This window comes from Curtobacterium pomorum, from assembly GCF_044497295.1.
GTDB lineage: Bacteria > Actinomycetota > Actinomycetes > Actinomycetales > Microbacteriaceae > Curtobacterium.
Genome location: NZ_CP172409.1, coordinates 1,868,868 through 1,982,779, shown reverse-complemented (window position 1 = coordinate 1,982,779; position 113,912 = coordinate 1,868,868). Strand labels below are relative to the sequence as shown.

Below are 113,912 nucleotides of genomic sequence, written 5' to 3'. Positions count from 1 at the left end.
TGCGATGCCGGAATGTCACCACGAGCGGCATCGCGAAGCGGTGGACCGCGATCAGCCCGAGCGACACGACGTACAGGGCGATCCAGTAACCGCGCTGCCAGGTCCCCTGCGCGAGGACACCGCCGGCGCTGAGCATGTGGGGCAGCGCGACGAGCACCGCGGCGTAGCTGAGCAGGTGGATGAGGTGCCACGCCTCGTACGGCATCCGGCGCCGCACCGCGACCAGGGACGAGACCACCACGGCGACGAACAGCCCGAGGCCGAGGTAGGCGAGCGGCATGTCCGGTGTCGAGAACAGTGCGATGGTCTCGGCGATCGGACCGGTCCCTGCGGAAGCGCCGTAGCCCAGCGTGAGCAGAGCGCCGTGCGCGAGCAGCAGGTACAGAACCGGCTTCCCGAGCGAACGGTGGACCGCGATGGCGTTGTCCTGGCCGAACGTCCGGTCGATCAGGGGGACGCGGGCGGCGAGCACCACCATGACGAGGACGAGGTCCGTGGCGACGAGGCCTGCCACGATCCCGGCGTCGGTCAGCCAGCCGCCGATCCCCACGATCGTGTGCGAGCCGGGCGTGGCGAGCCAGAGCGTCACGGCGACGGCAGCGGAGACCCAGGCGAGGATCCCGAGCAGATCGGTCACGGCACCACGACGGCGGCCGGCTCGTCGGCGGCGTCGTGCGGCCACGTCGAGGGACTCGGCCGGCGGCACGGCACCTCGGAGACCCCCGTGTCCGGTCGTGCTCGGGGTGGCCCTCGGTGCGCGGTGAGCGGTGTCGATCATCGTCTCGGTCCTCTCCATGATGCGATCGGGAGACTCACAGCATCAGGACCGGTCCTGTGGACGGACCCCGAACGGAGCGTGCCCTTCGTTCGAGACCTCGAGTGATCGGTCCCGGCGGCGGTCCCGGTCAGTGCGCGGGGAGGCTGACCGTCGCGACGGCACCTCCGGACGCCGCGTTGCGGAGGTCCGCCGTCCCGCCCGCGCGTTCGGCGATGCCGCGGACGAGGGCGAGCCCGAGGCCGCTCCCACCGAGGACCGCGCGTCGAGCGCTGTCCGCCCGGGTGAAGCGGTCGAAGGCCTGCGGGAGGAAGTCGTCCGGGACACCGGGCCCGTCGTCGACGACACGCAGATCGAGTCGGCCGTCGGCGGACTGCTCGAGCGTGACCCGGATCTCGCCGCGGTCCTCTCCCGCCGCGATCGCGTTCGCGACGAGGTTGTCGACGACCCGCGCGAACGCCGCGGGCTCGAGTCCGTACCGCTCGTCCGGGACCGTCAAGGCAACGGTGAAGTCGATGTCGCGTCCACCTGCGTGCGACATGGCGCGAGCACGGTCGATGGACCCCATGAGTTCGGTGACGAGCTCAGCGCCCGACGTCGAAGGGACGACTCCCGCCTCGTCGAGTCGGCTGAGTTCGAGGAGGGTGTTCGCCAGCGCGACGAGCCGTGCGGCATCGCCCTCAGCGGCGCGCAGCTCGCGCTCGAGTGCGACGGCATCGCCCGACGACCGGTGCGCGAGTTCGAGCCGGGCGGTCAGGGCGGCGAGCGGCGTGCGGAGCTCGTGGCTCGCGTCGGAGACCATCCGCCGCTCGCGCTCGGTGTTCTCGCGTTGGCGGTCGATGAACGCGTTGAGCGTCCGCGCGAGCGCCGCGAGTTCGTCGTCGGACGCCCCGACGGGGAGGTGACCGCCACCGTTCCCCGCACTGAGGTGCTCGGCGATGCGGCGCATCCGCCCCACCGGACGGAGGGCGAGGGTGGACAGCAGCCAGGCCGTCGCCGAGAAGGCGAACAGCGCCAGGACCGTGCCGACGACGAGGGACCGGTCGACCCGCTCCACCGTCTCCTGCCCCGCCCGGCCGTCGTGCGCCGCCCACACGATGAACGACCCGACGTCGTTCCGCACCGGGACCCCGACGACCGTCACGACGCGGTGACCGGTGTGCAGCCGCAACGCGACGTCGTCGTCAGGCACCGACGGGGGCAGCACGGCACGGACGTCGCGGGGCAGGGAATCGACCACCCAGTCGCCGGAGGCCGACCGGATCCCGACGAGGACGTCCTCTGCTGGACGGTCCGGCGCCTCGTCCGGGTTGTTCCGCAGGTCGGACACGAAGGGTGCGGCGTCCCCGGAGGCGAGGGACCGGTCGGTCGCGACCGTCGCGCGTTCGATCTGCACGTGCAGTACGACCGCGACCCCGGAGAGCACGACGGCGCCGACGACCAGGCTCCCGAGGGTGATCCGGGCACGGATCGACAGGTAGCGCAGGGACTTCATGCGGGCGGCACGACCTCGAGGGCGTACCCCACGCCGCGCACCGTCCGGATGACGACGTCGGCGTCCGAGGCCTGCAGCTTCTTGCGCACGTAGCTGACGTACTGGTCGACGATGGTCGGGTCGAAGTGCTCGGCACTCCCCCAGACCTCCTCGAGCACCTCGGTCCGGGTACGCGTGTCGGGTGCTCCCTGCATGAGGAACCGCAGGAGCGAGAACTCCTTGACGCTCAGTGGTAGGTCCCGCCCGTGCACCGACGCACGCACGGCCACGAGGTCGAGCCGCACCGCGCCGGCCTCCACGACGGTCGAGGTACCGGCGGCACGACGTCGCAGGTGCGCCCGGATCCGGGCGTTGAGCTCGGCGATCGCGAACGGCTTGGTCAGGTAGTCGTCCGCCCCGGAGTCCAGCCCGAACACGCGGTCGTCGACCGCGTCACGTGCGGTCACCAGGACGACGGGGAAGTCGAATCCCATCTCGCGGAGTCGACGACAGACCTCGAACCCCGTCATCTCCGGCAGCATGACGTCGATGGCCGCGGCGTCGAACGCCTGCGACCGGGCCTGCACGAGGGCGGCGATGCCGTCCGTCACGACCGTGACCGCGTGCCCTTCGCCTGCCAGACCGCGGTCGACGAGGGCACCCATCTCCGGATCGTCCTCCACCACCAGGATGTTCGCCACGTCACACCGCCCCGCTCGTGCCGAGCAGTGAGCCGATGAGGAAGGTGGCCGCCAGGGCCAGTGCTCCGCCGACCACCACACGCACGGTGGCACGGACCATCGACCCCCCTCCGATCCGCGCACCCGTGGCGCCGGTCAGTGCGAGCGCGACGAGCACGACCACGAACGTGACCGGCACGCGCACTCCTTCCGGCGGCAGCAGGATCGCCAGCAGCGGAAGGATCGCCCCGATCGAGAACGCAGCCGCCGACGCGAACGCAGCGTGCCACGGGCTGACGACCTCGTCCTCGTCGATGCCGAGCTCGGTGGTCAGGTGTGCGGCGAGGGCGTCGCGCTCGGTCAGTTCGGACGCCACTCGCTCGGCCGTGGACCGGCGGAGACCACGGCCCTGCCACAGCTGGGTGAGCTCCTCGAGCTCGGCGACGGGGTCGTCCGCCAACTCTCGGCGCTCCTTCTCGATGAGGGACTGCTGGCTGTCCTTCTGACTGCTCACCGAGACGTACTCGCCCAGCGCCATCGACACCGCACCGCCGACGAGGGCCGCGATGCCGGCCGTCGCGATCGCCGGGACGGACGACCAGGCGCCTGCGACACCCACGACGATCGACGCCGTCGACACGATCCCGTCGTTCGCCCCGAGGACTCCGGCGCGGAGCCAGTTCAGGCGCGCCGCGAGGTCGCCCGTGTGTGCTTCGCCTGCGTGCGGCTCCGAGGTGGTCATGGTCTCAGCGAACCATGTCCGGGTCGTCCCGTTCGTGTGAGGTTTCGAACGATGCGAACGCGCGGATCGTGTTGTGTGGTCGCACAGCGCCGTGACTGATCGGCGCACGACGTGAAAGGCCGTCATGGACTGGCAGTTCGGCGGGATCCCGCTCCACCCCCTCTTCGTCCACCTGACCTCCGTCGCGGTTCCGGTCGCGGCACTGACCGCGATCGTGGTGGCGGTGTGGCCCGCAGCGCGACGGTGGCTCGCGGTCGGAGCGCCGATCATCGGCCTGGTCGCCCTCGTCTCGGTCCCCCTGGCGACGTCGTCGGGCGAGTGGCTCGAACACCGTGAGCAGGAGACGGCGCTCCTCGAGCGACACACCGAGCTCGCCGACGGGCTGCTGCCGTGGTCGATCGCGGTCTTCGTGCTCCTGGTGCTGTGGTGGGGATGGCACCGGTTCGGAACAGCTCGGGTGACGAGCGGCGGCACCCTTCGCGCAGTCGCGATCGTCGTCCCGGTCGCCCTGATCGCCGTCGGCGTCGTCTCGATGATCGAGGTCGTGGTCATCGGTCACGCGGGTGCCGAGTCCGTCTGGAAGGGCTAGTCGCACCGCACGGCGCATCAGATCGCCGACCACCCGCCGTCGGACGGCACCACCGCGCCCGTCACGTTCGCCGAGTCGTCGCTCAGCAGCCACGTGATCGCGGCCGCGAGCTGCTGCGCAGTGGCGATCGGCGGCACGTTCGTCTGCAGGTACGGCCCGAGCCGCTCTCCGGCGTACTGCGACCGGAACGGCGCCTCGATGCTCGTGGCCACCGCGCCGGGCGCGACCGCGTTGCACCGGACCCCCGCCGGGGCGTAGAAGAACGCCGTGCTCAGCGTGAAGCCGTGCACCGCGTGCTTCGACGTGGTGTAGGCAGTGCCCGCTGCGGAGCCCCGCAAGCCGGCTTCGGAGGACACCGTGACGATGCTCCCCCTCCCTGCCCGGATCATCGTCGGCAGGACCGCCCGGGTGAGTCGCATGACCGCGGTCAGGTTGACGGCGAGGACACGGTCCCATACGTCGTCGTCGAGCTCGGCAGTCGGGACGAACCCGTCCATGATGCCGGCGACGTTGGCGAGCCCGTCGACCTGCCCACCCGCGGCTGCGACGACCCGGTCGACCACCGGGCGGTCGGCGAGGTCGCCTGAGACGGTGACCAGACGATCCGAACGGAGCGCGGCGACGAGGTCGTCCAGCCGATCGGCGAGCAGGTCGACCCCGACCACCCGGGCCCCCTCGGCGATCAGCCGCTCGGTCGTCGCCCTGCCGATGCCTGCCCCGGCACCCGTGACGATCACGGTCCGCCCGGTGAAGCGCCCCGCCGTCGGCGTCGCCGTCGTCCCTGTCGTCGTCTCGTCCATGGTCGTTCCCGTCGCTCGTGGGTGGTGCGGGTCCGTCGCCTCGGCCGGTGTGCCCGGCGCAGCCCGACGGCCCGCTCGGCCGGTGCGCCCGGCTCGTGTCCACCTCAGCGCCGGCTGCCCGTCCGCGCCAGGGTCCTTCGCCCCGGCGGCGCTCCGTTCCGCGGGACGTTCGGCCCGCCTCGGTGACGAGCCGACCGGTTATCGTCGCCGCGCGTGCTGCACGCGCGCGGTCAACCGAAGAGCAGGAGCGCACCATGTCCGTTGAGCGGATCCTCGTCGGCCTCGACGCGTCCCAGGCCAGCTGGACGGCCCTGCGGTGGGTGGCGAACCGTGCTGCCGACGGTGCGGCACGCGTTCGGATCGTGCACGCGCTCGAGGTGGCCGACACCGGCGTGTTCGTCGTGCGCGAGCGCCTCGCGGAGGCCGCGGCGTTCGTCCGCGGGACCGCCCCGGGGACCGTCGTCGAGACGTCCGTCGAACGCGGCTTCGCCGCTGATGCGCTCGTGGACGACACGGCCGAGGCCGATCTCGTGGTCATCGGGGCGCACCGGAACCGCAGGGTCCGCTCAGCGCTGACGGGCTCGTTCCCCGACCGCATCGCGACACGGGCACCGGTGCCCACCGTCGTCGTCCCCGACGACTGGACCTTCGGGAGCGGACCGATCGTCGTCGGGATCGACGCCGGCACCGCTGAGGCCGCGCTCGCCTTCGGGCTGCACGAAGCGCGACGCACCGGGCGCTCGGTCCGGCTCGTGCACGCATGGCGGGTGACGGCACCCGTCGCAGCGCGACCGATCGCACTGCTCGAGGACGCGTCGAGCGCCGACGAGCAATCCGCGCGCCTCGTGCTCGGCACGGCGGAACGCGAAGCCGCGCACCGGGAACCGGCCGTCTCCGTCCGGGCCACGCTCTGGGAGGGCGACGCAGGAGAAGCACTCGCGAAGGCCGGTGTCGAGGCCTCGCTCATCGTCGTCGGTCGACGCCACCGCACCACGATCGGCGGCGAGCTGTTCGGCTCCGTTGCCCGCGAGACGATGCACCGGTCGAAGACGCCGGTCGTCATCGTGCCGGTGCCGGTCGACTGACCGGGTCGCCACGGCCCGTGGCAGCGGCCGGACCGGCGGTCGCCCGGAGCGATGCGACGATCGTCACGACGTCGACCGCCTCCTGCAACAACGCTCCGGCGACGGCGGGCACGACACCCGTCGATGCCACGAGCATGAGTCCGATCGAGGCGCCCATCCCGATCCAGATGCCCTGGCGCGCGATCCGGACCGTCTCACGGCCGATCCGGACGGCGACCGCGACCCGTTCGACCGACTCGACCAGGACGACGGCATCGGCGGTGTCACTCGCGGCCGACGCACCGCGCGCTCCCATCGCCACCCCGACGTCGGCGACGGCGAGCACCGGGGCGTCGTTGACCCCGTCGCCGATCATCAGGACGGGCCGAGCGGTGAGCGCCCGCACCGAGGAGACCTTGTCGCCCGGGCGGCACTCGGCTCGGAGCACGGCAACGCCGACGTCCGCGGCCACCGCGTCGGCCGTCGCGAGCGCGTCGCCCGTGAGCATCACGACGTCGGCGATCCCCAGCTGCCGGAGCTCCGCGATCGTCGCCCGGGCCTCGGACCGGATCGGGTCACGGAGGACGAGCGCGCCGGCGGGGCGTCCGTCCACGAGGACGTAGGACACGACCCGACCTCCGGGGACGTCGAGCGGGTCTGCCTCCGGAGCACGTCGCCGAGCGAAGGCGAGTGTCCCGACGGCGACCTCGTGCGCGTCGACCTCGGCCACGACGCCGTCCGACTCGGATTCGACGGCGTTCCTGGCCCCGCACAGCCCGATGCCCTCGGCCCGCGCCGCCGCGACGACGGAGGCCGCGAGCGTGTGGGAGGAGTACTGCTCCGCGCTGGCCGCGAGCTGCAGGAGCCGGACGCGGTCCGGTCCGTCAGCGGTGGTCACGACGTGCTCGAGTGTCGGGCGACCGAGCGTGAGGGTGCCGGTCTTGTCGAACACGACGGTGCGGACCGCCGCGAGCCGTTCCAGCACCGACGCGTCCTTGACCACGACGTCCGCCCGGGCAGCGCGCCCGATTCCGCCGAGGAACGCCACCGGCGCTGCGATCAGCATCGGGCACGGAGTGGCGAGGACCAGGACCTCGGCGAATCGTCGCGGATCCCCGGAGAGCCACCAGGCCACGGCGCCGAGGACGACGGCGAAGGCGGTGAACCACGGCGCGTACCGGTCCGCGAGACGGACCATCGGCGACCGCGAGGACATCGCTCCGGAGACGAGGGCGACGATCTGCTGGTACTCGCTGGCCGCCGCTGGTCGGCTCGCCCGCAGCAGCACCGCGGCCGTGCCGTTGACCGCGCCGCTCGGGACCGCGTCCCCCTCCGCCGCGCCGACCGGCACGCTCTCCCCGGTCAGCCTCGACTCGTCGAACGTCGCTGTGCCCGACACCAGCACGCCGTCGACGGGCACCACCTCGTACGGTCGGACGACGAGCACGTCCCCGACCGCCACGTCGGCGACGGGGACGTCCACGACGACCCCGTCCCTCGTCTGGTGCGCGGTCTTCGGAGCATCGGAGAGCAGCCGTGACAGCTGACTCGTGGCCCGGCGCTGCGCATGCGCCTCGAGCGCCTCTCCCCCGACGAGCATGAGCACGATGACGTACGCCGCCAACCACTCGCCGACCGCGACGGTCGCGACGATCGCCGTCACCGCCAAGAGGTCGACCCCGAAGCGTCCGTGCACCATCTCCCGGACCATCGAGACCGCTGCGACGACCGCGGCCGCCAGGGCCGTCAGGGTGAGCAACGGCGGCACGACCTCGCCGGCGCCGGACCAGGCCGCGACGAGTGCCGCGGTCCCCACCGCGGACACCACGACGAGTCGTGTGCGGACGAGCGTTCCCTGCGACGACCGTGCCACGGAGCCTCCGACGTCGAGCAACGACGCCGGTGGGCGTCGTGACGAGTGTCGGCGGTCACCGGCGCTGCATCGAGGGTCGAAGGTCCTCCGTCAGCCGGCCGGGGGAACCGCGGGCGTGACCGTGAAGACGTCGATGTTCCGCATCGCGTGGCGGAGGTGCTCCTCGGCGTGCGCCGCGAGGTGGGTGGCGCCGTGCAGGTCAGCGGTCGCGACCTCGATCGTCGCGGACCCCGTCAGCCTGTGTCCGGTCCAGCGGAGGCGGACGTCACGGACCGCTGGAGCAAGCCCCGCGACCCGCCGTGCGGGTGCGGGTGGTCGCGGTCGTGCGCGCCCGTCACCGCTCCTGCTCGCTGCGAAGGTGCGGGGCCGCGCCGACGACGTGTTCAGCCTGATTGACCGCGTCGATGACCAGCTCCACGACGTCCGCCAGGCCTCGGTCCCTCGCGTCCAGCAGGAGGCGGCACGGCGGGACGTTCGCCCCTGTGCGCGTCGGACTCGAGACCCGAAGGTCGTCAGCGCGGGCCGACCCGATCGTCCGTGCGCGCAGGATCGACCGAACGGAGCGAACTCATGATGTTCAGCTGGAACAGTCCGTGGGACGGACCCTGGGGCGGTGTCGCAGCCGTCATCTGGTCCTTCTTCTGGATCGTCGCGTTCGTCGCCTACCTCGTGGCCCTGTTCGCGGTCATCGCTGACCTGTTCCGTGACCACACCCTGAACGGTTGGTGGAAGGCGGTGTGGGTCGCGTTCTTGATCTTCGTGCCGTTCCTCACCGTCCTGGTCTACCTCGTCGCTCGCGGCAAGGGGATGCAGGACCGTGCGGCGCGCGACGCGGGTCGGTCCACCTCGTCGGACGAACCGGCTCGAGGACGAGCGGCGCGCGGTCGCAGCCCGGCCGATGAGATCGCCACGGCGAGATCGCTGCTGGACGAGGGAACGATCACGCCGGAGGAGTTCGACGTCCTCAAGGGCCGCGCACTCCACGAGTGAACGTCCGGCCGGTCACGTCGGAGGGACCTCAGGCCCTGTCCGTCGCCCTGGAGACGCTGGACAGTCAGGTATGACTCCTTCGATCACCATCCCAGCGCCGTGACCACGCGGTCGACCACGGCACGGGTACTCGTCACGCTCACGGCCGCCGGCCTCCTCGTGGCAGGTTCCGGCGGTGTGGCACTCGCGATGACGGGAAGCGACGGCGCATCCTTCGCGGCGTCCGATCCCGGTCCTCGCTTCTACAGCGGATCCGACATCGACATCACAACGGACGTCGACGGCGACGTGTACGCCACGGGCAGGGTCGTCACGATCCGTGGGGACGTCCGAGGCGATGTGATCGTCGCGGCCCAGACCATCGTGGTGAGCGGTTCCGTGGACGGCGACGTCCGGCTGGCCGGACAGGACGTCTCCGTGAGCGGCGACGTGAGTCGCAGCGGGACGATCGCCGCGGCGGAGTTGACCATTCCCGCAGCCGGGTCGTTCGGCGACGACGTGGTCGCCTCTGCCGGCGCCGTGCGCATCGCCGGGGACGTCGGGCGCCACCTGCGGTTGAACGTCGGTGGCCTGTCCATCAGCGGGAACGTCGGCGGAGACGTCTCGTACGTCAGCGACCAGGAGGCTTCGATCCGCACGGGAGCCGTCGCAGGGACGGTCGAGCGGAGCGAACCGTCGAGCTCGGACGACGCTCCGGCACGGCCGGCAGCGACGTTCCTCGCCTGGCTGGTGGGTCTGCTCGCCGCACTTGTCGCGCTCAGCCTCATCACGTCGGCGACGGCACTCCTCGTGCCCCGCGTCCTCCGAGAGGTCACGGATCAGCTGTACCCGACCCCGTGGAGAGCGCTACTGGTCGGCTTCGTCGCGTCCCTGGCCGTACCTGCCGGGATCCTCGTCCTCCTCGTGACGCTCGTCGGTGCGCCGTTGGCGCTCGCTGTGCTGGTCGTCTGGTCGGTCCTGTGCCTTGCCTCGTTCCCGTACGGCGCCCACTACGTCGGTCGCGTCGTGTTCCGCGACCGGCGTGGTGCGGTCGTGACCTCGCTCGTCGGCGGCGCGATCCTCGTCGTGGCCCTGCACGTCCCGTTCCTGAACATCGCGGTCTGGGTGCTCGTGGTCCTGCTCGGGACCGGCGCACAGCTGCTCGCGTTCGCACGGAGGCGACCGTGGCGTGCACCGGCGACCGGCGGACCACCGGAGTCGTCCACAGGGGACGGCGCGCCGCTCACCGGTGCGACCAGGACCCCTGTGGCGACGACACGTGCTGGCGAGTCCGGGACCGATGCGACCACATGACGCGGCTGTGGCTTCGCCACCCGACGAAGGCCGCCGAAGCTCCCGTCCGACGCTGAGGTGAAGGAGACCGCGGCGCCGACGAACGCGCAGAGGAACACGAAACCCCAGGGTCCGTCGCGGACGACGGTGGGGCGAGATCGATCGGTCGTGGTGGTCGTTCCTTCCTCGGTGATCAGTGCGTCGGACGATCCAGGGCAGCTGGCAGGACTGCGTTCGGGGGGACGATCAGCACGGGCACGTGCGCTTCGTGCATCAGTGTCTCCCCGACGCTGCCGGCGATCAGGCCGGTCAGCGAGCTCCGGTGACGTCGGCCGACGACGACGGCCGACGCAGATGCCGCTTCGCGCAGCAGTACGCGCCCCGGGGATCCACGGCGTGCTCGACCGAGCACCGGCACATCCGGATGGGCAGCATCGACCGCGTGCATCGCGGCTTCGACCTGCAGGTCAGCGGCGTGCTCCCACGACGACAGGTCGCCCTCGAAGTAGACGTTGCCGAACGGTGTCGTCGTCGACGGCGACTGCCACGCCCGCACGAGCACGAGTTCTCGACGCCACCGAGCAGCGAACGCGGCCGCGTAGGCCAGCGCTGCCACACCGGACTGCCCGTCGACTCCGACCACGACGGGGCCGACCTCGTCGACGCGCTCCTCCGGCACCACCATCACCGGAGTCCTCGCCTCGGCGACGACCCGTTCGGCGACCCGGCCGCGCAGCGCCCCGATGAACCGATGGCGTTGGCGCCCCCCGAGCACCAGTACGTCACCCGCCGTGCCCTCGAGCACGATGCCGTGGACGGTCCCGCCGCCGACGAGGTCTGTCGTGACCTCCAGCGTCGGATGGCGCCGGAGCAGCAGGGACCGCGCCTCGAGCAGCCGCGCCTCGGCTGTCGACGGCAGGTCTCCGAGCAACTCGGCCACGGTGACCAGCCGGACCGTGTCCGTCGAGGGATCCGTCACGTCGGCGATCCACCTGACCGCGGACTGCGCCGCGCCCGAACCATCGACAGCGACGATGTACCGGCTCATGGCGGCCTCCGAGTCCGACGAGCACACCGGTGCGGCGAACTCCGTTGCTCGACGGTACGAGGAGCACCGGCGGCTCACCAGGCCGAACGTCCCGTGCGCGGACCACGTCCCACTGCGGAGCCGGTTCGGCTCGGCGCTCAGCCGAATCGCTCCGCTGACCACGCCGCGGACGGGTCGGCCACGATGCGCCACGTCTCGGTGGCAACTGGTTCCCGACCGAGGTAGGCAACGGCGTCGCGGGTGCTCAGGATGCCCGGGACCGTCACCGCGAGCACCCGTGCGGCCACCTCCGTCACGATGCATCGGAGTCGACGAACAGCTTCACGCTCCCGAGCGTCGTCCGAGGCGTGACGTCCCGGGAGGAACCGCCACCACCGGTCGTGTCCGCGCTGCTGGAACTCCAGCACGGTGGCCATCCGCTGCGCGGTCTCGCTCAGCGGACACCATCCGTAGGGTTCGCGGCCCGCGTCAGACATCGCAGCCTCCGGCCCCGAGATCGTGGCCGTCGCCACCGTGGTGGAGGTGCCCGTGCACCGCTGCGTCGTCGAAGAGGACCAGGTCGTTGCAGACCACCCGGACGCCGGGGGTGTCGAGAGCGACGGCTCCGATGTGGTCCCGCTCCGACCAGGACCGCACGTGTCCCCGCACGACGATCTCGTCTCCGCTGACGATCACGAGCAGGTCCCGAGCTCGTCGCGACGCTTCGTCGGACATTGCCTGTGCGATCCGGTGCGAGACGTCCGCGGACCGCGCGGCATCAGCTGACTGCTGGCTGCTCGTACCCGCCCCGGCGCGCGACGGCGACGCCGGTGCCGGAGCACGACCATCCGCACTCATCGGCGGCCTCCGTCCGACAGGAGCCCGAGCCCCGTGAGCACGACTCCGACCTCGAGGAGTCCGACGGCGAAGTAGACCGCCTGGAGCAGGCTCCACGGGATCATCGCGGTCTCGACGAAGATCCACACGAGCAGGACCGAAGGCTGCGGCCGCCACGGCGAGCACGGTCCACCGGGACCGGCGGACCGCCAGGATCGCTGCCAGCAGGTGCGTGCCGCCGACGATGACCGCCAGGAGCAGCCCGGGCACGACGAACGAACGGAAGACCGTGTCGGCCAGGACGCTCGTGGCGGGGGCGAACAGCTCGGCGTCGACCCCGACCACGAGCGCGATGCCCCCGGCCACGGCCGTCAGGCCGACGAACGCGGTGGTGATGATCGCGGACCACCGGAACGCTGCGGAGCGTGGCAAGACCAACGCTCGCGGGTCGTCGTCGGGCCGGGCGCGCTGAGCGCGGGTGGTGTGTGTGGTCATGATCGATCCTCCCCGTGGTGTCGGAGCATCAATCGTCCGTACCCGCCGGGTCGGACCCCCAGAGCCGAACGTCCCGCGCCTGGGGGACTTCGCCCGCTAGCGCTTCAGGTTCGTCAGCTCCTGCAGCACCTCGTCCGAGGTCGTGATGATGCGGGCGTTCGCCTGGAACCCGCGCTGCGCCACGATCAGGTTCGTGAACTCCTGCGACAGGTCGACGTTCGACATCTCCAGGGTGCCCGCCGCGAGCGACCCGACGCCGGCCGAGCCGGGGCCGCCGACGGTCGCGGTGCCCGAGTTGCCGGTCGCACGGTAGCCCGAGGCGCCGGTCTTCTCGAGGCCCGCCGGGTTGGCGAACGTCGCGAGGGCGATGCGGCCGAGGGCGAGCGACGCACCGTTCGAGAACGTGCCCGTGACGGTGCCGTCCTTCGAGATGGCGTAGCCCTGCAGCGCGCCGGCCTCGCGGCCGTTCTGCGACCCGATCGACGCGGTGTTGAGCGACGCGAAGCCGGTCAGCTCCCCCATGTCGACGGCGATGCCGCCGACCGTCAGCGTGCCGCCGGACGTCAGCTTGCCGTCGGTGCCGAACGTGAGGGACCCGTTCGCGGTGGTGCCCTGCCCGTTCCGGGCGGTGACGTCCCAGCCGTTCGCGGTGCGCGTGTAGGCGAGGGACATCGTGTGCTTGGCACCGGAGGCGTCGTAGACGGTGGCCTCGCGGGTGATGGTCGCGCCCGCCGCGGTCTCGGACGGCAGGTTGCCGGCGACCGAGGCCGAGGTGGTGCGGACGGCCGGTGCCGCGGCGTCGAGCGGCAGCGTGATGTCGGCGAGGCCCCCGTTGTCGTTGACGACGCCGTTCGTGGCCGGGTAGCCCTGCACGATCTTGCCGTCGGCGGTGACGAGACGACCGTCGGCGTCGAAGTCGAACGCGCCGGCGCGGGTGTACACGGTGTCGTTGCCGAGGCGGGTGACGAAGAAGCCGTCGCCCGAGATCATCAGGTCGGTGGCCTTGCCGGTGGCCTGGGCCGAGCCCTGCGCGAAGTTGGTGGAGACGCCGGCGACCTGGACGCCGAGGCCGATCTGCGCCGGGTTGGTGCCGCCGACACCGGTCTGCGGTCCGCCGGCACCCTGGGTCATCTGCGACAGGGTGTCCTGGAAGACCGTCGACGAGGCCTTGAAGCCGACGGTGTTGACGTTGGCGATGTTGTTGCCGGTGACGTCGAGCATCTGCTGGTGCGAGCGGAGGCCGGAGATCCCGGAGTAGAGCGAGCGGAGCATGGTGCGTCCTTTCGGAGAGGCAGGAAGAGCAGGAAGGAAGAGGGGAAGGAGAGCGGTCAGGAAGCCGGAGCGGTGGTGGTGATGCCGGAGATCACGTCGAGAGCGACCTCCTTCCCGTTCACGGTGACCGTGGGCACGCTGTTCGCGTACGACACGGCCGAGGCGGTCCCGGTGACGGCGGTGCCGGTCGCGGCGTCGGTGTAGCTGACCTGCTTGCCGACGAGGTTGGCTGCGGCGATGCGCATCTGGAGCGAGAAGTTCTCGTTCCCCGTCGTGGTCTGGTTGGTGATCTGCTCCATCATCGCGAGCTGCGTCTGCTGGCTGATCATCTGGTTGGTGTCCATCGGCGACGACGGGTCCTGGTTCTGCAGCTGCGTGACGAGCAGCTTCATGAACACCTCGGAGTCCATCGTCTGGGACTTCTTCGCGGTCGAGTTCGCGGCGAGGGCCGCGGCCTGGGCAGCCTGGTCCACGCTGCCGGTGATGCCGTCGATGGGCATGGTCTGGTTCCTGTTCGTGAGCCGGTCAGGCGAGGACGTCGAGTCCCGCGGTGCGGATGGTGGAGGTGGTGGCGGAGGACGCTGGCTGCGTGGCGGACGTGCGCCGTGCCTCCAGGCCGGTGTCGGCACGCAGGCGGCCGTCGGCCGGTCGCTGGTCGCGACCCGGCGCCGTGTCCGGGTGGTTCTGGGAGGACAGGTCGAGCGTCGTGCTCAGCCCGATGCCGGCGGCGTCGCGCCGCAGGTCGGGCAGCACCTGGCGGACCGCGTCGCGGCCCGCCTCGGACGCTGCGAACAGCTCGACGTGCATGCCGTGCGCCGTGACGTGTGCGCGGACCGTGACCGGTCCGAGGCTGTCCGGCACGACCTGCACGGTGACGACGTGCGCACCGGGGCCGGCCTGCGCGAGCGAGAACACCGGGCGCGCGAGCTGCTGCCCGAGCGGTGCCGGCGTCGCCGACGCAGACGGAGCCGCGGTGGCCGGGGTGGGCGCGGCGGTCGGCGTCGTGGGCAGGACGAAGGGCGTCTCGCCACCGCGGGCGGTGGTGACTGCCGGGAGGCCCGGATCACCCGCCGTCGACCCCTGCTGCTCCGTCCCGTGGCCGGTCTGGGCACCGCGTGCAGCGGTCGACGCGACGGCGGTGACGACGACGGGGGTCGCGGTCGCGGTGCCGTCCGCGGGGGTCGGGTTCGTGGGCGCGGCCTGCGTGGGGACCGCCGACGTGAGCGGTGCGGCGGCTGCGGTCGCTGCGGCGGCCGTAGATGCAAAGGCCGTAGGTGCGGCGGCCGTGCGGACGGCGGCTCCGGCCGAGCCGGCGTCGGTCGGGGTGGGCGGAACGCTCCCCTGCTGGGCGGTGGCCGCCGGGAGCTGCGCTGACGCGGTCGGCGCAGCGGTCGAGCGTGCCGGCGCCGGGGTGGACTCGCCCGCCGCTTCCCCTGCGTCCGCACCGGCGACTGCGTCGGAGCGTGCCGACTGCGCGGGGACCACGGGAGTCGCGGACAGCTCGGCCGGGGCCGGAACCGCGACCGCACCGGCCACCGGGGTCTCGGTCACGGCCGGCCGCAGGACCGCCGGAGCCGTCGTCGCGGCATCCGCGGCGGACCCCGCTTCGAGCGTGGCGGCCTCCGGAGCAGCGGTGGCGGCGGTCGCCGGAACCGGGGCGGCGGTGGGTGTGGGCACCAGTCCGGGGAGCAGCAGCGCCTGCGCGTCGGCAGCCGCAGCCGTGTCGGCCGTGGCCGTGTCCGGCGTGGGCGGCGTCGTGTCCGGCGTGGGCGGCGTCGCGGGGGCGGTGCCGTCGTCGGTCGCGGTGCCGGCACCGTCGTCGCGCGCCGCTGCCCGGTCGCCGGCACGATGGTCGCCGGCACGACGGTCGCCGGCGACGACCGCGGACAGGGCAGCGTCGAACGATCCGGGCCCTGCAGGGTCGGAGCTCGCGCGGGATGGCGCAGTGGTGCTCGCCGGAGCGGGCGCGGGCTGGGTGGCGATGGTCAGGCTCATGCGGCGCTCCCGGTCTGCATCATGGACAGCAGCGCGGCGGTCTGCAGGTCGGTGGCACTGCTCACGGCCGTGGTCGCGGTCGGCGCCGGGGTGGCGGACGCCTGGGCCGGCACGATGCGGCGGATGGTCGCGATGTCGGCGTCGGAGTACCAGTTGTCGACGATGCGGACGTCCTTTCCGGGGCGCGGCGCGTGCAGCACCTTGCCGTCGCCGACGTAGATGACGACGTGGCCCTCGCCCTTCGGGACGATCAGGTCGCCGGGCTGTGCGTCCTTCAGGGACCCGACCTCGACGCCCATCTTCGCCTGGTCCGGCACGACCCGGGGCATGGTCACACCGAGGTCCTTGAACACGGTCTGCACCAGGCCCGAGCAGTCCATACCGGCGGTCGTGGTGCCGCCGAACACGTAGGGCACGCCGAGGTACTTCTTCGCGTCCGCGACGACGTCCGAGCCGGTGGCGCCGCTGCCCGTGGCGAGCGTCCCGGCGCCCGCGTCGACCGAGGTGGCGGGCGCGCTGCCGGTCGTGGCGGCGGCTGCGGCAGCGGTGGTCGCGGTGCCGGTGCCGGTGGAGCCCGTGGCGGTCGCCAGTGCATCGGCGAACGCGCTCGATGACGCACTGGTCGCGGCAGCGGACGACGACGAGCTGGCCGCCGCGGCCGAGCCCCCGCGCAGGGTGTCGATCTGGGACCGGATCTCGGAGATCCGGGAGAGCACCGCTTCGACGCTCATCGGGCACCACCTTCCGTGCGGCGTCGTGCCGCGATCTCGTCGAGGGCGTTCTGTTCGGTGCGGAGTTCCTCGGCGGCCTGCTCGGCGGCGTGCTTGCCCTCGAGCTTCTCCAGGCCGACCGCGGCACGTCGAGCGGCGGTGTACTCGTCCTGCGCACGGTCGGCGTCCGCGCGGCGGGTTCGCACGACGGCGTCGAGCTCCTCGAGCATCCCGCGGGTCGCAGCACGCGCGGCGGCGACGGCGCTCAGGGTGGCGGCGTCCTCGATCGGCTGCGCGCCCTCGGTGTCGGCGAGGCTCCGACGCGCGGCGATCCGGGCGTCGGCCGCGTCACGGACCCGCTCGTTCGCGGTGGCGAGCGAGGCGGCGGCGCGGTCCTGTTCGGTGTGGCGCAGGCGCAGGAGTCCGGCGAGCGGGAACCGGCGGGCCATCACGACACCCCCAGCTGCTGCACGAGGCCACCGAGTCGCTGCCAGGACGCGTCGGCGGTCGCCCGCTCGTCCATCCCCTGGCGCAGGAACGCGTCGATGGCGCCCTGGTGGTCGACGGCGGCGTCGACGAGCGGGTTCGAGCCGCGCTGGTACGCGCCGACGTCGAGCAGGTCCTGGGCGCCGGCGCGCGCGGCCATCACCTTCCGCAGCACGGTGGCGGCGGCGCGTTGCTCGGGTCGGGTGACCTTCGAGGCCACGCGCGACACCGAGCCGAGGGCGTCCACCGACGGGAAGTGCCCGGTGATGGCGAGCTTCCGGTCGAGCACGACGTGCCCGTCCAGGATGCTGCGGGCGGCGTCGGCGATCGGTTCGTTGTGGTCGTCGCCGTCGACCAGCACGGTGTACATGCCGGTGATGCTGCCGACCCGGTCGGTGCCGGCGCGCTCGAGCAGCCCGGCGAGCACCGAGAACGTCGACGGCGGGTAGCCCCGGGTCGCCGGCGGCTCCCCCACGGACAGCCCGATCTCGCGCTGCGCCATCGCGACGCGGGTGAGCGAGTCCATCATGAGCACGACGTCCTGGCCGGCGTCTCGGAACGACTCGGCGATGCGGGTGGCGACGAACGCGGCACGCAACCTCATGAGCGCGGGCTCGTCGGAGGTCGACACGACGACGATCGAGCGGGCGAGACCCTCGGGCCCCAGGTCGTCCTCGAGGAACTCGCGCACCTCGCGGCCACGCTCGCCGACCAGCGCGATGACGTTGACGGCGGCGTCGCTCCCCCGCGCGATCATCGACAGCAGCGACGACTTGCCGACACCGGAGCCCGCGAAGAGCCCCATGCGCTGGCCGCGGCCGACGGTGGTGAGAGTGTCGAGCACCCGCACGCCGAGCTGCATCGGGGTGTCGATGCGGGTGCGCGCCATCGCGTTCGGCGTCGCGTGGTCGAGCGGCACCAGGTCGACCGGCTCGCCACCGGCGTCGACGAGCGGGCCGCGGTCGTCGATCGGCCGGCCGAGCCCGTCGAGCACACGGCCGAACAGCCCGGCCCCCGTCGGCACGAGCACCGGACGGCCGGTGGGGCGTGCGGGGGTGCCGGCGGTGACACCGGTCAGGCGGCCGAGCGGCATGCAGCGAACGCCGGAGGCGTCGGTGGCGACGACCTCGACGGCGGTCTGCACGCCGTCCTCTGCCCCGACCGTGACGACCTCGCCGACGTGGGCGTCGAGCCCGGCGATCGTCAGACCGAGGCCGACGGCGCTCGTGACGACGCCGACCCGCTGGGGTGCGGCCTGCCGCAGGGCGTCGTCGAGCCCCCGGGGCCGGAGCAGCGTGGCGCTCATGCCGACGCCCCCTGCCGCTCGACACCGAGCGCGGTGCGGGCGCGGTCGAGCGCGGTCGCGATCCGGGCGTCGAGGATGCCGTCGGGCAGGTCGACGACGGCGTCGCCGTCCCGCAACGCGGGGTCCGCGACCACCGGGACGGGCAGGTCGACCTCCGCGACGCGAGCCGCGTCCGCCGGGCTGAGCCGGACGGCCACCGGGACGCTGCGGTCGATGGACGCGAGCGCCCGCCGGACGGTGGTCTCGGCGCCGGACGTGATCCGGGCCTCCCCTCCGTCATCGGGACCGACCGTCGGACGGGAGGCACGGATCTCGTACCCGACGATCGCCTCGGCCAGGTCGGTGGCCGCGCTGGCGACCGACGCCTCCGCGTCGCTCAGGACGGGTGCGACCGTGGACAGCATCGCGTTCGTCGCCGCGTCGAGGACCGCGATGCGGCGAACGGTGTCCGCGCGCAGTGACGCGGTGAGCGCGGCGTGCTCGGCCTGCAGGCGGGCGCGCAGGGCGTCCGTCTCGGCCTGCGCGGCGCGCAGACCCGCGGTGTAGCCGGCGGCGTGGCCGCGGACGTCCGCACCGGACGCGCGCTCGCGCCCGGCGGCGTCGCCGATGACGGGGAACGCGATGCGCTGCACGGTGCCGGCGGTCGTCGTGTCAGTCAACGAGCTCGTCCTCCTCGGCGCGGTGCACGGTGATGACGCCCTGCGCCTCGAGCTCGCGCACGGAACGGACGACCTCGGCGCGCGCCTCTTCCACCTGCGAGACACGGACCGGACCCATGGCCTGCAGTTCGTCGTCGAGCAGCGAGCGGTTGCGCTCGGACACGTTCGCGCGGATCGTCTCGACGACGGGTCCGGCTGCGCCCTTCATGGCGGTCGCCAGCAGCTTCGAGTCGATGCCGCGCAGCACCTGCTGGATGTCGCGGGACTCGAGCTTGACGATGTCCTCGAAGGTGAGCATGCGCGAGCGGATGTCCTCGGCGAGCTCCGGGTCACGGGCCTCCAGCCCGTCGAGGACGGCCTTTTCGGTGGCGACGTCGGAGCGGTTGATGATGTCGACCAGGGGCGCGATGCCGCCGACGACCTCGACGCTCTCGCGGGGCGACACGACGGCGCCGGCGCGCTGCCGCAGGACACCCGCGACGATGCCGACGGCTTCTGGGGTCGCGCTGCCCATCGTCGCGAACGCCTGTGCGACGTCGGTGCGGACGCGCTCGTCGACACCCGCGAGGACGGCGCTCGCCTGCCCCGGCTTGAGGTGTGCGAGGACGAGGGCGATGGTCTGCGGCAGCTCGCCCTCGAGCAGGGTGATCACCTGACCGGGCTCGGCGTCGTCGAGGAAGTCGAAGGACTGGCCGGCCAGGTTCGAGGCCAGGCGGTCCATCACGCCGGCGGCCCGCTCGGCGCCGAAGGACGCCTCGAGCAGCCCGAGCGCGGTCTCCTTGCCGCCGCGCTTCTGCAGCCGACCGCTCATCGTGATCCGGTGGAACTCCGACATGGTCTGGTCGACCACGGTGTCCTCGACGCGGCGCATCCGGACGATCTCGGCCGAGATCTCCTCGGCCTCCATCTCGGTGAACTGCTTCATCACCTCGGCGGCGCGGTCGGTGTCCATCTGCATGAGGATGAGCGCGACCTTCTGCGCGCCGGTCAGCGTGCGGTCGCTCGAGTTCTTGCCGGTGCCGTTGCCCGGGCCGCCGGCGCTCGGCATCAGGGCGCTCACACCGGCGCCCGGTCGTCGAGGAGCCCGCGCAGCAGCTCGGCCGTGCGCTTCGGGTCGCGTTCGGCCAGCGCGGAGATGTCCTGGCGGCGACGCTCAGCCGTGATCTCGTCGGTCGTCAGCACCTCGGTCGGCGGGTCACCGGCGGGCATCGTCGACAGCACGGCGGTCGGGGCGTCACCGGCACCGAGGGTCGCACGGTCGGCGGCGCCGTCCATCGCGAGGGGCAGCTGGAACGTCTCGCCGGCGAAGGCGTCGAGCTCGCCGAGGTCGACCGCCTCGCGCTCCTGCTTCCGGCTGCGGCGGGCGATGACGAACATGACGGCGATGAGCGCGAGCAGGATGCCGATGACGATGCCGGCGGTGCGGATCGACGACCACAGGGCCTCCTGCTGGTCGGCCTTCTGCTGTGCTTCGAGGGCCTTGGCGGCCTGGTCGGCACCGCTGGTGTCGAAGTCCATCATCGCGACCTTGACCTGGTCGCCGCGGTCCTGGTCGACGCCGGCGGCGGCGGAGACCAGGTCGTTGATGCTCTGCAGGTTCGCGTTCTGCACCGCGTCGGCCTTCGAGTTCAGCGCGACCGAGATGGTCTGCCGGTCGAGGGACCCCGAGGGGATCTGCGTGGTCTCGGTGGTGTGGTCGACGGCGTTGTTCTTCGTCGCCGACTCGTTGGTGTACCCGTCGTCGCCCGTGCCGCTCGTCGCCGTCCCGTTGGGCACGGCGATGTTGTCCGGGCCGAGGACCCCGGTCGCACCCTTCGACGCACCGGATCCGGCGCCGTACTGCTCGGTGGTGCTCGACTCGTTGAGCGCGACCGGTCCGGAGGTCGGGGTCGTGTAGCTCTCCGACGTGCGGGTGCCGGACTCCTGGTTCATCGTGCCGGAGACCACGACGGTCGCGTTGCCGACGCCGAGGGTGGTGTCGAGCAGGTCCTGGATCTTCTTGCTCGTCGCGGCGTCGTAGTCGGCTGCCTGGTCGGCGCCGCTGCCGGTGGCGCCGGTGCCGACGGCGGACAGCGTCTGGCCCTTGGCGTCGACGACCGAGACGTCGGTGGTCTGCATGCCCTCGACCGACGCGCTGGTCAGGTGCACGATCGCCTGCACCTGGTCGGTGCTCAGCTGCGTGCCGTTGTCGGTGGCGATGAACACCGACGCCGTCGGGTCCTTCTCCTCGGACACGAACACGGACTTCTCCGGGATCGCGAGCTGCACGGTCGCGGTCTGCACGCCGTCCATCGCGCCGATGGTCTTGGCGAGCTCGCCCTCCATCGCCCGCTTGTAGGTGACGTCCTGCTGGAACTCCGAGCTCGTCACGCCCATCTGGTCGAGCAGCGAGTACCCGCCCTCGTTCGACGACGGCAGCCCGTTCGACGCGGCCTTGAGGCGCTCCGAGTAGACCTGCGCCTGGGGCACGAGGATCGTCGCGCCGCCGTCGGTGAGCTGGTACGGCACACCGTCGGTCTGCAGCTGGTCGGTGATGGAGCTCGCGTCGGCGGCGGCCAGCCCGGTGAAGAGCGGCGCGTAGGAGGCCTTGCCGAGCCACGACGCCAGGGCGATCCCACCGAGCACGAGCGCGGCGATCACCAGGATCGCGATGGTGCGCTGCGCGGCGGAGAAGCCCTTGACGTACGCGGACAGGCGCGCGAAGACGTTCTTGACGGCGACGGGCATCAGGCCTGCATCCTCATGATCTCGTTGAAGGCGTCGACGCCCTTGTTGCGGACGGCGGAGACGAGCTCGAGCGTGACCTGTGCGCGGGTGGCGGCGATGGTCGCGTCGTGGATGTCGTCGAGGTTGCCGGTGACGGCCTTGAGCGCGAGGGTCTTCGAGTCGCTCTGCAGCGCCTGCAGCCCGTCGACGGCGTTCCCGAGGCTGGCGGCGAACCCGCTGCCGTCGGTGCTGGTCGCGCCGGCGGTTCCGGCGACGTCGCTGGACGTGCCGGACACGCTCGTCAGCGCGTTCGTCATCGCGTTGGTGGTCACACCGTTGACGGCGTCGATGGGCATCAGTTCTTCCCGATCTGCAGTGCCGCCTCGTAGGCGGTCTTGGCACGGTCGACCACGGCGGCGTTCGCCTGGTAGCCGCGCTGGGCCATGATGAGGTCCGCCATCTGCGTGCCGAGGTCGATGTCCGGCATGCGGACGTAGCCCTCGTCGTTCGCGAGCGGGTTGTCCGGGTCGTAGGTCACGCGGCCGGCGGCGCTGCCGAACGCGGCGCCCTTGACGTAGGCGCCCGACACGCCGTTGCCCTCCTGCACCTCGACGTAGCGGGCCTGGAACGCGGTGTCGTCCATCGACTTCACGGTGTTCGCGTTCGCCATGTTGTCCGCGACGGCGTCGAGCCACTTCCGGTGCACGGTCATGCCGGTGCTCGCGATGCCGATCGCGTCGAAGGTCGTCACGAGTTCGTCCGCATCGCCGCACGGACGCTGGTGAGCTCGGAGTTCATCGCCTGGGTGGCGAACTGGTACCGGAGCACGGTGTCGACGTTGGAGAGCGTCTCTTCGTCGAGGTTGACGTTGTTGCCGTTCGTGTTCGTCGGCTCGAGGCTGCGGGCGACCGTCGGCGCGGTGTCGCCGCTGCCGTCGGTGATCGACTTCGCCAGGGCGTCCTCGAACTGGACCTTCTCGGCGTGGTAGTTCGGCGTGTTGATGTTCGCGATGTTGTTCGCGATCACCTTCTGGCGCATCGACAGGCCGTCGAGAGCGCTCTGCAGCGCGACGCTCGTCACGGAATCGAACACGGTGGTCCCCTCGTCAGGCGTCGTCGGTGGACGTCGCCGTGCGGTGGTGGCCGATCCGTGGCCGAACTGGTGAGCGATCCGTGCTCGTGTGGCGCTATCGGTGCCCGTCGCGCGCCGCGTTAGCCCTCGCCCCGAACGGGGGTGGCACGGCGGCGTCCGTCCGATGCAGAACGACATCCCCGTTGTCGTACGACATCGATCACGTCGCACCGTGCACACGCGTCACGTTGCACGCGCGGGTCGACGACACTCTCGTTGTCGTACGACGTCGACGATGACGCACCTTGCACGCGCAGACAGTTGCGTCCGGGGTCGGACGACATCGTCGATGTCGTACGACGACCACCTCGTCGCACGGTGCCAGCGCTGTCCATTCACGCTGGGAACGGTTGCGCTCGCTGGACGTCGACACCGTCGATGTCGTACGACGACGACCTCGTCGCAGCGTGCGCTCGCCCGGTGTTGCAGACGCGGGCGAGCGACACGCTCGATGTCGTACGACGTCGAGCATGTCGTACCGGGTCGAGCGGGGCGGACGGGTCAGGCGGAGGCGTCGAGGTACACCGCGCCGCGCGGCTCGCGCGTCGCGTCGACGGCCCGCAGGGCACCGAGGTGCTCGAGCGTCACCCGTCGGTCCGACTCCAGTTCCGCGATGCGGTCCCGCTGCGCGGCGAGCAGCCGGGAGGCACGCCCCACCAGGTCGCGCGGCACCGGACCCAGCCCGGCCGGCTCCGACCACCCCACCACGGCCGTGGGGTCGGCCGCCTGCCGGGCTGCGTCGTGCTCCAGGGAGTCGAGCAGGGCCTCCCAGGCGAGGCGGTGGTCGACCGGCTCAGGCGACGGTGCCGGCTCAGGCGACGGTGCTCGTTCAGGCGACACCGAGGGCTCCGCCCGTCGCCTGCTGGCGTGCCGACGTCGCCGGGAGCGACGCCGCGGCGTCGTGCCACGACTGCCGCAGCGGTTCGAGGATCCGGATGCAGTCCCGCGTGGCCTGCACGTCACGGTGCACGTTCGCGGTGATGAGGGACGTCGACGCGTAGTTGTAGACGGCGAGCAGGCCCTCACCCCCGTCCCAGACGTCGATCCGGAGCGTCGACGACAGCTCGCCGACGATCGCCTGGGCGTGCAGGAGCTGTTCGCGTGCGGCGTCCCAGTCGGCGCCGGTCTGTGCGGCCTCGGCACGGTGCAGGTCGAGCAGCAGCCGGTCGTAGAGCATCGTGACGAGCTGCGCCGGGGTGGCCGACAGGACGGCTTCGTTCGTGTACTGGGCGCGACGCTGGTCGGTCACGGTGCGGGGCTGCGCAGCCTGCCGGAAGGCGGCGGCCTGGAAGTCGAAGGTCATGGTGATCCCGTCAGCTCGTCGTCGACGCGAGCTGGCTGGCGAGCCAGCTCGACTGGGACTGGAGCTTGCTGAGGCTGGTCTCGAGGGACGAGTACAGCGTCTGGAGCGATGCGCGGCGCATCGTGAGTCGGTCGGTCCAGCTGTCGATCTGGGTGTTGAGGTCCTTGGCGACCGCCTGCTGGCCGGTGATCGCCGTGGTGAGGGACCCGTCGTACTTGTCGGACGCCGCCGTCGCGGCGGCACCGACGTTCGTGGCGACGCCGGACAGCATCGCCTGCGTGCCCTCCGGGTCGGTGGCGAGGGCCTTCTGGAAGACGTCGGCGTCGAAGGTGAAGCTGCCGTCCTTGGTGATCGTGATGCCGATCGACGATGGCGACTTGCCGCCGACGGGCGCCGACATGGTGCTGCCCAGGCGCTGCACGGCGTCGCGTGAGGTCCCGTCGCCCATCAGGACGCCGGCGGTGGTGGTCGTGGCGCCGCTGGTCGCGCTCGTGGTGCTCGTGACCGCCGTGTTCGTCTTGTAGTAGGACGTGATCGCGTTCATCGCGTCGACGAGTCCGGAGGCCACGGCCTGGGCCTTCGTGGTGTCCTGCGCGACGCCGACCGTGACCGGGTCCGTCGACGCCTTCGACACGGTGACGCTGAGCCCGGGCACCAGGTCGGTGAAGGTGTTCGTCGCGCTCGTGATCGTCTGCTCGGCGGCGGTGCCGGCCCACAGCGTGACGCTGGCGTCCTTCGCCTGGGCGACGACCGCAGCGCCGACCTCGGTCAGCACGTTCGTCGCGGTGCCGGCGGCGACCTGGTCGGTGGTCCCCCGGTACACCTCGAAGCCGCCGGCGGCGCCGGTCTTGGCGGACGTGAGCTGCAGCCGGTAGAGCTTGGTGCCGTCGGCAGCGGCGCCCGCGGCGACCTTCGTGGCGGTGACGCCCGCGCCGGACTTGTTGATCGCCGAGACGGTGTCGTCGAGGGAGCCCGACGACGGCGTGACCGTGGTCTTCGTGCCGTCCGCGGCCACCAGGGTGATCGGCTCGGCGGCGGCCGACCACGTCGACATCGCGGCGGTCACCCCGACCTGCGCGGAAGCGGTCGCACCGACGGTGAACGTCAGCGACCCGGCGCTCGCGTTCGTGCCGGTCACGGCGGTGACGCCCGACGACGAGCTCGTGGCGGTGAACAGGTCGAGCGAGGTCGCCTTCGCGGCGTCCTTCGCCTTCGTCGCGAGGGCCTGCATCAACCCGTTGATCGTCTGCAGTGACGAGATGAACGAGTTGGTGCTCGTGAGCTTGTTCTTGAGCAGGGTCTGCGGCACGCCCTCGACGCTCATCAACGAGTTGATGAGGTCGGTCGTCTTGAGCCCGCTGACGAGCCCGTCGATCGCGAGGCTGGTGCTCGAGGACACGGACGATGACATCGTCGACACTCCCTGGCGTCGTGGGGATGGTCAGGAGGGCGACGCCGCCTCCCGGGAAGCCTGAACGATCCCGGAAGGCGGCGTCGTGGGTGCTAGCGCAGGAGCGAGAGCACGCCCTGCGTGCTCTGGTTCGCCTGCGCGAGCATCGACGTGCCGGCCTGGCTCAGGATGTTGTCGCGCGTGTACTTGACCATCTCCTGCGCCATGTCGACGTCGGTGATGCGCGAACCGGCAGCGGTGAGGTTCTCCTTGGCCACGTTCGTCACGTTGATGGCGTGGTCGAAGCGGTTCTGGACTGCACCGAGGTTGGAACGAGCCTCCGAGACCGACTTGATCTGCGCGTCGAGCTCGGTCACCGCGAGGCGAGCGTTGTCGCCCGTGGTGAAGTCGAGCGCCTTGACCGCCGTGGCGACCTTCGAGACATCCGCACCCGTGAGGTCGACGTCGATCTTGCTGGCGTCGGAGCCGTCCGCGCCGACCTGGAAGGTCAGCTTGCCGGTACCCGGACCGGCAGCCGTGGTGGAGGCCTTGCCGTCGAGCAGCTTGATCCCGTTGAAGTTGGTCGAGTCCGAGATGCGCTGCAGCTCCTCCTGGAGCTGACCGACCTCGGTCGTGATCGCCTTCCGCGAGTCCTCGTTGTTCGAGTCGTTGCCGGCCTGGACAGCCAGGTCGCGCATGCGCTGGAGGATCGAGTGGGTCTCGGTGAGGCCACCTTCAGCGGTCTGCACGACGGAGATGCCGTCCTGCGCGTTGCGGGCGGCGACCGTGAGGCCACCGACCTGGGACTTCAGCCCCTCGGAGATCGACAGACCGGCAGCGTCGTCGGCAGCACGGTTGATGCGGAGGCCGGTCGAGAGCTTCTCGAGGGACTTCGACAGGTCGTTCTGCGTCGCGTTGAGGTTCCGGTACGTGTTGAGTGCCGAGAGGTTGGTGTTGATGGACATACCCATGGTGGTTTCCTCCGTGAATTCTGGGTCGTACTACAGCCCGTCCGTGGGCTGACGTGGATGACTCTCGACCGGGTGCCGGGAGTCGTTAGGGAATCGACGGAAATGACCGTCGACGGTTCAGCTCGCCGCCACCACGACCGGCGCGGTCGCGTCGTGGACGGCACGCGCGACGCCGGCGGTGGCGTTCGACGCGACACGTGCGAGGTAGGCGCTCCGGCGGGCCGCCGTGGTGCGCGAGGCGGGTTCGGCGACCGCGCCGCCGTCCCCGTAGTGCGCGGCCAGGCCGTCGCGGAGCAGGCGCATCGCCTCCGAGCGCTGCTGCGACACGGCGGAGTGCGTGATGCCGAGCTCCGCGGCGACGTCGGTCACCGAGCGGTCCCCGAAGTAGACCGCCTCGACGACGAAGCGCATCCGCTCGGGCAGCGCCTCGACGGCTGCACGCAGGTAGCGGCGCTTCTCGGTCTCGAGCAGGTCGTCGCCCGGCAACGGCAGGTCGGCGGCGACGAGGTCGTGCACGGTCTCGTCGAGGGGCGCGACGATGCGGGCCGCATCGCTCATCGCGTCCGAGGCGGTCTGCCGGTCCACGCCCATCGCGTCTGCGATCTCCTGCACGCCGACGCTCCGGCCGAGTCGGGCGGACAGGGCCTCCTGCGTGGCGAGGGTCTCGCGGATGCGCTTCCGGGTGCCGCGCGACGCCCAGTCGGCGGAGCGCATGTCGTCGGCGAGGGCACCGGCGATCCGGGTCCGGGCGTAGGCGCCGAAGGGGACGCCGAGGGTGGGGTCGAACGCGTCGGCAGCGGCGACGAGTGCGAGCGAGCCGACGGCGGCGAGGTCGTCGCGGTCCAGGTGCGTGGCACGGGAACGGACGTCGGCGACGATGTAGCCCACGAGCGGGAGGTGCTCCACGATCATCGCGTTGCGTGCGGTGCGGTCCATGCTGATCCCCTGATCGACCTGAGGTGACTGTCCTGACTCACCCGTCCGTGGGCACGGCGAACGCCGGCCTCGGATGGCCGGTGCGTACGCCGAAGACCCGCCCGGTTCCCTCCGAGCGGCGCACCCCGCGCCTCGTTCGCGCGGTTCGAGGTCGCCCTCGTGGTGCGTTCCGAATGTATCGGCTGGCAATGCGCTGTACGGGGGTCGATCAGTCCCCAGTGCGGGGGTGTTCCCGGTGTTTCGGGGTCGGCATTTGTGGGGACACCGGGCCGGGAACGGTCGTTCTCGTCCCCCATCGGGGGTCACTGGTCCGCGGTCGGACGATATCCGTTCCACGCACTCGTCCTCGGGCCTTACGGGCGGTGCCACGGCGTCGATAGGTCTCGGTGTCCGCCGGAAGGTGGACCGGAAGACCCGAACACCCGACGACGACCCACACGGGAGGAGCTGATGAGCGTGAACGACCTGTCCGCCGTGCTCTGGCGCGAACGCGAACTGCTCGAGCTGCTCACCTTCAAGCTCGAGGAGGAGCAGCTGCTGCTCACCGCGGGCCGCTCCCGATGGGTGTCGCACGCCAGCCGCGAGGTCGAGCAGGTCCTCGAACGACTCCGCAGCACCGGACTCGAACGCGCCGCGTCGAGTGCCGAGGTCGCCGAGGAGTGGGGCGTCCCCGCCGACGCACCCCTGCGCGAGGTCGTCGCCGCCGCACCGAACGGACCGTGGGGTGAGATCCTCGCCGCGCACCTGACCGCGATGGTCGAACTGACCACCCAGATCGGCGCCCTGCGCGACGAGAACGACCGCTTCCTGCGCACTGCCGCCCAGGCCACCGAGGAGACCCTCGCCGGCACCGTGACGAACGCCGCGACCTACGACGCCTCGGGCACCTCCGGCGCCGGCTCCGACGGCGCCCGCCTGTTCGAGGGGACCCTGTAACCCCGTGGTCAGCACCTTCGGCTCCCTCGCCACCGCGTACTCCGGACTCGCCGCGGCCCGCGCCGGCATCGACGTCACCGGCCAGAACATCGCGAACGCCGGCACCGCCGGGTACACGCGGCAGCGCGTCACGCAGAACTCGGTCCCGGCGACCCAGACCGGCTTCATGCGCGGCACCGCCGCCCTCGCCGGACAGGGTGTCTCGGTCGACGGCATCGCCCGGCTGGCCTCGCTGACGCTCGACGTCGGCGTCCGGGTCGCTGCTGGTTCCTCCGCCTACGCCGACGCCCGCGCGACGGCCCTGTCCGCCCTCGAGACCGGCCTGCACGAGCCCGGCAAGGACGGCCTGAGCGCCAAGCTCGACGCCTTCTGGTCGTCGTGGAGCGAACTCGCCAGCCACCCGGACGACCCGGGTGCCGCCAGTGCCGTCCTCGGAGCCGCCGGCACCGTCGCCGCGGCCCTGTCCTCCGGCTCGAAGGCGGTCGACGCGCAGTGGTCCTCGGTCCGGGGCACCGTGGCCGGCCAGGTGACGCAGCTGAACGACGCCGCGAAGCAGGTGGCCGACCTCAACGGGCGGATCCGCACCGCGCTGGCCTCCGGCGGCACCGCCAACGAACTCCTCGACCAGCGCGACCAGCTCACCGAGCAGATCGCGACGCTCGCCGGCGGGACGACCCGCACCAACGCGGACGGCACGGTCGACGTGCTGCTCGGCGGGAACCCGCTCGTGCAGGGCACCGACGCCCGCGCCGTCGCCCTCAGCGGTGGCGAACGGCTCGCCGACGGCGCGGCGGTCACCCTCACCTGGACCTCCGGCAGCGCCGGCGCGGTGTCCCTCAGCGGTGGGTCGATCGGCGGCGCCCTCGCCGTCCTCGCCCCGGCGAACGGGAACGGCACGGGCGGTGCGCTCGCCCAGGCCGCCGCGTCGTACGACGCCGTCGCGACCCAGCTCGCCACCACGGTCAACGCCGTGCACGCCACCGGCACCACCCCGGCCGGCACCACCGGTACCGCCTTCTTCGCACTCGCGGCGGGCGTCCCCGCGGCACAGGGCCTGTCGGTCGTCCCGACGGACGGCAGCGGTCTCGCGACGCGGAACGCGGCGGGGCAGCTCGACGACTCGTTCGCCGACGCGCTCTCGCGACTCGGCACGGGCCCTGGTGCTGCCGACACGACCTGGGCGACGTTCGTGGCGGGGGTGGGCACCGCCTCCCGGTCGGCCGCGACGGAGTCGACGCTCACCGGACTCGCCCTGACCAACGCGCGCACCCAGCAGCAGTCGAGCGCGGGCGTCGACCTCGACGAGGAGAACGTGAACCTGCTGAGCTACCAGCACGCGTACCAGGGCGCGGCACGCGTCCTGACCGCCGTCGACGAGATGCTCGACACCATCATCAACCGAGTCGGACTCGTCGGGAGGGGCTGATCGTGATCACCCGGGTGACCACCCAGATGTCGATGGCCGCGGCCTCGGCCCGCCTGCAGACCGGTGCGGCGCGCGTGGCGCAGCTCACCGAGCAGGCCACCACGCTGCAGGCGATCCAGAAGCCGTCCGACGACCCGGTCGGCACCGCGTCGTCGATGCAGGTGCGCAAGGAGCAGGCCGCCGCGGCGCAGTACACCCGCAACGCGAACGACGCCGTGGCCTGGCTGGCGACCACCGACAGCGCCCTGTCGAGCGTCTACTCCGTGCTCAACAGCGTGCGCGACCTGACCGTGCAGGCGGCGAACTCCGGCACCATGAGCGACACCGACCGCGACGCCTTCATCACCCAGTTCCGGTCGCTGAAGTCCGACCTCGAGGCACGGGCCAACACGACCTACGGCACCCGGTCGGTCTTCGCCGGTGCCTCGACCGCTGCCGCCGCGTACGACCCGGCGACCGGGTGGGCAGCGTCCGGCACGGACGTCACCCGCCGGATCGGCGACGGTACCACCGTGCGCGTCGACACCGCAGGGGCCGACGTGTTCGGCACCGGGGCGTCGTCGGTGTTCGGCGTGCTCGACTCCATCGTCAGCGACCTGCAGAACGGGGTGAACGTGAACGCGCGGATCAACGACGTGGACGGTGCCCTCGGGGCCGTCCGCGGCGCCCAGGCCGACGTCGGTGTCCGGCACGCCACCGCCCTCGCCGCCCAGGACTCGCTGAAGACCGCGTCCGTCGCGCTCGAGAACCGCCGCGCCGGTATCGAGGACGTCGACCTCGCCAAGGCCGTCCTCGACCTGCAGGTGCAGCAGACCAACTACCAGGCAGCCCTCGCCGTCACCGCGAAGGTCCTGCAGCCGACCCTGATGGACTACCTCCGATGAGCATCTCCCTGACCTTCGCCGTCCCGCCGTTCGGCCTTTCCGCCGCGCCCCTGTTCACGCTGACCCCGGTGGACGGCGCCGAGGGCCTGTTCACCCTCGTCGGGGGTTCCTCGCGCCTGTTCGTGCTCGACGCCGCGGTGCACCTGCCGTCGTACGCACCCGAGCTCACCGACGAGCAGGCCGCCGGGCTCGAGCTGACCGACCCCGCCGACGCCATGCTGCTCGTGGTGGCGAACCCCGGCGCGTCCGGCACGACCGTCAACCTGCTCGCGCCCATCGTCGTGAACGCCCGGACCGCGGTGGGCGCCCAGCTCATCCTGGAGGACCAGGACCTGCCGCTGCGGGCGGAGCTCGCGCGGGCGTAGGGGCTGCGGGGCGGGGCGGGCGGGGCGCCGGTCGACGCGGAACGACGTCCTCGATGTCGTACGACATCGAGTTCGTCGCACTTGCGCGCGCGCAACAGTTGCACGCGCGGCCCGGCGACAACATCGACGTCGTGCGACATCGCTGTTGTCGCACCTTGCACGGGCGTCGGTCCAGCTTCGAACACGCGTACGCCCTCGGCCCAGGGCACCGATCCCCGCAGGAGCCTGTCACCGGTCGACCCCGAACGACGTCCTCGATGTCGTACGACTTCGAGTTCGTCGCGCCTGCGCACGCGCAACAATTGCACGCACGGCCCGGCGACAACATCGACGTCGTGTGACATCGCTGTTGTCGCACCGTGCGTCCGCCTCGTCCCTCCACAGACTGGAGGCCCGGCTCGTTTCCCACAGATCGTCGCGCCGAACCGACGTGGTCGGCTCGCACCGCCGATCGTTGGGACATGCACGATCGAGTCCTCGCCATCCCCCTCGTCCGCACCGGTGACCATCCGAGCGCTGAACGGCGCGCCCTGCAGCGTCGCGTGCACCGCGGTTCGCTCGCTCCGGTGCGGCCCGGCGTCCTCGTCGATCCGTCGCACCTCCAGGGTCTGCGGAGCGAGGACCGTCTGCTCCTGCTCGTCCGAGCGACGACTTCTTCCGTCGAGCTGCCCCGAGCGTTCTCGCACTCGTCCGCAGCAGCCGTGCACGGACTGCCCTTCGTCGCGCCGGCCCCCACCAGGGTCGACGTCCTCGACCCCCGTCTGACCCGGCCGGAGACCACGGCGCTCGGCCGGGTCAGGCCAGGGCCCGAGATCGACGACACGCACGGCCGGTGGGCAGGGACGCCTCCGACCATGCCGACCGAGATCGACGGGGCGCCGGTGACGTCGTTGGTGCGGACGCTCGTCGATCTCTCGGCCACCGCACCGTTGGACGACGTCGTCCCGATGATCGATCAGGCGCTCCACGATCGGCGGGTGCTCCCGGAGATGCTCCTCGACGAACTCGCTGCTCACGAGCGCAAGGGGTACGACAAGGGAGGGACGGCGATCGGGATGGGATCGGCGCTGTCGGGGTCGCCGGCGGAGTCAGTGTGCCGGGTGCGCTTCCGGCAGGTCGGGGCGCCAGAACCGGTGCAGCAGCACGAGTTCCGACGCGCCGGTGGCGGGACGGCCGTCGTCGACTTCTGGTTCCCGGATCAGGGCGTCGTGGTCGAGGTCGACGGCCGCGCGAAGTACGAGGACCCGACGATGCTCGACGGGCGCACCACGGCCGAGGCGCACTGGCAGGAGAAACGGCGCGAGGACTTCGTCCGGTCGTTCCCCGAGGTGCGGTTCGTGGTCCGGCTGTCGTGGGCCGACCTGATGCAGCCCGACCGCGTGCGCGCTGCGCTCCGCCGAGCAGGGGTCCCCTGCCGATGACGAGGCGACGACCGACACCCGGTCCTCCGCCGGCGTCAGCGGCTCGGCGCCTCCGGGTGGTGTGCACGCTGCCGTTCGACGACGAGCGGCGCACTGGGCACGCCGCCGCCGACGACCACCTCGCCGACGCCGACCCGCGCTCCGTGCACCCGTCCGATCCCCTTGACCACCCCGGCGCGTCGGTCCGGGTCGGCCTCGCGGTGGTCGCCGCCGGCTGCGAGCACGGCGTCCCGAACGGCGACCGCACCCAGCACCTGCGCCCCGGCACCGAGGATGGCGGGCCCTTCGACGAGGCACCCGCCGGACAGTCGAGCGCTGTCGCCGACGTGCACGTCCGACCCCGTCGCCGTGATCGTGTCGGGACCGGGCCCCACTTCGGCACCGGACCCGATGGTCACCTTTGCCGTGGTCGCGACGACGGTGACGCACCCCGGACCGAGCCGCACGCCGGACCCCACGGTGATCGAGCCGCCGGCGAGGGTCTCGAGCACAGTTCCCGGGTAGAGCACCGTCCCGGCTGCCAGGGCCACGTCCGCACCGATGAGCACCGAGCCGGGATCGAGCACACGGACCTCGGGCAGCAGACCGAGCACCTCGGCGACTGTCAGGAACCCGGCGCCCCGCCGAGCGTCGTCCGCCGGATCCGGCGCGCCGTCGATGTCCATCCAGCGAGCCTCCCACACGCCCGGCGTACGGTGAGCGCATGGCCCGCTCCCCGAAGGACCAGGCGATCGTGCCGCTGCCGAACGCCCAGGTCTCCCCCATGCCCGACGACTCCCGGACCCCACAGGTGCAACAACCCGCCGGGTGGGTCAAGTTGCTCGACCGTGCCATCAGCGTCCAGCGACCGGTGGTCGTCGCGCACGTCAACGCGATCCGCCGACGCAAGCCGGACGCCACCCCCGCCGAGGTCATCCAGATCCTCGAGCGGCAGTACCTCACCGCGGTCACCACCGGTGGCGCAGCGGTCGGTGCGAGTGCGGTGATCCCCGGCGTCGGGATGGTGGCCGCCCTCGGCCTGAGCGGCGCAGAGACGATCGGGTTCCTCGAGACGACGGCACTGTTCGCCCAGTCGGTCACCGAGGTCCACGGCATCGCGCTGGACGACCCTGAGCGGGCACGGACTCTCGTGATGGCGATGATCCTCGGCGCGCCGGGCACGCAGCTGATCAAGCAGCTCGGCGGGCAGATCGCTGGCGGCCAGGCACGCACGGCGTTCTGGGGCGAGATGGTGACCTCGTCACTGCCGAAGCAGGTCGTGAACGGCCTCGGCGGACAGGTCCGCGACCAGTTCATCAAGCGGTTCGCGGTCCGTCAGGGGACGTCGGTGCTCGGCCGCGCCCTCCCGTTCGGGATCGGCGCTGCGGTGGGTGGGCTCGGCAACCACGCGCTCGGGCGGAAGGTCATCCAGGCCTCGCGGACCGGCTTCGGGCCGCCGGCCGCGCACTTCCCGATCGTGCTCGAGCCGAAGTCGGGCAAGCAGCCGAAGTCGGGCAAGCAGCCGAAGTCGGACAAGGAGTCCAGGGCCGACAAGCAGCCCAAGGCCGACAAGCAGCCCAAGGCCGACAAGCACCTGAACACAGAGAACCAGCCCAAGCCGAAGGGCCTGGGCTGGCGCCGAGGATCCGCGAAGGACGAGGACCTCTGGTCGGAGACCCCCGAACGCTGAACCGCTCGGCTCGGGAACCGGCACGGCCCGGTCAGAACGACCGAACCGGCGTCCTGACCACCTGCCCGGCGTGCGCGAACCCGCCGCCGAACCCGAACAGCAGCGCGGGGACGCCCTCGGGCAGGTCGCCGCGCGCCCAGGCCTTCGACAACCCGAGCGGCACACTGGCGGCTGAGGTGTTCCCGGACTCGACGACGTCGCGGATGACGAACTTCGACTCCCCGCCGAGTGCGGTGACGAGCGGCTCGATGATCCGCAGGTTCGCCTGGTGGAACGCGAAGACCTCGATGTCGTCCATCGTGAGTCCGGCGGCCTCGACGACCTTGCGGGCGTGTCCCTCGGCCTCGGTGATCGCCCAGCGGTAGATGGAGCGGCCCTCCTGGTTGAAGCGGCCGGGCGACCCCTCGACGCGCACCGCGTCGAGCAGGTGCGGCACGCTGCCCCACGACACGGGTCCGATCTCGGGGGTGTCGGTGGCGCCGAGCACGGCGGCCCCGGCTCCGTCGCCGACGAGCACGCACGTCGAGCGGTCGGTCCAGTCGGCGATGGCGGACAGGGTCTCGGACCCGATGACGAGCGCGACGTCGGCGGAACCGACGCGGATCGACTGGTCGGCGAGGGCGAGCGCGTACTCGAACCCGCTGCAGGCGGTGTTGATGTCGATGGGCGCGGGACCGTTCGTCATCCCGAGCGCCGCGGCGACCCGGCCGGCGGTGTACGGCGCGCGGTCCTGGTGCGTGGTGGACGCGACGATGACGAGTCCGACGGCCGAGGGCGAGACCCCGGCGTCGGCGAGGGCGTTGCGGCCCGCTTCGATCGCCATCGACGTGACGCTGTCGTCCGGTCCGGCGATGTGCCGGGTCTGGATGCCGGTCCGGGTGCGGATCCACTCGTCGTTGGTGTCGACCATGGTCGAGAGCTCGTCGTTGGTCAGGATGCGTTCGGGCTGGTGGTGACCGAACCCGAGGATCCGGCTGCCACGGAGTGCTGGGGTGTTCACCGACGTCACGGTACTCCTCCCCGGAGCACCGACATGCCCCCGACGGCATGCAGGACCACACGACGCACGACCACGACGCCGCACCGTGCAGAACCGGTACTCCCAGGGCCTGGCACGGTGCCCCTCGGAGCGCGTAGACCGGAGACATGGACTACACACACCTCGGACGGACAGGGCTGTCGGTTTCACGAGCAGTGCTCGGCACGATGAACTTCGGCCCGGAGACCACAGAGGACGACTCGCACGCCATCATGGACCGGGCCCACGAGCTCGGCGTCAACTTCTTCGACACCGCCAACGGCTACGGCGGCTCGGTGGGCAAGGGCGCCACCGAGGAGATCATCGGCCGCTGGTTCGCGAAGGGCGGCGGCCGCCGCGAGAAGACGGTCCTGGCGACCAAGGTCTACGGCGAGATGATCGACTGGCCGAACGGCGGCAAGCTCAGCGCGTTCAACATCCGCCAGTCGCTCGACGCCAGCCTGCAGCGGCTGCAGACGGACCACATCGACCTGTACCAGTTCCACCACGTCGACCGCGCGACGCCGTGGGACGAGATCTGGCAGGCGATCGACGTCGCCGTGCAGCAGGGCAAGGTCCTGTACGTCGGGTCGTCGAACTTCGCGGGCTGGCACATCGCCCAGGCGCAGGAGGCCGCGAAGCGCCGCCACACCTTCGGCCTGGTGAGCGAGCAGTCGATCTACAACCTCGTCGTCCGTGACATCGAGCGCGAGGTCCTGCCCGCCGCCCGCGAGTACGGCCTCGGCGTCATCCCGTGGTCGCCCCTGCAGGGCGGCCTGCTCGGTGGTGTCATCGAGAAGACCGAGAACGGTTCCCGCCGCCTGTCGGGTCGCAGCGCCGAGTACGTCGAGGGGCACCGTGACCAGCTCACGGCCTACGAGTCGTTCGCGAAGGAGCTCGGCCACACCCCGGGTGAGCTCGCCCTCGCGTGGCTCCTCCACCAGCCTGGCGTGACCGCGCCGATCACCGGCCCCCGCACGATGGAGCAGTGGGAGTCCGCGGTCCGCGCCGTCGACATCCGCCTGGACCAGCGTGCGCTGGACCGGCTCGACGAGATCTTCCCGGGGCACGAGACCTCGCCGGAGGACTACGCCTGGTGAGCTGACGGAACGGGCCGGGACCACGGCCCGCGATCAGGACCAAGGACGGGAGGCACGGTGCGCGTCGGACGCGCACCGTGCCTCCCGTCCGCCGTTGCGGCCACTGCACGTGGCGAGCCGCAGGGGCCACGCACGCGCGTCAGAGGGACGCGATCTCCGCGTCCGTCAGTCCGGTCCAGCGCAGGTACGCGCCGACGCTCCCCCAGCGCGACTCGACGTGCCGGACGACGGTGGTCATCGTCTCCGGCACGCACCGCTGGGCGACCGCGGTGGCCTCGGGGTCGGTGCTGACCGCACGTTCCGCGGCGAACCGATCGGCGAGCCCGACAGCACTGGCGGCGTAGTCGACGCCGACGGTCTCGAGCGACGCGCCCCAGAGTCGGGCGAGCAACCCGCTGACGACGCCGGTGCGGTCCTTGCCGGCCGAGCAGCAGACGAGTACGTCGCCGTCGGCCCGGGCGATGGCGCGGAACGCCGCGGCGATCCCGGTGCGGTGCCGTTCGAGCCAGTCGACGTACTGCTCCTCGAGCTGCACGGCCCGGGCGCCGGACTCGACGGTCGACGGGTCGAACAGCGGGACGAGCCGGTAGCCGTCGGTGGTGGCGAGCGGGTGCGGGACGCGGGCGACCTCGTCGTCGCGGCGGAGGTCGACCACGGCGCTGAGGCCCGTCGGGTACGCGTCGGCACCGACGCGCTCGGTGTTCGCGCGGTACACGGTGTGGGCTCGGGCGTCCTGCAGGCCCGGTCCCCCGACCTCGCGCAGGTTGGTGAGGGTCGACGTCGTCGTCATGCGCCCACCCTGTCAGAAGACGGACGCCGCCGGATGCCGGATGCCGGATGCCGGACGACGGACGACGGACCGCACGACGACGGGCCCCGCGCTTGCTGTGTGCGCGGGGCCCGTCGTCGTGCGGGTGGTGCTGGTGTCTGCTGGCTAGCGGACCGAGACCGGCGAGTCGTCGGTCTGCTCGTAGAGGACGTAGCCCTCTTCGCCGTGGACCGCGGTGTCGATACCGGCGACCTCGTCCTCGGTCTTGACGCGGAAGCCGATCGTCTTCTCGATGAGGAAGCCGATGACGAACGCCAGGACGAAGGAGTAGATGCCCACGGCCAGGGCCGCGGTGGCCTGCTTGCCGAGCTGCTCGAACGAACCGGAGTAGATCAGGCCGGTGTCGTTGGCGAAGAAGCCCAGGTACAGCGTGCCGACGATGCCGCCGACCAGGTGGACACCGACGACGTCGAGCGAGTCGTCGAAGCCGAGACGGTACTTCCAGTCGATCGCGAAGCAGCAGATGATGCCGGCGACGAAGCCGAGCAGGATGCCCCAGCCCGGGGTCAGGTTGGCACATGCCGGGGTGATCGCGACGAGACCGGTGACGGCACCCGAGGCGGCGCCGACCGAGGTGGCCTTGCCGTCCTTGAGCTTCTCGACGAGCAGCCAGCCGAGGATGGCGGCGGCCGGAGCGGCGAGGGTGTTGACCCAGGCGATCGCGGCGATGCCGTCAGCGGCGCCCTCGGAGCCGGCGTTGAAGCCGAACCAGCCGAACCACAGGATGGCGGCACCGAGCAGGACGAAGGGCGGGTTGTGCGGCTTGTGCGCACCCTTGGCGAAGCCGACGCGCTTGCCGAGGACGAGCGCCAGGGCGAGACCTGCTGCACCGGCGTTGATGTGCACCGCGGTGCCACCGGCGAAGTCGATGACGCCCCACGTGGCGGCCCAGCCCGAGGTCAGGTTGAAGACCCACGAGGCGACCGGGAAGTAGACGACGGTGACCCAGATGCCGGCGAAGACCATCCACGCGCCGAACTTGGCGCGGTCGGCGATCGCACCGGAGATGAGGGCGACCGTGATGATCGCGAACGTGGCCTGGAAGCCGACGAACGCCATCGACGGGTACGCCGCCTGGATGTTCGAGGACTGCGCCTCCTCGAAGGCCTGGCCGAGACCGATCTGGTTCCAGTCGATGCTGAAGAACCCGACCACACCGGAGACCGCCGTGCCGTCACCGTGGTTGGCGAAGGCGATCGCGTAGCCGTAGAGCACCCACAGGACGCTCACGAGTGCGATCGCACCGAACGACATCATCATCATGCTGATGACGGACTTGGCCTTCACCAAGCCGCCGTAGAAGAAGGCCAGGCCGGGTGTCATGAACAACACCAGCGCCGCCATGACCAACACGAACGTCGTGTTGCCCTGATCAAGCATCTGTTCACCTCTCGATTGCACGAACGGCTCTTGGACCGCCTCGGGTGTCACCGAGTCTGGCGATGCGAGGTTTCGCGAGGGAGCACGATGTGTTTCGCGGATGTAACGCGACGGCGCGGTTTGTAAACGTCGTGTTTCGCACGGCCCGAAGCCCCCTGGAAAGGGGGTGCACCGACCGGTCAGCGGACGGCGAGGGCGAGCGTCAGTCCTGGGCGCGCGTCAGCGCCACGACACGGCTGGCGGCACGCAGGTACTTCTTCCGGTACCCGCCGTCGAGCATCGCGTCGGGGTACACCTGGTCGAGCGGGGTGCCGGAGGCGACGATCCGGACCTGGGCGTCGTACAGCCGGTCGACCAGGGCGACCCAGCGCAGCGCGTCGGTCTGGTCGGTGAACGCCCGGACGTCGGTGAGCCCGACGGCGTCGAGACCCTCGACCAGCGCGACGTACTTCGAGGGGTGGACCGACCCGAGGTGCGCGACCACGGCCGAGAAGTCGTCGAGGGTGGCGTCCCCGGACGGCAGGGCCGCGGCCACGTCGGACACCACACCCGCCGACTCGTCGACCGCGCGGCGGCGGTAGTCGAGCCCGTCGATCCGCATGGTGTCGAACCGGTCGGACATCGCCTGGATCTCCCGCAGGAAGTCCTGCGCCGCGAACCGCCCCTCGCCGAGCGCGCCCGGAGGCGTGTTCGAGGTGGCGGCGAACCGGGTGCCGGTCTCGGTGAGCTCCTTGATCAGGCGCGTCATGACCATCGTGTCGCCCGGGTCGTCGAGTTCGAACTCGTCGATGCAGACCAGCGCGGTCCCCCGCAGCAGGTCCACCGTGCCCTGGAACCCGAGCGCGCCGACCAGGGCGGTGTACTCGATGAACGTGCCGAACGTCTTCCGCCCCGAGGCCGCGTGGTACGCCGCGGCGAGCAGGTGGGTCTTGCCGACACCGAACCCGCCGTCCAGGTAGACACCGGACTTCGCGGCGGGCTCGACCGACTGCTTCCGGCGGCCGAACAGCCCGCGACGGGGCGCCTCGGTCGGACCCGCCGCGACGAACGCGGCGACGGCGTCGCGCACGTCGGCCTGCGAGGCGTAGTCCGGGTCCGGCCGGTACGAGTCGAACGAGGCGTCCGCGAACTGGGGCGGTGGCACGAGGGCCGCGGCCATCTGCTGCGGGGTCACCTGGGGGTCACGGTCGACGAGGTGCGCTGGCAATCGAGTGGGCCTTCCGGGAAGCAAGTCGTGCGGTGTCACGTTGCGGCTGGGGCACGGTACGTCCGCGTACCGTTGCCCACAGGCACCGACGACCGATCCTAGTCCGGTGCCGGATGACCACCTGGAGGTAGCCCACCATGACCGCACCGGTCGACCCGTCCGAGAAGTTCACCGCCTACGCCCACCCGGAGCGTCTCGTCTCCACCGAGTGGCTGCAGGAGCAACTGGACGCCCGCACCCCCGACCTGGTCGTCGTCGAGTCCGACGAGGACGTCCTGCTCTACGAGACGGGCCACATCCCCGGTGCCGTCAAGATCGACTGGCACACCGACCTCAACGACCCGGTCCAGCGCGACTACATCGACGGCGAGGCGTTCGCCGAACTGCTCGGCAGCAAGGGCATCGGCCGCGAGACCACCGTCGTGGTCTACGGCGACAAGAACAACTGGTGGGCCGCCTACGCCCTCTGGGTGTTCTCGCTGTTCGGCCACGAGGACGTCCGCCTGCTCGACGGCGGCCGTGCGAAGTGGATCGCCGAGGACCGCGCCCTCACCACCGACGAGACCGTCGTGACGCCGGCCGAGTACCCGGTCGTCGACCGGATCGACACCGAGATCCGTGCCTACAAGGACGACGTGCTCGCCCACCTCGGGAAGCCCCTCATCGACGTGCGCAGCGCACCGGAGTACAGCGGTGAGCGCACGACCGCGCCCGACTACCCGGAAGAGGGTGCCCTGCGCGGCGGCCACGTCCCCACCGCGGTGAACATCCCGTGGGCCACGGCCGCCGCACCGGACGGCACCTTCAAGCCGCGCGCGGAACTCGACGCGATCTACCGCGAGGGCGCCGGCATCGGCGACGCGGACGAGGTCATCGCCTACTGCCGCATCGGCGAGCGGTCGAGCCACACCTGGTTCGTCCTGCAGCACCTGCTCGGCTACGACAGCGTCCGCAACTACGACGGTTCGTGGACCGAGTGGGGCAGCGCCGTCCGCGTCCCGATCGTGCAGGGCGCGGAGCCGGGTACAGTTCCGAACCGATGAACGACGCCACACTCCCCGCCACCCTCGCCGAGATCCGCGACGACTTCCTCGCCCTGGGCCAGAAGGACCGCCTGCAGCTCCTCCTCGAGTTCTCGAACGAGCTGCCCGCACTGCCCGAACGGCTGCAGGGGCACGAGGACGAACTCGAACGGGTCGAGGAGTGCCAGTCCCCCGTGTTCATCACGGTGACCGTGGGCGAGGACGGCGACGCACCCGACGTCGTCCGCATGCACGCGACCGCTCCGCGCGAGGCGCCGACCACGCGCGGCTTTGCCTCCATCCTGGCGCAGGGCCTGAGCGGCCTGACGGCAGCGCAGGTGCTGGCCGTGCCCGCGGACTACCCGTTGACGATCGGCCTGTCCGAGGCGGTCAGCCCGCTGCGGATCCGCGGCATGGTGGGCATGCTCGGTCGCGTGCAGCGTCAGGTGCAGGCTGCGGTGTCGTAGACGCGACCGGAAGGCGGACGGGAGGCGCGGTGCCAGCTGGCACCGCGCCTCCCGTCTGTTGATCACCGGCACATTTCCCGTTTTGTACTTCAGTACATCACATGCAACAGTGGTCGTCGACACCTTGGGGGGAATCGGCGATGGCGAAGATCCACGGCAACGATCCGACTGGCTACTCGTACAGCGCAGCTGATGCGCTGAAGTCCGCAGCGACCGCACTCGCATCGTCGCTCGGCGACCAGACCGGGCCCCGAGCGTCCCTGGTGACGACCGCGAGCACGCAGTTCCGGGGCTACTTCGCCGAGGTCTTCGCGGACGACGCGGACATCGGTGCACGCAGCGCCACGAAACTCGTTGAGTCGCTGCAAAGCCTTTCGATGTTCGTGCAGGAGCTCCGCGACGCAGCAAGAGACGAAGACGATCGTCGCGTCGATGCCAAGGCGTGGGAAGCCGACAAACGGGAGCGTGAGGAGAACTTCCTCGTCGGCGCCGGGTACGAGATCTCCAAGTGGCTCGGTCGGCAGGATGATCCCAAACCGCCGGAGCCAGAACCGGAACCGCAGCTCCGCGCCGAGCCGGTGAACGTCAAGGGGCGCGAGTTCCCTGCGGGCGGTGGGCCGGGCGGCAGCACGTCATCGGCCGTTCCCGCAGATCTCCGTTCCTTCCAGGCCGGGAGCCGCAGCTTGGACGCAGATCTCTCCGGTGCCGTCACGACCTTCCGGAACGCCCTGGGCGACTACGAGGCGGAGTGCAACCCGTGCTGGGGCATGCTGGATGCCCAGTCACTCCTGACCGCCACCAACGACTGGCTCACCGCCAACGGGCACGACGCCGACTGGGCGGGCACCGTCGCAGCGCAGTTCGAGGCCGCCGGTGGTGGTGCCGGGCCCGCGACGCTGTCGGACGCGGCGATCGCGGCAGCCCTGTCCTCCGCGGGGATCGACGCCGGACGTGACGACTTCACCATCGGGCCGTTCTCGGCCATGGGAACACCCCCGACGAACGGGTTCGCCGACGACCCGGTCAACACCGCTACCGGCAACTTCCTCGAGCCCGAGACCGACCTGTCCTTCGCGGGACAGGCTGCGTCGCTCCGGCTCACCCGCATGTACAACTCACTCGACGGCCGCGTCGGGGTGTTCGGACTCGGGTGGTCCTCCATCCTCGACATCCGGCTCAAGGTCAGCGACGAGGCCGCCTCGGTCGTGCTGGACGACGGCCGGCAGGTCGACTTCCCGCGGCAGGGGGACGGGTGGGGCCGCGGCGTCGGCGAGGACCTGTGGCTCCGGGCCGAGCAGGACTCGCTCGTCGTGCGGGACAACGCCGGCGGTCGGTGGGCGTTCACGCCGTCCGGACTGTGGCTGAGCAGTGCGCGTGGAGCGGGCACCGCCGTGACCGTGCGCCGCGACGAGCATGACCGGATCACCCGGCTCGCGCACGTGTTCGGGCGGTTCGTCGACATCGAGTACCGCGGCGACCGGGTGGCGTCGGTGAGGGCGTCGGACGGGCGACGCGTCGACTACCACTACGACGACGCCCGCCGACTGGTCCGGGCGACCGATGCCGTCGGCAGTCGTGGGTACCGCTGGAACGCGGACGGCCTGATCGACCGGGTGACCGCTGCGACGGGCGTCGTCGAGTGCGAGAACACCTACGACGACCGCGGCCGGGTCGTCGAGCAGCGCACACCGTTCGGACGACAGGTCCGGTTCGCGTACCTGCCGGGTCGGGTCACCTCGGTCTCCGACGTCGACGGGGAGCACGCGAACACCTGGATCGCCGACCGGAAGGGCCGTGTCGTCGGGATCATCGACACCGATGGGCGGCGCCAGTCGATGTCGTACGACCCGCACGGCAACCTCGTCTCGGTGACCGAGCGCGATGGTCAGGTGACCGTGCACGGGTACGACGACCGCGGGCGTCGGGTCCGGACCGTGACGCAGGAGGGCGCGGATCTGACCTTCGGGTACGACGAGCAGGACCGCATGACCACGGTGGTCACCGCGAACGGCGGGGTCGTCGAGTACGAGTACACGGGCGACGACCGGAACCCCTCCGTCGTCATCGACCCTGTCGGCGGTCGCACGCTGCTCGAGTGGCGGGACGGCCTGCTCGTGGGGACGACCGATCCGATGGGCGTCGTCGTCTCCTTCCACCACGACGCGTCCGGTGAGCTCGTCGGCGTCGAGAACGCCGTCGGCGACACCGCGCGGTTGATCCGCGACGCCGGAGGCCGGATCGTCGAGGCCGGCACACCGCTCGGCCACCGGACCCGGTACCGCTACGACGACGCCGGGCTGCTCACCGCGCGCGAGGATCCGGACGGCGGACTGTGGCGGTTCGAGCACGGCGACGGTGGTCGGGTCACCGCGACGATCGATCCGACCGGTGCCCGCACCGAGGTCACCTACGGTCCACACGGCGAGATCGTGGCCACCACGGATCCCCTCGGTCGCGTCGTGACGAAGGACTTCGACGCCTTCGGCAACGTGTCGACGATGACCCTGCCCGACGGTGCCGAGTGGGCGTTCGTCCACGACGCGCTCTCGCGGCTCGAAGCCGTGGTCGACCCGGCCGGCGGCACCTGGAAGCGGGAGTACGACGCGGTCGGAGCCCTCGGCGCCACCGTCGACGCGACCGGTGTCCGCACCGAGGTGCGCCGGTCGCGCACGGACGGCGTCTCCACGGTCCGCGACGCCTTCGACGCCGTGTCCGTGACGACCGACGAGTTCGGGCGTCCGACCCGGCTCGAGCACGCGGATTCCTCTGCTGAGCTGACGACGTACGACGCGTGCGGCCGCCCGGTCGAGCTCGTCGACGCGGACGGTGGCCTCACCCGCATCGAACGTGACCTCGCCGGACGCGTCGTCGCCGTCACCACCCCGGCGGGCCGCACCACCCGGTACGAGTACGACGCGTGCGGCCGACCGGTCTCCGCGATCGATCCCGCCGGCGCACGCACCACGCTGTCCTACGACGCCGATTCACGGGTCGTCGCGCGCACCCTGCCGACCGGCGAGGTCGCACGCACCGAGTACGACCGCCAGGGTCGAGTCGTCCACGCCGACGTCCCCGGGGTCGGCACCGTCCGGTACCGGTACGACCGTGTGGGTCGGGTCGTGTCAGCGCGGGACACCCGCTTCGGCCAGCGGACCTTCCGGTACGACGCCGCAGGACAGCTCGTCGCTGCGGTGAACGGGCTCGGCGGCACCACCCGGTACGAGTACGACCAGCGTGGACGCCTCGTCCGCACCGTCGATCCGCTGGGTGGCGTGACCGTCCGGACGTACACGCAGCTCGACAAGGTGGCCTCGTCCACCGATCAGCTCGGGCGAACGACGACGGCGACCTACGACGCCGCCGGACGACAGCTCACCCAGACCGACCCGGACGGCACCGTGCTGCGGTGGGAGTACGACGCAGCCGGTCGGGAATCCGCGCAGTACGCCGGCGACCGTCTGATCGGCCGCATCGACCGCGATGCCCGCGCCCGCACGGTGACGATCACCGATGAGACCCGTCCGGACTCCCCCACCGCCCACGTCCTCGAGTTCAGCCGGCTGGGGCAGCTCGTCCGACGCTCGACCGGCGCGCGCGAAACGCGGTGGACCCACGATGCCGACGGCCTCCGCACCTCGGTGCAGTCCCCTGACGGGTCCACGACCCGGTACGAGCACGACGCCACCGGACGGGTCGTCCGCGTCGATCACTCGGCCTTCGGCGAAGTCCGGTACCAGCACGACGCGGCAGGGCGGCTCCTGGAGGCCCGCGCCGGCGATCAGCTGCAGAACTGGGACTACGCGAACGGACACGTGGTCCGGCACGCGCGCATCGACGCGGACGGTACGCAGGTCAGCACGATCGAGCGCGACGCCGGCGGACGCATCACCCGGGTCGACGGCGCCGGGGGGAGCGTCTCCTACGAGCACGACGAGGCTGCACAGCTCGTGGCCGCCGTCCACGACGGTGGTCGCACGGACTGGGTCTACGACGCAGCGGGTCGTCTGGTCGAGGAAGGGATGGACTCCGGGGCCCGACCGTTCACGTACGACGCTGCCGGACAGCTGAAGAGAGTCGACGCTCCGGACGAGGCGCCCGAGGTGGAGTACGCGTACGACGGCGCTGGTCGTCGGGTGCAGGCGCTCCGAGCCGACGGGGTGACGACCACGTACGGCTGGACCCCGCAGGGTCGCCTCACCGGGGTGACGGAGACTGCAGCGGCCGGCAGCACCACGACCGACCTGCACGTCGATGCCCTCGGCGAGCTCGCCCACGTCGACGGCGTACCGATCGACTGGGACACCGCCGCGTTCGCCCCGACGCTCCTCGCAGTCGGTGACACACCGGTCGTCCGAGCGCCGGGCGGCGTGATCGGGGTGGACGACGGTTGGACCACCAGCGGTCGACGTACCGCGAGGGCAGCCGCCGACGCCGACCCGTGGCAGGCGCTCGCCGACCTCGAAGGCTCGGCCCCGCCGGGCGACATCGCGCTCGGCGCCGACGGTTCGCTGCAGGTCGCCGGACTCGAGTGGATGGGCGCCCGTGCCTACGACTCGTCGTCGCGCGGCTTCCTGTCCGGCGACCCGGTCACCGCGCCCTCCGGAGCAGCCTGGGCCGGCAACCCGTACTCGTTCGCCGGCAACGATCCACTGCACGCCATCGACCCGCTCGGACTCGCACCGATCACGGACGCGGAGCTGGAGGCCTACGCGGCGGCCGAGCAGGGCCCCCTCACCCGTGCCGCGGCCGCCACCGGGGACTGGTTCGCGAACAACTGGGAGTACGTGGCCGGCGGTGCGATGGTCATTGCAGGCGGTGTTCTGCTCGCCACCGGCGTCGGTGGACCGCTCGGCATGGTGCTCATCAGCGCCGGTGCCGACACCATCATCCAGAAGGCCACCACCGGCGAGGTCAACTGGGGACAGGTCGCCGTCAGTGGGGCCTTCGGTGCCGTCGGCGGTGGTGCCGGTGCCTTGCTCGGCAAGCACGTACTCGGGAACGCAGCCGAGGGTGCGATCGAGAACGCTGCGAACTACGCGGTCAGTGGGCAGCCGGTCACCCCTGCCGGTCTGCTCAGGAGTGCGGCCGAGGGTGCGGTGACGTCAGCGGCGTCCGGTGGCACACTGTCCAAGGTCCATCTTCCGACCGCGGTGAACAAGCTCGGCGACGACGTACCAAAGCCTCCGGACGGACAGTGGTTTCCGAAGCGCCCACTTCCGAGTAGTCGTCACGGCGTACGCTTGCCTGAGTCCGAATATCCGCACACCCAACTCGGGTGGCGGTTCAAGAAAAACGCCCCTTCGCATCCTCAGGCCCGCGAGTTCGGAACTGACGGCCTTCTTCTTCGAGACATCGACTTCACCGATCACAACACACCGCATTTACATCCGAATCCACATTTCCACGAGTACAAACCAAGCGAGGCGGGCGGAGGCCGGAGCCGTGGCAGCGCACAACCCCTTGTGGAGTAGAAGCATGCTGTCGTACCAACTTCAATTGGATGCTCATCAGCGTCGACGCCGACACCATCTTCCAGAAGAACACCACCGGCGAGGTGAACTCGGGCCGGGTCGCCGGCAGTGGGGCCTTCGGTGCCGTCGGGGGTGGCGCCAATGCCATGATCGGGAAGCACCTACTCGGGGACGTGGCAGAAGGTGAGTGACAGGCTGGCGATCCCGGTGGTCTGCTCCGGAACGCTGACGAGGGCGCGGCGACGTCGGCGGCCTCGGGAGGGGGCGATGTCGATTGGCCACTTGCCGACATCGGTGGCGAATCTCCAGGACGATGTTCCCGTTCCCAAGAAGCCTGACAGGAGTTGGAACCACAGCGACCGCTTCCAAGCTCGCTCAAGGAGGTTTGATTGCCAGAGTCCGACTACCGGCACACAGAACTTGGTTGACGCTCGAGCGAGAGAGATGGCAAGAAAATTGCCCGGCCTCTCCTCTGAAAGAATGGGATAGAATGCTGCGAATATTTACTCGTGAATTCAAGCAAGGAGACGAGAGACGATTCGACCTCGCCGATGTGGTGTCCTCCCTTCATCTGCCACAGCTCTCCTGGACAGCTGAAGACATTTTCGTCAACGTATCGAAGGACCCCGGATTGAACGTTGCTGAACTGGAACAGGTTTCAAGCGCACCTGACTCGCCAAACCCGGTGCTCGAAGATGCTGATTTCATACGTCTCGTCGGAGCAACACAACAGTTCATCGATGGCGAGTTCGTCGGTTACGATCAATCGAACGTCGGAGACATCGACAAAGCAGTCATTCGGCTCGATATGAGCGACGGTTCGTACTGGACCATCATCCTCGATGTGGATCGGGTCAAAATTCAGGATGAGTTCTTGCAAGAGTTCGGGCCGGGCGAACCAATATCGGCAATGACTACCCGCGCCGCAGGGCCTCAGAGCGAAAGGCTTCTCTGACATCTAACAGGTGCCAGCCTGGAGCTGAAAGAGCGCGGGCGGGAAGTAGCAAATGACGACGAAACGTCGTTCAAGAATCCCATTGGTCCACGCGTCGCAGGCTAGCGATCCGTTGGGGGCACCTCACGCACGAGCGGATTCGCAGACGGGAGCAGCCTGGCCCGGCACCGGGAGTCTCCGCGGTGGTGCTCGCGAAGCTTCGTGAGCGGAAAGGGTCGAGTGCGCGACGGTGACCCGACCATTTCTGCTCACGAAGCGACCGAACGGACGCAACGTCGGACGGGAGGCCCGTGGCGGGGTCGCCACGCGCCTCCCGTCCGCCCTTCGGTCGCGTCTACCGCGCGCTGGCCGCCCCGCGCCGCTGGACCACCTCGGTGAGCCACGCGAGGATGCGGGCGTCGAACCAGTCGGCGTCGTGGTTCCAGAGCTTGGTGTGCCGGGCCGTGGTCTGCACCTCGAGCCGTACCAGGTCGGGTCGGGCGCGTGCCAGGTCGTGCGACGCGGACGACGGCACGAACCCGTCGTCGTCGCTGTGCAGGAGCAGGATCGGCACCGTGAGCTCGGCGGACCGGGTGACCATGTCGAGCTCGCGCAGGTCGACGGGCTGCTGCAGGCCGGCGAGGCGGTGCAGCACCGGCGTGCGGAGCAGGCGCTGGGCGACCTTGCGGACCGGGCGCGGCAACCCCATGAGCTGGCTCTGCGACTTGAGCACCGCGTGCCAGTCGACCACGGGCGACTCGAGCACCACGCCGTCGACGAGCCCGGCGAACCGTGAGCGCAGCAGGGTCTGCAGCACGACGGCACCGCCCATCGACCAGCCCATGAGCACGACGCTCTGCGCGTTCTGCGCACTGAGCCAGCGGAGGACGGAGTCGATGTCCTCCCACTCGGTGCTGCCGAGGCCGTAGCGGCCGTCGACGCTCGGCGGGGCGACGCCGTCGTTCCGCCACGACGCGAGGACGACCGAGTAGCCGGCAGCGCGGAAGACCGGGACGGCGCGGATGGTCTCGGCGCGGGTGACGCCGCGCCCGTGCACCAGGACGGCCCACGGGGCATCCGGGTCGTCGGCGCGGACGACCCAGGCGGGTGCGGGCCCGTTCGGGGTCGGGATGTCGATGTCCTCGACGGGCACGTCGAGCTCGCCGGGGGTCAGGTAGAACCATCCGCCCCAGCGACCGCGGCGTGCAGCGGTCGGGTCGCCGGCGTCGATCGCGATGATGCGGCGCGTGACGGTGGTGTCCGTGGTGCCGAGGACCTGGCCGACGCGCATGTGGCCGGTGCCGGCACCGAACCAGAGCGAGTACCGGCCCTGCAGCTCGGTGTCGGCGGTCCGCTCGATGGTCACGGTCATCCGGACCGGGTCGACGGCGTGGATCGGGACGCGTTCGGTGCGCTTGCGGTCCGGGGTGACGACGGCACGGGCGACGGCGGCGACGAAGCCGCCGATGACAGCCGTTCCCACGGCGGCGGCGGCCAGACCGGCGCCGAGTGCGATGAACCCGGCCGATCGTGCGGTCTCCTGGACGGCGTCCTCGGCGGGTCGCGCGGATCGGGACATGGCCCGGAGCCTAGTCTGCATGTGTGTCCGAAACCCGAGAGCCCGACGCCTTCGCGCGGCTCCGCGCGTTCGTGTCCTCCGGCAGCAGCCGTTCCGAGACCACCGTCACCGAGATCCCCTCGCCCACGCGGATCGCACCGTTCTCGATCGCCCTGGCGGCGGACGTGTCCGGCACCGCGCACGGCGTCGAGTCGGACCTCGGCACCGGGCGCTTCATCGCCCTGTACGACCCCGAAGAACCCGAGGGCTGGGGCGGTGCCTTCCGGGTCGTCTCGTTCGCCCAGGCGCCGCTCGAACCGGAGATCGGCGTCGACGAGTTCGTCGCCGACGTCACGTGGAGCTGGCTCGTCGACGCGCTCGAGACGCACGGCGCCGAGTACGACCACGCCTCGGGCACGGCCACCAAGATCATCTCGCGCGGGTACGGCGACCTCGCCGCACAGGGTGACGGCGCCCAGCTGGAACTCCGCGCATCGTGGACGCCGCGCGGTGACGACCTCACCGCGCACGTCCGGGCATGGCAGGACATCGTCGCCATGCTCGCCGGTCTGCCTCCTGCCTCGGACGGCGTGACCCTGTTGGCCCCGAGGAGGCTCGCCAAGTGACCGACCCCGTCAGTTCGACCCCCGGTGCACCGGACCCCGCGTTCGAGGACTCGCACGAGGCCGTCAAGGTCATCGACTCGCGTGACGACTACCTGGCCGCCGTCGCGGCGATCGCTGCGGGTCACGGCCCCGTTGCCGTCGACGCCGAGCGCGCCAGCGGCTACCGCTACTCGCAGCGCGCCTACCTGATCCAGGTGTTCCGCCGCGGTGCCGGCGCGTTCCTGTTCGACCCGATCCCGATCGGCGACTTCTCCGAGCTGCAGGCGGCCATCGTCGACGAGGAGTGGCTCTTCCACGCCGCGTCGCAGGACCTGCCGTGCCTGCAGGAGGTCGGCCTCGTCCCGACCCGCATCTTCGACACCGAACTCGGCGCGCGCATCGCAGGGTTCCCCCGGGTCGGGCTCGGTGCCGTCGTCGAGCAGCTGCTCGGGATCACGCTCGCCAAGGCGCACTCGGCGGCCGACTGGTCGACCCGACCGCTGCCGCAGTCGTGGCTCGTGTACGCATCGCTCGACGTCGAACTCCTGCCGGACCTGCGCGACGCCCTCGCCGCGAAACTCGACGAGGCCGGCAAGTCCCGCATCGCGGAGGAGGAGTTCGACGCGGTGCTGCACCGCGCCCCGAAGCCCGTCCGCGCCGAGCCGTGGCGCCGGCTGTCCGGCATGCACGCCCTCCGTGGTGCCCGCGCGCTCGCGATCGCCCGGTCGCTCTGGCTCGCCCGCGACGAGTACGCCCGCGCGGCCGACATCGCTCCCGGGCGCACCATCCCCGACGCCGCCATCGTCGCAGCGGCGGCGGCCGCACCCGCGTCGCGCGCCGAGCTCGGCGGGCTGAAGGCCTTCACCGGCCGGGCCAGCCGGTCCGAGCTCGACCGCTGGTGGGCCGCGGTGGACGAGGGCCGGACGACCGAGGACCTGCCGAAGCTCCGCGGATCCGGCGAGGCCACGCTCCCGCCGCCCCGCGCCTGGGCCGACCGCAATCCCGCGGCCGACCGCCGGTACAAGGCCGCCCGTGCTGCGGTGACGAAGCGGTCCGAGGAGCTCGACATCCCGCTCGAGAACCTGCTCACCCCGGAGACCCTCCGGGTGGTGTCGTGGGCACCGCCGTCGCCACCGTCGACCGAGCTGGTCGGGGCTGCCCTCGCCTCGCACGAGGCCCGTCCGTGGCAGGTGGAGGAACTGGCCTCGGTCATCGCCTCGGCCTTTGTCGCTGCTGCACAGCAGCCCGCGGCGACGGATGACGTCGAGTCGTAGGAACCGCCCAACCGGCATGCGGCCGCCCAGCCTGGGGGCATAGCGTCGGGAGCGTCGCCGGGCGAGGCCCGGCCGGCCGGAGCGATGAGCGTTCCGGCCCGATCGAAGAGGATCTGGGAGGCCCGGATTGCCAAAGGCATCAGACGTCGTGTTCGTGGACGGAGTACGGACGCCGTTCGGACGAGCCGGCGAGAAGGGGGTGTTCTGGAAGACCCGGTCCGACGACCTCGCGGTGCACGCGATGCGCGGACTGCTCGACCGGAACGCCTCGCTCGACACCGCAGCGGTGGACGACGTCGCCGTCGCGGCGACCACGCAACAGGGTGACCAGGGGCTGACCCTCGGCCGCACCGTCGGCATGCTGGCCGGCCTGCCGAAGTCGGTTCCGGGGTACGCGATCGACCGCATGTGCGCCGGTGCCATGACGAGTGTCACGACGCTCGCGGGAGCCATCGCCTTCGGTGCCGCGGACCTCGCGATCGCCGGCGGCGTCGAGCACATGGGACGCCACCCGATGGGCTTCAACTCCGACCCGAACCCGCGGTTCATCGCCGAGCGCATGGTGTCCAGCGATGCACTGGTGATGGGCTCCACCGCCGAGCGCCTGCACGATCGCTTCCCGGCGATCACGAAGGACCGCACGGACGCCTACGCCGTCCAGTCGCAGCAGCGCTACGCCGCCGCCTGGGCAGCTGGCAAGCTGCAGCCGGACATCATCCCGGTCGAGGTGAACAAGGGCGACGGCTGGGACGTCGTCAGCACCGACGAGCCGCCGCGTCCGGGCACCACGCTCGAGGCCCTGGCCGCGCTGAAGACCCCGTTCCGTCCGCACGGGCGCGTCACCGCCGGCAACGCCGCCGGCCTCAACGACGGCGCGACGATGAGCCTGCTCGCCTCGGCCGAGGGCGCCAAGGAGCACGGCCTGCCCACGAAGATGCGGATGGTCTCGTTCGCCTTCGCCGGCGTCGAGCCCGAGGTCATGGGCGTCGGCCCGGTCCCCGCCACCGACAAGGCGCTGTCGAAGGCCGGCCTGTCCATCGACGACATCGGCCTGTTCGAGATCAACGAGGCGTTCGCCGTGCAGGTGCTCGCGTTCCTCGACAACTACGGCATCGCCCAGGACTCCGCGAACGTCAACGCGTGGGGCGGCGCGATCGCCGTCGGCCACCCGCTGGCATCGAGCGGTGTCCGCCTGATGACGCAGCTCGCGGCGCAGTTCGCCGAGCGTCCGGACGTCCAGTACGGCATCACCACGATGTGCATCGGGCTCGGGCAGGGCGGCACCGTCATCTGGGAGAACCCCGGTTTCAGCAAGTCCGCAGCACGTTCGGCTCGGAAGGGGGCTTGAGCATGACCACCGTCGACACCGACCGCCTGTCCGAACTCAGCGAGGACGAGGTCGTCACGCACTCGTTCGTCAAGCACGTCACGATGCCCTCCGGCGGCACACTGGCGCTCATCACGCTCGACAACGGCAAGGACTACAAGCGTCCGAACACCCTCGGGCCGCGTACCCTCCACGAACTCTCCGGGGTGCTCGACACCCTGAAGACCGAGGCGGCCGCCGGGACGATCCAGGGCGTCGCGATCACCGGCAAGGAGTACTGCTTCGCCGCCGGGGCCGACCTGTCCCAGGCCGCGGCGGTGCCCTCGCGCGAGGCCGCCCACGACCTGGCCGCCCTCGGGCACGCCACGCTCCGCAAGTTCTCCGACCTCGGGGTGCCGTCGTTCGCCTTCGTGAACACCCTGGCCCTCGGCGGTGGGCTCGAGATCGCCCTGCACTGCACGTACCGGGCGTTCTCGTCCGCCGCGCAGGGCATCGGCCTGCCCGAGGTCTTCCTCGGCATCATCCCCGGCTGGGGTGGCGCGACGCTCCTCCCCCGCCTGATCGGCCCCGAACGAGCGCTCCGCGTCATCGTCGAGAACCCGCTCAAGAACAACCGCCTGATGGACGGCCCGGCCGCGGTCGAGATCGGCATCGGCGACGTGCTCATCCCGTCGGTGACGTTCCTGCCCGCAGCGGTGGCCTGGGCCGACGGCGTCATCACCGGCGCGACCAAGGTGGTGCGCAAGAACGAGCCGGGCATGCTCGAGAAGGCTGCCTGGGGCACCGTCGTCAAGGTCGCGAGGGGGCAGGTGGCGTCGAAGATCGGCACCGTGCCGAAGTCGCCGTTCCGAGCGCTCGACCTCGTCGCCGCCGCTCGCGGCGGCTCGTTGGACGAGCGGTTCGCCGACGAGGACGACGCCCTCGCCGACCTGCTCTCCGGCGACCAGTTCGCCGCGTCGATGTACGCGTTCGACCTGGTGCAGAAGCGTGCGAAGAAGCCCGTCGGCGCTCCGCAGGGCGTCGAGCCGAAGAAGATCACGAAGGTCGGTGTCCTCGGCGCCGGGCTGATGGCGTCGCAGTTCGCGCTGCTCTTCGCCCGACGCCTCGGCGTCCCCGTGGTGATCACCGACGTCGACCAGTCCCGCGTCGACGCCGGCGTGGAGCGCATCCGTGGCGAGGTCGCGAAGCTGCTCGACAAGGGCCGGATCTCCCCCGACGACGCCAACCGCATCACGGCCCTCGTCAGCGGCTCGGTGTCCTACGACGCCTTCGCCGACGCCGACTGGGTGATCGAGGCCGTCTTCGAGGAGATGACCGTCAAGCAGGAGGTCTTCCGGAAGATCGAGCAGGTCATCGCCCCGGATGCCATCCTCGCGACGAACACCTCGTCGTTGTCGGTCTCCGAGATGGGTTCGGTGCTGTCCGACCCGTCGCGCCTGGTCGGGTTCCACTTCTTCAACCCCGTCGCCGTGATGCCCCTGCTCGAGGTCGTCCGCACCGCCGAGACCTCCGACGAGACGCTCGTCACGGCACTCGCCGTCGCGAAGACCCTCAAGAAGACGGCGATCATCACGGCCGACCAGCCGGGCTTCGTCGTGAACCGCGTGCTCGCACGGGTGCTCGGTGAGGCCATGCGCGGCGTCGAGCAGGGCACCTCGTTCGACGTCGTGGCGGCCGGTGCCGCGCCGCTGGGACTGCCGATGTCGCCCTTCGAGCTGCTCGAGCTCGTCGGACTGCCGGTCGGCGCGCACGTGCTCGACTCGCACCACGCCGCGTGGCCGGAGCGCTTCTACCCCGGTGACGGGCTGAAGAAGATCGCCGAGCACGGGAAGATCCTCACCCGCGACAAGAAGGGCAACGCGACCGGGTACGACCCCGCCGCCGTCAAGCTCGTCGCGCCGTCCAAGAAGGACGCGAAGCCCGTGGACGCCGCAGCGATGCAGCAGCGCTTCGAGGACGCCCTGGCCGACGAGCTGCACCGCATGCTCGAGGACGAGGTCGTCCAGCACGTCGAGGAGATCGACCTCGGCCTGATCCTCGGTGCGGGCTACCCGTTCCAGGCCGGTGGGATCAGCCCGTACCTCGACCGCAGCGGTGCGTCCGAGCGCGTCTTCGGTGGGAGCTTCCACGACCCGCGGATCGTCGGCCCGGCTTCGCGCTAGCCGGCGCGAGTCCGTCCCGCACAACCGAAGTCACCCCGAACCGCGGATCGCCGTGGTTCGGGGTGACTTTGGTTGTGCGTGGCCGGCCCGCTGCAGTGTTGTCCACCGCCGTCGTGAGCCGCCGTCAACCGCCGACGCAGTCGTTGCTGCCGCTGAAGCACGGCGGGACCGACGGCCGTGGTGCCGACGGCTCGGGCGGCTCGTTGTCGTACGACGTGAAGTACGCGGCGCTGTGCGTCACGACGAGCACGTAGTCCGCCCCGCTCGCCCGGACGGCCTCATCGCGTCGGTCGACGCCGAGACCCGGTGCGGACTGCACGACGGACGATCCCTCCGACTGCCACAGTCCGAGTGACCCGTCCCAACCGCGGACCCGCACGACCGCGAACCGGTCCTGCCCGAGGTCGCTGCCGAGTGCGATCGACTGCCGCCCACCGATGTCGACCAGGGACGGTGTCGATCCGTCCGGCTGGATCGCCTGTGCCACGAGGTCTTCGTCGGTCAGGCCGCCCGCCCGCAGTGCCGGACCGACGATGCGCACCGCGTCGACCGGTGTGTCCGCACCGTCGATCGTGTACACCGCTCCGGCGTCGATCCGACACGTCGTGCCCGAAGCGGGCTGGAAGAACCCGGAGTTGCTCGCGTGGCCGCACGTGTCCGTCCAGGTGGCATCGACCCGGTGGACTGCGGCGGTGCCCTTCCAGTCGACCACACGGTGCATCGTCTGTCTGGCGCCGATTCGGGCATCTGCACCGAGCTCCGGCGCGACCGAACCGTCGTTCATCGCTGCGCACCCTGAGGACAGCGCCACCACGGCGAGACCGATCGCCACCGCCGTCGTCCTGAACCCCCGTCGCATGCAGCGATCCTGCCAGACGTCCCCGAGGGACATGCCCCTGACGGCATGGGTGACCTTCCGGCGGAACCAGGTTCCGGACACAGCACCGCGGAAGTACGTGGTGCCATGTCCGGAACCTGGTTCCGCGCGACCCGACTAGCGGTCGGACGCGGCCGACTCCCTCGACCGTGCGGGCTTCGCCTGCGGCAACTTCGTCCCGACGACCTGGTCGATGACGTCGCGGGCGATCGCCTGCGCCGTCAACCCGACGTCGGCGAGGATCTGCGTCCGGGTCGCGTGGTCGATGAACTCGTCCGGCAGGCCCAACTCGTTCACACCCGTGTCGACCCCGGCGGCCCGCAGGTCCTGCCGCAACCGGGTGCCGACGCCGCCCACGCGCACGCCGTCCTCGATCGTGATGACGAGCCGATGCGTGCGCGACAGCTCGATGAGCGACGACGGGATCGGCACCACCCAGCGCGGGTCGACCACGGTGACGCCGATGCCCTGCGCCTCGAGCAGCCCGGCGGCCTCGAGTGCGGTCGGCACCATCGAGCCGACGGCCACGAAGAGCACGTCCTCGACGCCGTCCGCGGCGGCGTGCAGCACGTCGACGCCGTCGGGGAGACGACGGACCGCGGGGATGTCCGGCCCGACCTGGCCCTTCGACCAGCGCAGCACGGTGGGGGCGTCGTCGACCGCGATCGCCTCGCGGAACTCCTCACGCAGGGTCGCGGCGTCGCGCGGAGCCGCGATCCGGATTCCCGGCACGACCTGCAGGAGCGCGAGGTCCCACATGCCGTGGTGCGAGGGGCCGTCCGGCCCGGTGATCCCGGCGCGGTCGAGCACGAAGGTCACGCCGGCCTTGTGCAGGGCGACGTCCATCAGCACCTGGTCGAACGCACGGTTCAGGAACGTCGCGTAGAGCGCCACGACCGGGTGCAGGCCGCCGTAGGCCAGACCAGCTGCCGTGGTGACGGCGTGCTGCTCGGCGATGCCGACGTCGTACACGCGGTCGGGGTGCTGCTCCTGGAACAGGTGCAGCCCGGTCGGCCGGAGCATCGCCGCCGTGATCGCGACGATCCGAGGGTCCGAGTCACCGGCCGACGCCAGCGCCGACGCGAACACCGAGGTCCACGACGGCCCCGACGCGGCGTCGAGCGACTCCCCCGTCTCCGGATCGATGTGTCCGACGGCGTGGAACTGGTCGGCCTGGTCGCGCAGGGCGGGTTCGAACCCGTGCCCCTTCTCGGTGATCGCGTGCACGATCGTCGGGGCACCGTAGGCCTTCGCCTGGCGGAGCGCCGCTTCCATCGCCCGCTGGTCGTGGCCGTTGACCGGGCCGATGTACTTGATGTCGAGGTTCGAGTACAGCGCCTCGTTGTTCGTGAACCGCGACAGGAACCCGTGCAGGCCCCCACGCATCCCTCGGTAGACCGCACGTCCGGGGGCACCGAACCGGTCCGCCACCGCCCGCGAGGTCTCGTACAGCGCCCGGTACTCGCGCCGCGTCCGCATCGAGCTGAGGAACCGCGCCATGCCACCGATCGTCGGGGCGTAGGACCGGCCGTTGTCGTTGACCACGATGACCAGCCGGCGGTCGTTGTCGTCCGAGATGTTGTTGAGCGCCTCCCACGTCATCCCGCCGGTGAGGGCACCGTCACCGACGACCGCGACGACGGTGCGGTCGGTCTGGCCGGTCTGCCCGAAGGCACGGGAGATCCCGTCGGCCCAGGACAGCGACGACGACGCGTGCGAGGACTCGACGATGTCGTGCTCCGACTCGCTCCGCTGCGGGTAGCCGGCGATGCCGCCCCGCTCGCGCAGCTTCGAGAAGTCCTGCCGCCCGGTGACGAGCTTGTGCACGTACGACTGGTGTCCGGTGTCGAACACGAACGGGTCGTTCGGTGAGTCGAAGACCCGGTGCATCGCGAGCGTCAGCTCGACGACGCCGAGGTTCGGTCCGAGGTGCCCGCCGGTCTTCGCGACCTCGGCCACCAGGAACCGGCGGATCTCGGCGGCCAGGTCGGTCATCTGCGCGTCGGAGAGACGCTTCAGGTCGCGCGGCGACGTGATGCTGCTGAGCAGGCTCACGGGCGCTCCTTTCGTGGGGCTGTCGGCCCACTCTATGCGCGCAACCGGCAGACGGACTGGAGGCCCGTGGCGGGTTCGCCACGGGCCTCCAGTCCGTCGTGTGGTCGCGTCAGCGACCCGTGCTCACGTCGTTCAGACGAGCGAGCGGAGCACGTACTGCAGGATGCCGCCGTTGCGGTAGTAGTCGGCCTCACCCGGGGTGTCGATGCGGACGACCGCGTCGAACTCGACCGGCTGCTTGCCGGCGGGCGAGTGCTCGCTCGGCGTCGCGGTGACGTGCACGGTCTTCGGGGTGCGGCCCTCGTTCAGCTCGGTCAGGCCGGAGATCGAGACGACCTCGGTGCCGTCGAGTCCGAGGGACTCGACGGTCTCGCCCGCCGGGAACTGCAGCGGGACGACACCCATGCCGATCAGGTTCGAGCGGTGGATCCGCTCGAAGCTCTCGGTGATGACGGCGCGGACGCCGAGCAGGTTCGTGCCCTTGGCCGCCCAGTCGCGCGACGAGCCCGAGCCGTACTCCTTGCCACCGAAGATGACGAGCGGGATGCCCTGCTCCTGGTAGTGCTGCGAGGCGTCGTAGATGAACGACTGCTCGCCGTCGGCGGTGGTGAAGTCGCGGGTGTAACCGCCCTCGACACCGTCCAGCAGCTGGTTGCGCAGGCGGATGTTCGCGAACGTGCCGCGGATCATCACCTCGTGGTTGCCGCGACGCGAGCCGTAGGAGTTGAAGTCCTTGCGGTCCACGCCGTGCTCCGCCAGGTACTTGCCGGCCGGGCTGTCCGCCTTGATCGAACCTGCGGGCGAGATGTGGTCGGTCGTGACCGAGTCACCGAGCTTGGCCAGCACGCGGGCACCGGAGATGTCCGACACCGCGTCGGGCTGCATGGTCATGCCCTCGAAGTACGGGGGCTTCCGCACGTAGGTCGACTCCTGGTCCCACTCGAAGGTGTCGCCCGTGGGGGTCGGCAGGTTCTTCCAGCGGTCGTCGCCCTCGAACACGGAGCCGTACTCGTGGGTGAACATCTCGGTGTCGATCGACTCGTCGATGACCTGCTGCACCTCGGCCGCGTCGGGCCAGATGTCCTGCAGGTAGACGTCGTTGCCGTCCTGGTCCTGCCCGAGGGCGTCCTTGTCGAAGTCGAAGTGCATCGACCCGGCGAGGGCGTAGGCGATGACCAGCGGCGGGGACGCCAGGTAGTTCATCTTGACGTCTGGGTTGATCCGACCCTCGAAGTTGCGGTTGCCGGAGAGCACCGCGGTGACGGCGAGGTCGTTGTCCTGCACGGCCTGCGAGATCTCGTCCGGCAGCGGGCCGGAGTTGCCGATGCAGGTGGTGCAGCCGTAGCCCACCGTGTAGAAGCCGAGCTGCTCGAGGTAGGTCGTGAGACCGGCCTTCTCGTAGTAGTCGGTGACGACCTTGGAACCGGGCGCGAGCGTCGTCTTGACCCAGGGCTTCGAGGTGAGGCCCTTGGCGGCGGCGTTCCGCGCGAGGATGCCGGCCGCCATCATGACGGACGGGTTCGACGTGTTCGTGCACGACGTGATCGCGGCGATCGCGACGGCGCCGTGGTCGATCGTGAACGGGTCGGCCCCGTCCATCGCGACCTTCGTCGGGGCCGAGGCCGTCGACGGGGCGCTGGACACGTAGACGTGCTCGTGCAGGTCGGTGTCCTCGTTGGTGGAGCCCGCGGCGATCGGGTCGGAGGCCGGGAAGGTCTCCTCCACCGCGTCGTCGAGGTCGGTCTGCTCGCTCGGGGTCGTGTAGTTGTTCAGGTCGACCTCGAACTGGCTCTTCGCGTTCGTCAGCTCGATGCGGTCCTGGGGACGCTTCGGACCGGAGATCGACGGCACGACCGTGGAGAGGTCGAGCTCCATGTACTCGGAGTAGTTCGGCTCCACCGAGGCGTCGTGCCAGAGGCCCTGGGCCTTGGAGTACGCCTCGACCAGGGCGATCTGCGCCTCGTCGCGACCGGTCAGGCGCAGGTAGTCGAGTGTGACGTCGTCGACCGGGAAGATCGCCGCCGTCGAACCGAACTCGGGCGACATGTTGCCGATGGTGGCGCGGTTCGCGAGCGGGACAGCACTGACGCCCTCGCCGTAGAACTCGACGAACTTGCCGACGACGCCGTGCTTGCGGAGCTCCTGCGTGATGGTGAGCACCACGTCGGTCGCGGTCACGCCGGCCGGGATCTCGCCGGAGAGCTTGAAGCCGACCACCTTCGGGATGAGCATCGACACGGGCTGGCCGAGCATCGCGGCCTCGGCCTCGATGCCGCCGACGCCCCAGCCGAGCACGCCGAGCCCGTTCACCATCGTGGTGTGCGAGTCGGTGCCGACGAGGGTGTCCGGGTAGGCGTACGTCTCACCGTCGAAGTCCCGTGTGTAGGTGACCTTCGCCAGGTACTCGATGTTCACCTGGTGCACGATGCCGGTGCCCGGCGGGACGACCTTGAAGTCCTCGAACGCGGTCTGGCCCCAGCGGAGGAACTGGTAGCGCTCACCGTTCCGCTCGTACTCGAGGTCGGTGTTGCGCTGGAGTGCGTCCGTGCTGCCGAAGAGGTCGGCGATGACCGAGTGGTCGATGACCATCTCGGCCGGGGACAGCGGGTTGATCTTGTTCGGGTCGCCGCCGATGTCCGCCATGGCCTCGCGCATGGTGGCGAGGTCGACGATGCACGGCACACCCGTGAAGTCCTGCATCACGACGCGCGCCGGCGAGAACTGGATCTCGGTGTCCGGGTCGGCGTCGGGGCGCCAGGAGCCGAGCGCGCGGATCTGCGCCTCGGTGACGTTCTTGCCGTCCTCGGTGCGGAGGAGGTTCTCGAGCAGCACCTTGAGGCTGTACGGGAGCTTCTCGTGCCCGGGCACCGTGTCGATCCGGTGGATCGCGTAGTCGACACCCCCAACCGACAGTGTGTCCTTCGAGCCGAAGCTATTGACTGCAGCCACCGTGCCGCCTCCCTACTGATCGGTTTGCCCTCATCCTCGCGGGCCGTGGACCGTCCCACCAGCAAGGCAAACCTAATCCCGAGAACGCGTGCGCGCCCTGCGAGAACTATCTTGATGTCGAGACAACGCTACACCGTGGTGGCGGCGTCCCTTCGCACGAACACGGTCCGGACCAGCAACCACGTGACCCAGAGCACGGCAGCGTAGAGCGGCACGCCGAGGATGAGCTTGAGGCCCGCCAGCAGCTCGACCTGGGCGGTGAGGTACAGCGGCACCTCGACGGCCAGGCGGAGCGCGAACAACCCGACCCAGATCCAGGTGGCGACCGTCAGCACGCGGCGCTTGACCGGGTCGGCGCGCCAGTCGACGTGCGAGCCGTCCTCGTTCGCCGGCAGCAGGAACCCGACGACCAGACCGATGAGCGGCCACCGCACGGCCAGCGAGACCAGAAGCCCGACCAGCCACACCGAGTTGATGACGATCCCCGGGATGAAGTTGCTCTCGGCACGCCCCGTGATGAGCGCGAGCCCGGCCGACACCGCGACGCCGAGGATGCCGGCGAAGGACATCGTCAGCGACTGCCGCTGCGCCAGGCGCAGTGCGACGAACACCAGACCGACCACCACGGGGATCACGACGCTCGGCACGAGCTCCTTCGTGATCGCGTAGACGACGAGGAACGCGAACCCGGGCAACACCGACTCTGCCAGCCCACGGATCCCGCCGACCGCACCGAGCAGCGCACGGCCGGACGGCGCCTCGCCGGGAGCGACCCGGGCGATGCCGGCGTTCTGCACCGCGTCGCGGAACTGGGAGGAGAACGACGGCGCGACGGGCTCGGACCCGGCCGTCTCGGGTCGTGGGGTGTCGTCGTGTTCCGGCACCGTGCCTCCAGGCGGGTTCGTCGTCAGGTCGTCAGCCGGCCGCAGCGTCAGATCGCGGTCTGCGTCGACTTCGGCATGTGCAGCGGGATGAGGTCGCGCGGCGGCATCGGCGTCGTACCGCGCACGACGACGACGCTGCGGAACAGCTCCTCGATCTCGCTCGCGTCGTCGGGCTGCTCGGCGGCCTTGCCGGCGATCACGCCGCGCAGGAACCAGCGGGGACCGTCGACGCCGACGAAGCGGGCCGGCCGGACGCCGGCCGCGCCGCCGTCGCCGTCGACCGCGACCGGCACGGACGCACGGAGCTCGGGGCCGAACGGGCCGTCGACCTCGGTCACGACACCGCCCTGGCGCTCGATCTGCTCGGCGATCTGCGCGCGGATCTCGTGCCACAGGCCCGTCGAGCGGGGTGCGGCGAACGGCTGGACCTGGAGCGTCGAGTCGTCGTAGTCGAGCCCGACCGCGACGACGCGCTGCGAGCCCTCCTCCACCTCGAGGCGCAGGTGCAGCCCCTCGCGCGGCAGGACCTTCACGCCACCCAGGTCGACGTACGGGCGGACCAGGTTCGCCTCGGTCTCGTCGTGCGGACCGTTCTCGGCGCGGTCCTCGGGCGCGGACTTGTCCGTGGGGGCCACCGCGTCGACCTCGTCGAGGTCCGCGTCGGCGTCCGTCGCGATGTCGACCTCGGGGGTCGTGTCCGCGATCTCGACCTCGTCGGCGACGGCCTCGGCCACTTCGACCTCGGCCACCTCGCCCTCGTCACGCTTGCGTCGACCGAACTTCATGCGCGCGTTCCTTCCTGAACATCGTCGGCGGCACCGGTCACGGCGCCGCTCCGGTCACCGTAGCCCGACGAGCCGAAGCCACCCTGGCCCCGGACGCTGTCGGGCAGCTCCTCGACCCGCGTGTACGTCACCCGCGGGACGGGCATCACGATCAGCTGCGCGATGCGGTCACCGACGTGCACCTCGTACGGCTCGGACCGGTCGGTGTTGAGCAGTGCGACCTTGATCTCGCCGCGGTACCCGGAGTCGACCGTGCCCGGGCTGTTGACGATGCTGATGCCGTGCTTCGCGGCGAGGCCGCTGCGCGGGACCACGAACGCGGCGTACCCCTCGGGGAGCGCGATCCGCAGCCCCGTCGCTGCGAGGTGTCGCTCGCCCGGCTGCAGCACGAAGGACTCGGCCGAGACGAGGTCGGCTCCCGCGTCGCCGGGGTGGGCGTGTCCGGGGCGGTTCTCCCCGGTCCAGAGGACGTCGACTGGTTCGGTCACGTGTCGAGGGTAGTGCAGAGACGTGACCCGACCGTGACCTGGCCTGAGTCGTGGTCGAATGGACTCGTGACCATGTACCGCGAACGACTCTGGGCCCCGCCCGCCCTGTACCTGGCGACGGCGCTCGTCATCCCCGCCACCCTGCTCGTGTTCCTGCCCATCAGCGTGCTCGCCGGCGTGCTCGTGGCGATCGGCATGGAGCTCGGCGTGCTCGTGCTCCTGTGGGCACTCGCACCCACCATCGAGGTCACGGAGAGCGAGTTCCGCGCCGGCAAGGCGCACCTGCCGCGCGCGCTCGTCGGCACGGTCGAGGCGTTCGAGGGCGCCGAGGCGACCACGCAGCGCGGTCCGAAGCTCGACGCCCGGGCGTGGACGCTGTTCCGCGGCTACGTGCGCGGGGTCGTCAAGGTCGAGGTGCGCGACGACGCCGACCCGACGCCCTACTGGCTGGTCAGCGTCCGGCAGCCCACCAAGGTGGTCGAGGCGCTCCGGTCCTGACGGACCGCGACGGGCGGACGGGAGGCCCGGCGCGCGTCCGCCCCGCACCGCACGACGAAGGCCCCGCATCCTGGAGGATGCGGGGCCTTCGGTGATCGTTGCGCCTAGAGCGCCGCGCATTCCGCGCAGACCGGCCCGAGCTTCGACTCGTGGTCGAGCTGGGAGCGGTGCTTCACGAGGAAGCACTCGACGCAGGTGAACTCATCGACCTGCGGGGGCAGCACCACGACGTCGAGGTCGACGTCGCTCAGGTCCTGCCCGGCGAGTTCGAAGCTGCCGGGGTTGTCCGAATCATCGTCGACGACCCCCGACATCTTGTCGGGAACGCGCTCCTTGAGGGCCTCGATCGACTCCGAATCGGAGTTGTCATCGGTCTTCCGGGGGGCGTCGTAATCGGTGGCCATGCCCATCCATTTCTCGTATCGAGAGGTCGTCGCCGGGTGATCGGCGGCGACAGTTTGCACGACGTCCCGCCAGAGTGCAAACCGAGATCTGCGGCGCGTCGTCACGGCCCTGCAACCCGTACCCCGTTCCGGACATTCCCGACACCCGTCGACGCTCGCCGCAGACTCCGCGGCACGCCCGTGCGCCTCCGTGGAAACCGCCGACGACCACTGCATACTCACGGGGTACGACGCACGACCGTACGCGACGCTGGGAAGGCTGGACCATGCAAGACGTGAGAGTCATCGGAGTCGAGGCAGGCGCACTCCTCCTGGCGACCGACGGCGGTACCGAGTTCCGGTTGCCCGTCACGTCCTCGCTGCCGGGGCAGGTCCGTCAGGCCAACCCCGACGCCGGGCCGCAGAAGCGGGTCTCCCCGAAGGACGTCCAGGCACGCATCCGTGGTGGTGCCGACGCCGCCGACGTCGCCGCCGCGCTCGACGTCGACGTCGAGTACGTCCGACGCTTCGAAGGTCCGGTGCTGGCCGAACGCGCGTTCGTGCTCGACGCCTCGCACCGCGTGCCGGTGACCCCGGTCGACGACGAGGCTCCGGACACCTTCGGCGCGGCGATCACCGCGAAGCTCGAGGCCGGCGAGGCCACCGCGATCAGCTGGGGCTCGTGGAAGCACCCGGAGAGCGGCTGGCAGGTCCGGGTCCGCTACACCGCGGCCGAGGTCGAGCACGACGCCCAGTGGCGCTTCGACCCGAAGACCTCGACGCTCGTGCCGGACAACGGCGACGCGCACCGGCTCTCGCACACCGACGACGAGGGCATCGCGCCCCGCCTGCGTGCCGTGGAGTACGAGCAGCAGGACGACGACGGCACCCGCTTCGACTCCGGCGCCTTCCGCGTCGAGGAAGAGGACGAGGCCGTCACGAACCCCGACGTCCCCGACCGCGCGCCGCTCCGTGCACCGCTGCCCCGCATCGGACAGGCGGCCGTCGAGGAGCGCGCACCCGGCAACGAGACCGCCGACCTGCTCGAGGCCCTCCGCCGACGCCGGGGCGAGCGCGAAGCCGCCTCGTTCGGCGAGCAGCGCGACGAGCCCGCCCGCGGCACCTCGATCAGCGTCGTCGACATCCCGCTGCAGGGTTTCGAGGACCAGCCCGAGGGCGACACCGCCCCGTCGTCGACCGACGGCCGCCCGGCATCGGCGCCCGAGGCCGAGGGACGTGCCGAGCGCAAGAAGCGCAACCGCCGGTCGATGCCGAGCTGGGACGAGATCGTCTTCGGCACCCGCCCGGAGGACCCGGCCTGATCCGCTCGGACTGATCCTCGGTAGCCGGCGACCGGCTACTGCGCGAACGCCCCGGCGAGCCGGAGAGGCACGAGGGTCTCCTCGTCGGTCATCGCACCGTGCTGTCCGATCATGCGCTTCGGGACCTCGCCGTCGCGCAGCGCCCGGTCGTCGTTGAACGCCCACGAGCCGCGTGCCACGACGATCACGTCGCCGATGCGCGGGACCACCTCCGGCGAGACCGCACCGAACCAGCCGGCGGCGATCGCCTCGTCACGGCTCGCGACGTACGCCTTCTTGCCGTAGCGCGCACGGAAGGCCCCGACGAGCCCGCGCACGTCGGTGCCCGGCGCCACCGTGAACTGGCGGCACCGGGGGTCGCCCGCCACCCCGACGACGTCCGTCAGCAGCAGCGGGTCGACGGCGATGTTCGCGTGGTCCGGCACGTCGAGCACACCGTGGTCCGCGGTGACCAGGATGCCGACGTCGCGTGCACCACGGGCGTCGAGGCGGGCGAGTTCGCCGTCGAGCAGCTCGAGCGTCGCCGTCCACCGGTCGGACTGCCACCCGGACTTGTGACCGATCGAGTCGAGCTCCGGCACGTACAGGTAGACGAGCGACCGACCGGTGGCGGTCTCGGCCAGGGCGGCGTCGATGCGCTCCGGGATCGTGTCCGCTGCCACGTACCGCGCGCCACCGAGGACGTTCGCGGTCATGCCGGACGCCCGGTAGCGCTCCGGACCGACCACGACGGGGTCGACGCCGAGCTCCGCGGCCCGGGTGAACAGCGTCTCGACGAGGAACCAGTCCGCCGGCACCTCGGTGTCCCACCCGCCGAGCAGGTTCATCACCGCGCCGGTGTCCGGGTTCCAGCCGCTGTAGCCGACGACACCGTGCGTGCCGGGCGACCGTCCGGTCGTCAGCGTGCTCAGTGCCGCGGCCGTCGTGGTCGGGAACCCGCTGCGGAGCTTCTTCGCGGTGCCGGTGCCCTTCGCCGCGGTCAGCCAGCGGGCGTGGCCGGCGCGAGCCGACAGCGCGACCGAACCGAGGCCGTCGACCAGGACGACGATCGCGGAACGCGCGGGACGGAGGGCGATCCGGGCCTCCAAGCCGTTGGCACGCGACCACGCGTCGTCCGCAGCCCCGAGCGCCACGAGGCAACTCGGGAAGACGTCGGCGAGGTTCGCGGCGGCGTCGGGGGCCGTCGGTACGCTTGTTCCCATTCCACAGAGTCTTCCAGACGACCCCGGTCTTCCAGACGACTCCGGTCTCCCAGAAAGGTGCCATGGCACGCACGGACGCAGTCGGCCTGCCCGACGGTGAGCGCATCGAGGACGTCGACGTCTCCGAGGAGATGCAGGGCTCCTTCCTCGAGTACGCGTACTCCGTCATCTACTCGCGGGCGCTGCCCGATGCGCGTGACGGCCTGAAGCCCGTCCAGCGGCGCATCCTGTACCAGATGGCCGAGATGGGCCTGCGGCCGGACCGCGGGCACGTCAAGAGCGCGCGCGTCACCGGCGAGGTGATGGGCAAGCTGCACCCGCACGGCGACGGCGCGATCTACGACGCCCTGGTGCGGATGGCGCAGCCGTTCACCATGCGGGTGCCGCTGATCGACGGCCACGGCAACTTCGGCTCGCTCGACGACGGTCCCGCTGCCGCCCGGTACACCGAGGCACGCCTGGCCGAACCGTCGATGGCCATGACCGAGGGCCTCGGCGAGGACGTCGTCGACTTCGTCCCGAACTACGACAACCAGATCATGCAGCCCGGCGTGCTGCCGGCGGCGTTCCCGAACCTGCTCGTCAACGGCGCCTCGGGCATCGCGGTCGGCATGGCGACGAACATGGCGCCGCACAACCTGGGCGAGGTGGTCGAGGCCGCGAAGCACCTGCTCATGAACCCCCAGGCCACCCTCGAAGAGCTCATGGAGTTCGTGCCCGGCCCGGACCTGCCCTCGGGCGGCACGATCGTCGGACTCTCCGGGGTCCGCGACGCCTACGCCACCGGGCGCGGCACGTTCCGCACACGCTCGAAGGTGAACGTCGAGAACCTCACGCCGCGCAAGGTCGGACTCGTCGTCACCGAGCTGCCCTACCTGGTGGGCCCCGAGCGCGTCATCGAGAAGATCAAGGACGGCGTCCAGTCCAAGAAGCTCGTCGGCATCTCGGACGTCAACGACCTGACCGACCGCAACCACGGGCTCCGGCTCGTCATCGGCATCAAGAGCGGCTTCAACCCCACCGCGGTGCTCGAGCAGCTGTACAAGCACACCCCGCTCGAGGACGGCTTCGGCATCAACAACGTCGCGCTCGTCGGCGGGTCGCCCCGCACGCTCGGGCTGCGCGAGCTGCTCGACGTCTACGTGCAGCACCGGCTGTCGGTCGTCACCCGGCGGTCCGAGTACCGGCTCGCGCGTCGTCGCGAGCGGCTGCACCTGGTCGAGGGACTGCTCATCGCGATCCTCGACATCGACGAGGTCATCCAGGTCATCCGCACCTCGGACGACTCCGAGGCGGCACGCAGCCGACTCCGCGACGTCTTCGACCTGTCCGAGGTACAGGCGGAGTACATCCTCGAGCTGCGGCTCCGGCGCCTGACGAAGTTCTCGCGCATGGAGCTCGAGGCCGAGCGCGACCAGCTGCTCGCCGACATCGCCGCGCTCGAGGAACTGCTGGCGTCCGACGAACGACTGCGGGCCCAGGTCGCGCTCGAGCTCACCGAGGTGTCCGACAGGTTCGCCACCCCGCGCTGCACACTGCTCACCGAGGCCGACGCACCCGTCAAGGGCGGGCGCAAGGCAGCTGTCGACCCGGAGTCGCTCCAGGTCGCCGACTCGCCGTGCCGTGTGCTGCTCTCGACCACCGGACGGCTCATCCGCGTCGACATCCCGACGTCGGAGCTCAGCATCGTCCGCGTGCCGAAGCGCTCCAAGCACGACGCCGTCCGGTCCGCCGTGGTGAGCACCGTCCGGGGCCAGGTCGGCGCGCTGACCTCCACCGGTCGGGTGCTGCGGCTCTCCCCCGTCGACGTCCCGGCGGTGCCGCCCGCAGCCGTCCGGCTCGACGCCGGCGTGCGGGTCACCGACTTCCTGGCGCTCACCAAGGGCGAGACGGTCGTCGCACTCGTCGACCTGTCCGGCGCGTCGTCGGACGCACTCGCCATCGGTACCGCACAGGGTGTGGTCAAGCGCGTCGTGCCCGGCACCTGGCCGGACAAGCCGGAGTTCGTCGCCATCGGCCTGAAGCCCGGCGACACGGTGATCGGCGCCGCTCAGGCACCCGAGTCCGACGACCTGGTGTTCATCAGCTCGAACGCCCAGCTCCTGCGGTTCCCCGCGGCAGGCGTCCGCGCCCAGGGGCTCCCCGCCGGCGGTGTCGCGGGCATGGCGCTGGCCTCCGGCGCCTCGGTGATCTGGTTCGGGTCCGTCGCCCGCTCCGACGACGCCGTGGTCGCCACCGTGTCCACGACGTCGACGGCGCTGCCCGGCACGGACTCCGGTCGCGCCAAGGTCTCCGCGCTGTCCGAGTTCCCCGCCAAGGGCCGTGCGACCCAGGGCGTTCGGGCGCACGCGTTCCTGAAGGGCGAGGACGGGCTCACCGTGGGCTGGGCGGGCATCGCTCCCCCGCACGCGGTCGGCACGGACGGCGCGGCGCGCACCCTGCCGGACTGGCTGTCGAAGCGTGACGGGTCCGGTGCGCCGCTCGAGGCCGTCATCGGCTCGATCGGTGGCAGTGCCGCGGCGCTCGACGGCACCGCTGGCGACGCGTAGGCGGGCGGGGGCGCCGCGCTGCGCCCACCGCTGCGCTGCGCCCACCCTCCGCGAAAGCGACAGTGTCCCGCGAACAGTTTGCGGGACACTGTCGCGTTGGCGGCACGGACGGCGCAGGGTGGCGTCACAGTGTCGCTTTGGCGGCACCGAGACTCGGCCTGAGCGACATCATTCGCGGTCCGGCACCCGAGTTCGGTCGCCCACCGCGAGACTCGCTGGCCGGGAGGCGCGGGCCGGTCCCGTCTGGACATCCCGCCCCACCGGCGCGAAAGCGACAGAAGTCCGCGAACAGTTCGCGGGACACTGTCGCGTTGGCGGTACGGACGGCGCAGGGTGGCGTCACGGTGTCGCTTTGGCGGCACCGAGACTCGGCCTGAGCGACATCATTCGCGGTCCGGCACCCGAGTTCGGTCGCCCACCGCGAGACTCGAGACGAGTCGCCCACCGCGAGACTCGGGCCGGCTACGCCGAGACTCGGGCCGGCTTCGCCGAGACTCGGGCCAGCAGCGGCGCGGCAGTCCGGCGCGCTACGCGTCGATGCGGTCGCGGTCGAGGCCCTCGCCGGCCAGGATGAACTCCTTGCGCGGGGCCACGTCGTTGCCCATGAGCAGCTCGAACACCTTCGCCGCACTCTCGGCGTGCGTGATGTTCACCCGCCGCAGGGTGCGGTGCGCTCGGTCCATCGTGGTCTCGGCGAGCTGGTCGGCGTCCATCTCCCCCAGGCCCTTGTACCGCTGGATCGGCTCCTGGTACTTCTTGCCGGTCTTCTCGAGCTTCTTCAGCACGGTCTGCAGTTCCTGCTCGGAGTACGTGTAGAGCGTGTCGTTGGGCTTGCCGCGGTTCACCACGACGACCCGGTGCAGCGGCGGAACGGCAGCGAAGACCCGGCCTTCCTCGATCATCGGTCGCATGTACCGGAAGAACAGCGTCAGCAGCAGCGTCCGGATGTGGGCGCCGTCGACGTCGGCATCCGACATGATGATGACCTTGCCGTACCGCGCCTGGTCGATCTCGAACGTGCGACCGGAGCCGGCACCGATGACCTGGATGATGGACGCGCACTCGACGTTCGACAGCATGTCCGAGACGGACGCCTTCTGCACGTTGAGGATCTTGCCGCGGATCGGCAGCAGCGCCTGGTACTCGCTGTTGCGTGCGAGTTTCGCGGTCCCGAGGGCCGAGTCGCCCTCGACGATGAAGAGCTCGGTGCCCTCGGTCTCCTGCGACCGGCAGTCCGCGAGCTTCGTCGGCAACGACGAGTTCTCGAGCGCGTTCTTCCGGCGCTGCGTCTCCTTGTGGGCGCGGGCGGAGATGCGGGTCTTCATCTCGGCGACGACCTTCTCGAGCAGGGTCGCTGCCTGGGCCTTCTCGGTGCGCTGCGTCGACGTCAGGATCTCGGTGATGCGCTTCGACACGACCTGGTCGACGATCTTCCGGACCGCCGGTGTGCCGAGGATCTCCTTCGTCTGCCCCTCGAACTGCGGCTCGGGCAGTCGGACGGTCAAGACGGCGGTCATGCCGGCGAGCACGTCGTCCTTGTCGAGCTTGTCCTGCCCGACCTTGAGCTTGCGGGCGTTCGCCTCGACCTGCGCGCGGACGGCCTTGACCAACCCGGACTCGAAGCCGGCCTGGTGCGTGCCGCCTTTCGGCGTCGCGATGATGTTGACGAAGCTGCGGAACACCGTCTCGTAGCCGTCGCCCCACCGGAGGGCGAGGTCCACTTCGCAGGAGCGCTCGACCGCGGTGGAGACCATGTGGCCCTTGTCGTCGAGCATCGGGACGGTCTCGGTGAAGGTCCCGGTGCCCTGCACGCGCCAGACGTCGGTGACGGCGGTGTCGGTGGCGAGGTGCTCGACGAATTCGCCGATGCCGCCCTCGTAGCGGAAGCGCTCGACGACCGGACCGGCCTCGACGGCGGTGCCCGTCGCCTCGGCACGCGCGGCGGCGGCCTCGATCGAGGACACGCGCTCGTCGGTGATCGTGATGCCGAGTCCGGGGACGAGGAACGCCGTCTGCCGTGCGCGGGTGACCAGGTCGTCGGTGCTGAACCGCGCGTCGGCCGTGAAGATCTGCCGGTCCGCCCAGTAGCGGATGCGGGAACCGGTGACGCCCTTCTTCACCTTGCCGACGACCCGCAGCTCGCTGCCCGAGGTGAAGGGGCTGAACGGGGCGTCCGGACCGATGCCCTTGGCGTCGTCGAACGTGCCGGGCTCGCCGCGGTGGAAGGACATGGCGTAGGTCTTGCCGCCGCGGTCGACCTCGACGTCGAGGCGCTCGGACAGGGCGTTGACCACCGAGGCACCGACGCCGTGCAGCCCACCCGAGGCCGCGTACGACCCGGAGCCGAACTTGCCACCGGCGTGCAGCTTGGTGAACACGACCTCGACCCCGGTCAGGCCGGTCTTCGGTTCGACGTCCACCGGGATGCCACGAGCGGTGTCGCGGACCTCGACCGAGCCGTCGGCGTGCAGCACGACACCGATCTCGTCGCCGTGCCCCGCCAGGGCTTCGTCGACCGAGTTGTCGATGATCTCCCACAGGCAGTGCATGAGGCCGCGGGAGTCGGTCGAGCCGATGTACATCCCCGGACGCTTCCGGACCGCCTCGAGCCCTTCGAGGACGGAGAGATGGCGTGCGGAGTAGTCGGAGCTCACCGTCCGATGGTACCGAGCGGCACCGACACCCTCGGCGTGGACACTCGCACTGGGGACAACCGATCCGCGCTCAGCGAAACAGCGCTGCACAATGCATCGTTCTCAGGCATCACGTGTTGAAATGGTGCAACCACCCGGCACCACCTGCGATCCGTGAGGAGCACAGCAATGACCCAGACCGTGCAGGACCCCTCCATCGACGAAGTCAGCAACCACCAGCTGACCGCCGCCGACCGTTGCGACAGCTGCGGGGCGCAGGCCTACATCCGAGCCACCATGTCGAGCGGCGAACTGTTCTTCTGCGCCCACCACGGCGCCGAGTTCAAGGACAAGCTCGCGGCGACCGCCATCGAGTGGCACGACGAGAGCAGCCGACTCTACGAGTCGAAGTAGCGCGCGAAGGCGCGAGCACAGCAAGACGGGAGGCCCGGTGCCAGCTGGCACCGGGCCTCCCGTCTGTCTGTTGCCCGTCTCAGAACGCGCGGTTCCGCGCCCAGGCGGCGCCGCGGTAGCTGTTCGGCCCCCAGACACCGTCGATGGGGCCGCTGTAGCGGCCGTGGGCGGCTGCCCATCGCTGCAGTGCTGCCACGACGTCCTTGCTCTCGTACCCCCACGCGACCGGGGCCTGGTAGTACCCGCCCTTCGCGAGCTGGTTGGACGCGCCGATCCACGAGTTCGGCCCCATCACGCCGTCGATCGGGCCGGTGTACGTGGCCATGCTGCCGAGACACTGCAGCCGCTTGTAGAACACGGGACCGGGGACGCCGTCGGATTCGGTCGTGGTCGTCGGGACCGAAGCGCAGGCCGGACTGATCCGGGTCATCGCCGCCTCGGCCGTCGTCGTCTGTCCGACGACCCCGGCACCGGCCAGGGTCACGACGAGTGCTCCGACCAGGGCGAGTGTGCGCGTGTTGCGTTGCATGGGACCTCCTTTGTCCACTCCCAACATGTCACATGCACAACGCGACGTTCCGGAACTGGCAACAGTTGCCACCGCCCCCGGGAACGACGAAGGCCGGGCCCCCACGGGCCCGGCCTTCGTGAGCGTCACGCGATGCGCTTGAACGCCTTGTCGACGTAGCGGTCGACGGTGGCGCGCGCTTCGCGTGCGTAGCGGTCGATGGTCGCCGTCTGCTCCGGGTCCGGGGTGTACTCGCGGCCCAGCCGTGCGACGGCTGCGGCGAGGACACCGTCGGTCAGCTGCGGGTTGAGCGGCAGGATCGGGCCCTGGGTGTGCGTGCCGAAGGACGTGCCGACGATCGCACCCTCGACCGGGGCGCCCGCCTGGTTGCCGCCGCCGGACACGACGTCGGCGAAGGGAGTGACCCCGGCCGCGAGCTCGATGCTGGTGGCGTGGTCCTCGAACCCGGCGAGACGCTTCGGCGCTCCCGGGAGCAGCGGGTACCGGGTCTCGAGCACGAAGTAGTTCACGCGCCGCTCGGCACCGCGGACGGCGCGGGCGTCGAACACGCCGAACCCGGCGACCGGTGCGCCCTCGGTGGGGACGACCTCGTTCGTCGACAGGTCGAACCCGCCGCCGACCGCGATCACCGGCACCCCGTCGCTGACGAACGCACGGAGCGGGGCACCGATGCGCGTGACGTCGGCACCGAGTGACCGCATCGCGCTGAGCGGCCCGTTGCCGATCACGACGACGTCGGCCGCCGTGGGGAGCTCGTCGCCGGGCGCGTACTCGAGCACCTCGGTGTCGAGGCCGGCTGCAGCGGCACGGCGCACGAGGGCCGCGACGTTGCCACGGTCGCCCGAGACGCCCATCTGCCGGGGGTAGACGTGCAGGATGGTCAGCCGGTCGGCCGTCATGCGGTCTTCTCCATGTCCGGGTGGCCGAGGGCCTTGCGGGCGATCATCATGATCTCGTAGTTGACGATGAAGTTCTTCGTCCCGCTGGTCGTCGACCCGAGCTGCTCCATGTGCTTGATCGCGGCCTCGACGTCGGGCTCGACCCGACCGATGCGGACACCGGCGTGCTCGAGGGCGATCGCGATCTGCCAGGCCTTGTCACCGGAGACGACGTCGACGTGGTCGAGCTTCGAGAAGTCGATGTCGTAGATCCAGGAGATGTCCGGCGTGCCCTCGTCGATCGCCATGAGGACCTGCTCGGGGCGGTCCGGCAGCGCGTCGAGGTTGAGCTGGAGGCTCGCGGCGTTCTTGAACATCGTGAACTCGGCGGACTCGCCGGCGATCGGCAGTCGCTCCCCGCGGCCGTACGCCGGCTTCATCGTGCCGAAGGCCTTCGTGACGGCGTCGGCGCGGAACTGCGTGCCGAGTGCCGCGCTGGCAGTGGCCGTGGCTGCGGCGGCGTCGACCGCGTAGTGCAGGCCGCGGGCCGGCAACCGGACCGGGATCTCGGCGCCGTCGAAGCGGATCGTCGCACCGTCACCGGTGTTCACGACGACCTCGGCCTCGGCGGCGTTCGGCTGGGCGTCCTGCCGGTCGAAGTCGTCGGCGTTCTGCAGGCCGTTCGGCGCCGCGGCGACGACCTCGGCGCTCGCACCGAAGCGCAGCACGCGCTGGCCGGTCCGCGCCACGTAGGCGTCGAGGAACTGGTCGTCGCGGTTCGTGATGACGTTCGCCGTCGACAGTGCCGCGGTGTCGAGCATCATGTCGGCGACGCGTTCGGTCTCGAAGAACCGGTACAGCTGGTCGACCTGCACGTTGAGCATCGTCACCGTGGACGGCGACAGGATCCCGGCGAGTTCGACCGCGAAGGCCTCGTCGACCTCGAGGATGCCGATGTCCGCCTTCAGGCGACCGGTCAGCGAGACCTCGGACAGCAGCGCCGACGCGATGCCCTGCGGCAGGTTCGCGCCCGAGGGGTTGGTGAAGACACGGAGCCCGTGCGCCCGGACGATGTCCGAGATCATGTGCGTCGTCGTCGACTTGCCGTTCGACCCGAGCACGAAGACGACTCCGTTGGGGAACTGCTTCGTCACGTGCTGCAGGAAGTCGGGCACGAGCTTGAGCACGATGAAGCCGGGGTACGCGGATCCCCCGCCCCGCGCTCGCGCGAGGGCACGGAGGACCCGCCCGATCAGGATCGGGATGAAGAACCGCATCGGCCTACTCGAGGTAGTCGCGCAGCGACTGCGACCGCGAGGGGTGGCGGAGCTTCGCCATCGTCTTGGACTCGATCTGGCGGATGCGCTCACGCGTCACACCGAACGTGTCACCGATCTGGTCGAGGGTCTTCGGCTGGCCGTCACCGAGGCCGAAGCGCATGCGGATGACGCCCGCCTCGCGCTCGGACAGGGAGTCGAGCAGGCTCTCGAGCTGCTTCTGCAGCATCGTGAAGCCCACGGCGTCGGCCGGCACGACCGCCTCGGTGTCCTCGATGAGGTCACCGAACTCGGAGTCGCCGTCCTCGCCCAGGGGCGTGTGCAGGGAGATCGGCTCGCGGCCGTACTTCTGTACCTCGACGACCTTCTCCGGGGTCATGTCGAGCTCGCGGGCCAGCTCTTCCGGAGTGGGTTCGCGACCGAGGTCCTGCAGCATCTGGCGCTGGACGCGGGCGAGCTTGTTGATGACCTCGACCATGTGCACCGGGATGCGGATGGTCCGGGCCTGGTCGGCCATGGCGCGGGTGATCGCCTGGCGGATCCACCACGTCGCGTAGGTCGAGAACTTGAAGCCCTTGGTGTAGTCGAACTTCTCGACCGCACGGATGAGGCCCAGGTTGCCCTCCTGGATGAGGTCCAGGAACTGCATGCCACGGCCGGTGTAGCGCTTGGCGAGCGAGACCACGAGGCGGAGGTTCGCGCCCAGCAGGTGCGACTTCGCACGCTGACCGTCGCGGGCGACCCAGCGCAGCTCGCGCTCGGCCGGCTTGGTGAGGCCGGTCGAGTGCTGCAGCTTGTCCTCGGCGAACAGGCCGGCCTCGATGCGCATCGCGAGCTCGACCTCCTGCTCGGCGTTGAGCAGGGCGACCTTGCCGATCTGCTTGAGGTAGTCCTTCACCGGGTCGGCGGTCGCGCCCGTGATGGTCGTGGAGTAGACCGGCGCCTCGTCGTCGTCGGTCTGCGAGATGACGAGCGCGCCGGCAGCGACCGCAGCGGCGGCGTCGGGCTTGATCGCCTTGTCGTCGGTTTCCTCGACGTCCTCGGTCGGCTCGTCGGTGGCTTCGTTCGCCTCGTCGACGGGGTCGACCTTCTTCGCCTTCGGGGCGGCCTTCTTGGCCGGGGCCTTCTTGGCGGGGGCCTTGGTGGCGCGCTTCTTCGGCGCGTCGGTTCCCTCGGTGTCCGTGGCGTCCTCTGCCACAGCACCTTCGGGCTGAGTGTCCTTCGTGGGATCGATCGTCGTGCTCCGGGCAGCCATGCGATCACCTCTCTCGTCGTGCCACGTTCGTGGGGTCGTGGCCTCCCTCGCCGCCCAGGGCCCGAGCCGCAGTCCCCCGCGTCGTCGAGTCCTACCGTTCCGGGCAGCACTAAGACCCATGTCAAGTCCCCCGTGTCGATCGGCGCTCCGAAGTGCTCCGACAGGAAGGGGGTCCTGAGTGGGTCCGTGATCATTATTGCACGTGCCGCTTCCGCAGGCGCGCAACGAGTGCAACCCAGAGCGGTCCGACGCGTATTCCCTCCTCCGCGTGGAGCACTCGCCGTGTCCGGCGCCGAGCGTGCAGGAGCATCGCGACGCCGAACCCGACCACCAGGTACTGCACCGTGAGGGCCACCCGGAAGTTGTCCCAGGCGAAGACGGTCTCGCCGGTGACGCGGGACATCACGTCGAGCAGCAGCCCGATCAGGTACATCATCACGAACGCCGCCAGGAAGCCGCCGACGTTGACGACACCGTTCGCGGACCCCAGGGAACCGACCGGGTTGAACGTCCGGGCGAAGTCGAACCCGATCAGCGAACCGGGGCCGCCGATCCCCATCGCGACGACGAGCAGCACGAGCAGCCAGGTGGGCGGGTGGCCGGGCCAGAGCAGGATGGCGGTCCACACCACGGCGAGCAGCACGACGACCCCGAGCACGAGGTTCGAGCGGCGCATCGGGAACCGCGCGCACAACAGGCCCAGCACCGGTCCGGCGACGAAGCCCACGGCGACGATGATCGTCAGGAAGCCGGCGGCCTCGGCCGGGCTGTATCCGAGCCCACGGAGCATCGGGACCCCCCACAGCAGCGAGAACACCGTGCCGGAGGACTGCGTCACGTAGTGCGACCAGAAGCCGAGCTGCGTGCCAGGACGCCGCAGCGCGTGCCCGAAGGTCCGGAAGGCGGCGCCCCACGAGTGCGGCAGCGGGATCGTGCCGGTCCGGACGACGACCGGGCCGTTCCGGACGAAGACGAAGGCCAGGACGAGCCCGACGGCGCTCACCGCGGCGGCGACCCCGAACGCGGGAGTCCACCCTGCGGCGTGCAGGAGCACCGCGAACGGGAACGCCGACAGGATCTGGCCGATCTGCCCGAGGTTGCCCGTCCACTGCGAGATCTGCGGCAGGATCCGGCCGCTGAACCACATCGGCACCAGACGGATCACCGAGATGAAGGTCATCGCGTCGCCGGCACCCACGAGCACGCGTCCCGCGATCGCCGGGCCGATCGTCGGCGAGAAGGCCACCACGGCCTGCCCGACCACGAGCAACGCGGCGCCGAGCAGGACGAGCTTGCGCGGCCCCACCCGGTCGAGCGCGACACCCACCGGGATCTGGAGTCCGGCGTACACGGCGATCTGCACGACCGCGAGTGTGGAGAGCACCGCCGCCGACACGGCGAAACGGTCCTGCGCGTCGACGCCGGACACCCCGAGCGAGGACCGCTGGACGACCGCGAGGACGTAGGCGAGCACCGCGATGCCCCAGACCAGGAAGGCGCGACGGGAGTTCACCCCGACAGGGTACCGATCCGGCGGAGCCGGATACGCGACGGCTGTCGTCGAGGCTTGCGACGCCCTGGTCACGACCGGACAACGGACGGGAGGCGCGGTGCGGGCCCGCCACGGGCCTCCTGGCCGCCGTTCCGGACCGTCCAGGGCCCGACCCGGCTACTCGCCGCCGTCACCCTGGGTGCGACGATCCGCCAGGAAGCGCTCGAGCTCGGCCGCGATCGCGTCCGCGGTCGGTACCTCGCCGTCGACGTCCGTGAGCGGCGACGCGACCGGGTTGCCCTCCATGTACGTGTCGTGCCGCTCCTCGAGCACACCGACGAGTCGCTGCAGCTCGGCGTTGCCGGCGACCTGCTCCTCGACCCGGGTGAGGAACTCGCGACCCGCTTCGCGCAGGGCGTCCGTCGGGAAGATGAGACCGGTGGCCGCGGCGATGCCGGACAGTGCGGCGACGGCCGCGTCGGGGAACTCGGTGTCCGACAGGTAGTGCGGCACGAGGAGGACCAGACCGGTGACCTGCGAGCCGGTGGACGCGAGCCGGTGCTCGACCAGGTGCAGGACGTTCGCCGGCGCCTGCGTCTCGGGCTTCCAGACGCTCATCTGCTCGACGAGGTCGGCACGGGTGCCGGAGACGGTGAGGCTGATCGGCCGGGTGTGCGGGACGGGCATCGGGATCGACTGCACCCAGGTGGTGTCCGCGACCTGGAGCCGGGCGGCGAGGCCGGTGACGGCGTCCACGAACCGGTTCCACTGGAAGTCCGGCTCGTACCCGGACAGGAAGAGGAACGGCTGGCCGATCTCGTCGCGCACCAGGTGCAGCGCCAACCGGGGCGGCTCGACGGCGGCGATGTGGTCGTGCTCGAAGGTGATGACCGGCCGTCGGGCGCGCCAGTCGAGCAGGACGTCGGGGTCGAACTCGGCGACGAGCTGGGTGTCGAGGTCCTCGAGCACGGACGTCGTCACCTGGGCCACGGCCGAGCCGGCATCGGCGAAACCGGTGAGCCCGGCGACCAGGTGCAGTCCGGCCGGGACGGTCGGGGCGGCCTCGTCGAACGTGTAGAGCTCCTCGGGGTGGTTCACCGTCCCCATGCTAGGCGGGGCCACCGGCGCCCCCGCGCGGGACGACCACGCCGACAGCGAACAGCGCGCGGATAGGGTTGGCGCATGGTCCGACCGACGCTCTCCACCACCAGTTCCGCCCCCGAGACCACCACCGCCGACGTGCTCGTCGTCGGGGTCCGCCCCGGGTCGTCCACCGACGCCGCGCCGTCCGGCGACACCGCTGCCGGCGCGTCCCTCGCGCCGAGCGCCGCCGGTGTCGTCGAGGCACTCGCCGGGCTCGACCTCGCGGCGATCGGCGTCACGGGCGCCAAGGACCAGCTCGTCCGCCTGCCCGGCACCGGCGTGGCCGCGTCCTCGATCGCACTCATCGGTCTCGGGTCGGCCACCGGCGTCGCGGCGATCCGTGCCGCCGCCGGCAGCGCCGTCCGCCAGCTCCCGCAGGTCGCCTCGATCACCCTGGCCCTGCCGACCGACTCGGCCGAGCTCGTCGACGCCGCACTCGAGGGTGCCGCGCTGGGCGCCTACGCCTTCACCCGCCACAAGGGCGCCGGCACGACCACGCCGACGCGGGGTGACCAGCGCATCGAGGTCGTCGCGCCCGCCGACGTCGCCGCCGACGCGGCAGTCCGGCCCGCGATCGTCGCCGACGCCGCGTCGCTCGTCCGCGACCTGGTCAACACCGCCGCCGGCGACCTCGGGCCGCAGGACGTCGCCGACGTGGCGACCGGCCTCGCCGCGGACCTGCCGCTCACGGTCGAGGTCCTCGACGAGCAGGCGCTCGAGGAGCAGGGCTTCGGCGGCATCCTCGGTGTCGGCCGCGGTTCGGCCCGTCCCCCGCGCCTGGTCGTCGTCCGCTACGCGCCGGAGTCCGCCACGAAGCACCTCGCCCTCGTCGGCAAGGGCATCACGTTCGACTCGGGCGGGCTCTCGCTCAAGCCGGCGGCGTCGATGCTCGGCATGAAGACCGACATGACCGGCGCCGCCACCGTGCTCGCCGCGACCGTCGCCGCCGCGCGCCTCGGCCTCGACGTGCGCGTCACCGCCTGGCTCGCACTCGCCGAGAACATGCCCTCGGGCACGGCGACCCGCCCGGGAGACGTCCTCACGCTGAAGAACGGCAAGACGGTCGAGGTCACGAACACGGACGCCGAGGGCCGCCTGGTGCTCGGTGACGGCATGGCCGCCGCCTCGCTCGAGACGCCCGACGCGATCGTCGACGTGGCCACCCTGACCGGCGCGCAGGTCGTCGCGCTCGGCGACCGCACGACGGGCCTGATGGGCAGCGACGACCTCGTCGCGAAGGTCCGCGCCGTGGCCGAGGGCGTGTCGGAGCCGATCTGGCCGATGCCCCTGCCCGAGGAACTCGACGCGCGGCTCGCCAGCGACGTCGCCGACATGGTCAACGCCACGGTCGGCAACCCGGCCGGCGGCATGCTGCTCGCCGGCAAGTTCCTGGAGCGCTTCGTCGGCGAGGGCATCCCGTGGGCGCACCTCGACATCGCCGGCCCGTCCGAGCACAAGGGCGGCGGCTACGGGTGGCTCGGCAAGGGCGCGACGGGTGTGATGGTCCGCACGCTCATCGCACTCGCAGAAGACCTCCAGTCCGAGTAGTAGGTTTGGTACCGGTGGGACGGGGCATCGACGCGCCTCCCACCGGTACTGCACGGGACGGGACCGGAACCACGCGGTCCGACCGTCGGACGCCGCCCCCGCGGTGTCCACGTAGGGCCCGATCGGCCCGACACGCACGAGGGAGTTGCACCAGGTGACGGAACAGACTTACGACGTCGTGGTCCTCGGTGGCGGGAGCGGTGGCTACGCCGCTGCGCTCCGGGCCGCCGAACTCGGCATGAGCGTCGCGCTCATCGAGGGCGACAAGCTCGGAGGGACGTGCCTGCACCGTGGCTGCATCCCCACCAAGGCGCTGCTGCACGCGGCCGAGGTCGCCGACGCGACCCGCGACGCCGAGAAGTACGGCGTGATCGCGGAGTTCGCCGGTGTCGAGGTCCCGAAGGTCATCGAGTACCAGCAGGGCGTCATCACCTCGAAGTACAAGGGCCTGCAGGGCCTCATCAAGGCCCGCGGCATCACCGTCGTCGAGGGCTGGGGTCGACTCACGTCGCAGAACACCGTGCAGGTCGGCGACCAGAACATCGTCGGCAAGAACGTGGTGCTCGCGACCGGCTCCTACTCGAAGTCCCTCCCCGGGCTCGAGATCGGCGGGCGTGTCATCACGTCCGAGACCGCGCTGCGCATGGACTACGTGCCGAACAAGGTCGTCATCCTGGGTGGTGGCGTCATCGGCGTCGAGTTCGCCAGTGTCTGGAAGTCCTTCGGTGCCGAGGTCACGATCGTCGAGGCGCTCCCCCACCTCGTCCCCGCCGAGGACGAGTCCATGTCGAAGCAGCTCGAGCGCGCCTTCCGCAAGCGCGGCATCGAGTTCTCGCTGGGTGTCCGGTTCCAGGGCGTCGAGCAGCACGAGAACGGCGTCGTCGTCACGCTCGAGGACGGCAAGACCTTCGACGGCGACGTCCTGCTGGTCGCCGTCGGTCGCGGCCCGGTCACGCAGAACGTCGGCTTCGACGAGGTCGGCGTCGCCATGGACCGCGGCTTCGTCACCACGAACGAGCGCCTCGCCACCAACCTGCCGAACGTCTACGCGGTCGGCGACATCGTCCCCGGCCTGCAGCTCGCGCACCGCGGCTTCCAGCAGGGCATCTTCGTCGCCGAGGAGATCGCCGGGCTCAACCCGGTGGTCATCGAGGACAAGAACATCCCGAAGATCACGTACTCCGACCCCGAGGTCGCCTCCGTCGGCCTGTCGCAGGCGAAGGCCGAGGCCGAGTACGGCGCCGACAAGGTGGACTCGTACGAGTACAACCTGGCCGGCAACGGCAAGAGCCACATCATCGGCACGTCCGGTTCGGTCAAGGTCGTCCGTGTCGTCGACGGCCCCGTCGTCGGGGTCAGCATGATCGGCGCCCGCGTCGGCGAGCTCATCGGTGAAGCGCAGCTCGCCGTGAACTGGGAGGCGTACCCGGAGGACATCGCTCCGCTCGTGCACGCCCACCCGACGCAGAACGAAGCCCTTGGCGAGGCGTTCATGCACCTCGCGGGCAAGCCGCTGCACGCGCTGTGACCCGCACGAGTCCGCGCCCTGTGACAATGACATCAACAACAACTGCAACCCCCCGCGAAGAGGAGTCCACCCGATGAGCGAATCCGTCAGCCTCCCGGCGCTCGGCGAGAGCGTCACCGAGGGCACGGTGACCCGATGGCTGAAGAACGTCGGTGACCGGGTCGAGGTCGACGAGCCGCTGCTCGAGGTCTCGACCGACAAGGTCGACACCGAGATCCCGTCGCCCGTCGCCGGCGTCATCGAGGAGATCCTCGTCCAGGAGGACGAGACCGTCGAGGTCGGCACCGCCCTCGTGAAGATCGGTGATGGCTCGTCCGACTCCGGGTCGTCCGACTCCGGTTCGTCCGACGAGTCCTCGAACGAGGCCGCTGCCGAGGCAGAGGCCCCCGAGGCCGAGCCGAGCACCGAGCAGGAGTCCGAGACCCCCGCCCCGGAGCCCACCGAGCCCGAGCCGGCTCCGGCCGGACAGACGCAGCCCGCAGCCCCGCAGGCACCGTCCGCGCCGCCTGCCGCCGCCCCGGTTCCGCAGGCCGCCCCGGTCCCGCCGCCCGCCGCCGCCCCGGCTCCCCCGGCCGCGGTCCCCGCCCCCGCAGCACCGGCCGCAGCGCCCAGCGCGACGACCGCCGCCGCGGTGCCGAACCCGTCGCAGGACGGCGCAGCCTCCGGCTACGTCACGCCGCTCGTCCGCAAGCTCGCCAACGAGCAGGGCGTCGACCTGTCCACCGTCACCGGCTCCGGTGTCGGCGGGCGCATCCGGAAAGAGGACGTGCTCGCGGCCGTCGCGAAGGCCCCGGCCGCCGGTGGGGCAGCTGCACCCGCCGCCGCGTCCGGCCCGTTCGTCGCCGAGGTCTCGCCGCTGCGCGGCACCCGCGAGAAGATGACCCGCCTGCGCAAGGTCGTGGCCGAGCGTGCCGTGCAGTCGATGACCTCGACCGCACAGCTCACGAGCGTCGTCGAGGTGGACGTCACGAAGGTGGCGCAGTTCCGCGACGCCCACAAGGCGGAGTTCCTCGAGAAGACCGGTTCGAAGCTCTCCTTCATGCCGTTCTTCGCCCTGGCTGCCTCCGAGGCGCTCAAGGCCCACCCGAAGATCAACTCGACGGTCGAGGGTGACGAGATCGTCTACCCGGAGTCCGAGAACGTCTCCATCGCGGTGGACACCGAGCGTGGCCTGCTGACCCCGGTCATCAAGGACGCGGCGTCGCTCGACCTGGCGCAGTTCTCCAAGTCCATCGCGGACCTGGCGGAGCGCACCCGGAACAACCAGCTCAAGCCCGACGAGCTCGCCGGCGGCACGTTCACGCTGACGAACACCGGTTCGCGTGGCGCGCTGTTCGACACCCCCGTCGTGTTCCTGCCGCAGTCGGCGATCCTCGGTACCGGCATCGTCACGAAGCGTCCTGCGGTCGTGAAGGTCGACGGGCAGGAAGCGATCGCGATCCGTTCGTTCGTCTACCTCGCGCTGTCGTACGACCACCGGATCATCGACGGTGCGGACGCATCGCGGTACCTGGTCGCGGTGAAGAACCGCCTGGAAGAGGGCAACTTCGCCCCCAACCTCGGGTACTGACTCCCCGCAGCACGGCCGACGGCCCCGGTTCCCCTTCGTGGGGAGCCGGGGCCGTTCCCGTTCGTGGGGAGCCGGAGCGGTCCTCGTTCGTCGGCGGCCGCGGCGTCAGCCACCACCACCCGGCGGACCGGCACCGAGCGCGGAGACGGCCGCGACGACCGTGCCGATCGCGACGACGCCGCCGACCAGGGCGCGCCGGAGCGGCACGCGTCGCTCCACGCCGACGGGGATGCCGAGCTCGACGACCGCACGCAGCCGAGCCGCCACACCACCGGGATCGAGCGGCGGGTCGGCCTCCGCGAACACCAGGTCGGCCGGGGGTGGCGTCCACCGGAACGGCCGAGGCGGCGCAGCGCCCCGCACCGTGTGGAGGGCCGTGCTCACCGCGGTGCGGTCACCGTCCAGTGCCGCGACGAGTGCAGCGTCCACCTGGTCGCGCGACGGATCGCGCGGGTCCACCCGGTCCCAGACCACCCGCGCGGCGAGCACGAGGACGCGTGCGGCGTCGGTGCTGCCCGGGTCCGTGCCGTCGCGGACTGCCCCAGCCGGGTGGTCGCACAGCACGACGGCGCCGGCATCGTCGACCAGGACGTCGTCGATCCCGGCGACACCGAGCCGCAGCGCACCGTCCACCGCCGCGACGAGCAGCTCGAGCATCGGGACGCAGAGGGTCACCGCGACCCCGGTCGTCGGGGCGCCGAGCCGTTCGAGCGCAGCCGGGAGCGGCGTGCCGCACGGGCGGTCGAGCAGCACCACGAGTCCGCCGTCAACGGTCCGACCGACCGCCGAGACGGGGACCAGGTGGCGGTGCCCGGTGGCACACCGGTCCGCCACCCACGAGGCAGCTGCAGCGTCGTCGGCCTGCGCGACCCAGCGGTCGGTCCGGGCGCCGTGGGTGCCCTGGTCGGTGCTCGTGTCCATGGTGACGAGCGTGTCGGACGCGGGTCGGGCCTCCTGGCCGTCCGGCCCGACCTGTGGACAACGCGTGTTCGCGCACAGCCGGACCGGCTGCGGTCTCCCCAGGACCGCGGAGGCCGTATCCTGTCAGCATGGCACGCAGCACTTCCACAGACACGAAGGCGAAGGAGCCGGGGCGTCTCAAGCAGATGTTCCAGGTCTTCCAGATGACCCGGCGGGCCGATCCGTCGTCGGTCTGGTGGTTCGCCCTCGCATTCGTCGGCCCGGTCGTCCTCGGCATCGTGCTGGCCCTGGTGCTCCCCGGCCAGAACTGGCTCGCGATGATCCTGTGGATCGTCGCCGGTGTCCTGATGGGCGTGCTCCTCTTCCTGATCGTCCTCGGCCGGTTGGCCGAACGCGCCGCGTACTCCCAGATCGAGGGGCAGCCCGGCGCCGTCGGTGCGGTGCTCTCCAACTCGCTGCGTCGGCAGTGGCGCTCGAGCGAGATGCCCGTCGCCGTGCACGGCCGGTCGCAGTCCGCGGTCTACCGCGCGGTGGGCCGCCCCGGCGTCGTCCTCATCACCGAGGGCCAGCGCGGCAACCTGAAGCGGCAGCTCGACGAAGAGCGCCGCAAGGTGCAGCGCATCGTCCCGAACGTCGCGGTCCACGTGGTCAGCGTCGGTGACGGCGACGACACCATCACCCTGCACAAGCTCCCCCGTGCGATGAACAAGTTCAAGAAGTCGCTCAACCGCAACGAGGTCCTGGCGGTCGCGAACCGCCTCGACTCCCTGACGCAGAGCCCCGCGGCCGCGATCCCGAAGGGCATGGACCCCATGCGGGCCCGCGCCGGCCGGCCGCGCTGATCCGCCCCCGAAGCCGCACTGCAGAACGCCCCCGACCGTGCCAGGTCGGGGGCGTTCTGCGTGCGTGCAGCGGGTGGCACTGGCCGAGCGCACCGTGCGGCTTCGGTTACCTCGTGCGGGGTTGGCCGCTCGGTGCGAGCCTGTCGCGCTGCACCGGGCGGGCAACCTCCCACGTGCCGACGAACCTCGCACCGTGCGCCGCAGGACCCGGCCGCGCCCCGGCGACGAACCTCGCACCGTGCGCCCGCACCCCGCCACGCCCGCCGACTAACCTCGCACCGTGCGCCGCAGGACCCGGCCGCGCCCCCGCCGCCCGGGACGCCGGTCAGCGCCGGACCAGCACCGTCCCGGCGATGCGGTCGTGCGCGCCGCGACTGTCCCGGTCGATGATGAGCGCCGGCACCACCAGGCAGAGCAGGACGGTGCGGACGACCGGACGCCACACCCCCACGTAGCCCCCGCGCATCGGCACGACGCGCAGGCCGACGCAGATGTGCCCGAACGAGCCGGACAGCAGGCAGATGAAGAGCACCTGGAGCGCGGCGAAGATCGCCAGCTGCACCCACGAGTGCGCGATGTCCCCGGAACCGTTCACCGGCGACCAGACCCCGGTCACGTAGGCGATGAGGTCGGCGAGTGCTCCGTCGATCAGCAGGGCGACGATCCGCCGTCCGATCCGCCCGACGCTGCGGGGACCGTCCTCGGGCAGCCCCAGGTCCTTGCCCGGCCAGCCGTCCGGGTGCTCGGAGGGCGCGGACGGACTGGAGGAGCTGCTGGCCATGCGACAAGCGTAGGCGACCGGCCGCCCGTAACACGCCCGAAACAATCCAGTCACGTCCGGGAAACCCCGTGTCAATAGCCTCGTCGGAGGTGCCTTGATCGGTGCCTCCGACATCACCCAACCCATTGGAGATCGGCCCCATGTTCAGCGATTCCTCCGAGGTCCTGGCCTTCATCAAGGACACCGACGTCAAGTTCCTCGACATCCGATTCACGGACCTGCCGGGTGTGCAGCAGCACTTCAACATCCCCGCCTCGACCGTCGACGAGGACTTCTTCTCGGTCGGCCAGCTCTTCGACGGCTCCTCGATCCGTGGGTTCGCATCGATCCACGAGTCCGACATGCAGCTGATCCCCGATGTGACCACCGCGTACGTGGACCAGTTCCGCGCCGAGCGCACGCTCATCATGATCTTCGACATCTACAACCCGCGGAACGGCGAGATCTACGGCCGCGACCCGCGCCAGGTGGCGAAGAAGGCCGAGAAGTACCTCGCGTCGACGGGCATCGCGGACACCGCGTTCTTCGCCCCCGAGGCCGAGTTCTACATCTTCGACGACGTCCGCTACTCCGTCACCCAGAACGAGTCGTTCTACGCGGTCGACTCCGAAGAGGGCGCCTGGAACACCGGTCGTGACGAAGAGGGCGGCAACCTCGCCAACAAGACCCCGTACAAGGGTGGCTACTTCCCCGTGTCGCCGGTCGACAAGACCGCCGACCTGCGCGACGACATCACCCTCAAGCTGATCGACGCCGGCTTCGAGCTCGAGCGCTCGCACCACGAGGTGGGCACGGGCGGCCAGCAAGAGATCAACTACAAGTTCGACACGATGATCCACGCCGCGGACGACATCCTGAAGTTCAAGTACATCGTGAAGAACACCGCGGACCAGTGGGGCAAGGTCGCCACGTTCATGCCGAAGCCGCTCTTCGGCGACAACGGCTCGGGCATGCACACCCACCAGTCGCTCTGGTCGGAGGGCAAGCCGCTGTTCTACGACGAGAACGGCTACGGCGGCCTGTCGGACCTCGCTCGTTGGTACATCGGCGGTCTGCTGAAGCACGCTCCGGCGCTGCTCGCCTTCACGAACCCGTCGATCAACTCGTACCACCGCCTGGTCAAGGGCTTCGAGGCGCCGGTCAACCTGGTCTACTCGGCCGGTAACCGTTCGGCTGCGATCCGCATCCCGATCACGGGCACCAACCCGAAGGCCAAGCGCATCGAGTTCCGCGCACCGGACGCCTCGGGCAACCCGTACCTCGCCTTCGCCGCGCAGCTGATGGCCGGCCTCGACGGTATCCAGAACCGCATCGAGCCGCACGAGCCGGTCGACAAGGACCTCTACGAGCTCCCGCCCGAGGAAGCCAAGGGCATCCCCCAGGTCCCCGGCTCCCTCGACGAGGCGCTCGACTTCCTCGAGGCAGACCACGAGTTCCTCACGAAGGGCAACGTCTTCACCGAGGACCTCATCCAGACCTGGATCGACTACAAGCGCGAGAACGAGATCCTCCCGCTGGCCCAGCGCCCGCACCCGTTCGAGTACGAGCTGTACTTCGGCGTCTGATCGTCGCTGACACACGAAGGCCCCGCACCGTCAGGTGCGGGGCCTTCGTCTGTGCCGCGACAGCGACAGTGTGCTGCGAACCATTCACGGGATTCTGTCGCTTTCGCGAGACGATTCGGCCGGCTGGCGGTCGCGGCGCACGTTCCTTCCCATCGCACCCGGACTGGAAAGCGAGAACGGGCGTGCCTGGTCGGAAGTTCCGACCAGGTACGCCCGTTTCGGCACGGTACGCCCGTTCCGGCACGGCTCAGCGCGCACGGGAACGGGGCCCGTGCCGCCCGGCACGGACCCCGCTTCGCGAACGGTGACTACCGAGCCGTGGCCAACGAGTCGTTCGTCCCCGCTGCGACGCTCACGGGTGCACCCGTGACCGGCGTGGGCCGTCCCAGGGAACGGACGGTCCACCCCGCTTTGACCCAGTCGTGGACCGGGAGGCAGTTGCGCGCGTCGATCACGACGCGGCGACCGACGAGGTCACCGAGGGCGACCGGGTCGGCGGTGATGATCTCGTCCCACTCGGTGAGCACCAGGACGACGTCGGCGCCCTCGATCGCGTCCGTCATCGACGCGGCGTAGCTCAGCGTCGGGAACGAGCGCTTCGCGGGTTCCATCGCCTCGGGGTCCCAGAGGGTGACCTGGGCGCCGCGCAGGTGCAGCGCAGCGGCGACGTTGAGCGCCGGGGAGTCCCGCACGTCGTCGGTGAGGGGCTTGAACGCGGCGCCGATCACGGCCACGCGACGGTTCAGCACCGATCCCCCGGCCGAGTCGATCGCCATGTCGATGACCCGCTGACGCTGGCCCATGTTGATCTCGTCGACCTGCTGCATGAGCCCGACGACCTGGCCCGCGCCGATCTCGTTCGCGCGGTGCATGAGGGCCCGGATGTCCTTCGGCAGGCAGCCGCCGCCGAAGCCGAGGCCGGCGTTCAGGAACTTCCGGCCGATGCGGGCGTCGTGCCCGAGGGCGTCGGCGAGCGTCGACACGTCGGCGCCGGTGATCGCGCACATCTCCGAGATCGCGTTGATGAACGAGATCTTCGTGGCGAGGAACGCGTTGGCGCTCACCTTGACGAGCTCGGCCGTCGCCAGGTCGGTGGTGATGACCGGGGTGCCCTCGCTGATGGGTGCGGCGTAGACCTCGCGGATGACGGCGTCGGCGGCCTCCGACGCGCCGCCCCAGACAAGGCGGTCCGGGTGCAGGGTGTCCTCGACGGCCTTGCCCTCGCGGAGGAACTCCGGGTTCCAGATGAGCTCGGCGTCGATCCCCGAGGGCGTGAACTCGCGGACGATGCCGCGCAGCCGCGCTGCGGTGCCGACCGGGACCGTCGACTTGCCGACGATGAGGCCCGGGTGGGTCAGGTTCTCGGCGACGCCGCGGGTGGCGCTCTCGACGTACGCCAGGTTGGCGGCGTGCGAGCCGGCCTTCTGCGGGGTGCCGACGCAGACGAAGTGGACGTCCGCGGCGGCGACGGCCGACGCGATGTCGGCGGTGAACCGGAGCTTGCCGCTCGCGACGTGCTTCGTGATGAGCTCGGGCAGCCCGGGTTCGAAGAACGGGACCTCGCCGGCGGACAGTGCGGCAAGCTTCGCCGGGTCGACGTCCACGCCGATGGTCTCGAAGCCCATCTCGGCCATGGCGGCCGCGTGGGTGGCACCGAGGTAGCCGGTGCCGATGACGCTGATGACGGGTGCGGGACGGGTGTCGGCCTGGTCGGGCGACTTCTTGGACGCGGTCATGGCGTGACCTCCTGCAGGTCGTAGTCGATGTCGTTGCGCTTGATGCCCTCGGCGAAGGCCGCCAGGGAGTCGGCTCGTGAGTTGAGCCGCCAGTCGTTCGTGGTGCGTGTGCCGTCGACGATCGTGGTCGCGGTCTCGCTGAAGTACGCGAAGCCGATGATGTCCGAGTTGGCGGGGTCGGCCAGGGCGTCGAAGAGCGAGTCGATCCACTGGGTCTTCTGCGGGTTCGAGACGCTGCCCCCGGTCTCGGTGGCCCCGATCTCGTTGAGCACGATGCCCTTGCCCGGCGCGACCTGCCGGATCTGGGCGAGCGTCGCGCCGAACGTGTTCTCGAAGGTCGGCTGCTCGGTGGCGTCACGGTAGTAGCCGCTCATGCCGACCCAGTCGACGTACTCGGCGCCCGGGTAGTAGTTCTGCATGTACTCGAGCGTCTGGTACTTCGCGTTGCCGAGCTTGTCGATGCGCGACGGCGACCAGTCCCAGATGGCGTACTGGTTCGCCCCGTTGGCCTGGAAGACGTTCCAGACGTGCTGCCACATCGCGGTGTACGAGCCGGCGGCGTTCTGCTGCTTCGCCGATTCGGACCAGTTGTACCACTGACCGTTCATCTCGTGGTCGAACCGGATGACGAGCGGCTGGCCGTTGGCCGCCAGCGCCTTGGCGTACTGCGTCAGGTAGGCGTCGAACTTGCCGGAGATGACGTCCTCGTTGGTGTAGCCCTCGACGTACGGCTGGTCGTTGCCCGTCTTGGCGGGTACCGACTCCCACGTCATCATCGGCAGACGCCCGTTCGCCCACGAGCGCTGGACGGCGTTCTGGTTGAAGTCCTGGTCGAAGCCCTGGAAGAAGCCGACCATGTTCGTCGCCTTCCCGACCTCTTGCGAGACCTGGTCGTACTCGGACCAGTTGAACGGGGACTGCGCCGTGTACAGGCCGTACCAGCGGGACTGCTGCGCGAGGATGTCCGCCTTGGTCGGGACCGCCACGGGCGTGGTGCCCGGGTCGGTCGACGGGCCGGGGTTCGGGTTGGTGACCCCACCGGAGCCGCCGCCGGAACCGCCGGACCCGCCGCCCGAGCCGCTCCCGCTGCCCGAGCCGGAGCCGGACCCGTTGTCGGACACACCGGACCCGCCGGACCCGCCGGACCCGCCGGACACACCGGACCCACCGGACCCGCCGGTCCCGGAACCCGAGCCGGAGCCCGAGGTGCCGGCCCCGTTCGCGCCGGAACCCGAAGCGTTGACGGAGGACGAGCCTCCCGAGCCCTTCGCGGAACCGAGCTGGGACTGGAGCGACGCGATCTGCGCCTTGAGCTGCGTGATCTGGTCGCCGCGCGACCCGGCCTGGGCCGTGCGGGAGTCGAGCTTGCCCTCGAGCGCCCAGATGCGGTCCTGGGCGGCGTCGAGCTGCGTCTGCAGCTCGGCGGCGGACACCTTCTTGGCCTTCGGGGCGGTGACCCCGAGCGCCTGGTGGACGGCGGTGGAGACGGGGCCGGCCGGGGAGACCCAGACCGACCAGGTGATGAGGGCGAGGGCGAGGACGATGGCGGTCGTGCCGACGGCCGTCCAGCGGGCGTGCTTGCTCGACTGCGCCCACCAGGTACTCGAGGAGCGGATGATGTCAGACAATGAGGAACGCCTCCAGGGCGAAGATCGCGAAGCCGATGCAGTACGGGATCGCGGCGTACGGGTTGTACCGGCGGGCCTTCACGGGGGCGGTCCGTGGGGCCGCGGGCTGCTGGTCGGCGAACGCCGCTGCTGCCTCGCGCCGGGTCGCGAGCACGGTCGCGGTGGAGTTGGTCGTGGCGTCGGCGCCGAAGAGCTCGTCGAATGCGCGGTCCACGGCCACCTGCTCGTGCGCGGCGCCGGACGGTGTGCCCTGCAGCTGGACGAATCCGTCGAGCGCCTGGGCGCGGTCCGCCGCGTCGATCGGGCTGAACGGGATCTGCGTGCCAGGGGTGGTCGGCTGGACGCTCTCGGCGGGGTCCTCCTGCATCGGACCGCCGGCGTAGGCGCCGGCCCGGGTCCCCCAGCCGGACGCGTGCGCCAGGCGGAAGAAGCCGATGAGCCGGATCGGCATCAGGAAGAACGTCGACACGATGATGAACATCGGCAGGCGGAAGAAGTCGCTCGGCTTCTCGGCCAGGTGGCGCATCTGCCGGATGGCCATGCTGAGCACCGACGACACGACCATCAGTGCGGCGACGTAGACGAAGCCGGTCGAGAAGCCGTACTGCGACAGGATGCCCTGGTACAGGTTCTCGCCCTGCCCGGTGAATGCCCGGTAGACCCAGCCGGCGATGACGCCGAAGAGCATGAACGGCAGGATGATGTCGGTGATGAAGAACGCCGCCAGCACCGGGGCGTGGCCGAGCATCCACGGCAGCATGCGGAGCGTGTTGTACTGCGAGCCGCGGGCCCAGCGGAGCTGCTGCTTGAACAGCTTCTTCACCTGCAGCGGGGCGTCCGTGTAGACCAGCGAGGTGTACTGGTAGACGGTCCGGTACCCCTCCTTGAGCGTGAGGTTCGTGAGCGTGCGGTCGTCGGAGACCTCGAGGAAGACGCCCATGAACTTCTCGTGCATGAACTTGTCCATGACCCGGACGAGGATGTTCCGTCGGAACGCGATCGTGCGCCCGGGCAGGCAGCCGATCTGCCCGAGGACGCTCTGCGCGGGCATCGAGTAGAGCGCCCGGGAGTTCTCGAGCCAGTCGGCCCAGCGCGTGATCCAGCTGCGCTCGGGCTCGAGGATGCGCTGCCGGGTCGTGACGCCGCCGACGGACTCGTCGGCGAAGGGCTTGAGGAGTTCCTCGAGCGCGCCGGGGGTCCAGACGGTGTCCGAGTCGACGAGCACCGTGATGTCGCCGTTGGACATCTCGGTGCCGACCTTGACGGCGTTGCGCTTGCCCGGGATGGGCGTGTGGGTCCAGCGGACGAGCGGGGCGAACTCGTCGCAGACGGCTTCGAGCGCCTCGTTGCGGGCGCCGTTGATGACGACGATGATCTCGCCGGGTCGCTGCTCGACCATGCGACCGATGACGTCGCGGAACAGGTCGAGCGGTTCGTCCACGACGGGGACGACGACGCTGGTGGTACCGACGAAGGTGCCGGTGAACGGGCGGTAGCGGGCGGAGATGACGACCTTGACCAACCAGAGCAACCAGATCACCGCGGAGTACACGGCGAACAGGTAGAACTCGGGGTGGCCTTCGACCATCTGCCTGATCTGCAGAATGAAGGTGAACACTGATCCCTGCTTCAACGTTCGAGGTGGAGATTCCGCGACGTTGGGGAATCAGGGTCGGTTCGGGTGATGCCATTGACGCAGAAACCTGAACCCCCGCGCAACGCGACCCCCGTCCGGGGGCGTTTCGAACGCGTTACGGGGTACACACTTGTCCCCATCTCCGCCGGGACCGGTGGTCCCCCCTCGTGCTGACAGCACTCCTGCGGACCGGGTCCACCCGATCGGTCACCCTGGTACGCGACGCGTGATGCCGGGAGGCGCGGATCGCCGCCCCGGGAAACCCCTGTTCAGGGCGTGGTCACCGGGCGAGTCGGCGCGCACCTTCGGCAGGTCGGCCGGCAGCCCGATGCAGGGTGGTCACGACGCGGTAACGACCGGCCCACCGACGCCGCTCGGGGTACAGTCCGAAACGAACGGGGGACGGTGCGCGACACGGGGAATTAACCTCCGACGTCCCGTCACCTTCGGCTCCGGGGAGCATGCCCGGGCGTGTCGCGGTCGCGTCAGGCGCCGTAGAACTCGCGCTCGAAGACCTGCCGTGCACGCCGGGTGACGCCGAGGTAGTCCTCTTCCAGCTGGCTCGCCGAGCCGGGCGGGTACTCCATCAGCCGCGCGACGCCCTCGAGCTGCACGCGGTCGACGGGCAGCACATCGGTCGTCTTCCCCGACCAGAGCACCAGGGCGCTGCGCGTCCGCGAGGCGAAGCGCCAGGCCGCACCCAGCCGCTCGCCGTCGTCGGCGCTGACGAACCCCGCGGACACCGCACCGTCGAGCGCCTCGAGCGTCGACGTGGTGCGGAGCGCCGGGACCTCGAGTGCGTGCTGGAGCTGCAGGAGCTGGACGAACCACTCGACGTCGCTCAGGGAGCCCCGACCGAGCTTGAGGTGGCGGGCCGGGTCGGCACCGCGCGGCAGCCGCTCGGACTCGACGCGCGCCTTGATCCGCCGGACCTCGCGCACCTCGTGCTCGTCGATCCGCTCCGGGTAGCGCGTGCGGTCCGCCAGGTGCTCGAAGTCGCGGAGCAGCTGCGCATCCCCCACGGCGCCGCGGGCACGGAGCAGGGCCTGCGCCTCCCACGTCAGCGACCACCGGGCGTAGTAGGCACCGTAGGACTCGAGGGTGCGGGCCACGGGGCCGTTCTTCCCCTCGGGGCGCAGGTCGATGTCGAGGTCGAGCGGGTGCACGGTGTCCTCGGTGAGCCGGTTCAGCTCGCGCACGATGGTCTGCGCCGTCCGGGAGGCCACCTCGGTCGCCAGGTCCGGGGCGCGGTAGACGTAGAGCACGTCGGCGTCGGAGCCGAAGCCGAGCTCACGGCCGCCGTACCGGCCCATCGCGATGATCCCGAACTCGAAGTCCGCCGGGGCGTCCCGTCGAGCGAGCGCGAGGGCCCCGGCGAGCGTCGCCTCGGTCACGTCGCTGAGCGCCGCACCGAGGGCGTCCACGTCGAGGTGCCCGAGCACCGCGGCCATGCCGAGGCGCAGGGTCTCGCGGCGACGGGCCGAGCGCAGCAGACCCGCCGCCCCGTCGACGTCGTTGCCGTGCCGCGCGGTCGTCGCGGTCATCTCCGCGAGCAGCGACTCCATCGGGCGGGCACGGAGGAGCGTTTCGGGTTCGTCGAGCCAGGCGACGGCCTCGGGGAAGCGTTCGAGGAGTCCGGACAGGAACGCCGACTCGGACAACACCGTGGTGAGCGAGTGCGCCGCCCCGGACGAGTCGCGGAGCATCCGGAGGAACCAGCTCGACTCCCCCAGCGTGTCGCTGAGCCGTCGGAACGCCAGCAGGGCCCGGTCGGGTGCCGGTCCCTCGGCCATCCACCGCAGGAGCACCGGCAGCAGGTTCCGCTGGATCGCCGCCCGTCGGCTCGTCCCCTGCGTGAGTGCCCGGATGTGCCGCAACGCACCGGGCGGGTCGACGAACCCGATCGCGCCGAGACGGTCGACGACCTGGTCGTCGGTCAGGACGATCTCGTCCTCGGTGGCGGCGACGGCGGACAGCAGGGGCCGGTAGAACAGCCGCTCGTGCAGGCCACGGACCTCGAGCTTGACGGCACGCCAGCGGGTCTCGAGCGCGGAGGCCGAGGTGGCCACGCCGCTCGACCGGGCGAGGACGCGCAGCTCTTCCTCGTCCGTCGGCATCAGGTGCGTCCGCTGCAACCGGCGGAGCTGGATGCGGTGCTCGAGGACGCGGAGCAGGGCGTAGTCCGGGCCGAACCGTGCCGCCTCGGCCCGCCCGACGTAGCCGGCAGCCGTCAGGGCGTCCATCGCCTCGAGGGTGGACCGGACCCGGACCGACTCGTCGTCGCGGCCGTGCACGAGCTGCAGGAGCTGCACGGTGAACTCGACGTCCCGCAGCCCACCGGGACCGAGCTTCAGCTGCCGGTCGACCTCGCCGTCGGGGATGTGCTCGGTGACGCGTTCGCGCATGCGCTGGACCGACTCGACGAACCCGGGGCGCGCCGAGGAGCTCCAGACGAACGGGGCGACGGCGTCGGCGTAGCGGGCACCGAGGTCGGCCGACCCGGCGATCGGCCGCGCCTTCAGCAGCGCCTGGAACTCCCACGACTTCGCCCAGCGCTCGTAGTAGGCGACGTGCGAGTCGAGCGTGCGGACGAGGGCACCGTCCTTGCCCTCCGGTCGCAGGTTCGCGTCGACCTCCCACAGACCGGGCTCGGCGGCCAGGTCGGTGATCGCGTGGGTCGCGGCGATCGCGATCCGCGTCGAGATGCGGACGGCGCGGTCGGTGCTGATCTCGTCGGTGGACTCGGTGACGAAGATGACGTCGACGTCGCTGACGTAGTTCAGCTCACGGGCGCCGGCCTTGCCCATCGCGATCACGGCGAGCGGGGTCGCGGCGACGTCGGCCGCCGGGAACGGGACCTCGCGCCGGGCCACGTCGACCGCGGCGTCGAGCGCTGCCCCGGCCAGGTCGGCCAGTCCGGCGGCGACCGCCGGGAAGGCCTCGGTCGGCGACGTGTGCAGCACGTCGTAGAGGGCGATCTGGGCGAGGTGCCGGCGGTACCGCACCCGCAGGCACATCCGCGCCTCCTCGCCGGTGGCGCCGTCGATCGCGTCGATCAGGGACGCCGTGTACCGCTCCTGCGACCAGGGTGCGACGACGGGCTCGAGCAGCAGCGCGAGCTCGGCCGGTCGGCGGTGCAGGAACTCCCCGAGGCCGACCGAGGCGCCGAGCAGCCGGATCAGCCGCTCGGTCGCTGCCTCGTCCGCCAGGACGGGGCGCAGCTCGTCAGGAGCACGTTCCAGCAGCCGTTCCAGCAGCCGCAGCGCACCGTCGGGATCCGCGGTGATGCCCCAGAGCGCAGGGGTGCCGCTGACCGGCAGCGGGACGACGGAGCCGAACCGCGCCTCCAGGTCGGCGATCCGCTCGAGGCTCTCCGACAGCTCGGCGAACCCCAGGCGGGCCAACTCGGAGCGCGACGACGTCGTCCGACCGGTCATGTGGTGCGCTCGCTCAGAGGGCGCCGAGGTTGGTGTCGAGCTCGAACGGCGTGACCTGGTCGCGGTACCGCTTCCACTCCTGCCGCTTGTTGAGCAGCACGAAGTTGAACACGTGCTCGCCGAGCGTCTCCGCGACCAGCTCGGAGTCCTCCATCAGGCTGAGGGCGTGGTCGAGGCTCGACGGCAGCTGGCTGTACCCGAGGGCACGGCGCTCGGCGTCGGTCAGGCTCCAGACGTCGTGCTCGGCCTCGGCCGGCAGTTCGTACTCTTCCTCGATGCCCTTGAGGCCGGCCGCGAGCAGCAGCGAGTACGCCAGGTACGGGTTCGCCGCCGAGTCGATGCCGCGGTACTCGATGCGCGAGGACTGACCCTTGTTCGGCTTGTACAGCGGCACGCGCACGAGCGCGGAGCGGTTGTTGTGGCCCCACGTCACGAAGGACGGGGCCTCGTCGCCACCCCAGAGGCGCTTGTACGAGTTGACGAACTGGTTCGTGACCGCGGTGATCTCCGGTGCGTGCTTGAGCACACCGGCGATGAAGTGCTTGGCGGTCCGGGACAGCTGGTACTCGCCGCCGGCCTCGTAGAACGCGTTCTGATCGCCCTCGAACAGCGAGACGTGCGTGTGCATGCCCGAACCCGGCTGCCCGGAGATCGGCTTCGGCATGAACGTCGCGTAGACGCCCTGCTCGATCGCGACCTCCTTCACCACCGTGCGGAAGGTCATGATGTTGTCCGCCATCGTCAGCGCGTCGGCGTACCGGAGGTCGATCTCGTTCTGGCCCGGACCGGCCTCGTGGTGGCTGAACTCCACCGAGATGCCGAGGTCCTCGAGCATCCGGACGGAGCGGCGTCGGAAGTCGTGCGCGCTCCCGCCGGGGACGTTGTCGAAGTAGCCGGCCTGGTCGACGGGCTGCGGGCCGCCGTCCTTCCACTCACGGCTCTTGAGCAGGTAGAACTCGATCTCGGGGTGCGTGTAGAACGTGAAGCCGCGCTCGCTCGCCCGGGCCAGCGTGCGCTTCAGCACGTTGCGCGGGTCGGCGACGGCGGGCTGCCCGTCCGGCGTCGTGATGTCGCAGAACATCCGCGCGGTCGGGTCGATCTCACCGCGCCACGGCAGGATCTGGAACGTCGAGGGGTCCGGGTGCGCGAGCACGTCGGCCTCGTACGAACGGGACAGGCCCTCGATCGCGGAGCCGTCGAACCCGATGCCCTCAGCGAACGCGCCCTCGACCTCGGCCGGGGCGATCGCCACCGACTTGAGGGTCCCGATGACGTCCGTGAACCAGAGTCGGATGAACTTGATGCCGCGCTCCTCGATGGTGCGGAGCACGAAGTCCGTCTGCTTGTCCATGCACGACCTTTCCGTGTATCGGGTGGCCGCGGGCGGGCCTCGTCCCAGGCTAGTGGTCCGGCGGTGTGCGCGGGGCCGTGCGACGCGCCGCCGCCGCACGTGTCCGGCTCACTGGTCCTCGGCGTCCCACTTCTCGTTGTTCGCGGCGATCCGGTCGAGGGCGTGCTGTGCTTCCTCACGCGTGTCGAACGGGCCGATGCGGTCGCGCTGCGGGGACTGCGGCCCCTGCTCGACCTGACCGGTCTTGTCGTTGAACCACCACTGGGACTCGATGCGCTCGTCGCTCATGTCGCCCACCGTACCCAGGTGACGGCCTGGAGGCCCGGTGCCGGTCCGCCGGACCGGCACCGGGCCTCCAGACGGTCACGCCCACCCCGTCGGGCCGCACCGTGGGGCGGTGCCCACCCCGTCGGGCCGCACCGTGGCGCGGTTGCGCTCGGCGCGTCGCGCCGCGGCTAGAGTGGTCGGCATGCCCCGGGACGAACACGGACACCTGACCGCTGGCCGCATCTCCCCGCACCGGGCAGTCCCGAAGGACATCGAGCGTCCGGAGTACGTCGGCAAGGTCGAACCGCACGAGCACGGCCTGGGCGACACGTACTCGCCGGACGAGGTCGAGCGCATCCGCACCGCCGGCCGTATCGCCTCGCAGGCCATCGACGCCGTCGGCGCCGCGATCCGCCCGGGCGTGACCACGGACGAACTCGACCGCATCGGCCACGAGTTCGTCGTGGCGCACGGCGCCTACCCCTCGACGCTCGGGTACCGCGGGTACCCGAAGTCGCTGTGCTCGAGCCTCAACGAGGTCATCTGCCACGGCATCCCGGACGACACCGTCCTGCAGGAGGGCGACCTCGTCAACATCGACATCACCGCCTACAAGGACGGGATGCACGGGGACACGAACCGCACCTTCGTCGTCGGGCAGGCGTCGCAGGAGGTCGAGGACCTCGTGACCCGCACACGACTCGCCCTCGAGCGCGGCATCAAGGCCGTCGCCCCCGGCCGCCAGGTGAACGTCATCGGCCGCGCCATCGAGGCCTACGCGAAGCGCTTCGGCTACGGCGTCGTCCGGGACTACACCGGCCACGGCGTCGGTCGTGCCTTCCACTCCGGCCTGATCATCCCGCACTACGACGCGCCGCAGTACGACACGGTGATCGAACCGGGCATGGTGTTCACCATCGAGCCCATGCTCACGCTCGGCGGGATCGAGGCCGACATCTGGTCCGATGACTGGACGGTCTCGACGCGCGACAAGTCGTGGACCGCGCAGTTCGAGCACACCCTCGTCGTCACCGAGCGCGGCGCGGAGCTGCTCACCGTCTCCTGACCGGATCCGTCTCCCTGACGGGACCCTCTTCCTGACCGGGCACTCCGGCAGGCAACCGAAAGGCACGACAACCTCATGACCTCCCTCGCAGTCGGCGTCGACATCGGTGGTACGGGCATCAAGGGCGCGATCGTCGACGTCGCGTCCGGTGAACTCACCACGGACCGCATCAAGAAGGCCACCCCCGAAGGCGGGAAGCCCCACGACATCACCGCCGTCGTCGCCTCGATCCTCGAGGAGCTCGCCCCCGCGGCCGACGTCCCCGTGGGCGTGTGCTTCCCCGCGATCGTGCGGGACGGCAAGACCATGTCCGCCGCGAACGTCTCGAAGAAGTGGATCGGCTTCGAGGCCGAGGCACTGTTCGAGAAGGAGCTCGGCCGCGCCATCCACTTCGTGAACGACGCCGACGCCGCCGGGTTCGCCGAGCAGCAGTTCGGTGCGGCGAAGGGCAAGGACGGCCTGGTCATCGTGACCACCCTCGGCACCGGGATCGGCAGCGCGCTCATCAACGACGGCGTGCTCATCGTCAACTCGGAGCTCGGGCACCTGGAGATCGACGGGCACGACGCCGAGTCGCGGGCCTCGTTCGCCGCCAAGGAGCGCGACGACCTGTCCTGGAAGCACTGGGCGAAGCGCCTGCAGACGTACTACTCGACGCTCGAGGCGCTGCTCTCCCCTGAGCTGTTCGTCGTCGGTGGTGGTGTGTCGAAGCAGTACGAGGAGTTCCTGCCGCTGCTCGACCTGCAGGCGGAGATCATCCCCGCGACCCTGCGCAACAACGCCGGCATCATCGGCGCTGCGACCCTGGCCGCGCGCAGCGCCTGACCCGGCGATCCGCCCAGACCGCACACCGGCCCGCACCGTGCGGTGTGGGAGTTGTCCGGTGCGGTTCGACGCGCCCGGCCGGTCGCACCGAGGTTCCACGACTCGCCGTCTGCGGTGCGCCGAGGTTCCACGGAGGCCCCTCGTGCGCGCCGACATGCCGAGATTTCGGAACCTCGGGGGCCGGGGCCGGGGCGCGGGCGCGGGGCCGGTAGACTCGGACCTGCGAATGGGTCGGTGAGACGGTCGCGTCACTCCCCCGGGAGTGCCGAGGAACGTCCGGGCTCCACAGAGCAGGGCGGTGGGTAACACCCACCCGGAGCAATCCGCGAGACAGTGCCACAGAAAGCAGACCGCCGGCGGCAACGTCGGTAAGGGTGAAACGGTGGTGTAAGAGACCACCAGGGGTCCGGGTGACCGGATCCGCTCGGTAAACCTCGCCCGGAGCAAGGTCAGACAGAGGACGCTGAGGCTGCTCGCCGAGTCCTCGGGTAGACCGCTGGAGGCCGACGGCAACGTCGGTCCGAGAGAGATGGCCGTCACCGCCGTGCAAGCGGCGGGACAGAACCCGGCGTACGGCCGGCCCATTCGCCCCACTTCCACCAGCCCCATGCTCGACGCACGGTGCGGCGCTCGCGATCCCGTGCGAGGTTGCACGCTCGGTGCAGCGCCACAACGTCGCACCGAGCGTGCAAGCTCGCACCAGGCGACGGACCCCGCACCGTGCGCCGCCACACCCCGCACCCCCGCCGACAGACCCGCACGGTGCCGCGCTCGCCAGCCCGTGCGAGGTTGACCGCTCCGTGCGCCGCAACAGCCTCGCACCGAGCGTGCAAGCTCGCACCAGGTGACCGGCCACCGCACCCCGCACCACAGACGGGAGGCGCGGTGCCAGCCCGGCACCGCGCCTCCCGTCGACAGTGTGCGAGCGCCTACAGCCCCGACTCGGCCGTGCGCACCAGGATCGCGTCACTGTCCGGGCAGAGCACCACGTCGTCCGGAGCGGCCCGACGGATGTCCTGCAGGTCGGAGTTGTTCAGCGCGACGCCCGACGCCGTCGACACCCCGCCCTGCAGCAACGACGCACCGAATCCGTAGCGGGCGCGCTGCCGGTCGTAGAGCGCGAGCAGCTCGGCCGGCACCTTCGCGGCGACGTCGGCGCGGGCCTGCTCGGCGGATGCGCGGTCGGAGGACAGCCGTGCGATCTCGGCATCGCGCTCGGCGACCAGGCCGGAGCGCGCTGCCTCGACGTCGGCGAGCTGGGCCTCGACGTCGCCGACCCGGGCGCGGAGCCCGTCGAGGTTCTCCATGACCTCGAGCTCGGCGGTCTCGAGGCCACCGATGCGGCGCTGGAGCGACTCGAGCTCGTTCTGGAGCCCGGCCGCGTCCTTCGAGTTCGACACGTTCTGCAGCATCGTGGTGTCGCGTTCGACGCGGGCCTGCGCGGTGGCGGTGTCGGACTCGAGACGGGCGAGTTCGCGTTCGGCGTCCTCGACCAGGCCGGTCGCGGCGACGAGTTCGCTGCGCAGCCCGGCCGCCTTGGTGCCGAGTTCGGTGAGCTGGTCGCCCTTCTGCAGCGACGTGATCCGGTGCGCGATGCGGGTGACGTCGTTGTCGAGTCGTTGGACGTCGAGGAGGATGACCTGGTCCTCGGGTGCTGCCTTCATGGTCAGACTCCTTCAGTGGGGGTGGTGGGTTCGGCCGCCGGCAGGACCGCGAAGTCCCACGGGTCGGTGCGGAGGTCGCTCACGGTGACCCGGACGCCGGCGGCGTCGCGCAGTTGCGCGGCCGCGACGTCGAGCCAGAGCCACTCGGTGGCCCAGTGCGAGGTGTCGATGAGGGCGGGGCCGCCGCCGAGCAGGGCCTGTTCGCGGAACTCGGACGCCGGGTGGTGGCGGAGGTCGCTCGTGATGTACACGTCGGCGGCGAGGACGTCGGGGTGTCCGAGCAGTGAGTCTCCCGCGCCGGCGCAGAGCGCCACGGTGCGGACGGGCTGGTCGAAGTCGCCGGAGACCCGCACGCCGGTCGCGGTGGGCGGCAGCAGGTCGACGAGCTTCCGTGCCAGGGCGCCGAGCGTGGTGCCCTCGGCGAGGACGCCCACACGGCCGATGCCCGTCGCGGGGTCGGAGCCCGGGTCCGAACCGGGGTCGAGGGGGCGCTGGTCGGTCAGCCCGATGCGGTCGGCGAGCACCGCCGAGGTGCCGGTGCTGACGACGTCCGCGTTGGTGTGGGCGGCGACCAGGGCGCTGCCACCGCGCACGAGGGTCGCGAGGACGCTGCCCTTGTACGTCGACTCGGCGATCGTCGTGACGCCGCGCAGCAGCAGCGGGTGGTGCGTCAGGAGGAGTCCGGCGCCGAGCTCGAACGTTTCGCGTGCGGTCGCGGGGACGGCGTCGACGGCCAGGTGCACGTGCTCGACGGTGGCGTCAGGGTCTCCGGCGACCAGTCCGACGGCGTCCCACGACTCGGCTCCTGCGGCGGGCCACAGGTCTTCGATCACGGCCTGGAGTTCGCGGAGCGTCGGCATCCGGTCAGTCTACCGAGGCGACCGCGTCGGCACTGGCAGCCGGTCCGCGCGGGGTGATCCGGGCCTCCCGGTCAGCGGCGACCGAGCGCACGCAGCAGGCCGGCGACGAGACGCGACCACCAGCCGGGCCGGGCCGGCTCGTCGGTGTCGGTGTCGGTGTCGGTGTCGACGTGCGTGGGAGCGGCCGTCTCGACGGGCACGGCGACCGCGTCCGGCAGGACGACGGGCGTGCTCGCGGTCGTGCCCTGGTGGGCGGTGAGGGCCGCCGCGAACGCGGCACGGTCGATGACCGTGGGTCCGGTGGCGGGCTGGACGAGCGGGGTCGGTCGCGTGTTCGCGGACACCGGCGACACGGCCGGGAGGCCCAGCACCGGTCGCACGGGCTCGTCGCGTTCCGGGGTGACCAGCTCCACGGCCGGAGTCACCGTGACGACGTCGGCTGCGGGCGCGGCGACTGCCGCAGGTGCGGGGCGGACGACCGCCGCCGGAGCGGGGGCTGGCCCGGTCACGACGGCGACCGGGGCGGTCGTGGCAAGGCGGGCGGCGGCGCGGTCCTGACGGTCCGACTCGGCGGCGGCGTCCTCGAGGAGGTCGGCGAAGACCGTCCGGGCGAAGGCGCGAGCGGCGGTGAGCTCCGGGTCGTCGGCGTCGGAGACCGTGGCCTCCCAGGCGGCGAGGCGCGCGAGGTCCTCGTCACGACGCCGGACCTCGGTCTCGAGCAGGACGATGCGCTCGATGGTGCTGCGGCCGGTGGACGAGGAGACCTCGATCGCGAGGTCCTCGATGCGCAGGGCCAGGCGCTCCGGGGGTTCGGGGAACGACGGTGCGCAGACGGCGGCGTGCCGAGCGCGGTCACGGCGGAACGCGGGGGCTGCCGGCGACTGGTCGACGACGGGCGTCGCGGTGCCGTGTGCAGCCGTCTCGCTGCCGGCTTCCGGCAGCTCGACGGCGGTGGCCTCGGCCGCGACGCCGGGGCGCTGCACGGGGCCGGTGACGGGCGGGACCACGAGGTCCGCCACGTACGGCGTGCGCGTCGCCGGGGCGTCACGGAGCCACTCCTCGACCTCGCGACCGAAGGGGTCGACGAGGGGGGTGCGTGCACCGGACTGGGTTTCCATGTCCGAAGGATAAATATCGCGCGCGTCGGAACTGCGGACATCCGCGGTGTGTCGCAGCAATCCCTGCCATATCGCCCGGAACGTGAACGGCGTGTCGTTCGTCACACCGGCGCGCGCCTCAGAGGGTCTGCTCGAAGGCGTCGAGGAGCTCCCGACCGGCCGACCACCCGCCGACGCCGCTGGCGACGTTGACGTGGCCGAGGGTGCCGACACGGAGGACCGCGGCGCCCATCGTGTCCGCGAAGGCGACCGCACGGTCGACGGTGCAGTACGGGTCGTCGTCGCTCACGACCATGCGGATCGGAACGCGGCCCGCCGCGGTGCCGAGCGGGACGGGGCGGGGCGCCGTGAACCCGGAGGCGGCGGCGGGGAAGCCCGGTGCCGAGGGGTCCGGTGGTGCCACGAGGAAGGCACCGGCGACGGCGGTCTCGCCCGGGCCAGCGCGGTCCGCTCGGTCGGCGGCGAGCCAGTCGGCGACCGCGAGCACGCCCAGACTGTGCGCCACGAGCACCGGCGGCTCCGCGCACGACGCGACGGCCTGGGAGATCGCGTCCCGCCAGTCCCCCGGGTCCGGCTCCCCCCAGGACGCCGGCGCGATGCGGACCGCGTCGTCGCCGCGCTCGCGTTGCCAGACGGACTGCCAGTGCTCCGCGTCGGAGTTCCAGATCCCGGGGACGATCACCCACGGTCGAGGTCTGCTCACCCGGGAAGCGTAGCGAACCCGGCCGGCGCTAGCGCTGCAGTGTGTCGCGCGGGTACTCGGAGAACCGCGCTGCGTACGCCGCCGAGAACCGGCCGAGGTGCGCGAAGCCCCACCGCATGGCCACGCTGGCCACGGTGAGGTCGCCCACCGACGCGCGGCGGAGTTCTTCGCGCACACGGTCGAGGCGGATCCCGCGCAGCATCGCGTTCGGAGCGGTACCGACCTGGCGTTGGAACGCCTGCTGCAGACCGCGGACGCTCAACCCCACGTGCTCGGCGACGTCGGTGGTCGAGATCGGGGTGTGCGCGAAGGCGTGCATGTACTCGACCGCCTCGCGCACCCGGCCCGTCGCACCCTGCGGCAGGGGCACGTCAGGCGCCAGCAGCTTGTGCGGGAACGTGCGGAGCAGTGACCGGGCGGTGTCCTGGGCCACCTCGGCCAGGGCGAGTGGGCTGACCGACGCCCGACCGAGCACGATCGACGCGGCACGCTGGACCTGCGCGTTCCAGCCCCGCAGTTCCGCCGTCCGGGGTGTCGCCGTGTGGTCGAAGACGAGCGGGCCCGGCTGGGCACCGTGGACCTCGGCGGCGACGCGCTCCAGAGCGGTCCGGTCGAACTGCACCAGGCTCTGCCGGACGTCCTGCAGGTCGAAGGCGAACGGCCGCCCGGTCGGGAACATCATCGGGGTGGCGGGCGTGAACGCGACCTCCTGCCGGCCGATGTCGACGCGTCCGCCCCCGTCGGTGGTCCACATGACCACGTACTCGTCGCGGACGTCCAGCTCGCCCTGCATCCGGGCGTCGAACCGGGTCGAGCGGAAGGACATCACGTCGTCACCCACGACGCGGAAACGGTACGCGAACGGCCGCTCCGTGCGCGTCGCGGTGAAGCCCACACTGGCGTAGGCGTCCTCGTACATGTGCACGGCAGCGTCGAGATCGGCCCCCGACGTCTCGAAGCTGATCCTGGGATCCGGTTCGCCTGTCATCGCGCGAATCGTGACACGGCGGCCAGGTCGCCCGGGAATCCGCCGGGACACCTTGCGGATTGTGGCCCGTGGAGTGCGCGAGACGGACGAACGGCGGTGGGGCGGGGTCAGTGCCGGGAGCGCAGGACCGTCCAGCGGTTCTCGTCGGCGATCCGCTCGTACCGCAGGTCGTCGACGACCATCCGGACCAGGGCGAGTCCGCGGCCGCTCTCGGCGAGTCCCTCCGGCAGCTGGGCCGCCTCGGTGTCCACGGTCGCGGCGACGCCGTCGTCGGACAGCAGTGCGGAGAACCGGTCCGCTCCGATCTCCAGGCGCAGGCGGCAGGTCACGCCGTCCGGGCGCGTCCCGTGCTCGATCACGTTCGACGTCAGTTCGACGATCGCGAGTTCGAGGGCCATCCGGTCCTCGACGGACACCGACGGCTCGTCCTGCCACACACCGGCCAGGAACTCGTGCACGGCGGACACGTCGTCCGGCGGGCAGGACAGGGCGAGCGTGTGCTCGGCGGCGGAGGCGGTCATCACCAGTCGGTGACCGCAGCGTCCCCGTCGGGGTACGTGCGGAGGATCTTGTCGATGTTGGAGAGCTGCAGGACCATCTGCACCTGCTCGGACGGCGCGGCGATGCGGAGGTCGCCACCCGCCTGCCGCGCGGTCTTCAGGCTGCCGACCAGTGCGCCGAGTCCGGACGAGTCCATGAACTCGACTCCCGAGAGCTCGACCACGACGCGGGCACGTCCGTTGCCGACGACCTGCGCGACCGTCTCGCGGAACGCCGGGGCGGACACCATGTTGAGGCGTCCGCTGCACTCCAGTACCGCGGTGTCGGGCTGCGCTTCGTGTACGACGATGTCCATGCCGGGTGGCCTCCTCAGGTCGGTGCGCCTTGCAACCAGCAACCTACCGGCTCCGTCGTGTCAGGTCCCGGTGCGGTCCCGCCGCGTCGCGGTGATCTGCACCACGACGGCCGCCGCCATGAGCGCCGCCATGACGCCGCCCATCGCCAGCGCGGTCCCGCCGAGGGCGCCGGCGAGCGGTGTGCCGAGGCCGCCGATGCCGAAGGTGAGACCACCCTGCAGGGCCGCTGCGGTGCCCGGGTGCGCCGCGCCGACGTGCTGCGTGCGGGTCATCGCCGCGGGCAGCACGAAGCCCCACGCGCCCGTGACGACCGCGAGCGCGCCCCAGACCGGCACCGGGCCGAGGTCGAGCAGCGCGGCGACGAGGACGGCGGCCGCGCCCGTGGTGCCGACGAGCAGTCCGGCGGTGAGCAGGGAGTCCTCGGAGAACCGCCCGACGACGCGACCGAACACCAGCGTCGTGACGATCATCATCGAGGCGTTCGTGGCGAAGACCAGCGTGTACATGCCCTCGGAGAACCCGAACTGGGTCTGGAACACGAACGAGCTCGTCGCGATGTAGGCGAAGAAGCCCACCGTCGAGAGCACCCCGCTCAGCACGTAGGCACGGAACCGCGGGATCGCGAGCAGTTCGCGGATGCGTCGCCCGTTCGCCGCGAAGCCCACACCGCCGCGTCGCTCCGGTGGCAGGGTCTCGCGGAACCAGAGCAGCACCATCGCGAAGAACAGCGCGCCGAGCACCGCGAGCACGACGAACATCACCCGCCACGTGCCGACCGTCAGCACGGCTCCCCCGGCGAGCGGCGCCACGACGGGGCCGATCGCGTTGATCGCCGCGAGCGTGCCGAAGACCTTCGCCATCCGGGTCCCGCTCGCCACGTCCGACACCATCGCCCGGCCGGCGACCGCACCGGCGGCGCCGCCGAGCCCCTGCGCGATGCGGGCGACGACGAGCGTGCCGACGTCCGGCGCGAGGGCGCACCCCACCGAGGCGAGCGCGAACACCGCCGTGCCGGCGACGAGCATCGGCCGCCGGCCGACCCCGTCGCTGACCGGCCCGACGAGCAGCTGCCCGACAGCGAAGGCGACCAGGAACGCCGTGAGCGACAGCTGGACGACACCGGGTGTCGTCCCGAGGTCGCGCGCGATCTGCGGCAACGCCGGGATGTACATGTCCGTGGCGAACGGTGACACCCCGACGATCAGCGCCAGTGGCACGACCGGCGGCAGGGTGGTCGTCGTCGGCTTCCGCATGCGCTCCGTCGTCACGGTCGACACGCTACGCGCAGCCGAATCGATTCGACGCACCCCGCCGGCCGCGGATCAGCCGGTGTTCTGCAGGCCGGCGGCGATCCCGTTCACGGTGAGCAGCAGCAGGCGGTGGTCGGCGTCGGTCGGGTCGGTGCTGCCCGTCGTCCGGATGGACCGGAGCGCGCGGAGCTGCAGGTGCGACAGGGCGTCGACGTACGGGCTGCGCAGGCGGACGGCCCGGGCGAGGACCGGACGGTCCTCGAGCACGTCGCTGCCACCCGAGATCCGGAGCACCCAGTCGCGGGTGCGTGCCATCTCGTCGAGCACCTTCGCGGCGAGGTCGTCGCGGTCGGCGAGCTCGAGGTACCGACGGGCGATGTGCTCGTCGGTCTTGGCGAGCGACATCTCGACGTTCTTGATCATCGCGCCGAACAGCGGCCACTCGGCGGACGCGGCGCGCAGGACGTCGACGTCACCGACGGCCTCGAGCGCGGAGCCGAGCCCGTACCAGCCGGCCAGGTTGATCCGCGCCTGGGTCCAGGAGAACACCCACGGGATCGCGCGGAGGTCCTCGAGCGACTCGACCGACAGCCCGCGGCGGGCCGGGCGGGAGCCGAGCGGGAGCAGACCGATCTCCTCCATCGGGGTGACCCGCGCGAACCACGGGGCGAAGCCGTCGGCCTTGACCAGCTCGTAGAACGCCGCGCGGGACACGTCGTCCAGCTGCTGCGCGAGGTCGGCGAACCGGGTCGCCGCCGTGGCCGTGCGTGCCTCGTTCGACGGCGACGACGCGAACAGGGTGGCCGAGGCCATCTGCTCGAGGTGGCGGGCCGCGATGTCCTGGTCGCCGTACTGGGCGAAGATGACCTCGCCCTGTTCGGTGAGCTTCAGGCGACCGTCGATCGATCCCGGCGGCTGCGCGAGGACGGCTTCGTTGGCCGGTCCGCCGCCGCGGCCGAGCGAACCACCGCGGCCGTGGAACAGGGTCAGTTCGACCTCGTTGTCCCGCGCCCAGTCGGCGATGCGGGCCTGGGCGTCGTAGAGCGCCAGGTTCGCGGAGACGGGGCCGACGTCCTTCGACGAGTCCGAGTAGCCGAGCATGACCTCGAGTCGACGGCCGGTCGCGGCCAGGCGACGCTGGAACGTCTCGGTGCGGACGGCCTCGTCGAGGATGTCGACGCTGGCGTGCAGGTCGGCGAAGGTCTCGAACAGCGGGATCACGTCGAGCACCGGCGCGGCCTCGGGCGACCCGAGTGCGGCGACGGCGAGCTCGTGCACGTTGGCGAGGTCCGCCGCCGACTGCGTGAAGGACACGATGTACCGGCTGGCGGCACGGACGCCGTACCGCTCCTGCAGGCCGGCGATGGTCCGGAAGACGGCGAGGACCTCTTCGGTGGTCTCGCTCAGGGCGCCGCCGGCACGGATCTCGGCGAGGGCCGTGCGGTGCACCTGGGAGTGCTGGCGGACCTCGAGCTCCGCCAGGTGGAACCCGAAGGTCTCGACCTGCCAGATGAGGTTCTGCAGCTCGCCGTTCGCCGGTCGGATCGCGCCGGCGGCGACGAGCGACGCCTGGATCGTCCGGAGGTCGGTGAGCAGCGCGTCGGGCCCGCTGTACCCGAGCGGCGTGGTGCCCTGGCGGGTGGCGTCGATGCGCGCCGCGACGAACAGCAGGGCACGACGGTGGGTCTCGTTCGGGGCACGGACGCCGATGCGCTCCGCGATGGTCGGGTCGAGGGACTCCTGCGCCGCGACGAGCGCGGTGAGCCCGGCGTCGGCCGGGGTGTCGCTCGCGTCGAGCGTCAGGGCGCTGCCGATGCGGGTCGTGGCACGGGTGAGGCCGATCAGGATGTGCTCGGCCGCGATCTCGGCGGCCTGGCGCGTGATGTCGGCGGTCACGTGCGGGTTGCCGTCGCGGTCGCCGCCGATCCAGGTGCCGAACCGCACGAACGCGGGGGCGGTCACCGGTGCGCGACCGGCGTCGTCGCCCTGCAGCCGGTCGTCGAGCAGGCGGTACACCTGCGGGACGATCTCGAACAGGGTCTGGTCGAACACGCTCATCGCGGTGCGGACCTCGTCGAGCGGGGTCGGGCGGGTGGTGCGGAGCGGCGAGGTGCGGAGGAGGGTCGTGATCTCCTCGAGCAGCCGTCGCTCGTTCTCGGCACGTGCCGTGGCGTTCTTCGCGCGGTCGCGCTCGTCGATGAGGTCCGTGATGCGCCGCACGCCCGTGGTCACCGCACGACGGCGGGCCTCGGTCGGGTGCGCGGTCAGCACCGGGTGGAACCGCAGCGTCCGGAGTCGCTCGGCCGCCTCGGCCTCGCCGACCTCGGCCACGAGTTCCGCGTAGGTCGCCGGGAACGAGTCGCCGGCCAGCCCGCCGTCGTCACCGCGCTGTCGGAGCACCCGCACGCGGTGGTGCTCCTCCGCCAGGTTCGTGAGGTGGAAGTACGTCGTGAAGGCCTGTGCGACCGCTTCGGCGCGCTCGGCCGACATCGCGGACACGAGGGTCTGCGCGCGGGCGGCGCCCTCGGCGTGGTCGCCCTCGTAGGCGTCGATCACGGCTGCGCGCAGCGACTCCACGTCACGCAGCAGCTCGTCGCCGCCGTTCTCGCGCAGCACCCGGCCGAGCAGGTTGCCGAGGTAGCGCACGTCGGCGCGCAGGTCACTGTCGACCGCGCCGCTGACGTCGTCCCGAGCGCGCTCATGGCGCGCCGATCCGTCGATCGCCGTCATGGGGTCCTTTCGGGGTCGTCCGGGAACACCGTCCCGGCTCCGAGCAGCGTATCGGCCAACGGGCGCCCGTGACGTCGACCGTCCGGACGGACCAGCCGGCGGTTCGTGCCGGGCGCGGGCACGCACGGAGGACGCCGGGATCGCGACGCGAGGCGGGAGCACCCCTGCAGTTGCGACGCGGTCCGCGATCCCGGCGGGTCTGTGGTCGGCGCGGCTCGGCTCGGCTCGGCTCAGCTCGGTTCGGCGAGCTGGGCCTGCGCGGCAGAGTGGACCTCGACGATCTGCACCCGAGCCGAACGGCGGTCGGTCAGCGGCGACGTCCACGGCACGATGACCTGTTCCTCGTCGCCGTCGTCGAGGCGGGCGAGCCAGACCCCGGCGACGGCGTCGATCTCGGTCATCGTCGCCGCCACGGCGGTCGCGGCACCGTTCGCGCGGACGATCGCCAGGTTGTCGCGGGCGTGGTCGGCGTTCATGTGCCGGAGGATCGCGCCGCGCGCCTCGTCGTCGAACGGCTCGGTCACGCGGTCACCGCCGCGTCGCCGGCACCGTCCGTCACCGGCCGCCGACGGGCGTCGAGGCCCTCGAGCAGACCGCTGTTGAGCGAGTACGCCAATTCGACCTCGGCGATGACCCGTTCCTGCTCGTCCGCCGACCTCGGTGCCGCGTCGAGCTGCGCACGGTAGGTGTCCTTGAAGGCGCTGGGGTCCGCGACCTGGTCGAAGATGTAGAACAGGACCCCGTTCGTGTCGAAGCCGAACTGGTCGGACAGCATCCGCCCGATCATCTGCCCACCGGACAGGTCACCGAGGTAGCGCGTGTAGTGGTGGGCGACGAAGCCGCCGGGCCATTCCGCCGCGACCTCGTTGAGCCGCCGCACGTACGCCGTCGTGGCGGGGAGCGGGCACACCAGCTCGGACCAGTCCGGTCCGATCAGGTACTCGAGGTCGGCGCGGATCGCCGGCATCCGCGTGAGCTGCGAGGTGACGAACGGCGCCGCCACGGGGTGGTCCGCCATCCGGTCGGCGGCACGCTCGAGGGCGTCGTAGACGAACGAGTACTGTCCGAGCAACGCCGCGTAGTCGGCGACGTCGCACCTCCCGCCGAGCAGGTCGTGCATGAAGCCGTTCCCGGCCGAGGATCCGTGCGAGCGCCGGGTGCGCTTGCGCAGCAGCTCGGAGAACGGGATGACGGTCGTGTCCATGAGGTAAGGCTAACCTTAGTTCGACAAACGTCAAGCAGGAGAGAGGACGCTCGTACCGATGAGCTCCAAGCCCAAACGCCCCCAGCACGTCTTCGTGGTCGACCGCACCGAGCGGCTGACGCCGCACATGGTGCGCGTCCACCTCGGCGGACCGGCCTTCGACGACTTCGTGGGCACGGCCGATCCGGACAAGCTGGCCGCCACCGACAAGTACGTCAAGCTCCTGCTCGCCAAGCCGTCGCTCGGCCTCGAGCCGCCGTACGACCTCGAGGCGCTCCGCGACACCCTGCCGAAGCAGGACCGGCCGGCCCGCCGTACCTACACGGTGCGGGCCGTCGACCACACCGCGAGGACGATCGCGGTCGACTTCGTCGTGCACGGCGACGAAGGGCTCGCCGGGCCCTGGGCCGCAGCGGCGCAGCCCGGCGACAAGCTCGCCCTGTCCGGTCCCGGCGGTGGCTACGCGCCCGTGGACGACCCGGACGTGACGCACGTCCTGCTCGGCGACGACAGCGCCCTGCCGGCCATCGGCGCCGCGCTGGAGTCCATGGCCGACACGGCCACGGGCGTCGCCCTGGTCGAGGTCGCCGGCCCGGCCGACGAGCAGCAGATCGCGCACCCGGCCGGGGTCGACCTGCGGTGGCTGCACCGCGACGCCACCGGCGCCCAGCCGGGCACGCTCCTGCTGGACGCGGCCCGGGCGCTGCCCCGCGCCTCCCGGCCGGTCCAGGTCTTCGCGCACGGTGAGCGGACCGCGATGAAGGCGATCCGTCGGCTGCTGCAGGACGACTGGGGGCTCGAGAAGCGCGAGATGTCGCTGTCCGCCTACTGGGCGCTCGGGCGCGGCGAGGACCAGTTCCAGGAGGAGAAGCGCGAGCCGGTCGGCGTGATCTTCACCGACTGACGGCCGGCTGCCTGCGCGCGGTCTTTCCCAGAGCGGTTGCGATGGGAAGCGGAAACGGGCGTACCCGGTCGTTCCAACCGACCAGGTGAGCCCGTTTCCGGTAGGTGCGCACGGTTCCGGCGCGGGAGCGCACCGGTTCCGGCAGGTACGCCTGGTTTCGGCAGGTACGCCCGGTTCTTCCCAGAGCGGTTGCAGTGGGAAGCGGAAACGGGCGTACCTGGTCGTTCCAACCGACCAGGTACGCCCGGTTCCGGCAGGTACGCACGGTTCCGGGAGGCGCGGGGCACGTCGGTGGGTCCGGCTAGCGTTCCGGACATGGTCACCTCGTCGTGCTGCGTACCGGGTTGCGCAGGCACCGCTGCGGACGCGCTCGCGGGCGTGCCCCTGTGCGCGACGCACGTCACGCTGGTGACCGAGTTCGCGGCCGAGCACGTCGGCGTCGAGGACGCACTCCCGGGGCCCTGCGCGGTCTGCGGGTCGCGCATCGGCGTGCGGTTCCCGTCCGGCTTCGTCTGCGCGCGGTGCGAGTGGCGGTGGGGCGACGTGCCCGACGGCGACCTCGCTCCCCCGCGGGTCGACGTCGTGTACTACCTGCGGATGCGCGACGACTTCGGCGACCGGGTGAAGATCGGCACGACGACGAACCCGCGCCAGCGGCTGGCCGCGATCCCGCATCAGGACCTGCTGGCGTTCGAGCGGGGCGACCGGTCGCTCGAACGCCGCCGGCACACGCAGTTCGCCGCCACGCGGTACCCCGGCACCGAGTGGTTCCGGGCGACGCCGGAGCTGCTCGCGCACGTCGCCGCCGTCGCCGCCGGCGTGGACGACCCGTGGGACCTGCACGCCCGGTGGACGAGCGAGGCACTCGCGCTGCGCGGCTGACCGGAGCGGGCCGTGGCACGCTCGCGCCGTCGGCCCGCTCGCGCCGGTCAGGCGGCCCGGAGCATCCGGTCGGCGGTGCGGAGCGACAGCGCCATGATCGTCAGCGCCGGGTTCGCGATGACGGCGCTCGGGAACACCGAGTTGTCGGCGATCCACAGGTTCGGGACGTCCCACGAGCGGCCGTCGGGGTCGACGACGGAGGTCTCGCGGTCCGCGCCCATGCGGGCCGTGCCGATGGTGTGCGCGGTGCGCTCGAGGACCCGGACGCCCTTGCCGCCGGCGGCCTCGACGATGGTGGTCATGGTGCGGACGGCGTGACGGCGGATCGCGTCCTCGTTGGACCCGGGCGTGAACGACACCCGTGCGCGCGGGACACCGTGCTCGTCGACCTCGTCCGCGAGCACCAGGCGGTTGTCGTCGTACGGCAGGCACTCGGCGTTGATGCCGACGCCCGCCGAGTACGGGTAGTCCTGCAGAGCCCGCACCAGTTCGGCGCCGCGCAGGCCGCCGCCCCGGACGAGCGTGTTGGCGAAGGTCTGCGGCTGCACCCCGAGGCTCTGGATCAGGTACCCGCCGGCGAAGTCCGCGTCGGCGGGTCGGACGAAGTCCTCGGTGATGATCGACGAGGGGTAGCCGCGGTAGGAGCGCATCGACTGGTCGAAGCGGGCCCAGACCTGGGTGGCGCCGTGCGCGGTGAAGTTCCGGCCGACCTGGTCGCTGCCGTTCGCGATCCCGGTGTGCAGCAGCAGGCGCGGGGTCTCGACGCCGCCGGCGGCGAGCACGAGCGACCGGCAGCGCTGCCGGTGCTCGCGGCCGTCGTGAGTGTAGAGCACGGCGCTGACCTCGCCCGCGGCGTCGAGCTCGATGCCGTGCACGAACGAGTCCGGCCGGATCTCGGCGCCGAACGCCACGGCGGCCGGCAGGTACGTCGTGTCCATCGAGACCTTGGCGCCGTTGCGGCAGCCCTGGTGGCACGAGCCGCAGGACACGCAGGCATGGCGCAGACCGTGGTGCTCCTGGTGGCGGTCCTCGGTGGTCAGGCCGACGGGGGCGTCGGTCGCGGTGATGCCGGCGGCCGCTGCCCCGCGCATCATCATGTCCGACGAGGCGTTGCGCGCCGGGGGACGCATCCGGTAGCGGCGCGACGGGTCCCACGGGTAGTGCTCGGGACCTGCCACCCCGACGTCGTGCTCGACCTGCTCGATCCATCCGGTGAGCTCGGCGTGGCTGATCGGCCAGTCCTGGCCCTGGCCGCTCTCGGAGCGCAGGCGCAGGTCGTGCTCGCTCGGGCGCGGTGTGAACGCACCCCAGTGCAGCGTCGAGCCGCCCACGCCGGTCCCGCTGTTGTTCGGGCCGAACGCGGTCGGTGCTCCGCCGCCGCTCAGCCGCTCGTCCATCCAGTTGATGTCGCCGGGTGCGGCGACCTCGTCGGGCACGTGGTCGCCCGGCTCGGTGTTGCGACCGGCCTCGAGGGCGACGACCCGCAGGCCGCGACGGGCCAGGGAGGCCAGCAGGGGGGCTCCGCCGGCGCCGGTCCCGACGACCACCACGTCGACGACGTCGTCCGTGCCGTAGGTGCGCTGTCCGTCGAGTCTCATCGTGCTGCTTCCGTCGTCGTGGTGTCGTCGTGGGTGCCGTCGCGGCGGTCGGGTGCCGGTGGCTCCCAGGCCTCGCGCTGGTCGGCGGCGAGCAGCTGGAACCCCTGCTTGCGCACGCCGTCGCCGCCGTTCGCGAAGCCGTCGAAGTCGATCGCCGCCATCGTCGCGGGGTGGGCCAGCCAGTGCTTCACGAGGTCGACGCTGGCGTCCTCGAACCAGGCGCGCAGCTGCTCGGCGTCGAGCACGCCGTCGGCACGGTACCGACCGGCGGAGACGTCCTGCAGCGTGCGGTCGAGCACGCC

At 71.1% G+C, this 113,912-nt stretch carries 104 protein-coding genes and 1 other RNA gene (2 of these 105 cut by a window edge); 36 read left to right on the top strand and 69 right to left on the bottom strand.

The annotated features are described in order from the left end of the window. The 4 genes from ACGH48_RS09505 to ACGH48_RS09490 form a co-directional block, all read right to left on the bottom strand. On the bottom strand, positions 1-778 hold the 5' portion of the coding sequence (locus ACGH48_RS09505) for a ferric reductase-like transmembrane domain-containing protein (RefSeq protein WP_396288271.1). It extends 689 nt beyond the left edge of the window; the window shows 778 of its 1,467 coding nt (coding positions 1-778); its start codon is at positions 776-778; its stop codon lies beyond the left edge, outside the window. A 127-nt stretch (positions 779-905) separates the two neighbouring features. Further along, the gene (locus ACGH48_RS09500; protein WP_396288270.1) at positions 906-2,270 is read right to left on the bottom strand and encodes an ATP-binding protein; all 1,365 of its coding nucleotides are present in this window, start codon (positions 2,268-2,270) and stop codon (positions 906-908) included. After that, positions 2,267-2,950 (bottom strand): response regulator transcription factor, encoded by a 684-nt coding sequence (locus ACGH48_RS09495; protein ID WP_396288268.1) that lies wholly within the window; start codon positions 2,948-2,950, stop codon positions 2,267-2,269. The genes ACGH48_RS09500 and ACGH48_RS09495 overlap by 4 nt, the downstream gene beginning before the upstream one ends. A gap of 1 nt (position 2,951) precedes the next feature. Continuing rightward, positions 2,952-3,671 carry a VIT family protein gene (locus tag ACGH48_RS09490; RefSeq protein ID WP_396288267.1) on the bottom strand — a complete coding sequence of 240 codons (720 nt, stop codon included), beginning with the start codon at positions 3,669-3,671 and terminating at the stop codon, positions 2,952-2,954. A gap of 124 nt (positions 3,672-3,795) precedes the next feature. On the opposite strand from ACGH48_RS09490, the gene ACGH48_RS09485 reads away from it, so the two are divergent. Next, entirely contained in the window at positions 3,796-4,260 is a 465-nt protein-coding gene (locus ACGH48_RS09485) for a DUF2231 domain-containing protein (protein WP_123312723.1), read from the top strand. Between the two features lie 17 nt (positions 4,261-4,277). Here ACGH48_RS09485 and ACGH48_RS09480 read toward each other — a convergent pair whose 3' ends face one another. Then, positions 4,278-5,060: an SDR family NAD(P)-dependent oxidoreductase gene (locus ACGH48_RS09480; protein ID WP_123312724.1), complete on the bottom strand. Its 783-nt coding sequence runs from the start codon at positions 5,058-5,060 to the stop codon at positions 4,278-4,280. Positions 5,061-5,314: 254 nt separating this feature from the next. Between ACGH48_RS09480 and ACGH48_RS09475 the strand changes: the two genes are divergently transcribed. After that, positions 5,315-6,145: a universal stress protein gene (locus tag ACGH48_RS09475; RefSeq protein WP_123312725.1), complete on the top strand. Its 831-nt coding sequence runs from the start codon at positions 5,315-5,317 to the stop codon at positions 6,143-6,145. Here the strand turns inward: ACGH48_RS09475 and ACGH48_RS09470 are convergent. Continuing rightward, positions 6,120-7,997, bottom strand: a complete 1,878-nt coding sequence (locus tag ACGH48_RS09470; RefSeq protein WP_148061758.1) for a heavy metal translocating P-type ATPase — start codon at positions 7,995-7,997, stop codon at positions 6,120-6,122. The genes ACGH48_RS09475 and ACGH48_RS09470 overlap by 26 nt on opposite strands. Positions 7,998-8,570: 573 nt before the next feature. On the opposite strand from ACGH48_RS09470, the gene ACGH48_RS09465 reads away from it, so the two are divergent. Together ACGH48_RS09465 and ACGH48_RS09460 are read left to right on the top strand one after the other, a co-directional pair. Then, entirely contained in the window at positions 8,571-8,987 is a 417-nt protein-coding gene (locus ACGH48_RS09465) for a PLDc N-terminal domain-containing protein (RefSeq protein WP_123313122.1), read from the top strand. Between the two features lie 99 nt (positions 8,988-9,086). Further along, positions 9,087-10,280, top strand: a complete 1,194-nt coding sequence (locus tag ACGH48_RS09460; protein ID WP_396288265.1) for a hypothetical protein — start codon at positions 9,087-9,089, stop codon at positions 10,278-10,280. A 172-nt stretch (positions 10,281-10,452) separates the two neighbouring features. Here the strand turns inward: ACGH48_RS09460 and ACGH48_RS09455 are convergent, their stop codons facing one another. The 4 genes from ACGH48_RS09455 to ACGH48_RS09440 form a co-directional block, all read right to left on the bottom strand. Beyond that, a complete protein-coding gene (locus ACGH48_RS09455; protein ID WP_396288264.1) occupies positions 10,453-11,307 on the bottom strand; it encodes a universal stress protein in 855 nt (284 codons plus the stop codon). Between the two features lie 137 nt (positions 11,308-11,444). Beyond that, entirely contained in the window at positions 11,445-11,603 is a 159-nt protein-coding gene (locus ACGH48_RS09450) for a hypothetical protein (RefSeq protein ID WP_396288263.1), read from the bottom strand. A gap of 172 nt (positions 11,604-11,775) precedes the next feature. Further along, positions 11,776-12,144, bottom strand: a complete 369-nt coding sequence (locus tag ACGH48_RS09445) for a BON domain-containing protein (RefSeq protein ID WP_396291115.1) — start codon at positions 12,142-12,144, stop codon at positions 11,776-11,778. After that, positions 12,141-12,272: a hypothetical protein gene (locus ACGH48_RS09440; protein WP_396291168.1), complete on the bottom strand. Its 132-nt coding sequence runs from the start codon at positions 12,270-12,272 to the stop codon at positions 12,141-12,143. The genes ACGH48_RS09445 and ACGH48_RS09440 overlap by 4 nt, the downstream gene beginning before the upstream one ends. 95 nt (positions 12,273-12,367) lie before the next feature. Here ACGH48_RS09440 and ACGH48_RS09435 point away from each other — a divergent pair, with 95 nt between their 5' ends. Next, positions 12,368-12,595: a hypothetical protein gene (locus ACGH48_RS09435; protein ID WP_396291167.1), complete on the top strand. Its 228-nt coding sequence runs from the start codon at positions 12,368-12,370 to the stop codon at positions 12,593-12,595. 119 nt (positions 12,596-12,714) lie between these two features. On the opposite strand, the gene ACGH48_RS09430 is transcribed toward ACGH48_RS09435, so the two are convergent. The 17 genes from ACGH48_RS09430 to ACGH48_RS09350 all read right to left on the bottom strand — a co-directional run bounded on the left by ACGH48_RS09430 (position 12,715) and on the right by ACGH48_RS09350 (position 27,483). Next, entirely contained in the window at positions 12,715-13,890 is a 1,176-nt protein-coding gene (locus tag ACGH48_RS09430) for a flagellar hook protein FlgE (RefSeq protein ID WP_123312730.1), read from the bottom strand. A 56-nt stretch (positions 13,891-13,946) separates the two neighbouring features. Further along, positions 13,947-14,390: a flagellar hook assembly protein FlgD gene (locus ACGH48_RS09425; RefSeq protein WP_123292727.1), complete on the bottom strand. Its 444-nt coding sequence runs from the start codon at positions 14,388-14,390 to the stop codon at positions 13,947-13,949. A gap of 25 nt (positions 14,391-14,415) precedes the next feature. Further along, entirely contained in the window at positions 14,416-15,885 is a 1,470-nt protein-coding gene (locus tag ACGH48_RS09420) for a flagellar hook-length control protein FliK (protein ID WP_396288261.1), read from the bottom strand. Further along, entirely contained in the window at positions 15,882-16,616 is a 735-nt protein-coding gene (locus tag ACGH48_RS09415) for a C40 family peptidase (protein WP_396288260.1), read from the bottom strand. The genes ACGH48_RS09420 and ACGH48_RS09415 overlap by 4 nt, the downstream gene beginning before the upstream one ends. Then, positions 16,613-17,044 (bottom strand): flagellar FliJ family protein, encoded by a 432-nt coding sequence (locus ACGH48_RS09410; RefSeq protein WP_123312735.1) that lies wholly within the window; start codon positions 17,042-17,044, stop codon positions 16,613-16,615. The genes ACGH48_RS09415 and ACGH48_RS09410 overlap by 4 nt, the downstream gene beginning before the upstream one ends. Next, a complete protein-coding gene (locus ACGH48_RS09405; protein WP_396288259.1) occupies positions 17,044-18,387 on the bottom strand; it encodes a FliI/YscN family ATPase in 1,344 nt (447 codons plus the stop codon). The genes ACGH48_RS09410 and ACGH48_RS09405 overlap by 1 nt, the downstream gene beginning before the upstream one ends. Beyond that, positions 18,384-19,046, bottom strand: coding sequence for a hypothetical protein (locus tag ACGH48_RS09400; RefSeq protein ID WP_396288257.1), 663 nt, complete (start codon positions 19,044-19,046; stop codon positions 18,384-18,386). Before ACGH48_RS09400 ends, ACGH48_RS09405 begins: the two co-directional genes overlap by 4 nt. Then, on the bottom strand, positions 19,039-20,106 hold the full coding sequence (gene fliG, locus ACGH48_RS09395; RefSeq protein ID WP_396288256.1) for a flagellar motor switch protein FliG: 1,068 nt from the start codon (positions 20,104-20,106) through the stop codon (positions 19,039-19,041). Before fliG ends, ACGH48_RS09400 begins: the two co-directional genes overlap by 8 nt. Further along, positions 20,103-21,773 (bottom strand): flagellar basal-body MS-ring/collar protein FliF, encoded by a 1,671-nt coding sequence (gene fliF, locus ACGH48_RS09390; protein ID WP_123312738.1) that lies wholly within the window; start codon positions 21,771-21,773, stop codon positions 20,103-20,105. The genes fliG and fliF overlap by 4 nt, the downstream gene beginning before the upstream one ends. Beyond that, complete coding sequence (gene fliE, locus ACGH48_RS09385; RefSeq protein ID WP_123312739.1) at positions 21,773-22,108, bottom strand: flagellar hook-basal body complex protein FliE; 336 nt, start codon at positions 22,106-22,108, stop codon at positions 21,773-21,775. Before fliE ends, fliF begins: the two co-directional genes overlap by 1 nt. After that, positions 22,108-22,503 (bottom strand): flagellar basal body rod protein FlgC, encoded by a 396-nt coding sequence (locus tag ACGH48_RS09380; protein WP_235035933.1) that lies wholly within the window; start codon positions 22,501-22,503, stop codon positions 22,108-22,110. Before ACGH48_RS09380 ends, fliE begins: the two co-directional genes overlap by 1 nt. Next, a complete protein-coding gene (locus tag ACGH48_RS09375) occupies positions 22,500-22,844 on the bottom strand; it encodes a flagellar basal body protein (protein ID WP_123312740.1) in 345 nt (114 codons plus the stop codon). The genes ACGH48_RS09380 and ACGH48_RS09375 overlap by 4 nt, the downstream gene beginning before the upstream one ends. A 540-nt stretch (positions 22,845-23,384) precedes the next feature. Beyond that, entirely contained in the window at positions 23,385-23,723 is a 339-nt protein-coding gene (locus ACGH48_RS09370) for a hypothetical protein (protein WP_396288254.1), read from the bottom strand. Continuing rightward, entirely contained in the window at positions 23,713-24,186 is a 474-nt protein-coding gene (gene fliS / locus ACGH48_RS09365) for a flagellar export chaperone FliS (RefSeq protein ID WP_396288253.1), read from the bottom strand. The genes ACGH48_RS09370 and fliS overlap by 11 nt, the downstream gene beginning before the upstream one ends. Before the next feature lie 10 nt (positions 24,187-24,196). Next, positions 24,197-25,585: a flagellar filament capping protein FliD gene (fliD, locus tag ACGH48_RS09360; protein ID WP_396288252.1), complete on the bottom strand. Its 1,389-nt coding sequence runs from the start codon at positions 25,583-25,585 to the stop codon at positions 24,197-24,199. Between the two features lie 104 nt (positions 25,586-25,689). Next, positions 25,690-26,547: a flagellin gene (locus ACGH48_RS09355; RefSeq protein ID WP_027465508.1), complete on the bottom strand. Its 858-nt coding sequence runs from the start codon at positions 26,545-26,547 to the stop codon at positions 25,690-25,692. Positions 26,548-26,664: 117 nt separating this feature from the next. Beyond that, positions 26,665-27,483 (bottom strand): sigma-70 family RNA polymerase sigma factor, encoded by an 819-nt coding sequence (locus ACGH48_RS09350; RefSeq protein WP_340196044.1) that lies wholly within the window; start codon positions 27,481-27,483, stop codon positions 26,665-26,667. A 450-nt stretch (positions 27,484-27,933) separates the two neighbouring features. On the opposite strand from ACGH48_RS09350, the gene ACGH48_RS09345 reads away from it, so the two are divergent. From ACGH48_RS09345 to ACGH48_RS09320, 6 genes are all read left to right on the top strand, one after another. Then, complete coding sequence (locus ACGH48_RS09345) at positions 27,934-28,419, top strand: flagellar protein FlgN (RefSeq protein ID WP_123312744.1); 486 nt, start codon at positions 27,934-27,936, stop codon at positions 28,417-28,419. A 4-nt stretch (positions 28,420-28,423) separates the two neighbouring features. Further along, the gene (gene flgK / locus ACGH48_RS09340) at positions 28,424-29,845 is read left to right on the top strand and encodes a flagellar hook-associated protein FlgK (RefSeq protein ID WP_396288251.1); all 1,422 of its coding nucleotides are present in this window, start codon (positions 28,424-28,426) and stop codon (positions 29,843-29,845) included. A 2-nt stretch (positions 29,846-29,847) separates the two neighbouring features. Beyond that, the gene (gene flgL / locus ACGH48_RS09335) at positions 29,848-30,729 is read left to right on the top strand and encodes a flagellar hook-associated protein FlgL (RefSeq protein ID WP_396288250.1); all 882 of its coding nucleotides are present in this window, start codon (positions 29,848-29,850) and stop codon (positions 30,727-30,729) included. Then, entirely contained in the window at positions 30,726-31,094 is a 369-nt protein-coding gene (gene fliW / locus ACGH48_RS09330) for a flagellar assembly protein FliW (protein WP_396288249.1), read from the top strand. Before flgL ends, fliW begins: the two co-directional genes overlap by 4 nt. A 53-nt stretch (positions 31,095-31,147) precedes the next feature. Then, positions 31,148-31,435: a hypothetical protein gene (locus tag ACGH48_RS09325; RefSeq protein ID WP_396288248.1), complete on the top strand. Its 288-nt coding sequence runs from the start codon at positions 31,148-31,150 to the stop codon at positions 31,433-31,435. 120 nt (positions 31,436-31,555) lie between these two features. After that, positions 31,556-32,515, top strand: coding sequence for a hypothetical protein (locus ACGH48_RS09320; protein ID WP_396291101.1), 960 nt, complete (start codon positions 31,556-31,558; stop codon positions 32,513-32,515). Positions 32,516-32,550: 35 nt separating this feature from the next. On the opposite strand, the gene ACGH48_RS09315 is transcribed toward ACGH48_RS09320, so the two are convergent. Then, positions 32,551-33,180 (bottom strand): hypothetical protein, encoded by a 630-nt coding sequence (locus ACGH48_RS09315; RefSeq protein WP_396291100.1) that lies wholly within the window; start codon positions 33,178-33,180, stop codon positions 32,551-32,553. Between the two features lie 38 nt (positions 33,181-33,218). Here ACGH48_RS09315 and ACGH48_RS09310 point away from each other — a divergent pair, with 38 nt between their 5' ends. Further along, a complete protein-coding gene (locus ACGH48_RS09310; protein WP_396291099.1) occupies positions 33,219-34,184 on the top strand; it encodes a hypothetical protein in 966 nt (321 codons plus the stop codon). Between the two features lie 31 nt (positions 34,185-34,215). On the opposite strand, the gene ACGH48_RS09305 is transcribed toward ACGH48_RS09310, so the two are convergent. Beyond that, positions 34,216-35,184 (bottom strand): beta-ketoacyl-ACP synthase III, encoded by a 969-nt coding sequence (locus tag ACGH48_RS09305; RefSeq protein ID WP_340197713.1) that lies wholly within the window; start codon positions 35,182-35,184, stop codon positions 34,216-34,218. Between the two features lie 146 nt (positions 35,185-35,330). On the opposite strand from ACGH48_RS09305, the gene ACGH48_RS09300 reads away from it, so the two are divergent. Further along, positions 35,331-36,302, top strand: coding sequence for an aldo/keto reductase (locus tag ACGH48_RS09300; RefSeq protein WP_123312750.1), 972 nt, complete (start codon positions 35,331-35,333; stop codon positions 36,300-36,302). 139 nt (positions 36,303-36,441) lie between these two features. Here the strand turns inward: ACGH48_RS09300 and ACGH48_RS09295 are convergent, their stop codons facing one another. The 3 genes from ACGH48_RS09295 to zapE all read right to left on the bottom strand — a co-directional run bounded on the left by ACGH48_RS09295 (position 36,442) and on the right by zapE (position 39,670). Next, a complete protein-coding gene (locus tag ACGH48_RS09295) occupies positions 36,442-37,092 on the bottom strand; it encodes a tyrosine-protein phosphatase (protein ID WP_123312751.1) in 651 nt (216 codons plus the stop codon). A gap of 144 nt (positions 37,093-37,236) precedes the next feature. After that, positions 37,237-38,511: an ammonium transporter gene (locus ACGH48_RS09290; RefSeq protein ID WP_111086361.1), complete on the bottom strand. Its 1,275-nt coding sequence runs from the start codon at positions 38,509-38,511 to the stop codon at positions 37,237-37,239. Between the two features lie 202 nt (positions 38,512-38,713). Further along, positions 38,714-39,670, bottom strand: a complete 957-nt coding sequence (gene zapE, locus ACGH48_RS09285) for a cell division protein ZapE (protein WP_340197717.1) — start codon at positions 39,668-39,670, stop codon at positions 38,714-38,716. Positions 39,671-39,855: 185 nt separating this feature from the next. Here zapE and ACGH48_RS09280 point away from each other — a divergent pair, with 185 nt between their 5' ends. The 5 genes from ACGH48_RS09280 to ACGH48_RS09260 all read left to right on the top strand — a co-directional run bounded on the left by ACGH48_RS09280 (position 39,856) and on the right by ACGH48_RS09260 (position 47,633). Then, complete coding sequence (locus ACGH48_RS09280) at positions 39,856-40,761, top strand: sulfurtransferase (protein WP_340197711.1); 906 nt, start codon at positions 39,856-39,858, stop codon at positions 40,759-40,761. Then, positions 40,758-41,207, top strand: coding sequence for a SufE family protein (locus ACGH48_RS09275; RefSeq protein ID WP_123312753.1), 450 nt, complete (start codon positions 40,758-40,760; stop codon positions 41,205-41,207). The genes ACGH48_RS09280 and ACGH48_RS09275 overlap by 4 nt, the downstream gene beginning before the upstream one ends. A 140-nt stretch (positions 41,208-41,347) precedes the next feature. After that, a complete protein-coding gene (locus ACGH48_RS09270; RefSeq protein ID WP_396291098.1) occupies positions 41,348-46,678 on the top strand; it encodes a DUF6531 domain-containing protein in 5,331 nt (1,776 codons plus the stop codon). 29 nt (positions 46,679-46,707) lie between these two features. After that, on the top strand, positions 46,708-46,869 hold the full coding sequence (locus ACGH48_RS09265) for a hypothetical protein (protein ID WP_396291097.1): 162 nt from the start codon (positions 46,708-46,710) through the stop codon (positions 46,867-46,869). Positions 46,870-47,102: 233 nt separating this feature from the next. Beyond that, positions 47,103-47,633, top strand: coding sequence for a hypothetical protein (locus ACGH48_RS09260; protein ID WP_396291096.1), 531 nt, complete (start codon positions 47,103-47,105; stop codon positions 47,631-47,633). Between the two features lie 334 nt (positions 47,634-47,967). On the opposite strand, the gene ACGH48_RS09255 is transcribed toward ACGH48_RS09260, so the two are convergent. Then, positions 47,968-49,191 (bottom strand): alpha/beta fold hydrolase, encoded by a 1,224-nt coding sequence (locus tag ACGH48_RS09255; RefSeq protein WP_396291095.1) that lies wholly within the window; start codon positions 49,189-49,191, stop codon positions 47,968-47,970. Positions 49,192-49,214: 23 nt separating this feature from the next. Between ACGH48_RS09255 and ACGH48_RS09250 the strand changes: the two genes are divergently transcribed. The 4 genes from ACGH48_RS09250 (at position 49,215) to ACGH48_RS09235 (ending at position 54,538) form a co-directional block, all read left to right on the top strand. Further along, positions 49,215-49,796, top strand: a complete 582-nt coding sequence (locus ACGH48_RS09250) for a DUF3000 domain-containing protein (RefSeq protein WP_123312757.1) — start codon at positions 49,215-49,217, stop codon at positions 49,794-49,796. Further along, positions 49,793-51,049, top strand: a complete 1,257-nt coding sequence (locus ACGH48_RS09245) for an HRDC domain-containing protein (RefSeq protein ID WP_396291094.1) — start codon at positions 49,793-49,795, stop codon at positions 51,047-51,049. The genes ACGH48_RS09250 and ACGH48_RS09245 overlap by 4 nt, the downstream gene beginning before the upstream one ends. 127 nt (positions 51,050-51,176) lie before the next feature. Next, positions 51,177-52,397 (top strand): thiolase family protein, encoded by a 1,221-nt coding sequence (locus ACGH48_RS09240; protein ID WP_123312758.1) that lies wholly within the window; start codon positions 51,177-51,179, stop codon positions 52,395-52,397. A 2-nt stretch (positions 52,398-52,399) separates the two neighbouring features. Further along, a complete protein-coding gene (locus tag ACGH48_RS09235; protein ID WP_396291093.1) occupies positions 52,400-54,538 on the top strand; it encodes a 3-hydroxyacyl-CoA dehydrogenase NAD-binding domain-containing protein in 2,139 nt (712 codons plus the stop codon). Positions 54,539-54,662: 124 nt separating this feature from the next. Here the strand turns inward: ACGH48_RS09235 and ACGH48_RS09230 are convergent, their stop codons facing one another. The 6 genes from ACGH48_RS09230 to dut all read right to left on the bottom strand — a co-directional run bounded on the left by ACGH48_RS09230 (position 54,663) and on the right by dut (position 62,576). Next, positions 54,663-55,397 (bottom strand): hypothetical protein, encoded by a 735-nt coding sequence (locus tag ACGH48_RS09230; RefSeq protein WP_396291092.1) that lies wholly within the window; start codon positions 55,395-55,397, stop codon positions 54,663-54,665. A 135-nt stretch (positions 55,398-55,532) separates the two neighbouring features. Then, on the bottom strand, positions 55,533-57,470 hold the full coding sequence (dxs, locus tag ACGH48_RS09225; RefSeq protein ID WP_396291091.1) for a 1-deoxy-D-xylulose-5-phosphate synthase: 1,938 nt from the start codon (positions 57,468-57,470) through the stop codon (positions 55,533-55,535). A 132-nt stretch (positions 57,471-57,602) separates the two neighbouring features. Further along, positions 57,603-60,419, bottom strand: coding sequence for an aconitate hydratase AcnA (acnA, locus tag ACGH48_RS09220; protein WP_123312762.1), 2,817 nt, complete (start codon positions 60,417-60,419; stop codon positions 57,603-57,605). A gap of 128 nt (positions 60,420-60,547) precedes the next feature. After that, entirely contained in the window at positions 60,548-61,303 is a 756-nt protein-coding gene (locus tag ACGH48_RS09215; protein ID WP_396291090.1) for a DUF3159 domain-containing protein, read from the bottom strand. A 47-nt stretch (positions 61,304-61,350) separates the two neighbouring features. Continuing rightward, on the bottom strand, positions 61,351-62,088 hold the full coding sequence (locus ACGH48_RS09210) for a DUF3710 domain-containing protein (protein WP_260233040.1): 738 nt from the start codon (positions 62,086-62,088) through the stop codon (positions 61,351-61,353). Further along, positions 62,085-62,576, bottom strand: coding sequence for a dUTP diphosphatase (gene dut / locus ACGH48_RS09205; RefSeq protein WP_396291089.1), 492 nt, complete (start codon positions 62,574-62,576; stop codon positions 62,085-62,087). The genes ACGH48_RS09210 and dut overlap by 4 nt, the downstream gene beginning before the upstream one ends. Positions 62,577-62,648: 72 nt before the next feature. On the opposite strand from dut, the gene ACGH48_RS09200 reads away from it, so the two are divergent. Beyond that, on the top strand, positions 62,649-63,074 hold the full coding sequence (locus ACGH48_RS09200; protein WP_396291114.1) for a DUF3093 domain-containing protein: 426 nt from the start codon (positions 62,649-62,651) through the stop codon (positions 63,072-63,074). Positions 63,075-63,178: 104 nt separating this feature from the next. On the opposite strand, the gene ACGH48_RS09195 is transcribed toward ACGH48_RS09200, so the two are convergent. Next, complete coding sequence (locus ACGH48_RS09195) at positions 63,179-63,478, bottom strand: DUF4193 domain-containing protein (RefSeq protein ID WP_031263038.1); 300 nt, start codon at positions 63,476-63,478, stop codon at positions 63,179-63,181. A gap of 266 nt (positions 63,479-63,744) precedes the next feature. On the opposite strand from ACGH48_RS09195, the gene sepH reads away from it, so the two are divergent. Next, the gene (gene sepH, locus ACGH48_RS09190; protein ID WP_396291088.1) at positions 63,745-64,779 is read left to right on the top strand and encodes a septation protein SepH; all 1,035 of its coding nucleotides are present in this window, start codon (positions 63,745-63,747) and stop codon (positions 64,777-64,779) included. A 35-nt stretch (positions 64,780-64,814) separates the two neighbouring features. Here the strand turns inward: sepH and ACGH48_RS09185 are convergent, their stop codons facing one another. Next, positions 64,815-65,981, bottom strand: coding sequence for an alkaline phosphatase family protein (locus ACGH48_RS09185; RefSeq protein ID WP_340197703.1), 1,167 nt, complete (start codon positions 65,979-65,981; stop codon positions 64,815-64,817). A 62-nt stretch (positions 65,982-66,043) separates the two neighbouring features. Between ACGH48_RS09185 and ACGH48_RS09180 the strand changes: the two genes are divergently transcribed. Further along, on the top strand, positions 66,044-68,530 hold the full coding sequence (locus tag ACGH48_RS09180; protein ID WP_396291087.1) for a DNA topoisomerase (ATP-hydrolyzing) subunit A: 2,487 nt from the start codon (positions 66,044-66,046) through the stop codon (positions 68,528-68,530). 527 nt (positions 68,531-69,057) lie between these two features. Here the strand turns inward: ACGH48_RS09180 and ACGH48_RS09175 are convergent. After that, entirely contained in the window at positions 69,058-71,184 is a 2,127-nt protein-coding gene (locus ACGH48_RS09175; RefSeq protein WP_396291086.1) for a type IIA DNA topoisomerase subunit B, read from the bottom strand. A 168-nt stretch (positions 71,185-71,352) separates the two neighbouring features. On the opposite strand from ACGH48_RS09175, the gene ACGH48_RS09170 reads away from it, so the two are divergent. Continuing rightward, positions 71,353-71,577, top strand: a complete 225-nt coding sequence (locus ACGH48_RS09170; RefSeq protein ID WP_071255055.1) for a hypothetical protein — start codon at positions 71,353-71,355, stop codon at positions 71,575-71,577. Between the two features lie 79 nt (positions 71,578-71,656). Here the strand turns inward: ACGH48_RS09170 and ACGH48_RS09165 are convergent, their stop codons facing one another. From ACGH48_RS09165 to ACGH48_RS09140, 6 genes are all read right to left on the bottom strand, one after another. Next, complete coding sequence (locus tag ACGH48_RS09165; protein ID WP_396291085.1) at positions 71,657-72,106, bottom strand: hypothetical protein; 450 nt, start codon at positions 72,104-72,106, stop codon at positions 71,657-71,659. A 125-nt stretch (positions 72,107-72,231) separates the two neighbouring features. Continuing rightward, complete coding sequence (locus ACGH48_RS09160; RefSeq protein ID WP_396291084.1) at positions 72,232-73,005, bottom strand: type 1 glutamine amidotransferase; 774 nt, start codon at positions 73,003-73,005, stop codon at positions 72,232-72,234. Further along, positions 73,002-74,261 carry a MurT ligase domain-containing protein gene (locus ACGH48_RS09155; protein WP_396291083.1) on the bottom strand — a complete coding sequence of 420 codons (1,260 nt, stop codon included), beginning with the start codon at positions 74,259-74,261 and terminating at the stop codon, positions 73,002-73,004. Before ACGH48_RS09155 ends, ACGH48_RS09160 begins: the two co-directional genes overlap by 4 nt. A 4-nt stretch (positions 74,262-74,265) precedes the next feature. Continuing rightward, positions 74,266-75,516 (bottom strand): RNA polymerase sigma factor, encoded by a 1,251-nt coding sequence (locus ACGH48_RS09150; protein ID WP_123312773.1) that lies wholly within the window; start codon positions 75,514-75,516, stop codon positions 74,266-74,268. Between the two features lie 193 nt (positions 75,517-75,709). Further along, entirely contained in the window at positions 75,710-77,029 is a 1,320-nt protein-coding gene (locus ACGH48_RS09145) for a nitrate/nitrite transporter (RefSeq protein WP_123312774.1), read from the bottom strand. A gap of 156 nt (positions 77,030-77,185) precedes the next feature. Next, positions 77,186-78,115 (bottom strand): proteasome assembly chaperone family protein, encoded by a 930-nt coding sequence (locus tag ACGH48_RS09140; protein ID WP_123312775.1) that lies wholly within the window; start codon positions 78,113-78,115, stop codon positions 77,186-77,188. 75 nt (positions 78,116-78,190) lie between these two features. On the opposite strand from ACGH48_RS09140, the gene ACGH48_RS09135 reads away from it, so the two are divergent. From ACGH48_RS09135 to sucB, 3 genes are all read left to right on the top strand, one after another. Further along, complete coding sequence (locus ACGH48_RS09135; RefSeq protein ID WP_396291082.1) at positions 78,191-79,699, top strand: leucyl aminopeptidase; 1,509 nt, start codon at positions 78,191-78,193, stop codon at positions 79,697-79,699. Positions 79,700-79,853: 154 nt separating this feature from the next. Next, on the top strand, positions 79,854-81,227 hold the full coding sequence (lpdA, locus tag ACGH48_RS09130; protein ID WP_111086393.1) for a dihydrolipoyl dehydrogenase: 1,374 nt from the start codon (positions 79,854-79,856) through the stop codon (positions 81,225-81,227). A gap of 73 nt (positions 81,228-81,300) precedes the next feature. Next, on the top strand, positions 81,301-82,797 hold the full coding sequence (gene sucB / locus ACGH48_RS09125; protein WP_396291081.1) for a 2-oxoglutarate dehydrogenase, E2 component, dihydrolipoamide succinyltransferase: 1,497 nt from the start codon (positions 81,301-81,303) through the stop codon (positions 82,795-82,797). Positions 82,798-82,902: 105 nt separating this feature from the next. Here sucB and ACGH48_RS09120 read toward each other — a convergent pair whose 3' ends face one another. Further along, the gene (locus ACGH48_RS09120; protein WP_396291080.1) at positions 82,903-83,718 is read right to left on the bottom strand and encodes a hypothetical protein; all 816 of its coding nucleotides are present in this window, start codon (positions 83,716-83,718) and stop codon (positions 82,903-82,905) included. A 128-nt stretch (positions 83,719-83,846) separates the two neighbouring features. On the opposite strand from ACGH48_RS09120, the gene ACGH48_RS09115 reads away from it, so the two are divergent. Continuing rightward, on the top strand, positions 83,847-84,560 hold the full coding sequence (locus ACGH48_RS09115) for a DUF4191 domain-containing protein (protein ID WP_123312779.1): 714 nt from the start codon (positions 83,847-83,849) through the stop codon (positions 84,558-84,560). 325 nt (positions 84,561-84,885) lie between these two features. Here the strand turns inward: ACGH48_RS09115 and ACGH48_RS09110 are convergent, their stop codons facing one another. Continuing rightward, a complete protein-coding gene (locus ACGH48_RS09110) occupies positions 84,886-85,341 on the bottom strand; it encodes an RDD family protein (RefSeq protein ID WP_396291079.1) in 456 nt (151 codons plus the stop codon). Positions 85,342-85,481: 140 nt separating this feature from the next. Here ACGH48_RS09110 and glnA (ACGH48_RS09105) point away from each other — a divergent pair, with 140 nt between their 5' ends. Beyond that, positions 85,482-86,906, top strand: a complete 1,425-nt coding sequence (gene glnA, locus ACGH48_RS09105; protein WP_396291078.1) for a type I glutamate--ammonia ligase — start codon at positions 85,482-85,484, stop codon at positions 86,904-86,906. Between the two features lie 308 nt (positions 86,907-87,214). Here the strand turns inward: glnA (ACGH48_RS09105) and ACGH48_RS09100 are convergent, their stop codons facing one another. The 6 genes from ACGH48_RS09100 to ACGH48_RS09075 all read right to left on the bottom strand — a co-directional run bounded on the left by ACGH48_RS09100 (position 87,215) and on the right by ACGH48_RS09075 (position 96,982). After that, entirely contained in the window at positions 87,215-88,642 is a 1,428-nt protein-coding gene (locus ACGH48_RS09100) for a UDP-glucose/GDP-mannose dehydrogenase family protein (RefSeq protein ID WP_123312782.1), read from the bottom strand. Then, a complete protein-coding gene (locus ACGH48_RS09095) occupies positions 88,639-90,270 on the bottom strand; it encodes a glycosyl hydrolase (protein WP_396291077.1) in 1,632 nt (543 codons plus the stop codon). Before ACGH48_RS09095 ends, ACGH48_RS09100 begins: the two co-directional genes overlap by 4 nt. Further along, positions 90,263-91,888 (bottom strand): glycosyltransferase family 2 protein, encoded by a 1,626-nt coding sequence (locus ACGH48_RS09090; RefSeq protein WP_123312784.1) that lies wholly within the window; start codon positions 91,886-91,888, stop codon positions 90,263-90,265. The genes ACGH48_RS09095 and ACGH48_RS09090 overlap by 8 nt, the downstream gene beginning before the upstream one ends. A 503-nt stretch (positions 91,889-92,391) precedes the next feature. After that, positions 92,392-95,343 (bottom strand): bifunctional [glutamine synthetase] adenylyltransferase/[glutamine synthetase]-adenylyl-L-tyrosine phosphorylase, encoded by a 2,952-nt coding sequence (locus ACGH48_RS09085; RefSeq protein ID WP_396291076.1) that lies wholly within the window; start codon positions 95,341-95,343, stop codon positions 92,392-92,394. Positions 95,344-95,356: 13 nt separating this feature from the next. Next, on the bottom strand, positions 95,357-96,694 hold the full coding sequence (glnA, locus tag ACGH48_RS09080) for a type I glutamate--ammonia ligase (RefSeq protein WP_123312786.1): 1,338 nt from the start codon (positions 96,692-96,694) through the stop codon (positions 95,357-95,359). Between the two features lie 108 nt (positions 96,695-96,802). Further along, complete coding sequence (locus tag ACGH48_RS09075; protein ID WP_123312787.1) at positions 96,803-96,982, bottom strand: SPOR domain-containing protein; 180 nt, start codon at positions 96,980-96,982, stop codon at positions 96,803-96,805. A gap of 181 nt (positions 96,983-97,163) precedes the next feature. Here ACGH48_RS09075 and map point away from each other — a divergent pair, with 181 nt between their 5' ends. The 3 genes from map (at position 97,164) to rnpB (ending at position 99,440) form a co-directional block, all read left to right on the top strand. Next, on the top strand, positions 97,164-98,027 hold the full coding sequence (map, locus tag ACGH48_RS09070) for a type I methionyl aminopeptidase (RefSeq protein WP_123313131.1): 864 nt from the start codon (positions 97,164-97,166) through the stop codon (positions 98,025-98,027). A 75-nt stretch (positions 98,028-98,102) separates the two neighbouring features. Beyond that, the gene (gene ppgK / locus ACGH48_RS09065) at positions 98,103-98,852 is read left to right on the top strand and encodes a polyphosphate--glucose phosphotransferase (RefSeq protein ID WP_123312788.1); all 750 of its coding nucleotides are present in this window, start codon (positions 98,103-98,105) and stop codon (positions 98,850-98,852) included. A 227-nt stretch (positions 98,853-99,079) separates the two neighbouring features. Continuing rightward, positions 99,080-99,440, top strand: an RNA gene (gene rnpB / locus ACGH48_RS09060) — RNase P RNA component class A. A gap of 341 nt (positions 99,441-99,781) precedes the next feature. Here rnpB and ACGH48_RS09055 read toward each other — a convergent pair. The 11 genes from ACGH48_RS09055 to ACGH48_RS09005 form a co-directional block, all read right to left on the bottom strand. Further along, on the bottom strand, positions 99,782-100,516 hold the full coding sequence (locus ACGH48_RS09055; RefSeq protein WP_222660981.1) for a zinc ribbon domain-containing protein: 735 nt from the start codon (positions 100,514-100,516) through the stop codon (positions 99,782-99,784). Between the two features lie 2 nt (positions 100,517-100,518). Beyond that, a complete protein-coding gene (locus ACGH48_RS09050; RefSeq protein WP_396291075.1) occupies positions 100,519-101,376 on the bottom strand; it encodes a Nif3-like dinuclear metal center hexameric protein in 858 nt (285 codons plus the stop codon). A 71-nt stretch (positions 101,377-101,447) separates the two neighbouring features. Continuing rightward, positions 101,448-102,494: a hypothetical protein gene (locus tag ACGH48_RS09045; protein WP_396291074.1), complete on the bottom strand. Its 1,047-nt coding sequence runs from the start codon at positions 102,492-102,494 to the stop codon at positions 101,448-101,450. 118 nt (positions 102,495-102,612) lie between these two features. Continuing rightward, a complete protein-coding gene (locus ACGH48_RS09040) occupies positions 102,613-103,197 on the bottom strand; it encodes an RBBP9/YdeN family alpha/beta hydrolase (protein ID WP_396291073.1) in 585 nt (194 codons plus the stop codon). 28 nt (positions 103,198-103,225) lie between these two features. Then, the gene (locus tag ACGH48_RS09035) at positions 103,226-104,185 is read right to left on the bottom strand and encodes an AraC family transcriptional regulator (protein ID WP_396291072.1); all 960 of its coding nucleotides are present in this window, start codon (positions 104,183-104,185) and stop codon (positions 103,226-103,228) included. A gap of 107 nt (positions 104,186-104,292) precedes the next feature. Then, on the bottom strand, positions 104,293-104,706 hold the full coding sequence (locus ACGH48_RS09030) for an ATP-binding protein (RefSeq protein ID WP_396291071.1): 414 nt from the start codon (positions 104,704-104,706) through the stop codon (positions 104,293-104,295). Next, positions 104,706-105,041 (bottom strand): STAS domain-containing protein, encoded by a 336-nt coding sequence (locus ACGH48_RS09025; RefSeq protein WP_123312795.1) that lies wholly within the window; start codon positions 105,039-105,041, stop codon positions 104,706-104,708. Before ACGH48_RS09025 ends, ACGH48_RS09030 begins: the two co-directional genes overlap by 1 nt. A gap of 60 nt (positions 105,042-105,101) precedes the next feature. Next, positions 105,102-106,310 (bottom strand): multidrug effflux MFS transporter, encoded by a 1,209-nt coding sequence (locus ACGH48_RS09020; protein WP_396291070.1) that lies wholly within the window; start codon positions 106,308-106,310, stop codon positions 105,102-105,104. Between the two features lie 54 nt (positions 106,311-106,364). After that, a complete protein-coding gene (locus ACGH48_RS09015) occupies positions 106,365-109,022 on the bottom strand; it encodes a phosphoenolpyruvate carboxylase (RefSeq protein ID WP_396291069.1) in 2,658 nt (885 codons plus the stop codon). Positions 109,023-109,252: 230 nt separating this feature from the next. Continuing rightward, the gene (locus ACGH48_RS09010) at positions 109,253-109,546 is read right to left on the bottom strand and encodes a DUF2470 domain-containing protein (RefSeq protein WP_396291068.1); all 294 of its coding nucleotides are present in this window, start codon (positions 109,544-109,546) and stop codon (positions 109,253-109,255) included. Continuing rightward, positions 109,543-110,226: a heme oxygenase (biliverdin-producing) gene (locus ACGH48_RS09005; RefSeq protein ID WP_396291067.1), complete on the bottom strand. Its 684-nt coding sequence runs from the start codon at positions 110,224-110,226 to the stop codon at positions 109,543-109,545. The genes ACGH48_RS09010 and ACGH48_RS09005 overlap by 4 nt, the downstream gene beginning before the upstream one ends. A gap of 58 nt (positions 110,227-110,284) precedes the next feature. On the opposite strand from ACGH48_RS09005, the gene ACGH48_RS09000 reads away from it, so the two are divergent. Together ACGH48_RS09000 and ACGH48_RS08995 are read left to right on the top strand one after the other, a co-directional pair. Further along, positions 110,285-111,130: a siderophore-interacting protein gene (locus ACGH48_RS09000; RefSeq protein WP_396291066.1), complete on the top strand. Its 846-nt coding sequence runs from the start codon at positions 110,285-110,287 to the stop codon at positions 111,128-111,130. Positions 111,131-111,445: 315 nt separating this feature from the next. Beyond that, on the top strand, positions 111,446-112,012 hold the full coding sequence (locus ACGH48_RS08995; RefSeq protein WP_396291065.1) for a GIY-YIG nuclease family protein: 567 nt from the start codon (positions 111,446-111,448) through the stop codon (positions 112,010-112,012). A 47-nt stretch (positions 112,013-112,059) separates the two neighbouring features. Here ACGH48_RS08995 and ACGH48_RS08990 read toward each other — a convergent pair whose 3' ends face one another. Both ACGH48_RS08990 and ACGH48_RS08985 read right to left on the bottom strand, forming a co-directional pair. Further along, complete coding sequence (locus ACGH48_RS08990) at positions 112,060-113,610, bottom strand: GMC family oxidoreductase (RefSeq protein WP_396291064.1); 1,551 nt, start codon at positions 113,608-113,610, stop codon at positions 112,060-112,062. Next, on the bottom strand, positions 113,607-113,912 hold the 3' end of the coding sequence (locus ACGH48_RS08985; protein ID WP_396291063.1) for an alpha/beta fold hydrolase. It continues 1,077 nt past the right edge of the window; only the last 306 of its 1,383 coding nucleotides appear in the window; the start codon falls outside the window, past its right edge — the gene reads right to left on this strand; the stop codon is at positions 113,607-113,609. Before ACGH48_RS08985 ends, ACGH48_RS08990 begins: the two co-directional genes overlap by 4 nt.

Excerpts from the sequence above, each read along its gene's own strand:
- ACGH48_RS09500 (WP_396288270.1), bottom strand. The coding sequence starts at position 2,270 with ATGAAGTCCCTGCGCTACCTGTCGATCCGTGCCCGGATCACCCTCGGG.
- ACGH48_RS09490 (WP_396288267.1), bottom strand. The coding sequence starts at position 3,671 with ATGACCACCTCGGAGCCGCACGCAGGCGAAGCACACACGGGCGACCTC.
- ACGH48_RS09485 (WP_123312723.1), top strand. The coding sequence starts at position 3,796 with ATGGACTGGCAGTTCGGCGGGATCCCGCTCCACCCCCTCTTCGTCCAC.
- ACGH48_RS09480 (WP_123312724.1), bottom strand. The coding sequence starts at position 5,060 with ATGGACGAGACGACGACAGGGACGACGGCGACGCCGACGGCGGGGCGC.
- ACGH48_RS09475 (WP_123312725.1), top strand. The coding sequence starts at position 5,315 with ATGTCCGTTGAGCGGATCCTCGTCGGCCTCGACGCGTCCCAGGCCAGC.
- ACGH48_RS09465 (WP_123313122.1), top strand. The coding sequence starts at position 8,571 with ATGTTCAGCTGGAACAGTCCGTGGGACGGACCCTGGGGCGGTGTCGCA.
- ACGH48_RS09455 (WP_396288264.1), bottom strand. The coding sequence starts at position 11,307 with ATGAGCCGGTACATCGTCGCTGTCGATGGTTCGGGCGCGGCGCAGTCC.
- ACGH48_RS09445 (WP_396291115.1), bottom strand. The coding sequence starts at position 12,144 with ATGAGTGCGGATGGTCGTGCTCCGGCACCGGCGTCGCCGTCGCGCGCC.
- ACGH48_RS09435 (WP_396291167.1), top strand. The coding sequence starts at position 12,368 with ATGACCGCCAGGAGCAGCCCGGGCACGACGAACGAACGGAAGACCGTG.
- ACGH48_RS09430 (WP_123312730.1), bottom strand. The coding sequence starts at position 13,890 with ATGCTCCGCTCGCTCTACTCCGGGATCTCCGGCCTCCGCTCGCACCAG.
- ACGH48_RS09425 (WP_123292727.1), bottom strand. The coding sequence starts at position 14,390 with ATGCCCATCGACGGCATCACCGGCAGCGTGGACCAGGCTGCCCAGGCC.
- ACGH48_RS09420 (WP_396288261.1), bottom strand. The coding sequence starts at position 15,885 with ATGAGCCTGACCATCGCCACCCAGCCCGCGCCCGCTCCGGCGAGCACC.
- ACGH48_RS09415 (WP_396288260.1), bottom strand. The coding sequence starts at position 16,616 with ATGAGCGTCGAAGCGGTGCTCTCCCGGATCTCCGAGATCCGGTCCCAG.
- ACGH48_RS09410 (WP_123312735.1), bottom strand. The coding sequence starts at position 17,044 with ATGGCCCGCCGGTTCCCGCTCGCCGGACTCCTGCGCCTGCGCCACACC.
- ACGH48_RS09405 (WP_396288259.1), bottom strand. The coding sequence starts at position 18,387 with ATGAGCGCCACGCTGCTCCGGCCCCGGGGGCTCGACGACGCCCTGCGG.
- fliF (WP_123312738.1), bottom strand. The coding sequence starts at position 21,773 with ATGCCCGTCGCCGTCAAGAACGTCTTCGCGCGCCTGTCCGCGTACGTC.
- fliE (WP_123312739.1), bottom strand. The coding sequence starts at position 22,108 with ATGCCCATCGACGCCGTCAACGGTGTGACCACCAACGCGATGACGAAC.
- fliS (WP_396288253.1), bottom strand. The coding sequence starts at position 24,186 with ATGACCTTCGACTTCCAGGCCGCCGCCTTCCGGCAGGCTGCGCAGCCC.
- ACGH48_RS09355 (WP_027465508.1), bottom strand. The coding sequence starts at position 26,547 with ATGGGTATGTCCATCAACACCAACCTCTCGGCACTCAACACGTACCGG.
- ACGH48_RS09350 (WP_340196044.1), bottom strand. The coding sequence starts at position 27,483 with ATGGACCGCACCGCACGCAACGCGATGATCGTGGAGCACCTCCCGCTC.
- ACGH48_RS09345 (WP_123312744.1), top strand. The coding sequence starts at position 27,934 with ATGAGCGTGAACGACCTGTCCGCCGTGCTCTGGCGCGAACGCGAACTG.
- fliW (WP_396288249.1), top strand. The coding sequence starts at position 30,726 with ATGAGCATCTCCCTGACCTTCGCCGTCCCGCCGTTCGGCCTTTCCGCC.
- ACGH48_RS09325 (WP_396288248.1), top strand. The coding sequence starts at position 31,148 with ATGTCGTACGACATCGAGTTCGTCGCACTTGCGCGCGCGCAACAGTTG.
- ACGH48_RS09320 (WP_396291101.1), top strand. The coding sequence starts at position 31,556 with ATGCACGATCGAGTCCTCGCCATCCCCCTCGTCCGCACCGGTGACCAT.
- ACGH48_RS09315 (WP_396291100.1), bottom strand. The coding sequence starts at position 33,180 with ATGGACATCGACGGCGCGCCGGATCCGGCGGACGACGCTCGGCGGGGC.
- ACGH48_RS09310 (WP_396291099.1), top strand. The coding sequence starts at position 33,219 with ATGGCCCGCTCCCCGAAGGACCAGGCGATCGTGCCGCTGCCGAACGCC.
- ACGH48_RS09300 (WP_123312750.1), top strand. The coding sequence starts at position 35,331 with ATGGACTACACACACCTCGGACGGACAGGGCTGTCGGTTTCACGAGCA.
- ACGH48_RS09295 (WP_123312751.1), bottom strand. The coding sequence starts at position 37,092 with ATGACGACGACGTCGACCCTCACCAACCTGCGCGAGGTCGGGGGACCG.
- ACGH48_RS09290 (WP_111086361.1), bottom strand. The coding sequence starts at position 38,511 with ATGCTTGATCAGGGCAACACGACGTTCGTGTTGGTCATGGCGGCGCTG.
- zapE (WP_340197717.1), bottom strand. The coding sequence starts at position 39,670 with ATGGCCGCGGCCCTCGTGCCACCGCCCCAGTTCGCGGACGCCTCGTTC.
- ACGH48_RS09280 (WP_340197711.1), top strand. The coding sequence starts at position 39,856 with ATGACCGCACCGGTCGACCCGTCCGAGAAGTTCACCGCCTACGCCCAC.
- ACGH48_RS09275 (WP_123312753.1), top strand. The coding sequence starts at position 40,758 with ATGAACGACGCCACACTCCCCGCCACCCTCGCCGAGATCCGCGACGAC.
- ACGH48_RS09270 (WP_396291098.1), top strand. The coding sequence starts at position 41,348 with ATGGCGAAGATCCACGGCAACGATCCGACTGGCTACTCGTACAGCGCA.
- ACGH48_RS09265 (WP_396291097.1), top strand. The coding sequence starts at position 46,708 with ATGCTCATCAGCGTCGACGCCGACACCATCTTCCAGAAGAACACCACC.
- ACGH48_RS09255 (WP_396291095.1), bottom strand. The coding sequence starts at position 49,191 with ATGTCCCGATCCGCGCGACCCGCCGAGGACGCCGTCCAGGAGACCGCA.
- ACGH48_RS09235 (WP_396291093.1), top strand. The coding sequence starts at position 52,400 with ATGACCACCGTCGACACCGACCGCCTGTCCGAACTCAGCGAGGACGAG.
- ACGH48_RS09230 (WP_396291092.1), bottom strand. The coding sequence starts at position 55,397 with ATGCGACGGGGGTTCAGGACGACGGCGGTGGCGATCGGTCTCGCCGTG.
- ACGH48_RS09210 (WP_260233040.1), bottom strand. The coding sequence starts at position 62,088 with ATGAAGTTCGGTCGACGCAAGCGTGACGAGGGCGAGGTGGCCGAGGTC.
- ACGH48_RS09200 (WP_396291114.1), top strand. The coding sequence starts at position 62,649 with ATGTACCGCGAACGACTCTGGGCCCCGCCCGCCCTGTACCTGGCGACG.
- ACGH48_RS09195 (WP_031263038.1), bottom strand. The coding sequence starts at position 63,478 with ATGGCCACCGATTACGACGCCCCCCGGAAGACCGATGACAACTCCGAT.
- sepH (WP_396291088.1), top strand. The coding sequence starts at position 63,745 with ATGCAAGACGTGAGAGTCATCGGAGTCGAGGCAGGCGCACTCCTCCTG.
- ACGH48_RS09185 (WP_340197703.1), bottom strand. The coding sequence starts at position 65,981 with ATGGGAACAAGCGTACCGACGGCCCCCGACGCCGCCGCGAACCTCGCC.
- ACGH48_RS09180 (WP_396291087.1), top strand. The coding sequence starts at position 66,044 with ATGGCACGCACGGACGCAGTCGGCCTGCCCGACGGTGAGCGCATCGAG.
- ACGH48_RS09170 (WP_071255055.1), top strand. The coding sequence starts at position 71,353 with ATGACCCAGACCGTGCAGGACCCCTCCATCGACGAAGTCAGCAACCAC.
- ACGH48_RS09165 (WP_396291085.1), bottom strand. The coding sequence starts at position 72,106 with ATGCAACGCAACACGCGCACACTCGCCCTGGTCGGAGCACTCGTCGTG.
- ACGH48_RS09160 (WP_396291084.1), bottom strand. The coding sequence starts at position 73,005 with ATGACGGCCGACCGGCTGACCATCCTGCACGTCTACCCCCGGCAGATG.
- ACGH48_RS09155 (WP_396291083.1), bottom strand. The coding sequence starts at position 74,261 with ATGCGGTTCTTCATCCCGATCCTGATCGGGCGGGTCCTCCGTGCCCTC.
- ACGH48_RS09150 (WP_123312773.1), bottom strand. The coding sequence starts at position 75,516 with ATGGCTGCCCGGAGCACGACGATCGATCCCACGAAGGACACTCAGCCC.
- ACGH48_RS09140 (WP_123312775.1), bottom strand. The coding sequence starts at position 78,115 with ATGGGGACGGTGAACCACCCCGAGGAGCTCTACACGTTCGACGAGGCC.
- ACGH48_RS09135 (WP_396291082.1), top strand. The coding sequence starts at position 78,191 with ATGGTCCGACCGACGCTCTCCACCACCAGTTCCGCCCCCGAGACCACC.
- sucB (WP_396291081.1), top strand. The coding sequence starts at position 81,301 with ATGAGCGAATCCGTCAGCCTCCCGGCGCTCGGCGAGAGCGTCACCGAG.
- ACGH48_RS09120 (WP_396291080.1), bottom strand. The coding sequence starts at position 83,718 with ATGGACACGAGCACCGACCAGGGCACCCACGGCGCCCGGACCGACCGC.
- ACGH48_RS09115 (WP_123312779.1), top strand. The coding sequence starts at position 83,847 with ATGGCACGCAGCACTTCCACAGACACGAAGGCGAAGGAGCCGGGGCGT.
- ACGH48_RS09110 (WP_396291079.1), bottom strand. The coding sequence starts at position 85,341 with ATGGCCAGCAGCTCCTCCAGTCCGTCCGCGCCCTCCGAGCACCCGGAC.
- glnA (WP_396291078.1), top strand. The coding sequence starts at position 85,482 with ATGTTCAGCGATTCCTCCGAGGTCCTGGCCTTCATCAAGGACACCGAC.
- ACGH48_RS09100 (WP_123312782.1), bottom strand. The coding sequence starts at position 88,642 with ATGACCGCGTCCAAGAAGTCGCCCGACCAGGCCGACACCCGTCCCGCA.
- ACGH48_RS09085 (WP_396291076.1), bottom strand. The coding sequence starts at position 95,343 with ATGACCGGTCGGACGACGTCGTCGCGCTCCGAGTTGGCCCGCCTGGGG.
- glnA (WP_123312786.1), bottom strand. The coding sequence starts at position 96,694 with ATGGACAAGCAGACGGACTTCGTGCTCCGCACCATCGAGGAGCGCGGC.
- ACGH48_RS09075 (WP_123312787.1), bottom strand. The coding sequence starts at position 96,982 with ATGAGCGACGAGCGCATCGAGTCCCAGTGGTGGTTCAACGACAAGACC.
- map (WP_123313131.1), top strand. The coding sequence starts at position 97,164 with ATGCCCCGGGACGAACACGGACACCTGACCGCTGGCCGCATCTCCCCG.
- ppgK (WP_123312788.1), top strand. The coding sequence starts at position 98,103 with ATGACCTCCCTCGCAGTCGGCGTCGACATCGGTGGTACGGGCATCAAG.
- ACGH48_RS09055 (WP_222660981.1), bottom strand. The coding sequence starts at position 100,516 with ATGAAGGCAGCACCCGAGGACCAGGTCATCCTCCTCGACGTCCAACGA.
- ACGH48_RS09050 (WP_396291075.1), bottom strand. The coding sequence starts at position 101,376 with ATGCCGACGCTCCGCGAACTCCAGGCCGTGATCGAAGACCTGTGGCCC.
- ACGH48_RS09045 (WP_396291074.1), bottom strand. The coding sequence starts at position 102,494 with ATGGAAACCCAGTCCGGTGCACGCACCCCCCTCGTCGACCCCTTCGGT.
- ACGH48_RS09035 (WP_396291072.1), bottom strand. The coding sequence starts at position 104,185 with ATGACAGGCGAACCGGATCCCAGGATCAGCTTCGAGACGTCGGGGGCC.
- ACGH48_RS09030 (WP_396291071.1), bottom strand. The coding sequence starts at position 104,706 with ATGACCGCCTCCGCCGCCGAGCACACGCTCGCCCTGTCCTGCCCGCCG.
- ACGH48_RS09025 (WP_123312795.1), bottom strand. The coding sequence starts at position 105,041 with ATGGACATCGTCGTACACGAAGCGCAGCCCGACACCGCGGTACTGGAG.
- ACGH48_RS09015 (WP_396291069.1), bottom strand. The coding sequence starts at position 109,022 with ATGACGGCGATCGACGGATCGGCGCGCCATGAGCGCGCTCGGGACGAC.
- ACGH48_RS09005 (WP_396291067.1), bottom strand. The coding sequence starts at position 110,226 with ATGGACACGACCGTCATCCCGTTCTCCGAGCTGCTGCGCAAGCGCACC.
- ACGH48_RS09000 (WP_396291066.1), top strand. The coding sequence starts at position 110,285 with ATGAGCTCCAAGCCCAAACGCCCCCAGCACGTCTTCGTGGTCGACCGC.
- ACGH48_RS08995 (WP_396291065.1), top strand. The coding sequence starts at position 111,446 with ATGGTCACCTCGTCGTGCTGCGTACCGGGTTGCGCAGGCACCGCTGCG.
- ACGH48_RS08990 (WP_396291064.1), bottom strand. The coding sequence starts at position 113,610 with ATGAGACTCGACGGACAGCGCACCTACGGCACGGACGACGTCGTCGAC.